This window comes from Psychrobacter sp. SZ93C1 (assembly GCF_015864635.1).
GTDB lineage: Bacteria > Pseudomonadota > Gammaproteobacteria > Pseudomonadales > Moraxellaceae > Psychrobacter > Psychrobacter fozii.
Genome location: NZ_JADYWY010000009.1, coordinates 1 through 115,343, shown reverse-complemented (window position 1 = coordinate 115,343; position 115,343 = coordinate 1). Strand labels below are relative to the sequence as shown.

The 115,343-nt window shown below is 42.2% G+C and carries 100 protein-coding genes, 1 tRNA gene and 1 pseudogene; 56 read left to right on the top strand and 46 right to left on the bottom strand.

The genetic code is table 11. From position 1 onward, the window contains the following. The first annotated feature begins 259 nt into the window (after nt 1-259). The 3 genes from rph to I6E83_RS12035 all read left to right on the top strand — a co-directional run bounded on the left by rph (nt 260) and on the right by I6E83_RS12035 (nt 2,492). Nucleotides 260-976: a ribonuclease PH gene (gene rph / locus I6E83_RS12045; protein WP_110924083.1), complete on the top strand. Its 717-nt coding sequence runs from the start codon at nt 260-262 to the stop codon at nt 974-976. 124 nt (nt 977-1,100) lie between these two features. Continuing rightward, the gene (locus I6E83_RS12040) at nt 1,101-1,592 is read left to right on the top strand and encodes a hypothetical protein (RefSeq protein ID WP_197102226.1); all 492 of its coding nucleotides are present in this window, start codon (nt 1,101-1,103) and stop codon (nt 1,590-1,592) included. 261 nt (nt 1,593-1,853) lie between these two features. Further along, a complete protein-coding gene (locus tag I6E83_RS12035; protein ID WP_197102225.1) occupies nt 1,854-2,492 on the top strand; it encodes a hypothetical protein in 639 nt (212 codons plus the stop codon). A gap of 97 nt (nt 2,493-2,589) precedes the next feature. Here I6E83_RS12035 and hemJ read toward each other — a convergent pair whose 3' ends face one another. The 6 genes from hemJ to serB form a co-directional block, all read right to left on the bottom strand. After that, nucleotides 2,590-3,024, bottom strand: coding sequence for a protoporphyrinogen oxidase HemJ (gene hemJ, locus I6E83_RS12030; RefSeq protein ID WP_197102269.1), 435 nt, complete (start codon nt 3,022-3,024; stop codon nt 2,590-2,592). Nucleotides 3,025-3,069: 45 nt separating this feature from the next. Beyond that, the gene (gene bioB / locus I6E83_RS12025; RefSeq protein WP_197102224.1) at nt 3,070-4,221 is read right to left on the bottom strand and encodes a biotin synthase BioB; all 1,152 of its coding nucleotides are present in this window, start codon (nt 4,219-4,221) and stop codon (nt 3,070-3,072) included. 209 nt (nt 4,222-4,430) lie between these two features. Beyond that, complete coding sequence (locus I6E83_RS12020; protein WP_197102223.1) at nt 4,431-4,937, bottom strand: SCP2 sterol-binding domain-containing protein; 507 nt, start codon at nt 4,935-4,937, stop codon at nt 4,431-4,433. Nucleotides 4,938-5,116: 179 nt separating this feature from the next. Continuing rightward, entirely contained in the window at nt 5,117-5,518 is a 402-nt protein-coding gene (aciT, locus tag I6E83_RS12015; protein WP_227680935.1) for an AciT family ciprofloxacin tolerance protein, read from the bottom strand. 226 nt (nt 5,519-5,744) lie between these two features. After that, nucleotides 5,745-6,734, bottom strand: a complete 990-nt coding sequence (locus I6E83_RS12010) for a DUF368 domain-containing protein (protein ID WP_110924078.1) — start codon at nt 6,732-6,734, stop codon at nt 5,745-5,747. A 231-nt stretch (nt 6,735-6,965) separates the two neighbouring features. Continuing rightward, on the bottom strand, nt 6,966-8,156 hold the full coding sequence (serB, locus tag I6E83_RS12005; RefSeq protein ID WP_110924077.1) for a phosphoserine phosphatase SerB: 1,191 nt from the start codon (nt 8,154-8,156) through the stop codon (nt 6,966-6,968). 517 nt (nt 8,157-8,673) lie between these two features. Here serB and I6E83_RS12000 point away from each other — a divergent pair. The 8 genes from I6E83_RS12000 to I6E83_RS11965 all read left to right on the top strand — a co-directional run bounded on the left by I6E83_RS12000 (nt 8,674) and on the right by I6E83_RS11965 (nt 14,871). Then, on the top strand, nt 8,674-10,149 hold the full coding sequence (locus tag I6E83_RS12000; protein WP_197102222.1) for a hypothetical protein: 1,476 nt from the start codon (nt 8,674-8,676) through the stop codon (nt 10,147-10,149). Between the two features lie 212 nt (nt 10,150-10,361). After that, nucleotides 10,362-10,598 carry a PA3496 family putative envelope integrity protein gene (locus I6E83_RS11995; RefSeq protein WP_110924075.1) on the top strand — a complete coding sequence of 79 codons (237 nt, stop codon included), beginning with the start codon at nt 10,362-10,364 and terminating at the stop codon, nt 10,596-10,598. Between the two features lie 293 nt (nt 10,599-10,891). Beyond that, nucleotides 10,892-11,449 carry a YecA family protein gene (locus I6E83_RS11990; protein ID WP_110924074.1) on the top strand — a complete coding sequence of 186 codons (558 nt, stop codon included), beginning with the start codon at nt 10,892-10,894 and terminating at the stop codon, nt 11,447-11,449. Nucleotides 11,450-11,545: 96 nt separating this feature from the next. Then, nucleotides 11,546-12,055: a hypothetical protein gene (locus I6E83_RS11985; protein ID WP_197102220.1), complete on the top strand. Its 510-nt coding sequence runs from the start codon at nt 11,546-11,548 to the stop codon at nt 12,053-12,055. Between the two features lie 23 nt (nt 12,056-12,078). After that, a complete protein-coding gene (locus tag I6E83_RS11980; RefSeq protein WP_197102218.1) occupies nt 12,079-12,537 on the top strand; it encodes a YbjQ family protein in 459 nt (152 codons plus the stop codon). 49 nt (nt 12,538-12,586) lie between these two features. Continuing rightward, nucleotides 12,587-13,057: a YbjQ family protein gene (locus I6E83_RS11975; RefSeq protein WP_110924071.1), complete on the top strand. Its 471-nt coding sequence runs from the start codon at nt 12,587-12,589 to the stop codon at nt 13,055-13,057. 299 nt (nt 13,058-13,356) lie between these two features. After that, entirely contained in the window at nt 13,357-13,590 is a 234-nt protein-coding gene (locus I6E83_RS11970) for a hypothetical protein (protein ID WP_197102216.1), read from the top strand. A gap of 357 nt (nt 13,591-13,947) precedes the next feature. Continuing rightward, nucleotides 13,948-14,871 (top strand): bile acid:sodium symporter family protein, encoded by a 924-nt coding sequence (locus I6E83_RS11965; protein WP_110924069.1) that lies wholly within the window; start codon nt 13,948-13,950, stop codon nt 14,869-14,871. A 192-nt stretch (nt 14,872-15,063) separates the two neighbouring features. Here I6E83_RS11965 and I6E83_RS11960 read toward each other — a convergent pair whose 3' ends face one another. Continuing rightward, complete coding sequence (locus I6E83_RS11960; protein ID WP_320158393.1) at nt 15,064-16,200, bottom strand: formate/nitrite transporter family protein; 1,137 nt, start codon at nt 16,198-16,200, stop codon at nt 15,064-15,066. Between the two features lie 317 nt (nt 16,201-16,517). On the opposite strand from I6E83_RS11960, the gene I6E83_RS11955 reads away from it, so the two are divergent. The 4 genes from I6E83_RS11955 (at nt 16,518) to I6E83_RS11940 (ending at nt 24,607) form a co-directional block, all read left to right on the top strand. Continuing rightward, nucleotides 16,518-19,451, top strand: coding sequence for a valine--tRNA ligase (locus I6E83_RS11955; RefSeq protein ID WP_197102214.1), 2,934 nt, complete (start codon nt 16,518-16,520; stop codon nt 19,449-19,451). A gap of 373 nt (nt 19,452-19,824) precedes the next feature. Continuing rightward, nucleotides 19,825-21,279: a Na+/H+ antiporter family protein gene (locus tag I6E83_RS11950; protein WP_197102204.1), complete on the top strand. Its 1,455-nt coding sequence runs from the start codon at nt 19,825-19,827 to the stop codon at nt 21,277-21,279. A 213-nt stretch (nt 21,280-21,492) separates the two neighbouring features. After that, nucleotides 21,493-23,292 carry a hypothetical protein gene (locus I6E83_RS11945; RefSeq protein WP_197102202.1) on the top strand — a complete coding sequence of 600 codons (1,800 nt, stop codon included), beginning with the start codon at nt 21,493-21,495 and terminating at the stop codon, nt 23,290-23,292. A 19-nt stretch (nt 23,293-23,311) separates the two neighbouring features. Next, nucleotides 23,312-24,607 carry a VWA domain-containing protein gene (locus tag I6E83_RS11940; RefSeq protein ID WP_197102201.1) on the top strand — a complete coding sequence of 432 codons (1,296 nt, stop codon included), beginning with the start codon at nt 23,312-23,314 and terminating at the stop codon, nt 24,605-24,607. A 190-nt stretch (nt 24,608-24,797) separates the two neighbouring features. Here the strand turns inward: I6E83_RS11940 and I6E83_RS11935 are convergent, their stop codons facing one another. After that, entirely contained in the window at nt 24,798-25,466 is a 669-nt protein-coding gene (locus tag I6E83_RS11935; RefSeq protein ID WP_197102200.1) for a DUF255 domain-containing protein, read from the bottom strand. A gap of 416 nt (nt 25,467-25,882) precedes the next feature. On the opposite strand from I6E83_RS11935, the gene I6E83_RS11930 reads away from it, so the two are divergent. Then, nucleotides 25,883-26,305 (top strand): YbaN family protein, encoded by a 423-nt coding sequence (locus I6E83_RS11930; RefSeq protein WP_197102199.1) that lies wholly within the window; start codon nt 25,883-25,885, stop codon nt 26,303-26,305. A gap of 245 nt (nt 26,306-26,550) precedes the next feature. Then, nucleotides 26,551-26,760, top strand: a complete 210-nt coding sequence (locus I6E83_RS11925; protein ID WP_010201661.1) for a cold-shock protein — start codon at nt 26,551-26,553, stop codon at nt 26,758-26,760. Nucleotides 26,761-26,996: 236 nt separating this feature from the next. On the opposite strand, the gene I6E83_RS11920 is transcribed toward I6E83_RS11925, so the two are convergent. Further along, complete coding sequence (locus I6E83_RS11920; RefSeq protein WP_197102198.1) at nt 26,997-28,082, bottom strand: YeiH family protein; 1,086 nt, start codon at nt 28,080-28,082, stop codon at nt 26,997-26,999. A 222-nt stretch (nt 28,083-28,304) separates the two neighbouring features. On the opposite strand from I6E83_RS11920, the gene I6E83_RS11915 reads away from it, so the two are divergent. Next, entirely contained in the window at nt 28,305-29,240 is a 936-nt protein-coding gene (locus tag I6E83_RS11915; RefSeq protein WP_197102197.1) for a LysR substrate-binding domain-containing protein, read from the top strand. Nucleotides 29,241-29,381: 141 nt separating this feature from the next. Here I6E83_RS11915 and I6E83_RS11910 read toward each other — a convergent pair whose 3' ends face one another. Next, entirely contained in the window at nt 29,382-29,843 is a 462-nt protein-coding gene (locus I6E83_RS11910; protein WP_197102196.1) for a universal stress protein, read from the bottom strand. Between the two features lie 90 nt (nt 29,844-29,933). After that, on the bottom strand, nt 29,934-30,395 hold the full coding sequence (locus tag I6E83_RS11905) for a universal stress protein (protein ID WP_197102195.1): 462 nt from the start codon (nt 30,393-30,395) through the stop codon (nt 29,934-29,936). A 591-nt stretch (nt 30,396-30,986) separates the two neighbouring features. On the opposite strand from I6E83_RS11905, the gene I6E83_RS11900 reads away from it, so the two are divergent. Both I6E83_RS11900 and I6E83_RS11895 read left to right on the top strand, forming a co-directional pair. Further along, entirely contained in the window at nt 30,987-34,079 is a 3,093-nt protein-coding gene (locus I6E83_RS11900) for an insulinase family protein (protein ID WP_197102194.1), read from the top strand. A gap of 157 nt (nt 34,080-34,236) precedes the next feature. After that, nucleotides 34,237-34,701: a hypothetical protein gene (locus tag I6E83_RS11895; RefSeq protein ID WP_197102193.1), complete on the top strand. Its 465-nt coding sequence runs from the start codon at nt 34,237-34,239 to the stop codon at nt 34,699-34,701. A 101-nt stretch (nt 34,702-34,802) separates the two neighbouring features. Here I6E83_RS11895 and I6E83_RS11890 read toward each other — a convergent pair whose 3' ends face one another. Then, on the bottom strand, nt 34,803-35,366 hold the full coding sequence (locus tag I6E83_RS11890) for an NUDIX hydrolase (protein ID WP_197102191.1): 564 nt from the start codon (nt 35,364-35,366) through the stop codon (nt 34,803-34,805). Nucleotides 35,367-35,839: 473 nt separating this feature from the next. On the opposite strand from I6E83_RS11890, the gene I6E83_RS11885 reads away from it, so the two are divergent. Then, the gene (locus I6E83_RS11885; RefSeq protein WP_197102189.1) at nt 35,840-36,577 is read left to right on the top strand and encodes an NUDIX hydrolase; all 738 of its coding nucleotides are present in this window, start codon (nt 35,840-35,842) and stop codon (nt 36,575-36,577) included. Between the two features lie 216 nt (nt 36,578-36,793). On the opposite strand, the gene I6E83_RS11880 is transcribed toward I6E83_RS11885, so the two are convergent. The 3 genes from I6E83_RS11880 to nhaA all read right to left on the bottom strand — a co-directional run bounded on the left by I6E83_RS11880 (nt 36,794) and on the right by nhaA (nt 40,027). Then, on the bottom strand, nt 36,794-38,134 hold the full coding sequence (locus I6E83_RS11880) for an oxygenase MpaB family protein (RefSeq protein WP_197102187.1): 1,341 nt from the start codon (nt 38,132-38,134) through the stop codon (nt 36,794-36,796). A 41-nt stretch (nt 38,135-38,175) separates the two neighbouring features. Next, complete coding sequence (locus I6E83_RS11875; protein ID WP_227680934.1) at nt 38,176-38,760, bottom strand: DUF2799 domain-containing protein; 585 nt, start codon at nt 38,758-38,760, stop codon at nt 38,176-38,178. 64 nt (nt 38,761-38,824) lie between these two features. Continuing rightward, a complete protein-coding gene (gene nhaA, locus I6E83_RS11870; RefSeq protein ID WP_110924052.1) occupies nt 38,825-40,027 on the bottom strand; it encodes a Na+/H+ antiporter NhaA in 1,203 nt (400 codons plus the stop codon). 497 nt (nt 40,028-40,524) lie between these two features. Between nhaA and I6E83_RS11865 the strand changes: the two genes are divergently transcribed. Then, nucleotides 40,525-41,280 carry a TSUP family transporter gene (locus I6E83_RS11865; protein WP_197102186.1) on the top strand — a complete coding sequence of 252 codons (756 nt, stop codon included), beginning with the start codon at nt 40,525-40,527 and terminating at the stop codon, nt 41,278-41,280. Between the two features lie 95 nt (nt 41,281-41,375). Here I6E83_RS11865 and I6E83_RS11860 read toward each other — a convergent pair whose 3' ends face one another. The 3 genes from I6E83_RS11860 to radC form a co-directional block, all read right to left on the bottom strand. After that, on the bottom strand, nt 41,376-42,752 hold the full coding sequence (locus I6E83_RS11860) for a dicarboxylate/amino acid:cation symporter (protein WP_194198149.1): 1,377 nt from the start codon (nt 42,750-42,752) through the stop codon (nt 41,376-41,378). A gap of 399 nt (nt 42,753-43,151) precedes the next feature. Next, the gene (locus I6E83_RS11855; RefSeq protein WP_197102185.1) at nt 43,152-46,220 is read right to left on the bottom strand and encodes an acyl-CoA dehydrogenase; all 3,069 of its coding nucleotides are present in this window, start codon (nt 46,218-46,220) and stop codon (nt 43,152-43,154) included. A 301-nt stretch (nt 46,221-46,521) separates the two neighbouring features. After that, nucleotides 46,522-47,205, bottom strand: coding sequence for a RadC family protein (radC, locus tag I6E83_RS11850; RefSeq protein ID WP_197102184.1), 684 nt, complete (start codon nt 47,203-47,205; stop codon nt 46,522-46,524). Between the two features lie 128 nt (nt 47,206-47,333). Here radC and coaBC point away from each other — a divergent pair, with 128 nt between their 5' ends. Together coaBC and I6E83_RS11840 are read left to right on the top strand one after the other, a co-directional pair. Further along, the gene (coaBC, locus tag I6E83_RS11845) at nt 47,334-48,710 is read left to right on the top strand and encodes a bifunctional phosphopantothenoylcysteine decarboxylase/phosphopantothenate--cysteine ligase CoaBC (RefSeq protein WP_197102183.1); all 1,377 of its coding nucleotides are present in this window, start codon (nt 47,334-47,336) and stop codon (nt 48,708-48,710) included. Between the two features lie 223 nt (nt 48,711-48,933). Further along, a complete protein-coding gene (locus I6E83_RS11840) occupies nt 48,934-49,716 on the top strand; it encodes a sulfite exporter TauE/SafE family protein (protein ID WP_197102182.1) in 783 nt (260 codons plus the stop codon). Between the two features lie 33 nt (nt 49,717-49,749). Here the strand turns inward: I6E83_RS11840 and I6E83_RS11835 are convergent, their stop codons facing one another. The 3 genes from I6E83_RS11835 to I6E83_RS11825 form a co-directional block, all read right to left on the bottom strand. Next, nucleotides 49,750-50,658, bottom strand: coding sequence for a histone deacetylase (locus tag I6E83_RS11835; protein WP_197102181.1), 909 nt, complete (start codon nt 50,656-50,658; stop codon nt 49,750-49,752). 58 nt (nt 50,659-50,716) lie between these two features. Next, complete coding sequence (locus I6E83_RS11830; RefSeq protein WP_197102180.1) at nt 50,717-51,526, bottom strand: YbjN domain-containing protein; 810 nt, start codon at nt 51,524-51,526, stop codon at nt 50,717-50,719. Nucleotides 51,527-51,590: 64 nt separating this feature from the next. Beyond that, entirely contained in the window at nt 51,591-52,640 is a 1,050-nt protein-coding gene (locus tag I6E83_RS11825; protein ID WP_227680933.1) for a hypothetical protein, read from the bottom strand. A gap of 133 nt (nt 52,641-52,773) precedes the next feature. Between I6E83_RS11825 and ccmA the strand changes: the two genes are divergently transcribed. The 5 genes from ccmA to ccmE all read left to right on the top strand — a co-directional run bounded on the left by ccmA (nt 52,774) and on the right by ccmE (nt 56,197). After that, nucleotides 52,774-53,403: a heme ABC exporter ATP-binding protein CcmA gene (gene ccmA, locus I6E83_RS11820; RefSeq protein WP_197102179.1), complete on the top strand. Its 630-nt coding sequence runs from the start codon at nt 52,774-52,776 to the stop codon at nt 53,401-53,403. Between the two features lie 150 nt (nt 53,404-53,553). Then, a complete protein-coding gene (locus tag I6E83_RS11815; RefSeq protein ID WP_110924123.1) occupies nt 53,554-54,210 on the top strand; it encodes a heme exporter protein CcmB in 657 nt (218 codons plus the stop codon). Nucleotides 54,211-54,424: 214 nt separating this feature from the next. Beyond that, nucleotides 54,425-55,213, top strand: a complete 789-nt coding sequence (gene ccmC, locus I6E83_RS11810; RefSeq protein ID WP_110924043.1) for a heme ABC transporter permease CcmC — start codon at nt 54,425-54,427, stop codon at nt 55,211-55,213. Between the two features lie 16 nt (nt 55,214-55,229). Then, nucleotides 55,230-55,451 carry a heme exporter protein CcmD gene (gene ccmD / locus I6E83_RS11805; protein ID WP_110924042.1) on the top strand — a complete coding sequence of 74 codons (222 nt, stop codon included), beginning with the start codon at nt 55,230-55,232 and terminating at the stop codon, nt 55,449-55,451. A gap of 245 nt (nt 55,452-55,696) precedes the next feature. Continuing rightward, nucleotides 55,697-56,197 carry a cytochrome c maturation protein CcmE gene (gene ccmE, locus I6E83_RS11800; protein WP_197102177.1) on the top strand — a complete coding sequence of 167 codons (501 nt, stop codon included), beginning with the start codon at nt 55,697-55,699 and terminating at the stop codon, nt 56,195-56,197. A 417-nt stretch (nt 56,198-56,614) separates the two neighbouring features. On the opposite strand, the gene I6E83_RS11795 is transcribed toward ccmE, so the two are convergent. The 7 genes from I6E83_RS11795 to I6E83_RS11765 all read right to left on the bottom strand — a co-directional run bounded on the left by I6E83_RS11795 (nt 56,615) and on the right by I6E83_RS11765 (nt 65,245). Beyond that, a complete protein-coding gene (locus I6E83_RS11795) occupies nt 56,615-57,463 on the bottom strand; it encodes an aldo/keto reductase (RefSeq protein ID WP_197102176.1) in 849 nt (282 codons plus the stop codon). Between the two features lie 397 nt (nt 57,464-57,860). Next, nucleotides 57,861-58,823, bottom strand: coding sequence for a MetQ/NlpA family ABC transporter substrate-binding protein (locus I6E83_RS11790; protein WP_197102175.1), 963 nt, complete (start codon nt 58,821-58,823; stop codon nt 57,861-57,863). Between the two features lie 229 nt (nt 58,824-59,052). Then, nucleotides 59,053-59,709: a methionine ABC transporter permease gene (locus tag I6E83_RS11785; protein WP_406947674.1), complete on the bottom strand. Its 657-nt coding sequence runs from the start codon at nt 59,707-59,709 to the stop codon at nt 59,053-59,055. A gap of 48 nt (nt 59,710-59,757) precedes the next feature. Further along, entirely contained in the window at nt 59,758-60,528 is a 771-nt protein-coding gene (locus I6E83_RS11780) for a methionine ABC transporter ATP-binding protein (RefSeq protein ID WP_181416320.1), read from the bottom strand. A 256-nt stretch (nt 60,529-60,784) separates the two neighbouring features. Then, on the bottom strand, nt 60,785-62,872 hold the full coding sequence (locus I6E83_RS11775; RefSeq protein WP_197102174.1) for a sensor histidine kinase: 2,088 nt from the start codon (nt 62,870-62,872) through the stop codon (nt 60,785-60,787). Nucleotides 62,873-62,978: 106 nt separating this feature from the next. Further along, on the bottom strand, nt 62,979-63,701 hold the full coding sequence (locus I6E83_RS11770; RefSeq protein WP_110924036.1) for a response regulator transcription factor: 723 nt from the start codon (nt 63,699-63,701) through the stop codon (nt 62,979-62,981). A gap of 278 nt (nt 63,702-63,979) precedes the next feature. Beyond that, entirely contained in the window at nt 63,980-65,245 is a 1,266-nt protein-coding gene (locus I6E83_RS11765) for an efflux RND transporter periplasmic adaptor subunit (protein WP_197102173.1), read from the bottom strand. A gap of 692 nt (nt 65,246-65,937) precedes the next feature. Between I6E83_RS11765 and pilG the strand changes: the two genes are divergently transcribed. From pilG to I6E83_RS11720, 9 genes and pseudogenes are all read left to right on the top strand, one after another. After that, nucleotides 65,938-66,315 carry a twitching motility response regulator PilG gene (pilG, locus tag I6E83_RS11760; protein ID WP_110924035.1) on the top strand — a complete coding sequence of 126 codons (378 nt, stop codon included), beginning with the start codon at nt 65,938-65,940 and terminating at the stop codon, nt 66,313-66,315. A 281-nt stretch (nt 66,316-66,596) separates the two neighbouring features. Beyond that, nucleotides 66,597-66,959: a response regulator gene (locus I6E83_RS11755; protein ID WP_110924034.1), complete on the top strand. Its 363-nt coding sequence runs from the start codon at nt 66,597-66,599 to the stop codon at nt 66,957-66,959. A gap of 3 nt (nt 66,960-66,962) precedes the next feature. Then, nucleotides 66,963-67,493 carry a chemotaxis protein CheW gene (locus tag I6E83_RS11750; RefSeq protein WP_197102172.1) on the top strand — a complete coding sequence of 177 codons (531 nt, stop codon included), beginning with the start codon at nt 66,963-66,965 and terminating at the stop codon, nt 67,491-67,493. 525 nt (nt 67,494-68,018) lie between these two features. After that, nucleotides 68,019-69,065 (top strand): annotated as a pseudogene (locus I6E83_RS11745) (methyl-accepting chemotaxis protein); the annotation flags it as partial. A gap of 117 nt (nt 69,066-69,182) precedes the next feature. Then, nucleotides 69,183-70,157 (top strand): CheR family methyltransferase, encoded by a 975-nt coding sequence (locus I6E83_RS11740; RefSeq protein WP_197102170.1) that lies wholly within the window; start codon nt 69,183-69,185, stop codon nt 70,155-70,157. 30 nt (nt 70,158-70,187) lie between these two features. After that, entirely contained in the window at nt 70,188-77,039 is a 6,852-nt protein-coding gene (locus tag I6E83_RS11735) for an Hpt domain-containing protein (RefSeq protein WP_197102168.1), read from the top strand. Next, a complete protein-coding gene (locus tag I6E83_RS11730; protein ID WP_197102165.1) occupies nt 77,029-78,033 on the top strand; it encodes a chemotaxis protein CheB in 1,005 nt (334 codons plus the stop codon). Before I6E83_RS11735 ends, I6E83_RS11730 begins: the two co-directional genes overlap by 11 nt. A gap of 17 nt (nt 78,034-78,050) precedes the next feature. Next, on the top strand, nt 78,051-78,548 hold the full coding sequence (locus I6E83_RS11725; protein ID WP_110924028.1) for a hypothetical protein: 498 nt from the start codon (nt 78,051-78,053) through the stop codon (nt 78,546-78,548). Between the two features lie 139 nt (nt 78,549-78,687). Continuing rightward, nucleotides 78,688-79,206, top strand: coding sequence for a cytochrome b (locus I6E83_RS11720; protein ID WP_197102163.1), 519 nt, complete (start codon nt 78,688-78,690; stop codon nt 79,204-79,206). A 257-nt stretch (nt 79,207-79,463) separates the two neighbouring features. On the opposite strand, the gene minE is transcribed toward I6E83_RS11720, so the two are convergent. The 5 genes from minE to I6E83_RS11695 all read right to left on the bottom strand — a co-directional run bounded on the left by minE (nt 79,464) and on the right by I6E83_RS11695 (nt 84,382). Beyond that, nucleotides 79,464-79,757 carry a cell division topological specificity factor MinE gene (gene minE, locus I6E83_RS11715; protein WP_110924026.1) on the bottom strand — a complete coding sequence of 98 codons (294 nt, stop codon included), beginning with the start codon at nt 79,755-79,757 and terminating at the stop codon, nt 79,464-79,466. A 2-nt stretch (nt 79,758-79,759) separates the two neighbouring features. Next, on the bottom strand, nt 79,760-80,572 hold the full coding sequence (minD, locus tag I6E83_RS11710; protein ID WP_110924025.1) for a septum site-determining protein MinD: 813 nt from the start codon (nt 80,570-80,572) through the stop codon (nt 79,760-79,762). 332 nt (nt 80,573-80,904) lie between these two features. Next, on the bottom strand, nt 80,905-81,735 hold the full coding sequence (gene minC, locus I6E83_RS11705; protein WP_197102161.1) for a septum site-determining protein MinC: 831 nt from the start codon (nt 81,733-81,735) through the stop codon (nt 80,905-80,907). Nucleotides 81,736-81,881: 146 nt separating this feature from the next. Next, the gene (locus I6E83_RS11700) at nt 81,882-82,976 is read right to left on the bottom strand and encodes a hypothetical protein (RefSeq protein WP_197102159.1); all 1,095 of its coding nucleotides are present in this window, start codon (nt 82,974-82,976) and stop codon (nt 81,882-81,884) included. Between the two features lie 443 nt (nt 82,977-83,419). After that, on the bottom strand, nt 83,420-84,382 hold the full coding sequence (locus tag I6E83_RS11695) for an acyltransferase (protein WP_197102157.1): 963 nt from the start codon (nt 84,380-84,382) through the stop codon (nt 83,420-83,422). A gap of 434 nt (nt 84,383-84,816) precedes the next feature. On the opposite strand from I6E83_RS11695, the gene I6E83_RS11690 reads away from it, so the two are divergent. The 7 genes from I6E83_RS11690 (at nt 84,817) to I6E83_RS11660 (ending at nt 93,807) form a co-directional block, all read left to right on the top strand. Beyond that, nucleotides 84,817-85,473 (top strand): OmpA family protein, encoded by a 657-nt coding sequence (locus tag I6E83_RS11690; RefSeq protein WP_110924021.1) that lies wholly within the window; start codon nt 84,817-84,819, stop codon nt 85,471-85,473. Nucleotides 85,474-85,895: 422 nt separating this feature from the next. Then, nucleotides 85,896-87,356, top strand: a complete 1,461-nt coding sequence (locus I6E83_RS11685) for an imelysin family protein (protein ID WP_197102155.1) — start codon at nt 85,896-85,898, stop codon at nt 87,354-87,356. Between the two features lie 442 nt (nt 87,357-87,798). Beyond that, nucleotides 87,799-89,472: a di-heme oxidoredictase family protein gene (locus I6E83_RS11680; protein ID WP_227680931.1), complete on the top strand. Its 1,674-nt coding sequence runs from the start codon at nt 87,799-87,801 to the stop codon at nt 89,470-89,472. 116 nt (nt 89,473-89,588) lie between these two features. After that, on the top strand, nt 89,589-90,740 hold the full coding sequence (locus I6E83_RS11675) for an imelysin family protein (protein ID WP_197102153.1): 1,152 nt from the start codon (nt 89,589-89,591) through the stop codon (nt 90,738-90,740). Nucleotides 90,741-90,743: 3 nt separating this feature from the next. Next, the gene (locus I6E83_RS11670; protein ID WP_197102151.1) at nt 90,744-92,396 is read left to right on the top strand and encodes a DUF1513 domain-containing protein; all 1,653 of its coding nucleotides are present in this window, start codon (nt 90,744-90,746) and stop codon (nt 92,394-92,396) included. A gap of 25 nt (nt 92,397-92,421) precedes the next feature. Next, nucleotides 92,422-93,084 carry a M48 family metallopeptidase gene (locus I6E83_RS11665; RefSeq protein WP_197102149.1) on the top strand — a complete coding sequence of 221 codons (663 nt, stop codon included), beginning with the start codon at nt 92,422-92,424 and terminating at the stop codon, nt 93,082-93,084. A 120-nt stretch (nt 93,085-93,204) separates the two neighbouring features. Further along, on the top strand, nt 93,205-93,807 hold the full coding sequence (locus I6E83_RS11660) for a methyltransferase domain-containing protein (RefSeq protein ID WP_197102147.1): 603 nt from the start codon (nt 93,205-93,207) through the stop codon (nt 93,805-93,807). Here the strand turns inward: I6E83_RS11660 and I6E83_RS11655 are convergent. Next, nucleotides 93,781-94,464 (bottom strand): hypothetical protein, encoded by a 684-nt coding sequence (locus I6E83_RS11655; protein WP_197102145.1) that lies wholly within the window; start codon nt 94,462-94,464, stop codon nt 93,781-93,783. The two genes, I6E83_RS11660 and I6E83_RS11655, sit on opposite strands and share 27 nt — an antisense overlap. A 23-nt stretch (nt 94,465-94,487) precedes the next feature. Then, entirely contained in the window at nt 94,488-95,396 is a 909-nt protein-coding gene (locus I6E83_RS11650) for a hydrogen peroxide-inducible genes activator (protein WP_110924015.1), read from the bottom strand. Between the two features lie 316 nt (nt 95,397-95,712). Here I6E83_RS11650 and ahpC point away from each other — a divergent pair, with 316 nt between their 5' ends. Continuing rightward, the gene (gene ahpC, locus I6E83_RS11645; protein WP_197102143.1) at nt 95,713-96,279 is read left to right on the top strand and encodes an alkyl hydroperoxide reductase subunit C; all 567 of its coding nucleotides are present in this window, start codon (nt 95,713-95,715) and stop codon (nt 96,277-96,279) included. A gap of 191 nt (nt 96,280-96,470) precedes the next feature. On the opposite strand, the gene I6E83_RS11640 is transcribed toward ahpC, so the two are convergent. Next, nucleotides 96,471-96,719 carry a YdcH family protein gene (locus tag I6E83_RS11640; protein WP_197102141.1) on the bottom strand — a complete coding sequence of 83 codons (249 nt, stop codon included), beginning with the start codon at nt 96,717-96,719 and terminating at the stop codon, nt 96,471-96,473. 479 nt (nt 96,720-97,198) lie between these two features. Here I6E83_RS11640 and ahpF point away from each other — a divergent pair, with 479 nt between their 5' ends. The 3 genes from ahpF (at nt 97,199) to I6E83_RS11625 (ending at nt 101,116) form a co-directional block, all read left to right on the top strand. Continuing rightward, nucleotides 97,199-98,776 (top strand): alkyl hydroperoxide reductase subunit F, encoded by a 1,578-nt coding sequence (gene ahpF, locus I6E83_RS11635; RefSeq protein ID WP_197102139.1) that lies wholly within the window; start codon nt 97,199-97,201, stop codon nt 98,774-98,776. 128 nt (nt 98,777-98,904) lie between these two features. After that, nucleotides 98,905-99,423 (top strand): hypothetical protein, encoded by a 519-nt coding sequence (locus I6E83_RS11630; RefSeq protein WP_197102137.1) that lies wholly within the window; start codon nt 98,905-98,907, stop codon nt 99,421-99,423. Further along, nucleotides 99,374-101,116 carry a tetratricopeptide repeat protein gene (locus I6E83_RS11625; protein WP_197102135.1) on the top strand — a complete coding sequence of 581 codons (1,743 nt, stop codon included), beginning with the start codon at nt 99,374-99,376 and terminating at the stop codon, nt 101,114-101,116. The genes I6E83_RS11630 and I6E83_RS11625 overlap by 50 nt, the downstream gene beginning before the upstream one ends. 79 nt (nt 101,117-101,195) lie before the next feature. On the opposite strand, the gene I6E83_RS11620 is transcribed toward I6E83_RS11625, so the two are convergent. The 6 genes from I6E83_RS11620 to I6E83_RS11595 form a co-directional block, all read right to left on the bottom strand. Next, on the bottom strand, nt 101,196-102,056 hold the full coding sequence (locus I6E83_RS11620) for a bile acid:sodium symporter family protein (RefSeq protein ID WP_197102133.1): 861 nt from the start codon (nt 102,054-102,056) through the stop codon (nt 101,196-101,198). A gap of 140 nt (nt 102,057-102,196) precedes the next feature. Beyond that, complete coding sequence (locus I6E83_RS11615) at nt 102,197-102,943, bottom strand: glutathione S-transferase family protein (RefSeq protein ID WP_197102131.1); 747 nt, start codon at nt 102,941-102,943, stop codon at nt 102,197-102,199. A 168-nt stretch (nt 102,944-103,111) separates the two neighbouring features. Further along, complete coding sequence (locus I6E83_RS11610; RefSeq protein ID WP_110924009.1) at nt 103,112-103,444, bottom strand: TIGR01244 family sulfur transferase; 333 nt, start codon at nt 103,442-103,444, stop codon at nt 103,112-103,114. Nucleotides 103,445-103,581: 137 nt separating this feature from the next. Then, nucleotides 103,582-103,908 (bottom strand): beta-lactamase hydrolase domain-containing protein, encoded by a 327-nt coding sequence (locus I6E83_RS11605; protein ID WP_197102129.1) that lies wholly within the window; start codon nt 103,906-103,908, stop codon nt 103,582-103,584. Between the two features lie 162 nt (nt 103,909-104,070). Then, complete coding sequence (locus I6E83_RS11600; protein ID WP_197102127.1) at nt 104,071-105,780, bottom strand: SulP family inorganic anion transporter; 1,710 nt, start codon at nt 105,778-105,780, stop codon at nt 104,071-104,073. A 72-nt stretch (nt 105,781-105,852) separates the two neighbouring features. Next, entirely contained in the window at nt 105,853-106,224 is a 372-nt protein-coding gene (locus I6E83_RS11595) for an ArsR/SmtB family transcription factor (protein WP_413787067.1), read from the bottom strand. A 268-nt stretch (nt 106,225-106,492) separates the two neighbouring features. Between I6E83_RS11595 and I6E83_RS11590 the strand changes: the two genes are divergently transcribed. From I6E83_RS11590 to I6E83_RS11580, 3 genes are all read left to right on the top strand, one after another. After that, nucleotides 106,493-107,365, top strand: a complete 873-nt coding sequence (locus tag I6E83_RS11590) for an MBL fold metallo-hydrolase (RefSeq protein ID WP_197102125.1) — start codon at nt 106,493-106,495, stop codon at nt 107,363-107,365. A 157-nt stretch (nt 107,366-107,522) separates the two neighbouring features. Beyond that, on the top strand, nt 107,523-108,143 hold the full coding sequence (locus tag I6E83_RS11585; protein ID WP_197102123.1) for a class I SAM-dependent methyltransferase: 621 nt from the start codon (nt 107,523-107,525) through the stop codon (nt 108,141-108,143). 98 nt (nt 108,144-108,241) lie between these two features. Further along, nucleotides 108,242-108,679, top strand: coding sequence for a thioredoxin domain-containing protein (locus I6E83_RS11580; RefSeq protein ID WP_197102120.1), 438 nt, complete (start codon nt 108,242-108,244; stop codon nt 108,677-108,679). A gap of 140 nt (nt 108,680-108,819) precedes the next feature. Here I6E83_RS11580 and I6E83_RS11575 read toward each other — a convergent pair whose 3' ends face one another. The 4 genes from I6E83_RS11575 to I6E83_RS11560 form a co-directional block, all read right to left on the bottom strand. After that, nucleotides 108,820-109,221 (bottom strand): hypothetical protein, encoded by a 402-nt coding sequence (locus I6E83_RS11575; protein ID WP_197102118.1) that lies wholly within the window; start codon nt 109,219-109,221, stop codon nt 108,820-108,822. A gap of 147 nt (nt 109,222-109,368) precedes the next feature. Then, nucleotides 109,369-109,728, bottom strand: a complete 360-nt coding sequence (locus I6E83_RS11570) for a SirB2 family protein (protein WP_197102116.1) — start codon at nt 109,726-109,728, stop codon at nt 109,369-109,371. A gap of 89 nt (nt 109,729-109,817) precedes the next feature. After that, complete coding sequence (locus I6E83_RS11565; RefSeq protein ID WP_197102114.1) at nt 109,818-110,141, bottom strand: BolA family protein; 324 nt, start codon at nt 110,139-110,141, stop codon at nt 109,818-109,820. 341 nt (nt 110,142-110,482) lie between these two features. Further along, nucleotides 110,483-111,295, bottom strand: coding sequence for a M48 family metallopeptidase (locus I6E83_RS11560; RefSeq protein WP_197102112.1), 813 nt, complete (start codon nt 111,293-111,295; stop codon nt 110,483-110,485). Between the two features lie 675 nt (nt 111,296-111,970). Here I6E83_RS11560 and I6E83_RS11555 point away from each other — a divergent pair. The 4 genes from I6E83_RS11555 to I6E83_RS11540 form a co-directional block, all read left to right on the top strand. Then, nucleotides 111,971-112,045 (top strand) — tRNA-Gly (locus I6E83_RS11555). Nucleotides 112,046-112,290: 245 nt separating this feature from the next. Next, the gene (nhaC, locus tag I6E83_RS11550) at nt 112,291-113,676 is read left to right on the top strand and encodes a Na+/H+ antiporter NhaC (protein WP_197102110.1); all 1,386 of its coding nucleotides are present in this window, start codon (nt 112,291-112,293) and stop codon (nt 113,674-113,676) included. Nucleotides 113,677-114,192: 516 nt separating this feature from the next. Then, nucleotides 114,193-114,552, top strand: coding sequence for a hypothetical protein (locus I6E83_RS11545; protein ID WP_110924444.1), 360 nt, complete (start codon nt 114,193-114,195; stop codon nt 114,550-114,552). Nucleotides 114,553-114,733: 181 nt separating this feature from the next. After that, nucleotides 114,734-115,343 (top strand): BLUF domain-containing protein (locus tag I6E83_RS11540; protein ID WP_197102103.1); only part of this gene is annotated, 610 nt, incomplete at its 3' end.

Sequence of the window (115,343 nt, the reverse complement as noted above, 5' to 3'; positions counted from 1 at the left end):
TACTGAAGCAGCGGCGTAATAGCGTGAGTGAATCTTGCTATTGCGCCGCTGTCACGTTAGGATATCTCCATATTTGCGTCTACTAAGGCACGCAGTCGCTATTTGTATTCGAGTTATATTCCTGTATGTCAATTTTTATGAATTGATATGCGATTAATAAATATACGATAATAAATACTGGTCTACCATGTAGCGACAACCTCTTATTTTAAGACCATTTTTATCACCCTGCTTTTCAAACATTGTACTAGGAATTTTTATGCGTAATGACAATCGTGAGCTTGACCAACTTCGCTCTATCAGCTTTGAGCGCCATTATACTAAGCATGCCGAAGGGTCAGTGTTAGTGAGCTTTGGCGATACCAAAGTACTATGTACTGCTAGTGTCGAGTCTGGCGTACCACGCTGGTTGAAAGGCAAAGGCAAAGGCTGGATTACCGCTGAATATGGTATGTTGCCACGTGCGACCAACACGCGCAACCAACGTGAAGCGGCACGCGGCAAGCAATCAGGTCGTACCCAAGAGATTCAGCGTTTAATCGGTCGTAGCCTACGTGCGATGATTGACTTGAGCAAGTTGGGTGAAAACACCATTTATCTTGACTGTGACGTGTTGCAAGCCGATGGTGGTACTCGTACTGCTAGCGTGACTGGTGCAGCGATTGCCCTTATTGACGCATTAGAGACCGTTCAAAAAGCTAAAAAACTAAAAGCAGACCCATTAATTGGCTTAGTTGCTGCTGTGTCTGTCGGTATGAAAGATGGGGAAGCGTATCTAGATTTGAATTATGAAGAAGACTCTAGCTGCGATACTGATTTGAACGTCGTTATGACTCAAAAAGGCGAGTTTATCGAGCTGCAAGGTACTGCGGAAGAAAAACCATTCACTCGCGCTCAAGCTGATGATATGCTGATTCTTGCCGAAAAAGGTATTGCCGAATTGATTAAAATGCAGCAAACCGCTTTAGGCTGGTAGTCTGCTTTTACTCAATTATAAACAGTGCTAATTTTTTAACACTACGACGACCTCTGACAGATAGTTGGCCTTCAATAGCCCGCTATCTGTTGCCAACCAGATATCTCGCAACAGGTAATGATGCATGCTGAAGCTGACCGACGATGGCGCCAAAATCACCTTGCAAGGTCAGTCCCAAACGACTGATAACGGTATTTTTTGGTTTGGATCTGCCTTATTGGTCGGGGCAGTTGCGGTCGCCTTTGCAATGAGTGTGCTACCTGAGCGCTTGGCTATCGGTGCGTTAGCATTGCTAATTATTGGCAGTTTTATTTTTAATCGACAACGCCAAAAAAATAAAAAAGCCATGGTTGGCGCTATCAGTAGCGGCACACTGTGGGTGCGTGCTGGTGAGATGGTGCATGACAATCAAGGTAAGCGTGAGCATATCCATTTGATCGATAGTGACAAGATAACATTGATTGGCGAGCAGTTACAGATTGTCGATAGCAGTGACACACGTAAGTACAATATCAGTGGTTTTGAAAGTATCCAAGAAGCAACTGCTGCTAAAGCGATATTACAAGGTCAAGCGTTGTCCAAGCGTCATGTCAATATTAAAATGAATGATAATTAAAAACTATCTCCTCTTACTTGTCCAAATCAAACTTTTCTAACAGCATATAGATTACCTTCCTAGCCTCTAATGCTATCTTGATTTACCCCTTCTAAATTAGCGTTGTAACGCTACCATCAATCTATAATTTAATACCTTCTGTCATCTATTCAAAATGAATAGTGCTTGCAGATTTACGTATAAATGGTTTATAAGTAGGATTATAAAATCCATCCCTATTACTGATATTGTCATTGATATTTAATTGACAAGGAGTTCGTCATGTCGCGTTTGCCCAACCTCTCAGTCGCAGCGTCGTGCAGTTTATTGTTATTTACCTGCGGTATGGTAGGACAAGCCCATGCGGATAGCATGAGTGCGCTCATCGCCCAAAAATCTGCTCAAGCAACCACGAATACCTCTTATCGCTATCCTGATGTGCAACGTTCGGTACCGACAGTATTGCCAGCATTTTTGTCAGGGAATTACGACAATGTCGATAGTGAATATTTACCGCTATTGAGTAGTGCTGAAACGCAAAGCAGCATGGCGGCACGCGAAGTGGTCAGTACTGCACGCAAGATGGCACTCAATGAGCGTACGATTATTCAAGGTGGTTGCTGGGATTATCTAAATGCCGTATTCAATCGGGCAGGGGTGACACGCGATACCATTCATAAAGGCACGTATGGTCAAGGCCCTTATGCGAGTAGCAGTGAGATTGAAGCGGGTGATTGGCTTTATTATATCAATCATGGCTACAATGGCGTCGAGCACAGTGGACTGTTTGTGGGCTGGGTCGATGAGCGTGCTAAGCAAGCGCTGATATTGAGCTATGCTGGTGAAAATCGCCGCGAGCCTGCTCGTTACCGCGTTTATGATTTGAGTAATGTCTATCAAATTATGCGCCCTAGCGTCTAGGCATCATCAGCACTATATAATGTGATAAAAAAAGCGTCCGCAACTCATTGAAGTTGCGGACGCTTTTGGTTTGCAGCTATCCGTAATATTTTTGGTGTTAAAACGGTTTTACCACGACTAGAATGACGATAATCACTAAGGCAAAGACGGGCACTTCATTAAACCAGCGCCAAAACTTATGCGATTTATAATGTGGATTTCCCATCAGTTTTTTACGATAAAAACCGCAAGCGCCATGATAGCCTGATAGCAGGATCACCAATAGCAATTTGACGTGTAGCCAACCTTGGGTTTTGTAGACGTCCCAGCCCAAACCTAACATCCATAGACCAAAAACCCATGTCGCTATCATCGATGGCGTCATAATGCCACGATACAGCTTACGCTCCATAATGGTAAAGCGCTCTTGGCTGATGGTGTCATCACTCATCGCATGATAGACAAATAGACGCGGCAAGTAGAAAATGGCCGCAAACCAACAAACCATAGAAATAATATGTGCCGCTTTAATCCAGTTAAAATAATCTGCCATCATAGTCTCTCTTTCTTAGCTTGTACTTTTGGCTTGTATTTTGACTTAATCTGCCAATACCACTTGTGTTTGATGACCATTCATAGCGTCTAATACAGGCAATACTTTAGGTGCTCTTGGCGCGGCAAACTGTTTGGTTAGGCCAAGCTCACGCATGAGTCGGTCATCGCCTGATTGGCTTGCATTGCCAGTCGTCAGCAGTTTATCACCATAAAAGAACGAATTGGCGCCTGCCATAAAGGCCAAGGCCTGCTCAGAGTCAGATAGGCTTTCGCGGCCAGCAGACAGACGCACATAGCTGGTCGGGCAGCAAATACGCGCCACGGCAATGGTACGAATCCACTCAAGTACAGATAGCTGACCTTCGGCAAGTACTTTGTCACCGATAGGCGTCCCTGCTATAGGCACGAGCAAGTTGACTGGGATCGATTCTGGCGCTTTTGGCATTTTTAGCAGTTCGTGTACCCAATCGATGCGGTCATCGCGGCTCTCGCCCATGCCAACGATATTACCGCTACAGACATTGATGCCTGAGTTGCGCACATTATCTATGGTATTTAATCGCTCGTCATAGCTGCGCGTGCTGACGACTTGCTCATAATAGCTGCGTGAGGTATCTAGATTATGATTGTAATAGTCTAATCCGGCATCCGCCAACTGCGTTGCTTGATTGGTATCTAACATACCAAGCGTCATACAGGTCTCAAGCCCCAATGCCTTGACTTCTTTAACTAACTCAACCACGTAAGGCATGTCTTTGGCGCTTGGGTGTTTCCATGCTGCACCCATGCAGAAGCGTGACGAGCCACTGTTTTTGGCACGTTTAGCAGCAGCAATGACTTTGTCCACTTCTATGCGTTTTTCTGCTTGTAGTTTGGTGGTGTCGCGATGATGACCTGATTGTGAGCAGTAGCCGCAATCTTCAGGGCAGTTACCTGTTTTGATAGAGAGCAAGGTGCTGATTTGTACTTCATTGGCAGTAAAGTTCGCCCGATGTATCGTTTGTGCTTGCAACAACAAATCCATCAACGGCAAATCAAACAGTGCGGCGATTTCTTCGCGGCTATGCTTATGTGGAGTCGGTTGGTTAGCATCAGTGGCTAAACTGGCCAAAAAATCATCGCTACTGTTTTGATGATTGAGTGTCTCAGTGTGGCTATCGGCATTGGGTTCTGAGATGTTAAGTAATCCTGCCATGAGATAAATCCTTTTATAACGGTATTGGGTACATCTAAATGTTTTTGTGTTTTTAAAATAATAAAAAAGGCTGCGATATAGTATACCGTAACCTTTTTAGAAAATCAGAGTGCTGCTAAATAGTATTTATATTGAATACAATAAAGTAGGTCAATAGTAACTATTTGCTGATCAGTTTACTATTTAACGTTCTAATTATTTGTATCTGGTTATTTTCCCAGTTTGTGCTTGGCAACACCAATCCAATGGTTTGCAAAGTTTTGTGCTTTATAAGCATAAGGCTTTGCTTTGTCCAGATAAGGTTTGCACTCTTCTGGTACCGCTGGAACGATATGCTTGGCAAGCTTATTAAACCACATCATGAGGCTATAGTCGCCCTCGATACTTAGATTACCTTCTTGAACCGCTGTCATAAAGGCTGGAAGATTACCTTTGGTCAATAGCTTAACACCAGTCATAGAGTCTTTAAAGTTGATAGTCAGGTCTGCTGCTTTTGCATGACCACTATACTGGTTGAAGCTCCCATTATCAAAGACAAAATAACGAGCGATATCGGCTTCGGTGCTGGCAAGCTCAATCGTAACATTACGATCAGCGAATAGCTTTTGGACAGCTTCATCATCGCTATCAGTTAGCATAGATAGACGGTAACCGATCACAGCCAATAACACGTCTAAAGGATCAGACTTAATATCTAGAACAGGAATAGTAAACATAATCGAACTCCTAAAAATGAGACGCAAAATAATGCGTACTTTATAACAATTTTTGCGACAAATATATAATTACATTATAAACGATGGATGGGTTGTTATTCTTTAGGAGTTACGTAGAGAGCGTTAAGTATCTTGTAACATTCGATGACGTCAGCATAGTTGCTACAGGATTGACTGCATTAGTGAAAGCGCGGTTTATAGTCATCATCGTAGACAGGCGTATGTTCGATATAGCGTGCTGCCTCTAACTCACGTTGTAGCTGAACCGATTGACTGACATCCTCATAACGTAGCGCCCGATACAAGACCCAAGCCGCTAAAGGCAGCCAGCTGATACCCATGGCGATGATATAGCTGTGCCAGTCTGATAATTCTGACAGCATCAGCCAACTTGATAGTATGCTGTGAATGACTTCTACGCCTAGCCAATATGCCATACCACCGAACAAATACAGTAGTAACCAGCGCTGTGACGAGAAGGCGAGTGCCGCTATTATCACTGCCAATAAGCCGTAACCAAGTAAAGCCGCATTGCTCCATGCCGCTATGTCGATAAAAGAAAATATAGTTAGTAACATCATTCATCTCGCTATTCATAAGGTGAATTCCAATGAGACCATTATGAAAGTTTGCGAGGCAAAGCTAAAGAGGGTAAAGGCGAGTTTGCGACAACCGATGACGTTTGGTTTTTTAGCGTATTTTGATGATTTTCTATTGCAGATTTTGAGAGTAAGCGCCGTAAGGGTAGGCGCTTATTTTGAGAGGGAAATAAGAGGTTTTTTAATTAATAGCGACTAAACGTTGTTATTAATGATGGTTATTACGCTTGCCCCACCACGATAATAACGACACTAACACAGCACCTAATAACATCAACCCTAGTGTGCTGAGCCAGTGTGGACCAGTAGGGTAGTGCCATGGCATGACGTTGTTTATTGCTTCGTTATCTAAGGTGTTCAAGATATCTACTTTCCACGGCCATATCTTCATCAAAGAGCCAGCGATAAAGCCGGTGAGCAATGCTAGCGTTGCTTGATAGTAGCGAGCCAATAGCCATTTCAGTGCGTGGGTAAACAGTAAAAGTCCAGTGAGCATACCAGCCATAAGCGTGAAAATAACCGTAAAGTTCAGGGTATGCACGGCTTCTAATACTGTGTCATAAGCGCCCAATAATAATAGGATAAAGGAGCCTGATATGCCCGGTAATATCATGGCACAAATCGCGATTGCCCCTGCAAAAAATAGATAAGGCAAGCTTGGCGTGGTGGTGAGTAATGGCAAACTACTGATAACCACGGCACTGACGAGACCGATGCCAAATAAGACAATACGCCCTATGTTCCAACGCTTAATTTCAGTTAATAATATAAATATGGTTGCAACGACCAATCCAAAGAAGAACGACCAAATCAGCAGTGGTTGATTGTCTAGCAAGTACTTAATCATGCCCGCCAAGGTGGCAAAACTGGTGGCGATACCTAATAACAGGAATAATAAAAATGTTGCATCAACTTGTCGCCATACCGCAAGCAAACCCTTGATGCCACCTTCTTTTCGGAATGTCTGCCAGAGCTTGGGGCCAATACTGCCAAGCGCATTAATCAATCGCTCATAAATACCAGCAATCAGCGCAATAGTACCGCCAGAGACGCCAGGTACGATATCGGCTGCACCCATCGCCATTCCTTTGATATAAACGCCTAACAGCTGTTTTGGGTTGTCAGTATTAGTAACACTGGTATCTAATGGTTGCGGTGCTGACGACTCGCTTGGTTTAGGGGATTGGGGTGCCGTCATGGACAGTCCTTGATTGATTTAAAATGAGCGTGGAAGGTGAGTGGTAATGGTTAGATTAAAGTTTAGTTAGACTGAAATCATGCTCAGGCAGCAATGTTAACAGTAGTTCTATCAAAGTAGCAGCATCGCTAGATTTTTTCATCAATAAAACATAGAAGCTAGAAGTATAAAAGCCAGATCAATGACAAAGACATTAACCTAGCTTTTTACAGTGTTTCTAGTTTTTAGACATTATTTGGTAGGAGCAAGCGCTGGATAGCCAAGTGCATAAAGCGTGCCTTCAAGACCAGTCACGTTAACCGCCGCATCAGCCCGTGCTTGGACGATAGGTTTTGCATGATAAGCGATGCCTAGATCGGCGATGGCCATCATCGGCAAATCGTTAGCACCGTCACCAATACAGACCACTTGTGACATATCGATGCCTAAGCGCTCTGCCGTATGTTCGACGATGGCGGCTTTTTTGGCACCATTGACGATGGGTAATTGCACGTGACCTGTCACCATGCCTTCGTCAATATCTAAAAAGTTGGCATGAACTTCGTCAATACCCAACTGCTCTGCGATATAGCGGGCAAAATAGGTAAAGCCGCCTGATACTAGTACGGTGTGATAACCCAATGCTTTGAGCGCACTGATCGTGGTGCGTGCGCCTACCGATAAGGTTAAGCGGCTACAAATATCATCCAGTACGTCAATTGGAATGTCTTTTAATAGTGCCACACGTTTGGCAAAAGATTCGTCAAAATCGATCTCACCGCGCATCGCCGATTCAGTGATGGCGGCAACTTCTTCACCGATACCTGCTGTTTTGGCCAGCTCAACGATGACTTCTTGCTCGATTAAGGTGGAGTCCATATCGAAGCAGGCAAGCTTGTGGGTACGTAGCATATGACCAACAGATAAGATATGGCAATCAACGACATTCAAATTATCCGTACTGTCAGCACTGCTCGTACTCTTATACGCTTCAGCCAAATCATGACGCAAGCGTCTGGTCAGCTGCTCATCGATGATATGAGCGGCAGCGGTTTTTTTGGCGGGATGCATGAGCGTATCGGTGACTGGTACCAGTAGATAGCGAAATACTTGTGCCTGTGTAAAAGGAAGGCGCTGTGCATTTCCGTCTGTTGGTTCTGTATCAGAGACAGTGATATTCACAAAACTTGCATCAGTATCTTCAGCGACAGTGACCAAATGCCAGTTCGGCTGCTCATCGACCCATGACTGCACATATTGATGAATATCAAGGGTTGATACTTTGGTCGGTAGCACCACAATTAGTGCAAAAACGGGTAGGGACTGTAGCGCGTCAAAATCCTGTAGATCAGTACCATCAGGTAGGAGCGAGGCAATAGAGTCAACGGCTTGTTGCCATGCTTTGCTGTCTTTTGGTAACGAATAAGATGTATTGTTTGGCATGGCTTAATTGTCCCTTGTATGCTCGTATAAGATTGGGAATAATAGCAGCTTTCCTCGGCAGCGCCTATAGATGACATGCAAAGTATCACGGTTAACTAAAAAGGGCTGTACCAGACAGAAAAGCGTTTGAAATTGAATGTTATTATTATGATAAATTTATAAAGCTGCTAACGCTATAAGGTTTATTATGGTGATATAGTAGATAGGATAAGCGAGCTGTATTTATGATAATGTGTTCAGTCATAACAAGTCTACTATGCGGTCGTTTATCCTATAGTCCTTCCACTATAAAAGTATGACAGCGTTAACCTCGCTTGAAGTATCACATATACATCTACACTCGGTTGCCTTGTACTACTTTTTAATTGAATCGACTATAAGTGATGGTTTACCCAGATATACGTTATAAAGACACGCGTTACAAAAAGATGCCTGCATTACCGTTTTTTAAAATAGCCAAAAAATGAGCAATAGCCTTGTTTTTTAATTTCTTTTATCCAAAAAAGTTTAACATATCATGACGTATTTAGCGCCGCGGCAAGGGTTGTTTGCCATTATTCTTCTGGTTAGTTTTTGTTTGCAGACTCTATTGTTGGTCATTAGTACTGATCAACAGTTGAGCAACAGTCGTGCGTTAAAAGGCGAGCAGATGGTTGCTCAGCTGATTGATGAGGCAAGGTTGTCTTTAGAGAATAAAGACCGTGTCAGTCTAAGCGTGATTGCCAATCGCTATACCAGCGAGCAAGACGTGACGAAGATCTTGATTACAGACAATAACGACGATATCTTGGTGCCAGTTGGCAATGCGCCTATGCAGCAAGGTGATACGATTCGTCAAATTGCTACCAACGGCGATGCTGTGATTGGTAGTGTGGCACTGACATTAAAGGATATTAGCAAAGGTGAAATTATCGCCATGCAATGGCCATTTGTCATCGGTACTATGCTACTGCATTTATTGCTTTGGTTGATTTACGGCTATCTTGCCCGTCCTACCAAAGAGCAAATCAATGCCCTCAGCCGTGATATTCAAGATTTGCATCGTGAGCAATATATGCAAATTGATCAGCGCAGCCGTAACCACGAGCGCCGCTCAGCTGACCGTCAAACAAACGATCTCCAAGAAAATGACTCTCAAACAATGAGCAGCTTGGATGAAGACGGCGCAGAGCATAAGCCAGCTGACCTTCGTAAGTTTGATGTAAATAGTGAAGTAAACCAGTATTTAAGAACACAACAAAATCAAAGTGCGGCGAGCGATACCGCTCATTCTAGTACGGCTATTGATGGTGCGGCAGATGACCAAGTAGAAGAAAGTACGCAAGATGAAATGAGCGGCAGTAGTACTCAGAGATCTAGTAGTGCCTCGCGATTGTCTGCCACACGAGCATTTGACAGCGTGAGAGTACAAATTGTATTCCATGACGAGTTCAATATGCTTGAGCGTCTTGCACCTGCCCAGCGCTTGCCTTATTTGGCATTATGCACTCAGCTATTGAACCAAGCAGCGACTGAGCTACTCAAACAGCCATTGTTGCTAGGTGTCAGCATGATAAATGAGCCTAAGTTCGATGACAGCGGTGCGAGTGTGCTATTAAAAGCTGATAACAGCCATGCCAAAGTGGCGTTAGCAGGCGTGATGCTTGGTAAGCTATATTTAATGCTTAACAAGATTATCCATGACAAGCATATCGAGCTGTCGCGTTTTGCATTACCTGCCAAAGCGGGCGTCAGTGATGATGCACAAAGCGATGCGATGACGCAATTGCTGCACAGTGTTGGCAAAAAAGAGCAGATGCTGATCTTGCTACCGAATGCTGGACTCAAGCAAATCAGCCATCATGTACAAGTACAGAGTATTATGCGCCCAACCACCGTTTATGAGCGTGAATGTGCCGTATTCGATGGTGGGAATGATTCAATGATTCAACGCTTGGCTGATGTCCGAAATTCGGTACTGATGATTGAAAATGAAGATGAGTCACATATTTAATAGTATCTATGTAATGATGTTTCATTAACGATAATTGTTTCTGTTTTTATGTACACAATTGTCTGTTATATTACCTGCATCATTACCTTGGTATTATAGGCGAAATAGGCCATAGTGATAAAAAGCATTGACAACGTTCAGTAGAGACTTTATAAGGCATATATATATTAATGTATTCTTAATACCTTTGCCAAAAATGATAGGAGTTTGTCATGAGTGACGCTGATATTGACAACGATTTTGATGATGATTTCATCGATGATGATGATGCAAAGATGGTGGAAGAGGCTGAGACGAGTGTACGTACGCGCTTAAGCAGTCTTGAGAAACGTCGTCTAATCGATAATTTGTTAGAAGAAAAACGGTTGGCTAAAGAGCTAAAAGACGATTTAGATGACATCGATAACTTCGATGAAGATGGCGATGACTGGGATGATGACGACTTTTAAATTTTAGAATAAAGGTCTCATACAATATAAGAAAATTCAGTCATTTAAGCCGACTAAAGCCACGTAATAATGGCTTATTACCTAATGGTATTAGGTTGATGATATCTTATTTATCACTTTTCTATGGTTGCCAGCAGCCTATTCTATGCAGTCATTCTGACTTTATAATGGTTGTTTGAATGTTTATTCGAATAACCTTTATCCTCAAATTATCACTGATTTTGCACGTAACTGAACGTTTATTGCGCATTTATTAAGACTGTCGCAATCCACCTTTCAAGGACAATTACACCATGAGTAACCAATTAAGTTTTGACGAATTACTAGACTATATGGACAATCAAGAGAGCCAGTTTGTGCTCGACAGTGTCGCTGCGCATGGTTTTTTGACGGCGACAGTCATCGGTCGTCCATTGCCTAACTGGATGGATGCATTATTTGAAGGCCATACTAGTGAGATTCCAGAAAACGTGATCGATGGCATCACACGCTGGCGTGATTCGATCATCGCTGAGTTAAAAAACGAGACGCCTATCGAGCTACCGTTTGGTGAAGACGCTGGTGACGAAGAAGTGGCCGTCGACTTTTCAGATGACTCAGATATCGTTGCTTGGTCAATCGGCTTTGTCGATGCGATGTATGGTGATGAAGCCAGTGATTGGTTTGAAGATGAAGAAACCGCAGAAGACGTAGCGGTTTTGACCTTACCAATGATCGTGTTGAGCGGTATTGATGATGAAGACCCAGAGCTTGCTGAGATGCGTAAAGATGAAGATAAGCTGGTGCAAATGGCCAATAGCATTGAAGGCAATTTGACTGAGCTGTTTTTGTTGTTTCATACCAACGACTAACAGTTAAAAAAATATCTTTTATCTTAATTAATAGTGGTTCTAGCTTTACTTAAGGCGCTGTTATAATAATATTAGCTTGTTAAATTAGAGAGAAATATGAAAAAATCATTATTGCCACTACTTTTAATCGCAGGTTTGGCATCAGGATGCGCAACAACCTCTACTCTATCAACTAAAGACAACGTTAGTGTCGCGAAGGTGAAGTTAGACTCTGTTAATGTTAATTTAAATCAAAAATATGATAACCCTGTATTTTATAGTCAAGCTGATATTGAGCAGTACCTTAGTAAGTGTTTAGTTGCTGAGTTGTCTAAAGAAGGCAAGTATCAAGCGAATGCAAAAGCTAGTGTAAATATAAATATAGACTATAGAAGAATTTATTCGGGCGAAGCATTTGGTATGCAAAAATCTATCGGTAGTCCCGAAATTGCCTATAGATATAAAGTTATTAGTGACAACAAGATCCTACAGCAAAATGAAGAAAAAGAGCTTTTTGTAAACGCAGGATTACTAGGAAATTTTAACTATGTAGGTAATACTGAAAAAGAAGATGAAAATATGTATATAGATGCGTTATGTCGTCATATCGCTCAGAAAATTTACTGATTTTTTAATTAGGTCACGATACTATGCAGCTTTCCAATCTTGAGCACTTGCCTAACTATCAAATCACCGAGCGTTTAGATGTGGTGTACGGCAGTACGGTACGCTCAAAGCACGTCGGTAAAGACTTGTTTGCTGGACTAAAAAACATCGTCGGTGGTGAGTTGACGGCTTATACCGAATTGCTAGAAGAGTCGCGTCAAGAAGCGATAGACCGTATGATCGTCAAGGCAGAGTCTTTGGGTGCTGATGCAGTCGTCGGTTTGCGTTTTTCGACCTCTAGTATCGCGCAGGGAGCCTCTGAGCTATTTGTTTATGGTACTGCTGTCAAAGCGATACCGATGCCGCAGCAATCATCTCAAAACCCGCCAAGCGATTCTCATTATCAAACGGGTCAATCGCATCATTCAGGTCAACACCCAAGTACGCAAACCCCATCATCAGAACCTACTGATGAGTTGCCACGTTTCAATCCTTTTGGTTAAATAACCGAATCTTAAAGCATTGATGCTTTTGTATGATAAGAGACGTGCCATGAACAACTCCCTTACCCAATTCCTCATCAACTATGCACCGTTTGTTTTATTATTCGCGGCTGGTTGGTTTTTTGGCACGCGTCACGAGCGTCAGCATTTGGCACAGTTGAGCATCGACGAGCAAGCACTCAGTCATATCATTGTGTCAAGTGAGCGCTTTTATCGTCCCAATATTGCGGCTAATAGTCAAGGTGAGCTAGTACTGGGTAGTGTGGTGATTGGTCAAGATTATTTCAAAATGATTATCGCCCGTGTCTTAAGTATCTTTGGTAAAAACCTCACCACCTACGAGACGTTATTAGATCGCGCCCGCCGTGAGGCTATCGTACGGATGCGTACCGAGGCCAATGCCAAAGGTTGTAATCATATTTATGGTCTACGCCTTGAGGTGACTAACGTCAATCAACTAGGCAGCATGGTAGAAGCTATTGCCTACGGTACGGCAGTCATTAGTACTGACCGTCACTAAAGTCCCGCCAATTTAAGATATATTCTTAATCTTATCTTCCTTTTTATCCCCAAAATAATCACTTGTCTTAGGGTGTGTCCTCATTTTAAAAATGATGATCAAAATAAGATAAATTGTAGTCAAACGAGGAAAATAGCGCAGATAATATCGGGATATTAACCAGATATTTGACGATGTTTGGCAAAATCTAGCTATTTTTAGCCCATTTAGAGGGCACTCGTTTGAATTGAGGACACGCCCTAGTTATCCTTGCGTTGCTATCAATGTCTAACAAGAAATTATAGAGGGTCGACTATATTATGCTGGAACTTTTCTTCTGGGGCTTCCTGCTACTTTTACAGATTGTTTTTGGGTTACTGATGTTTTATGGTGTGTTTAAAGTGATGCTCTGGTCTAGTCGTACAAAGCTTTCAAAACGTACTTCAAGCTCATCTTCTGGAGATGACATCAACAACAGTAACAGTAATCATAGCGGACATAGCAGCCATGACTCTTGTAGTGACAGTGGTGGCGATGGCGGCGGGTGTGATTGATTCCTTTCTTGGCAGCAAATCTGCTCATTTTAAGCCTAACAATATAAATAATGGTATACCCTAAAGTTTTCCTATAATTTTATATGGCGGATATCCTACGTTTGAATACTGACTGGTGAGTAGTTGAATAAAATAGATAAAACTGCCTTTACAACGATATACTTTATGTTACCGCTTTATTACGATTACTGAATGTATGTGAAAGATGGCATGGAATGCTGTCAAGTAGTGTTGTCATACAAAACATTGATGACGTCGATGGCTTTTACCCAAAATCTCAGCAGGATTGGCTGATTAAGCATCACAAAGTTGTCATAAAACTGCCTATGTAAAGGCTCTATCTACAAGGATGTAGTTATGGAAGGTGTGGAGTTAGTCACGTTTGTAAATTCAAAAGTCATTCCCATTGGTATCTTTTTGATCATGATGGGGATGGGTCTGTCCTTAGTTACCAATGACTTTAAAAGAGTCGTCAAATACCCCAAAGCAGTCGCAATAGGCCTAACCAATCAGCTGATCTTCTTACCGTTGGTTGGTTTTGCTTTGGCAACCTCGATGTCCCTAGAACCTGAATATGCCGTTGGGGTTATGTTACTGGTGCTTTGTCCTGGCGGCACCACCTCAAACTTATTCACTTATCTGGCCAAAGGTGACGTCGCACTGTCGGTCACCATGACCGCTATTGCAAGCGTCATTACCGTGTTTACCATTCCTATCGTCCTCAGTTTTTCGCTCGTGTACTTCATGGGCGCGGGTAGTGAGTTTCAGTTGCCAGTGGTCAAAACCATGGTCAGCTTGATTGCTCTAACTATCTTACCTGTGAGCGTTGGTATGTTGATCAAACGCTATGCGCCCACGGTTGCAGATAAAACACAGGTCATGGTTTCTCGTTTTGGCGTGATATTCCTGAGCTTTTTGGTGCTATTCTTAAGCTATGTGCAAAAAGACATCATTGTAGAAGCCTTGATAGCCACTGGCCCTGTATCATTGATATTGAACGTGTCAACGATGGCGCTTGGTTATTACACCAGTAAATGGTTTGGTCTGAATCCAGCACAAAGAAGATCGATTACCATGGAAGTCGGCCTACAGAACAGTACGCTTTCGATGTTTATGGCATTGACACTATTGGCCAATTACAAAATGTCGCTGACCCCAGCTATTTATACGCTAATCATGTTCTTAACCGCAGGTATTATGGTGAGAGTATTCAGTGCGCAACACAATAAGGCGAAGCAAACGGAGATAGACAGTAGTGTGATGGCAGCACGTAGACTTTAATCTGAAGATTATAAATTACTCAGTCGCTTTTTAATTAACAGCTCTATAAATTGGGACTAGGTCTTTATTGATTGAACCCCATAACCGGCTTGATGTTTCAAAGCTTGTTATGGGGTTTTTGCATTTATGGCCACCATATCTCATTACATAGAGTCTGTAGAATATAGCGCAAGACAGGGTTAAGTACAGAGCTTAACGATGACGTACATCTGCTCTTTCTTTAGCATTGGCTGTCTGCTCTTTTACTTTTTCAATTTCAAACAAGAACGTGCGGTTTTTCAGTACTGCGACAAACACCACGCCACCGACCGTATTGCCCACCAGTACCACTGCCAAGAAGACTAAATAGCGCCATAGGCTGACGGTATTGCCATATAGTAAGGCAGAAAACACCTCAATATTACCTACGATACTGTGATGTAAACCCAAAAATCCGATACTGCCCGTAATGATGGTAACTAAGACAATGCGGCTAAGGGTATCGCGTGCCGAGGTCACCAGCCATGCCGTCACGCCCATCATCCAACCTGCCAGTACGGCGCTACCAAATATCACCCACCATTCAAATCCTAAGACATGCTCGGCATACGCGTCAATGTCGCTGACGCTGAACAACTGCATGTTCAAACCGAGGCCAATCATTAACGCAGCAAATAAACAACCACCAACGACGTTACCAGCGATGACAATGCCCCATAGACGTAGCAACTTAGTTAACGGTTCAATACCGTTGAGTACTGGTAGACTCAAGAGGGAGGTTTGTTCGGTAAACAATAGCGACTGACCAATGACAACGATAATAAAGCCGATGGGGTAAAGTAACGAGGCTAGTACGAGGGCGTATTCACTGGGTAGTACTCTGCTGAGGAACGCAAAAGCCGATAAAATCATAAAGAAGCTAATACCAATCTCAAGCCCAGCGGTAAAAGCACTAGTAAAAAGTGAGCCAAGCGAGCGCTCAAAGGTTTCTTTAGCGTCCATGACTTGCTCAACTAGGATACTGGCATAGCTTTTTGCATGACTCAAATTGTCATCATTGGCGACTTTTTTGATGGTTTCTTTGTCTTCGTCACTGATTTCTTCTGGCAGATCATTATCTTTTAGGTCTTCAGTGACGTTTGTCTCATCGGTGTTCTCATTATTATTGTCATTAGCTTTGCCATTGGGACTGCTTTCTTGAGATTCTTTTTGACTGTTTTCTTGATGGTCTTCTTTCTGGCTTCTTTGAAATTCTTCTTTATGACTGTCATCAGCCAAGTGCTCATAATCTGTAGATGAGGTCTGTAAGGCTTTTTGATGTTCAGTATGACTATCAATATCTTGGGACACGGTAAACTCACTGGTTAAGAGATAATAGTTTTGCTATATAAGAAGTATCGAACGTAGAGACAGAAACTATATTGAGACAGAAGCTATATTCTATCGTACGACGATCGCTAATTATGTTTAGCATTGAGCCGATTGGTGTTGTTAATTGTTTAATAATTTGCTCAAAAACTGCCTTCAGGCTTTATAAATTGCCTTACCATCTAACAAAATATGCCTATCTGCGTTAAAATCACTCTATTCATTATTTTTCTAATTTTTATATTCGCTTTAATTCAATTAACTTTGATCACATTCAATCAATAAAAGATAATGCCATTATGAGTAACCACAACCTAACCGCCTCTATCCAAGCGGCCTTAAGCCAACTTGAAAACGCCTATAACCCTGCGGAAGTCGAAGCAGGCATGTATCAGGGCTGGGAAGAAAGCGGCTATTTTCAGCCGACTTTTGACAAAGAAGAGTCATTTTCTATCGCACTACCACCGCCGAACGTCACTGGCTCGCTGCACATGGGACATGGTTTTAACAATGCAATCATGGATGCGCTCACCCGTTATCACCGCATGGATGGCGATAACACACTGTGGCAACCAGGTACGGATCATGCAGGTATCGCGACCCAAATGGTTGTTGAGCGTCGTTTGGAGGCGCAAGGTATCAAGCGCCGTGATATGACGCGTGAAGACTTCATCGATAAAGTGTGGGAATGGAAAGAAGAGTCGGGCGGCAATATCACCAGCCAGATTCGCCGTTTGGGCAGCTCGGTTGACTGGTCGCGTGAGCGCTTTACCATGGATGATGGTCTGTCTAATGCGGTAAAAGAAGTGTTCGTTCGTCTGTTCGACGATGGCCTTATCTATCGTGGTAAGCGTTTGGTGAACTGGGATCCTAAGTTCCAAACGGCATTATCTGATTTAGAAGTGGAAAATCATGACGAAAAAGGCAGTTTGTGGCATTTCCGCTATCATTTCACGGATAAAGATTTAACGACCCAAGATGGTAAAAACTATCTGGTCGTAGCCACCACGCGTCCTGAGACATTGCTTGGTGATACGGCTGTCGCAGTTAATCCTAGCGATGAGCGTTATGCACACTTGGTCGGCAAAACCATTACCTTGCCAATCACGGGTCGCGTCGTGCCTATCGTCGCTGATGATTATGTCGAAAAAGACTTCGGTACGGGCTGTGTCAAAATCACCCCAGCGCATGATTTTAACGATTATGAATTGGGCCGTCGTCATAGCTTGCCATTGATTAATATCCTCGATGAGCGTGCCAATATCTTAGCATCGATGGAAGTCTATCCTGATCTGCAAACGCGTGAGCCAGAGCTAGAAACCACGCCAAGCGAGTACGCAGGGCTTGAGCGTTTTGCCGCTCGTAAGTTCCTCGTTGAGCAAGCAGGCGAGCAAGGCTGGCTAGAAGACATCGAAGACTACGCACTCAAAGCTCCGCGTGCTGAGCGTGGCGGTACGATCGTTGAGCCGTGGTTGACCGATCAGTGGTATGTCGCTGTTAAAGAGCTGGCCAAGCCTGCGATTGACGCGGTAGAAGACGGCAGCATCGAGTTCGTCCCTGCGCAGTACAAAAACATGTATATGTCGTGGATGACTGATCTGCAAGATTGGTGCATCAGCCGTCAGCTTTGGTGGGGACATCGTATCCCTGCATGGTATGACGATGCGACGGGTGAAATCTATGTCGCCCGTGACGAAGCGGAAGTGCGTAGCAAGTACAGTCTCAGTGACGATATTGTATTGCGCCAAGATAATGACGTGCTCGATACGTGGTTCAGCTCTGGTCTATGGACGTTCAGTACGCTTGATTGGGCAGACGTCAACGCCGATCCACGCGTGATGGATACCTTTCACCCGACCAGCGTATTGGTGACAGGTTTTGACATTATCTTCTTTTGGGTGGCCCGCATGATCATGATGACCATGCACTTCGTGAAAAACGAAGATGGCACGCCGCAAGTACCATTTAAGACCGTTTATGTGCATGGTCTGGTACGTGATGGCAATGGTCAAAAAATGTCAAAATCTAAAGGTAACGTCTTAGATCCGATTGACCTAATCGATGGTATTGATCTAGAAGCGTTGGTAGAAAAACGCACCAGCAATATGATGAATCCAAAAGATGCGGCCAAAATTGAAAAGCAAACGCGTAAAGAGTTCCCAGAAGGCATCCCAGCCTTTGGTACGGATGCACTGCGCTTTACCTTCACATCCTTAGCCAGTACCGGTCGCGATATTAACTTTGATCTAAAGCGTGTCGAGGGCTATCGTAACTTCTGTAATAAAATCTGGAACGCCAGCCGTTTTGTACTTATGAACTGTGTTGATAGTGAAGGCCATGCCAAGCCTATCGATCAAGCGGCAAACCCTGACGTTTGGGAATTACCAGAAAAATGGATCATGAGTCGTCTGAACTCTACCATTGCCGATATCCATCAGCATTTCGCTCAGTATCGTCTCGATATGGTCAGCCAAGATATCTATGAGTTTATCTGGAATGAGTACTGTGATTGGTATGTTGAGCTTGCCAAAGCCAGTCTAAATGATGACTCGGTGTCTGACGAACGCAAAGCGCAAATCCGCTATGTATTGCTGCACGTGTTAGAGACGGCGCTACGCTTTAGCCATCCAATCATGCCGTATCTGACCGAGCAAATCTGGCAGACGGTCGCACCGCTACTGGGTCGTAAAAACACCGACAGCATCGTGGTCGCTGACTATCCAAAAACGGATAAGGCACAAATCAGTGAGCAGGTTGAGGCGGATATGGCATGGCTACAAGAGCTAATCGCTAGCGTCCGTAATATTCGTGGTGAGATGAAACTGGGCAATGCGGTACGTCTGCCAGTATTGCTACAAAATATCTCGCTAGCAGAAGACGAGCGCCTATCACGTATTGCGAACCAGTTTAAAGCGCTTGCCAAGGTAGACAGCTTAACCATTCTAAAAGAAGGCGATGAAGTACCATTATCATCATCAAGTATGGTCGGTCAGTTACGTGTACTCGTACCGATGAAAGGGCTGATTGATCCAACGGCTGAGCTGGCTCGTTTAGGCAAGTCGTATGATAAGTTGAAAGGTCAATCCGAAGGCATCGCGCGTAAGCTCGGTAATGAAGGCTTTGTCAGTAAAGCACCTGTGGAAGTGGTAGAAGCAGAGAAAGCGAAACTGGCTGAGCTAGAAGGACAGTTAACCGCCATGACAGCACAGATGGAAGAGTTAAAGAACCTGTAATTACTACAACAACAGCTGTATGAATAAAAAACGCCGTCACAACTGTGATGGCGTTTTTTATTGTCAGGATGACGTTCAGTAAGATGGCTACCTGATGTACGTAAGATATAGTCAAAGAAATCTAAAACAGCTACAAGGCAGCCGACCGCAGATTGTACATATAGTACCTCTAGGGAGGGTAACACCGTAGCGGTTTAGTAGTTCGCTGACGATAGCGTCGTCCAAACGTACACTGTTAAAGAGTAGTAATACGTTAGTAGCCAAATAGGAATGACTCCTCAGCGTTAAGGGGTGTATATTGCATGCTGTTTTTTTTATTTTTGAGTTTGCTTTACCCATTTGATTTATTTGAAACATTATTTTGAGGGATATTATGTTAGCTGCTTATCGAGATGATACGTTTTTTCTTAGTCGAGCGTTACCTGTATTGGTTGCTTTAGCAGCTATTTATGGATTGTTGTCATTGTTGTCTATTCCGATCAATGCTGTGGTATTGGCCATTGTACTCATGGTTGTATTTTGTCTTATCAAGATTCCTGTTGCGGTCTCATTAGTCTCAGCGGCTTTGCTAGGTGGTATGCATGCGCAAATGGCGTTTCCAGACATCTTGCAAGTATTGAATGACAACTTACTCAGTGGTGCGCAGGTAGGTATGACCTATATCATGGTCGGTGCATTTGCCGTTGCGCTGTCGAGGAGTGGTGTTCTTGATTGGGTCGCGCAGAAAATGGCTCGCAGCCTAAATCGTGAAGGTGCTCATGTACGCAAACAGGTTAAATGGATGCTGTTTATACTGTTCATTGTCGCCTCATTGCTCTCACAAAACTTGATTCCAGTACATATTGCTTTTATTCCCGTACTGATCCCGCCATTACTTGGATTGATGAATCGCCTGCAAATTGACCGTCGTGCCATCGCTTGTATTTTGGCTTGTGGTATCAGTGCGTCTTATCTGCTGTTACCGTTTGGCTTTGGTGCGATTTATCTCAATGAAATTTTATTAGAAAACTTTAATACGGTGGGTGCGGCATCTGGGTTTGTTGCCACCGCGAGCATGGCGCCTAAAGCGATGTTTTTTCCAGTGATGGGTATTTTGGCTGGTATGTTGGTCGCTGTGTTTATCACGTATCGTAAGCCACGCGCTTATATCGAATCACAAAAACAAGAAATGCCAGAATCTGCCGATCAAGAAAAAATAGAAATAGGGTTACAGCCTTTGCTATTTACCGCATTGGCAGTGATAGTGGTATTGCTGTTCCAAATGTATTTTGATTCTTTGTTTATTGGCGCAATGATAGGGTTTATGATTCTTGGCTTTTCTGGTATTTATCGCTGGCGGGCTCAGGATGATGTCTTTACTCAAGGCGTTCGATTGATGGCTGAAATCGCTGTGATTATTACTATCGCCTCCAGTTTCGGAGCGGTATTAACGGCCACAGGTGACATCGACCCATTAGTGGCTTCTGCGACTCAGATTTTAGGTGATAATAAGCTGTTCGGTGCGGCGATGATGCTGATCGTGGGGTTGTTTATCACTATCGGTTTTGGTGATTCATTTGCCTCTGTACCGATTTTGGCGCCGATTTATATTCCATTATGCGTGGCGCTTGGTTTTTCTCCATTAGCGACACTGGCTATGCTTGGTGCGTCTGCGGCATTGGGCGATGCTGGTTCGCCTGCGTCTACTATCACGCTTGGTGCGACTGCTGGTCTAAATGCTGATGGACAGCATGACCATATTAAAGACAGTGTGATTCCGACTTTTTTCCATGCCAATATCGGTATGCTGCTATTTACTTTGGTCGCTGTGGTATGGCTGTTAGGCTAAACTGGCTGAGCTAGAAGGGCAGTTGACCGCGATGACGGTGCAGTTAAAGGCTTTGTAGGTTGATGTCTTAGAAGTTTTATAGATAAAAATGCCTCTGTAATAGGGGTGTTTTTTTGGTCTAATGATTGGTTTCTTAATAATTGGATAGATAATTGTGTGGTATTATTTGTCCTTATAGCTTATAAACATTGGTTTTTCGAAAGGTTGTTATTCATGAGCTGCTCTACTGATAATTGCAAAAATGGAAAGTTTGAGTCTCTTTTTGTAAGAACTATTTGTAATTCTTTAGAGGAGTCTTTTAGTAAGTATAAAAGAGATAAATTTGATAGCAATGAAATAATTTTATTAAATAAATTGAAAAGCCATAGTTTAGATTTTAATTATGATATTTTATTACTTACTGAAGGGATTGAGTTAAATATAGACGGAATAAATTTTCCACATGATTATGAAATAAGTAAAAATATTAAATATATAATAAAAAATATGTATGCTGTGAACTGGAATGGTTGTGCTATAAATTTTAGTGTAGATGAATATATGGAAATATCTACATTTAATAATTGTGTTTTCATAAAAGATTTTTATTTACGGAAAGATATTATAGTTTCTAATATAAGAAAATACTATAATAATTTTATATTTTTTGAATGCACTTTCGAAAAAAATGTAGCTGTTGGATTGGAGGTTATAGACAGGATAGAAATATCTAAAGGATTATTTCTAGATTGTGTTTTTAAAAAAGAATTAAAATTAGAGAATGCAGAATTTAATTTCCCTTTCTTTTCAAATTCAGAATTATATGTGGAAGATGGCTTTCCATGTGAAGAACATATAAGATGTATAGAAAATGTTATAATAGAGAACTGTGTTTTTAATTCTAATTTTACTATGAATGGCTTGGATTTGGAAAAAATTATAATAAAACATAATGTATTGAGATTAGAAAACTCTTTACGTATAAAAGAGATAAGTATCGAAAATAGTAATTTTAGCAAGGAGTTTGAGTTAAAAAATGTTAATGTTGATAATTTAAATTTTAGTAAATCTAATGTACATGGTGTTTTTGATGTATATAAAAGTTGTTTTATAAATACTAGATTTTATAAGGTTGTTTTTGAGGAGTTCGCTACATTTGAATATGTAGTTTTCGGTGATGATTCCATAGATAATAGAGCCGATTTTATCTATGTAACTTTTAATGATTTCTCTAATTTTAGGGATACGGATTTTAAGTCAGGTCTAAATTTTTCAGGGGTAAACCTGAAGCAAGAGCCTAATTTTTTGAATGCCAAAGTAAATGTAAATTATACAGATAGAGAGACTTTAAGAATAATAAAAAACTCATTTGAAAAAGTTAATAATAAAATTGAGTCTAATAGGTTTTTTATACATGAGATGAGTTCCTATAGAGAAGAAGTTAAGAGTATGGTTCACAGTAAGATAGTATATGTGAAAATAATAGAATACAACAAAAAAATAATAAGTTGTATTGATGAAAAAATAGATTGTATCGTTGATTTTGATAATTCGATTTTTGTTGTATTTTTTATTGGTGTTTTAACTTCTACTCTTATTCTATTTGAATCTATATTTTTTTTATTGAGAATGCCAATAATTATATTTAGGTATGTAGGTAATAATTTTAACTTTAAATATCTGGTTTTAAATATTAACTACTTTATATCTAGATTTGGCGAAAGTTATATTAGGCCTATAGTAATATTCTTATTTTCAATAGGTTTTTACACCTATATATTGAAGGTGCACACAGATATTTTTGGTGAGAAGCCTGTAGAATGGTATGTTGCATTACTAAGATACTGCGTAACACAAGACTGGTTTGTATCCCTATCGAAATTTTTAAATGCCTGTGCCGCTAATGTTCCCTTGTTCAGCAAAGCTCTTGAAAGTAAGAATGGTATTCAGTTTATTAGCTTACTGTTTTTTATATGGTTCGGCATACTCACATGGCAAATTATCGTTGCTGTTAAACGAAATACACAACATTAAATAAGATTGGGATAGTTTCATGAACCTCACCGTCGGACAACGCGCGCCTTTAAGCAATCTTGCTATTGACGATACCGTACCCATCACGCTCAAATTCACCCGCCAAAGCCCTATAGAGATGGACATCAGCTGCTTTGCCTTAGACGCAGCGGGCAAACTGATCAATGATGATTACATGGTGTTTTATAATCAGCCAACCTCACCATGCGGGCAAATCAAGCTCACCCATTACGAGTCACAGCCAACGGCGAGTAAGGGCATCCAAGCTGAGTTTGAAGTGAATTTATCTAAACTGGCTGCGGATATAGACAGCTTGTTTTTTGTGTTATCAGCCGACACGCCGCTGAATCAAATTCAATCGTTAGAGATTGGTATTTGGCAGCAATCACAAAAGGCGCAGGCAGAGTATCAAGCAGCAGACTTTGCTCAGCAGCAAGCCAGTATGCTCATGCAGCTGTATCGTAAGAGTGGCGTTTGGCGAGTATCTAATGTCGCGCAAGGCTTTAATGGTGGGCTTGCCGCCATCGTGCAGCATTTCGGTGGCGATGTAGAAGAGGGTAGCTCGACAGCAGAAAATGTGACCGCCACGCCAGTTCAAGCAAAGCCATCGCTAGAGAAGGTCATGCTAAACAAGGCCCCAAAACTGGTCAATTTGGCCAAAAAAGCCACGATTTCGCTTGAGAAACGCCAGTTGCAGCAATTAACCGCAAAGGTCGCGTTGGTGCTAGATGCCTCAGGCTCAATGAACAGGCAGTACAAAAAAGGCCGCGTACAAGAGGTGGTCAACCGCATATTGCCATTGGCAGTGAGCTTCGATGACGACCAAGCGCTAGACTGCTGGGCGTTTGCCCGAGATCCGCAGTATTTGGGCGAGATTGGGCTGAGCAACTATGACGGTTTCATTGACAACGCTCATGGCGGCTGGCGCAAATGGGCACTTGGCCCGCGCATTAATAACGAAGCAGAAGTCATGAAAGCCGTGACGGAGTTTTATCAAAAGGACGGCTTGGATGTGCCTATCTACGTGCTATTCATCAGTGATGGCGGAGTGAATGACAATCGTGGTATCACCAGAGTCATGACGGAAGCCGCGAAACTGCCGATATTCTGGCAGTTTGTGGGCTTGGGTGGTCGTGGTTATGGCATCCTAAAAAAACTAGACGACATGGCAGGGCGCGTGATTGATAATTGCGACTTTTTTGAACTAGATGATTTGGACGACATTAGCGAAGAAGCCTTGTATGAAAACATGCTAGAAGAGTTCCCAATGTGGCTCAAAGAAGCCAAGCAGCTAGGCATAGTGACTCCATTATAAAAGTAGGACTGCGTTAACCTTGCTTGAAGTATTTAATATACGTCTACACTCGGTTGCCTTGCACTACTTTTAAATTGAATCGACTATATCGTGCAGCAATAATCTGATTATTCGATGACAGCTAAATAAAAACCGCTGACCCTATAAGGTGAGCGGTTTTTTAGACATAAAGATATAGCAAGTTTATTTTTTAAGAAGCTTTAGACTTCAATAACTTTAACTGTTCTAGCAGTATGCTGCGCTCATAGCCTCTAAACTCTTCACCACCACTTTCTCTGATCTCGAATCCTTTTATAGCACTAGTCGGCTCCATATTACCTACATACTTACCTTTGCTATTCAGGGCAACAATGAATGGGTAGTAATAAATATTCTCAGGATCAAATCCTGTCATCTCAATCGCTTCATTGCCATTGGCATAGGAGTTATCGATATGTGCTATCACGAAATTATTAGCAACGTATTCATTTAAGCGTTTTGCATCATTGATTTCATCTGAAGATACGTGTTCACGCATTGACCACGTTTGAATGTCACCATAATTATCGCGCCATTCATAATCAAAAGTTCTAAATTTTCCTTTAAAGTAATTATCTAAAACATGGCACCATATACACCATTCACCACCGTATACGATTAACACATTTTTATTTTCTTCATTGGCTGTCGATATAGCAGATTCTAAAATATTAACTTGGTCTGCACATTCGTCATATAATTTGGCTTGACCATCACCACAGTCTCTGGGTATCACAGTAGGAAAGTGAGTAATAGTAAGCGCAGACCAACTAGGTGGCTTATCTTCCATAGAGGTAATTGAGTCAAGAATAGGGTCTTTGACTTGCTTGTCAATATTCATGCAACTAACTATTAATGGGCTAAGAGCGCTTAATATGAATAGAGTCATAAATTTGGATTTTATATTATGCATAGTCAGTGTCCAAATGGGATGGAATTTTAAATATTCCACAAAATATAAGTGCAAAAATACATGTGTGAGTGTAAAAATTAGTCAACTATTTATATTAACATGTGAAATATAAAACCATCTACAACTTAGTAGCAGAGCAGTTTCTATACTCAAAAAATAATCGAAATTTATGAGTCAACTTACCCATCATTAACCAAACCTACCTATTTATAGCAAAAACCTCGCAAAAATAGTCTTGTATCGCTTTCGGTGGTATTGCATGCTTACTTACCTATATAGGTAGCTATCTTATAAATCAGTAGCTGCTTGCCTTTATCGCCGTATTGTCTAAAAACATGACTTCTATGACTCAATCAAAAAAAACGTTTTATCACCGTCCCAAGACCAATCAATCGAAGAGCCCTACCGTACGTTGGCTTTTTTTGACGTTAGGCTGGCTGTTTTTTGTATTGGGAATAGTGGGTGCGTTACTACCAGTGATGCCCACCGCGCCATTTATATTGCTGGCGGCAGGGTGCTGGGCGCGTAGCTCCCGACGTTTTCATTTTTGGCTGATCAACCATAAGTTTTTTGGGAAGTTTGTCCGTGATTGGGAAAATAATCATGCAGTGCCTTACTATGCCAAGTGGCTGGCCACGATAATGATGGCAATATCGACATCTATGTTATTTTATCGTTTGCCTGCCGATATGATGTGGATGGCATGGGCGGTAGCGGTGGTCTGTAGTGGGGTAGCGGTGTATTTGTTCCGATTACCAAATGCCTAAAAAACAGTGAAAATAGGTCAAAAAACAGCGAAAAAAGGCCTCCAGTTACACGAAATCTCAGATAAGACTTGCGAAATCAGGATGTTCCCCTTATAATACGCCCAAGCTTAAGAGCAGTTCTGCACCAAATCATTACCTCGTAGTATTAGTTATAATCCTTCGTTTTAATATTTATCGTTCAGTAGCTATTTGCAAGCGTTACCGGTCACTAGGCCATTAATAAATTAAAAAGTAGGATTATCAATATGTCAGATACTCAAAAAGGTACAGTTAAGTGGTTCAACGAAGCTAAAGGCTTTGGTTTTATCGCTCCAGAAACTGGCGCAGACGTTTTTGCTCATTACAGCGAAATCACTGGTTCAGGCTTCAAAACTTTAGCTGAAGGCCAAGAAGTTGAGTTCACTGTAACTCAAGGTCAAAAAGGCCCACAAGCACATAACATCGTTGCTATCTAATTTGTCTTTATAGACAGATAGATGAACAGATGTAAAAAAAGCGAACCTTCGGGTTCGTTTTTTTATGTCTGTCATTTGTCATTTGATATGAGCCATTAAATATCAAATAGCTTTGACATCAAAATATAGAATCAAAAATGCCTACGTACTATTTCGATAGTTGTAGGCATTCTTGTTTTTATGGATGACGGGTTATTAGAGCTGAAGGCTAGCGTAGCGCTAAAGAAATGAATCTATCAGATAGAGCTAATACCAATATTAATCAGACCACCGCCAATGATTAACCATGCAAACATAATAGCACCCAAGAGGAGTGGCTTAACGCCAGCTTGCTTAATCGCGCTCAGATGAGTCGTCAATCCTAGTGCAAACATCGCCATCGTCAGCAATACATCATCAAACTTGACCATACTTCGCTCAAAGCTGTCAGACATCGGCACCCATGTGTGCAATACAACGATAAGAATAAAAATAAAGGCGAACCATGGCACATTGACTTGTTTAATGCGGTCTACAAACGACAATGTCTCGCCATGACTGTCATTGTCACCCTCGGTCAAAGCAAAGGATAAAATCAGTAGAAAAGGGGCGAGCATCATGACGCGTATCATTTTGGTCACGACGGCTGTATTGCCAACTTCAGGATTGATCGCGTTACCTGCGACCACAACTTGTGCGACTTCGTGTATGGTCGAGCCAGTATAGATGCCATATTGCTGAGCATTTAGCCAAGGCTGTAACCAGCCAAGATGATACAAAAATGGATAGAGCAGCATCGCAATAGTGCCGAAGACGACGACAGTTGCCACAGCGATAGTGACTTTATGCGCTTCTGCTTTGACCACTGGCTCTGCAGCAATGACTGCGGCTGCTCCGCAAATGCTCGCGCCTGAACCAATCAATAAAGTCGTTTTTTTATCGACTTTTAGCCATCTCGTACCCAGCCAATAGGTCAATAGAAAGGTCGATGTCAGTACCAGTGCATCGGTCATAATCGCGGGCATACCCACGCTAGCCACTTGCGTCATCGTCAGCTTAAACCCATAAAACATAATGGCTAAGCGCAATATTTGACCTTTGGCAAAGCATACACCAGCATTTAGCTGCTCGGCGAAATTAGGGTATACCGTATTGCCCAACAGCATACCGAGCAAAATCGCTAATGTTAAAGAGGATAATCCGACGATGCGCCCGTTCGACCAAGTGTCTAGACCAGTATTGAGCCATAAACAAAATAAGCTACCGACCAGCACCACGACCAATCCTGCTAAGTGCCGATTGCTTGGGAAATAGTTGGTCACTGTTTTGGTTAAGGCATTCATGACAGGTTGTCCTATTGTCATTAATCGAAATAAGCATAAGCTTATGAATGGACAGTATAAGATAAGCTGATTTATAATAAAAACAGATTAATAAGATACAAACTATCGATTTTTTAGGTTAATGCTGATGATTCAAGATTGATAGTAAAAATATTGAGATTGAAACAAGATAGGTATAGCGAATAAAACAGGCTAAAAACTGATATAAGGCGTCATGAACTAATGAAAAAAGCGATGCAGACGCTACCGAAGATTACGCTAAAGCAATTGGCGGTATTTGTGAGTATTTATCAGACAGGCAGTACCAGTCGTGCCGGTGAAGAGCTGCATTTATCACAGTCAGCCGTTAGTAGCGCGCTGACTGAGCTTGAATCCAGATTGCAAATGCCGTTGTTTGAGCGCGTTGGACGTCGGCTCAATCAGCATCCCAATGCCCATCCCATTTATGTGCAAGCGCAAGCGATATTGGGACAGTCATTGACGCTTGAGCATTATCATAAGCACCAAGCAGGGCAAATTCATATTGGCGCGAGTACCACCATAGGTAACTATGTACTGCCACCGCTACTGGCTAAGTTATATAAAGCACTGCCAGATGCGAGTGTGAACACTTATATTGCCAATACCCAAGAGGTGGTCGCTGAAGTTGAGCAACTCAACATTGATATTGCCCTAGTAGAAGGGATGCCGCGCCCGACAGATATGAAGGCCATTGAGCAGCGAGCATGGCGAACGGACACGTTAATGATCTTTGCCAAGCGTGACAGTCAGTGGTTACCAAATATCGCGGCCTATAATGATGCGGATAACTGTTACGAGCTTAGTATCGAACAACTGGCACGATTGCCACTATTGGTGCGAGAGGCAGGCTCAGGTACGCGGCAGATCATCGATGAGCAGTTGCTAAAGCATTTACCCGATGCGGAGGTGATTATGGCGATTCAACAATCAGAAGCTATCAAAAATATGGTCAGTGCCGATATTGGCCTTGGCTGTCTATCGCAGCATGTGATTGAGACAGAGCTAGCAGCAGGTACACTAGTACAAGTGACTGTGGCAGGAATCGATCTATCGCGGACATGGTGGCTAGTCTGGCATAAAGCTCGCCATCAAAGCCCCATTTGGCAGACGTTTATTGATATTTTGACATCAGAGTAACGACTGCAAGGGAACGATTGAAAGGTTGAAAACAGACAATAAAAAGCGTTCCATAACATGTGCTATGAAACGCTTTATTAAAGGCTATTTTGATACAAGTTATCTAACTTAGTTCTCGTCACTTGAGCTTTGTCATATAAGCTATTTTGTGACAGGCTTATCCAGTCTGACCACCAAGCTATCACAAGGCACGTTCGGTAGGATGTTATCTGCTGTAGCGCCGCTTAACCAAGCGACAATGCCATGGCGTTCGTGACGACCAATGACCAATAAATCCACATCGTGTTTATGGCAGTAATTGACGATACCTTCGCTGTTTGAGATAGCAGTGGTTACCTCAGAATTGACGGCATTTAACTGGTTGCGTTCCAAAAATTCTGCCAGTTTAGCGCGGGCTTCTTGGCAGCGTTCATCATCAATCTCATCGTATAAGCTTGAGGCGGGCACCAGCTCATAGCCAAAACCAACCATCGTATCTTTGACAATATGTAATACCGATAACTTAGAGCCAGGACGATTATCAACGATACGTTTGGCCTTTTGAGCGACCACGTCAGCATCAGATAATAAGTCGGTAACCAGTAATATATGTTGATAACTCATGAGATGTTCCTCGTAGCAGGTAGTCTTTACTATAGCACTACCCATGGCTGCTGTTAAGTAAGCGTTGGCTATCTTTTTCTGAATAATTGATTACTGTGCTACAGGCTGATCAAGCTTTACTACTAGGCTATCGCAAGGCACGTTTGGTAGTATGCTGTCTGCAGTCGCTCCGACTAACCAAGCGGCAATACCACGTCGCTCGTGGCGTCCGATAATGAGTAAATCGACGGCCTTTTCTTGGCAGTAATTGACGATGCCTTTGCTATTGGATATGGCGGCAGTTACCTCAGCGTCGACTGCGTTCAGCTCATTGCGCTCCAAGAACTGTGCTAGATTTGCTCGAGCTTCTTGCCAGTGTTCGCCATCGACATCCCCTGATAGACTAGAGGCAGGCACTAACTCATACCCAAAGCGTACCATATCATCCTCAACGATATGCAAGACTGTCAGTTTGGCGTCAGGAGAGCCTGCAAGGATGCGTTTGGCTTTTAGGGCAACCTTATCAGCATCGGATAATAAGTCTGTCACCAATAAAACATGTTGGTAGCTCATTAGATGTTCCTATTAATAGTTAACTTCATAGTAACAGTGGCGACTGGCTTTGTTAAGGGTTAAATCCATTATTTAATTGTGGTAATGATTGAGTGCTGCTGTATGATTTTGACCACAAAGGTTTTAACCATAAAAATCTGAGGCAAAAAGGTTTGAGGCAAAAAGGCTTTAATAGAAAAGAGAGCTAAGCCAACCGAGTGCCGATTTGTACGGAATACTCTAAGGAAGGTTAATGCTGGCACTAGTCTATAGAAAATTGACTGTATTATTGCCAGATGGATGGCTTGACTTATGACAGCGCAAACCCCATCTACTTCCGTTAGGCAAATTCTTTTTAATTTATACAGGCGTATCGCTGTCATTTAAAATGATGTATTGATACCTGCCATTAAATTTGAATATTACTCATAGGTTAATCACAATAATACTCACAATATTTTATATGAATAGCATATAAAAACGACCCTACGATAAGTATGACATTCACTAGTTATCTATTGTTTACCCTGATTTTATTTATCGCTACTGGCTAGATTTGGTCATAAATAGCATATTATTCTAAATAAAATAGGGCAATCCATAAGGAAAATTATGACCAACACGTTATTTACTGCTGATCTAACTTTGCATCCTGCATTTGAGCTGCTAGAGCATCGCCATATTGATGCGCTCTCGATGGACGTATTGATAAGCCAACACGTCAAAACAGGCGCCATGCATTATCACTTGGCGCATCCAAGTGACGAAAATGCCTTTTTGGTTGGCTTTCGCACACAGCCGATGGATTCAAAAGGGGAAGCCCATGTGTTAGAGCACGTGGCGCTATGTGGCTCTGAAAAGTTTCCTGTCCGTGATCCGTTTTTCTCAATGATTAAACGTTCGCTCAATACCTTTATGAATGCGATGACCGCCGCTGATTGGACGGCTTATCCATATGCAACGCAAAACAAAAACGACTATTTTAACTTGCTTGCTGTCTATCTTGATGCCTCGTTTTTCCCTAATATTCATCCGCTCGACTTTGCTCAAGAGGGCATTCGTGTTGAGTTAGATGAAAATGACAAGCCACAGTTTAAAGGTATCGTCTTTAACGAGATGAAGGGCGCAATGAGCGGTGAGATTGACCAGTTGTATCATACGGTCGCTCATCATTTGTTCCCAACGACGACGTATCACTATAATTCAGGCGGCGATCCTGCGGATATTCCTGATTTGACGCATACTGAACTGGTTGAGTTTCATCAGAGCCATTATCACCCATCAAACAGTGTGATTATGAGCTTTGGTAATATTCCGGTCGCTGAAACGCAAGCCAAAATTCATGACGATGCCTTGACTCAATTTGAAGCGGGCAAAAAGCACGTATCGCGTCCAGAGCAGCGTTTGTCTGCGCCAGTTAGCGCAGTAGATACTTATACGGCTGACGAAGCAGGCCCTGATCAAACCCATCATGTCGTGGCGTGGTTATTACCATCGATTACTGATCCCAAGCAGCGTTTGGCATTACGTCTATTAGAAGGCGTATTGGTTGAGCATGCTGGCTCGCCGCTGCGTGCCTATCTTGACAGCCATCCACTGGGTAAAGCGCCAAGTCCGCTATTGGGACTTGATGACAGTCATTACGAGATGGTCTTTTATACGGGTCTACGCGGTTCAAACCCTGAACATGCCGAAGCGGTAGAACAGGGTATTCTTGATTTGCTCACAGAAGTTGCCAGCTCGCCAGTCGATGACGAAACCATCGAAACTATTTTGCACCAGATCGAGATTGATCAGCGTCATATCGGCGGCGATAGCATTCCTTATGGTCTGAACTTAATGCTAGAAGGGTTTAGTACCGCCATTCATGATGGTAATCCTATCGATGTCTGGGAAGTTGACGAACATTTGCAGTGGCTGCGCGAGCAAGTAAAAGATGCGCAATGGCTACCGAATTTAATCAAAACCCATCTGTTAGACAATCAGCATCGTGTCCGCGTTACCCTGACACCTGATAGTGAAAAGACAGCCCGTCTTGCTGCCGCTGAGCAGACGCGTCTAGATACTATCGCGATGGATTTGACTGCTGATGATAAAGCTGTTTTGAAGCAACAAGCCTTAGATTTAGCAGCACGCCAAGCGGCACCTGATGATTTAAGCTTATTGCCAAAAGTTGGTTTAGAAGATGTACCAACGGATATTAGCTTTAAACAAGGCACGCAAAAGCAGGTGCGTTTAAGCGGGCAAGACAGTACTTTATTTGAATATGAAGCGGGTACTAACGGTATCTATTACTATCAAGTGATCATCCCGTTGACCGATGCGATTGGTAATGCAAACGCAGATGAACTGCCAGTCAATGACGTGATTAATCATCCATTGCTGCCTATCTATTTAAGCCTATTGTCAGAGTTAGGTACGGACACGCTCAGCGCCCATGAAATGCAAGCCAAGCAAGCGGCGCATTCATCAGGGGTAACGGCTCGTATCAGCCAACGTACCAATGTCGATGATAGCCAAGCGATTAGCAGTTATTTCGTTGTGGCAACGCGTGCGCTTAACCGTAAGCCTGAAGCAATTGATTTGCTCAAAGAAGTCATGGAACACAGTATCTTTTCTGAGCATGACCGTATCAAAGAAATCTTGCAGCAGCGTCAAGCAGGTTGGCAGTCAAACCTAGCAGGGTCTGGTCACTCTTACGCCATGCAAACCGCCAGTCGCGGTATGAGTCGTCAAGCACAGCTAGAATATGTGCGCAGCGGTCTGCCAGCATTGAATGCGTTAAAGGACTTCTTAACGCATGCCAGTACAGATGATGCACAGTGGGATAAATTGGCCACTAGCTTGATGGATTTACATCAACGTTTGATCAGCTTGCCTAAGCACGCCGTTATCATCTGTGAAGCTGAGCAAAGCGAACGCTTAAGCAGCTTGATTGTCGATAGTTGGAAAGACAGCCAAGCGCCAAAGATTGCCGAACAGCTTCGCAATTCTGAGAATAGCATTGAAGACAGTATCCCGAGCGAGTTTGCAGATTTGCAACTTGATACAGCGCTGAATGGTGTGACTGATACGGTTAAAGCGTTAGAGAGTGGCGACGATGTTAAAAACGACGTGCTCGATGTTGAGGATTTGGCTTGGCTAGTACCAACCAACGTCTATCATAATGCCAGTGCTTACACTGTACCTGCTGCCGATCATCCTGATACCGCTGCACTAATGGTATTAGCACCTTACTTACGCAACGGCTATCTACACAGCGCCATTCGTGAGCGCGGTGGTGCTTATGGTGGTGGTGCTGGTTATGATGCCAATGCGTGTGCGTTTAAGTTCTTTAGCTACCGTGATCCACAATGCGCTGAGACCTTTGCTCATTTTGATGCCAGTATCGAATGGTTATTGAATGAACCACAAACAGATGAGCAGTTAGAAGAAGCCATCTTGGGTATTATTTCAGGTATGGATAAGCCAGGCTCTCCAGCTGGCGAAGCTGTCAAAGCATGCTTTGCTGACTTACATCATCGCGGTGTCGATTGGCAGCGTAAAATGCGTGCGTCAATATTGGCAGTGACGGTTGCTGATTTACAGCGCGTTGCCAAGCAATATCTGCAAGGCCAGGAGCATGTACGTGCAGTATTAGCGCCTTATGATAAAGAAGAGGCTGTTAAAAATCTTGGCTTTAACGTTTGTAAAATAAAGAGCTAATATCGCTTTTTATATAAGAAATCTTTAAATAAAAGCCAGATTTTATAGTGATCATTAAATAAGCAGACAATACTAAATTATTGTCTGCTTTTATTTTGTCTGCAAATAATTTAAGATGGAGAAATTTTGTATTAGCAGTTAATTAATAGGAATCGACTTGGCAAATAAACCCATCATAGAAGTGACTGAGTACACTAACTCTTATAAAAGCTTGTTAGGGTATGCTGTTTTTTATGCACTGAGCTATGTGCTGTTGACGTATGTCTTAAATCAACTCAACTTTATAGTGGGCGGTGTGCTTTTAACCGTTGCTATCATTGCTGTGCTAAATATGGCAGTGACGATTTTATTTCGTAAGCGTCAACATCGAGGGTTGGATAAGGCTGAATGTGGTCGTATTGCCGTTCTCTCTGTGCTGATGATTACAGCTGTATCAGTGGTTATGTTTGTACTAAATATTAATGTACTTATAACAAGTATGGACATCAATATCACATGGGTAGACATTCATAATAGTGGTATGCATAAAGTGATGGCAGTGGTGGGAATTGCTACCTTAATTATTCATTATGCCGTCATCTTTTATAGTTTGTGGTACATGCAAAGGTTTTGGAAGACATGATAAGTTTTGCAAGGCGATTAAAGTGTTAGGCAATAAAAAGCCGCTATTTCTATTCGAGATAGCGGTTTTTTTAACAGATAGATTGGTTGTTGAGCCGACGTTTAAAAACGTTTGATACTTTGATCTTTGCCGATATGATCTTGATGTATAGGGAAGTCAGCATGATCATCGAACTGCTTGCGGTCTTCAAAATAGCTTTTTAGAGTACGACGTATCGCTTCAAAGGCCAGTTTATCCCATGGAATATCTTCTTCGGCAAACAAAGCAGAGTCAAGGCTTTCAGAGCCAATCCCATAAGCACCGTCTTTGAGGTCAGCTAAATAAATAGAGTATATTTGCCCGATATCTGGAATGTCATATAGGCAATATAAGTGTGGATTGATAACGACCGCTTCAGCCTCTTCATAGCTTTCACGTGCAGCACCCTCTGCCATGGTCTCCCCATTTTCCATAAAACCTGCCGGTAAAGTCCATAAGCCGTATTGAGGCTCAATGGCACGGCGACATAGCAATACTCGGTTTTTATGTACGACAAGTGAACCACAAATAACCTTTGGGTTCTCGTAATGAATATAGTTGCAGTTTGGGCATACCAAGCGCGGTATATTATCTGTGGGTGGTATCTTTCGTTCTGCTTTATGACCGCATTGGAGACAATAGCTCATATCAACTGCCTTGTATAATGATAGTAGGAATAAAAAATAGATAAGAAAAAGATGTCATTATTTTAAGAATTATCATTCTTATTGTAGGCTGATAGCCCATCTTGTTTTCATGTATGGCCAAGCCGTTTATGACCAGACCATTTATAGCCAAACTGTTTTACATTGGCTAGATCATCGCGTTCACCACTTCTAGCATTCGGCTGTCTTTTATTTAAACTGTTTAGACTTGCCTATAGTAGGCATGCTTCAGTCTAAGATACCACAAATTTTGTCGTACGAGCAGTGCTCGTAAAAACAGCCCGTTTAGAGCTGATTTATTTTGATACGCTTACTCTGTACTTGCGAGTGCACTAGATAAGGAGTCGCGGTCACATAAAGCATGTGCAGTGATAGGGTATACTGCGCTAATATCGTAAAAGAGATAACCTTATTGTGATAATTATGAATACTGATAAAAATATAGGGCAATTATAATGTTACTTCCCCCACAGTCTGTGAGTTTGGATGAATTTTCAGTCGCTGTGCCAACCTTTATTCGTTATCCCACGCTCAGAAAGCTGGCTGAGCGGGTGCAACGTGAAACTTTAAATACCGTTACTGGTTCAATAATGCCTGACTCTTATCAGGGTTCTCTCAGTGCTCGTCTCTTAGAAAGTTTGTATCAAACACCGATTGCGGATGCCTCAGTATTGGTAGCCATTACTCATGAGCGTCACCCTAAGTTGCTACTGACGCTTCGGGCTGCACACATGAACAGTCATGCGGGCGAGGTGTCTTGTGCAGGTGGTAAGCATGAAAGGGGCGACGGCAATAATGTGATCACTGCCTTACGTGAAGCGTGTGAAGAGACGGCGCTACCGCCTAATAAAGTCCAGCTGCTCGGTCAACTGCCTATTCAGACCTCTAAAAGTGGCATGAGTGTCAGGCCTATCGTTGCGCTCATTGCGCCCGATCTGATATTGGTACCAGAACCTGGAGAAATCTCACGTATTTTTTGGGCAGATTTTGAGTCGTTAGTTACTCAGCCTACTGTGGAGTACGCAGTGGAGTATACAATGCAAGATGAAAAGGCGACCATTCTCACGCCCAGCTGGCAAGTGGATGGTGAGACGGTATGGGGTCTGACAGGTCGAGTGATTGCTAGCTTATTAGAGACGGGCTTTGATCGACAGCTTGAATGGTATTACCGTATACAAGACACGCGGTTATAGTCAACCTTCTATAAATTGGCTACGGTGTTAGTCTCACTTAGCCTACTAGCTGTACTTTCACTCGCCTTCCTTGTATCCAAATTATATTGAACTGACTATAGTCAGCGAACTGCTAAACCGCTACGGCGTTACCCTGCTTAGATGTACTATTTGTACAATCTGCAGTCGGCTGCCTTGTACCCATTTTAGATTTCTTTGACTATATATTATGATTATTTACTTATAGTAGTCATCATTTTTCTTTAGCCACCAATTCATATTATCTTGGCGTTTGAATCGGAAGGCTTCTAGTTTTTCAGCAATAGTTTGATTGTGCTGGCGTGCTGTATCGAGTGCAAAAAGAATCGGTACTGAAGACAAGACGCCAAAACGTATCTTAGATTTTGGTAAATCTAATCCATCACCAATGTCGTCACCCACCAACGTACGTGTCACGCTGGCATTGACCATTTCAACGAAGCGTCCACGTCTATTGTCTTCACCCATGAGCTGGCGTGGTAAGTCATGTAGCGCTTTTGCCAGTGGCTGTCCCATCTTAAAATCAAGCTGTTGGATGGAGAGGTAGGTATAGAGCCACTTCCAGCACGCGGCTTCATCTTTTGGCAAGCGATCTAAGTCAACGCCCATCCAGTAGCTGGCCAGATTCCATAAATGCAAAATCCCTTCTGCTTCTTCGGTGCTGATACGCGCACCCAACAGTCGCAGCCCGCGCATAATCAATAATGAGAACTGTAAATGCGTGGCAATCATGTCGGTTTGATTGATGGGAATACCCCAATAGTCAGTATTCCAACTGCCATCAGAATTACGGTGCTGATCTACTTCTGCTATGACGCCAGTGGCTGCATTGCCTTTGCCTTTCAGCAGGTTTTGCCGTACTAAGGTATGAATTTGACGCACCTTGATAGACTGTCGCCAGCCTTCAGAGCCAATAGCTAATACTTGATCAATAGGTTTTTGGTCATTGCTCATGCTCGGCTGAGGATGTTCAGAGACAGCCAGTATGTAGGCATAGGTGCGCATCAGGCGAGGTAGGGCATCGTGCATCAATGCGCCAGTCTGAATCAGTGGTAAAGACAGAGCAGGGATGCTATAGCCTGCCATCAATGCGACATTACGCAATAGCCAAATGAGCATGAGTGGATAACGGCGATAGGCGACCGCACCAATTTGCGCCAGCTTGGGATCGAACCAATCAGGATGGCTACCAAACTGCGCTGTTAACGCATTGAATGAGGCGTTTTGTGTGAGGTCATTATCTACTTTTTCGTCGATGATTAGTTGCTGTAATGGCTTCGCAAAACGGATACCATTATTAGCCAATGCATCTGCTAGAGGGTCGCCAATGTCGTAGCCTGCGATGATCTCATCTAATAGGTCTTGTGAGATGACAAAGTTTTTAGGTAATAAATAGCGTTTGATGCGCTTTAAGACTTGTAGGTCGCTGTGGTCATCTATCGCAGTGGTACGCCCATGACGTAGATAAGATTCTACTGACGGCTGCTTGTGGGGTAAGGTGCTATCAGTTGCTGTTTTATTGATATCGATTGAATCCATATTTATCAAGTGCCGTTATGGTTGGACTTTCTCAGCACGCCCTAATGTCTATTGTTCTGATTTAATGAGTCCAATTGCCTTTGCGTGTTATCGATACGACGTTTGATTTGGCGTCGCTCATCAGCGAGTAATAGTAAACGTGCGCGTGCCTCTTTTTCATTGGCAAAGCCTAGCATCGCACCACCTTCTAACTTATCGAATTCTTCTTGGTACTCTTCTAACAGTCTTTTGTCACTGTCTAGTTGATTCTCTAGATTATAGTACTCTAAACCGCGCTGATTGGCTTGTTGTAGATTGCTCGCTATGGCGACTGGGCAGACATTATTGAGCTTACGTCCGCGTCTGCCAAGGTTATAGGCATTGTCAGTGATGCAGTATTGTTTGAGCCCTAACTGGCGACCGCGCTCCCATGCTTTATAGTCAGGAGCCACGCTGGCCTTGGCACAGGCTTTGGCATGTGATGCTAAGCGGTCTGATTGATAGCCTGCGACGCCATCATTATAGCCAATAGCCTGCCAGTCACCGATGAGGCATTCTTGCTTAGAGAGAGTGGCACATCCTGATAGTAGAGAAATGCTACCGATGATAGCCATACTTGACGAGAGTCGCTGTATAAACCGTCGCATCCTTGTCTCCTATAGCGATGAGCCACTTATGAGCGATATAGCAAATAAGTGGCTTGCCTTATTATCAATGCGGGCGAGTCAAATCAACTGACGTACCACTTACATTGTCTTTCAAGCTGACTTTGAGCATTAAGTAACCAGCCACACCAGAGACGATTGAACCCATGATAATACCTAAGCGCTCATCGAACAGCGCAGTTTCGCCAGCGAATGCTAAGCCACCGATGAATAAACTCATGGTAAAGCCCACACCGCATAGTAAAGCAGCACCGTAAACCTGCTTATAGTTCATGCCTCTAGGCATCGTTGAGATACCAAGTTTAAAGATTAGCCAGCACATGACCATGACACCAACTTGCTTACCGATGAATAGACCAGCAGCGATACCTAGCGGGACAGAGTGGAACAATTCTGCCAACCCTGCACCTTTGAGTGATATGCCCGAGTTGGCAAATGCAAATAATGGCAAGATACCGAAGGCAACGGTATTGTGTAGATCATGCTCTAACTCCTCAAGTGGAGAGTGCTCAGGATCCGTACGGTCAAACATAGGAATAAACAGTGCTAAAACCACACCAGCCAAGGTAGCATGAATACCAGACTTGAGGACGGCGACCCACATAATCACACCGATGAGTAGATAAGGCGTGATACTAGTGACATTGCGGCGATTGAGAATATATAAGAAAGGCAGACACAGCGCTGCTAATGCCAATGACTGTAATGACAAATCACTGGTATAAAATAAAGCGATAATCAAAATCGCACCGATATCATCAAAGATAGCAATTGATACTAAGAATACTTTTAGAGAGTTGGGTACGCGGTTACCTAGTAAGCTTAAGATACCAAGCGCAAATGCAATATCAGTGGCCGCAGGAATCGCCCATCCTTTCCAAAACTCAGGCTCATTATAGTTAAAGAGTAGGTAAACGATGGCGGGGGCAATCATGCCACCCAATGCCGCACCCGCTGGTAGTATGATTTGTTTGACGTTAGATAGCTCGCCAATTAAGACTTCGCGTTTGAGCTCAAGGCCGACTAAGAAAAAGAAAATTGCCATCAGACCATCGTTGATCCAGTGATGCGCGTCTTTAGCGATAGCAAATTCACCGATTTGGATAGCAACAGGGGCATGGATAAAGCCTTCATACCACGTATTAAGAGGGGAGTTAGCAATAATCATTGCAGCAATCGCAGCCAATGCTAAGACGATACCGCCTGCCGCCTCAAACTCAAAAAACGCCTTAATCCTTCGTATTGCCATATCATCCTCATTTGCTAAATACAATTTACTAAATAGTTCAATAACTTCAAATATCTATGCTGCTGCTCTCAACGATATAGTAGCCAGACAAGAACAGTTTCTCATACTCTTATTAATATACACAACAAAATACGTCAATCAAAAACTATTAGCTCAGCATATTAGTAATAGCGATGTGACAAAGTTGAGGTCATAGATAAAAATACAGCCAGTCGATACAATCTTTAATCAGACTGTTTTTATCTTGCGTATTTGGTAAGTGGTTAGACAAATTTAACAGAATTTGCCATGTTTTTGGTTTTTTTTAGCCCTTTATCTCTATAATAAGCGACATTAGCAAAATCAATAGCTACCCTAAAAGCTACTTCAACAGCAACTTTAATAACAGTATCAATAACAATATTAATAGAAATGCTAATAGCAGTATTTTAAATCTAACTTCCAAAGCCGATTTTTAGGGCTTTCTTTTTTTATTATAAATTTTGCAGGTCAGTGTCATGGACTTATCACTTTCACTAGAAGTCATTTTAATGCTTACGGCTGTGGCAGCGTTGGCAGGATTTATTGATGCCATCGCGGGCGGCGGCGGTTTACTGACCATACCAGCCATGTTGCTTGCTAATATCCCACCAGTACTCACGCTAGGCACCAATAAGCTGCAGGCTGCATCAGGTGCGCTTGCAGCGTCTATTACGATGATTCGAAAAGGCGTCGTAAAGCCGCAACGTATAAAAGTAGGTATTATTGCTGCTTTTATTGGTTCCGTTATCGGTACGATTGCCGTTCAGATGTCGCCACCGGATTTGCTCGAAAAGCTGATTCCGTTTTTGATTGCCGCTATTGGTATCTATACATTGTTTGCACCTAGACTGGGTGAGGTAGAAGCGGCACCGCGTATATCCGAAAGTAAATGGCAAAAAGTCGTTGCACCAATCATTGGTTTTTATGATGGCTATATTGGGCCAGGCACTGGTATGTTTTTTGCGCTTGGTAATGTGGCATTGCGCGGTCGCCAGATTATAGAAGCGACAGGTGCCGCAAAAGTATTGAACCTATCCACCAATATTGGTTCATTGATATTCTTTATTTTGGGTGGCAATGTACTGTGGAAAGTAGGACTGGCGATGATGGTTGGACAAACGATAGGGGCGTACTTTGGCTCGCACATGGTGGTCAAGGGCGGTAGTAAACTGATTCGTCCGATGATTGTGGTGGTGTGTTTGGCGATGATTACTAAATACGTATTTGGCTAATTAGTTGTTGGTTTTACTGATTATTGATTATAAAAAAACCTCAGCCAATTTTGACTGAGGTTTTTATTTTATGAACGTCTCTTTAGCAAGCGTGGTTAGCTGCGACGATCGACATCATCGTACTCACTACCCATGATGCCATCGCTAAAGACTTCTGAGAATTCACGCTCATTGTCTTCATCAATATGACCGTCAAACACGTCTTTGGCACCAGCATTAGGGTCGTTGTAAATGGCTACATCCATTTTACCTTCTGATTTTGCTACGATAGCTGTCACAGCAGCATCACCACCAACGTTCACAGCAGTACGTAACATATCAAGAATACGATCCACACCTAAGATTAAGCCAATACCTTCGATAGGCAAGCCAACTTGTGCAAATACCATCGATAGCATGATCAGACCAACACCCGGTACACCAGCAGTACCGACAGAGGCCAATACTGACATCAGAATAACGGTTAGATATTCGGTTACACCCAAATCAATACCATAGATATTGGCAATGAAGATGGTCGCTGTACCCTGCATGATTGCCGTACCATCCATGTTGATGGTGGCACCAAAAGGAACGGTAAACGAGGCAACAGAGTTATTCACACCCATACGCTTAGTAACGGTACGCAAGGTAATAGGAATCGTCGCGTTCGAGCTTGAGGTACTGAATGCAAAAATCTGTACTTCACGCATTTTTGCCAAAAAGGTTTTGATTGATAAACCTGAAGCAACTTTTAGTACAATCATCATGGTGATAAAGAAATGGAACGCCAGTGAGCCGATCAATACAGCCACATAACCAAGCAATGACCAAATCAAATCTAAGCCAAGCTCTGCCATGGCTTTAGTCAATAGTGCAAAGACACCATAAGGTGCTAGGTTCATAATGATAGTCACCATCTTTAAGATGACTTCATTGATGAGCTCTAAACTTTTAACCAAGCCTTTAGCAGGCTTGCCAACCATCAAGATACTGACACCAATCAAAATCGCAAAGAAAATGATGGATAACATATCGCCATTGGCCATCGCGCTGATGGGATTTGATGGAATAATATTAGAGAAAACATCAAGCAAAGGCGGCGCTGATGCGGCTTCAAAGGTAGCATCTGTACCAATGTCCATACCTTTACCAATACCAAACAGGATGCCAAGTCCAATCGCCGTTGCAATAGCAAGTGCGGTGGTGAACATGTAGATCATAAAGGTTTTGGTACCAATACGACCAAGCAGACGAATATCACCAATACCGCACACACCGCAAATCAATGAGATAAGTACTAGTGGTACGACCAACATTTTTAGTGAGTTAACAAATAGCTTGCCAATAATAGCGAGAAAGCCGTTTGTAATATACGTATTAACAAAGCCGCCTTCAGCGTTTAGTCCTGAATAGTTTATAAACAAACCCAGTATGATACCGAGCGCCATGGCAACCATGATCTTGCCCGTCAGTCCCATATTTTTCCACATAACCTCTATCCTTTTGTGTACAACGTCCAATAGCAGGTATGATAGTAAATCAATGCGTAAATGATTGCTGTTTCTACACCCGATCTTGCTACGTCTATAAATTTTGATTGGTCATTTTATGTCAGGCTCTCAAACAATATAAAATAATTGTTAAGGTTACTGCAACATTTTTTTATGATTCAGCCGAGATAAACCTAAGAATAAAGCGCTTATAAGGCTACCCACGATTTCAAGAGAGCAGATAATACTGCTTTTTTCCGCTAATGATAAGCAAAAGTTTTTGTTTGTAACCAAAAAAAAGACTGCCCAAATTGGACAGTCTTTTTAAGTTAAACAATAGTCATGTGGTATTTGAGATTTTTATATCCTGAATACGGTTACATTTGTATATTACCGTGCTTATACATTATCGCTTTCATCACGACGCAGACCATCTCGCCACTTGCTCTCGGATGTAGATGGTTTCTCTACGTTATCCTCTACTTGTGGGGTTTCAGTGCTATCCAGATAATTGGATTTTTGTACGTTGTCATTCGCGATTTCCAAATGATCAGATTTGTCAGCGCTAGACAAGTTGTCAGAATTTTCAGCATTGTATTTATTGAGACGATGGTTATTACTCATGCGTTCGCTTAAATGCGATTCTGCATCGCGGTAACGAGGATCAAGTGCTTCTGTCTCAGGATCGGAGTCTTCAAAGTCGGTCTGCGCCTGTACTTCTTCAACAGTATCCTGCTCAGCAACCATCTCGACATCACCGTGGACCTCATAGCCATGATTGGGGTTGGCATCACCAGTTGGTTTATCGGTATTGGCAGAAGTATTGCTACTAGCATGAACATCCTCACTAGCAGAAATATTGTCGACAGCATGAAGGTCGTCACTAGCAGGAACATCAGAATCATCATCTAGAGCATCGCTATCAGTCGCAATACCATTTCGAGCTTGTGCCGCACTTTTTAGTTCAGCATAGTCAGTCAGCTGCTGTACAGCATTATCGAGGCTATGTGGATTGGCGCGTTCTTGTACCTGCAATAGATGTTCATCGAAGACATCGGTCAATAACGAGTCAAAGCGTATGGCATTATATTGAATAAGCACTTCGGCTTCTTCTTCAGTGATGTCTTCATTTTGGCTGGCATGCACAACATGATCTTCAAAGGTAAGACCTTCAAAGCTGTCGTTGTGTTCTGCTTTTTTAAACTTCTGCCATAACGGTTCGATGCTGGTCAAGGTCTGATATGCATGCTCCATACGCCCAGTCACATCGTCTTCTTCGGTCGTGTAGTAGACCATAGTTTTTAGATAATCACGGAAAGGGTTGGCCTCAAAGTCATCCATAAAGACATCACCCAACTGGCGTTTGAGTTCGTCACTTGGTGGTGTAAAGATACGACCACTTGGGAAAGTCACAAAGCTGACCAATTTGGCTGCCATACGATTTGGAAAGTTATCAAAGAACGATAAGAAAGCTTCTTGAATGGTGTACAAGCTGTTTTGTAAAGCAACCTCAGCATGTAAGCGCTCAGACTTTGATTTGGTGCCATGTTCATAAAACTGCAAAATAGACGTCGCAATAAATAAGTGACTATGAATATCTGATAAACGACCAGAGAGCATTTCTTTACGTTTCAAGTCGCCAGCCAACAGTCCTAGCGCCATATCAGCCGTTAGGGCAAAGCCCGCGCTTAAGCGGTTAATATGTTTGTAGTAGGGACGGGTAAAGCTGTCTGCAAAGCTCGGTGCATTATTGCTGCCACCGACATACCCTGCGACAAAGGCTTTTGCCCCACGATTGAAGGTATAACCCAAATGTCTAAAGAAAAGCGTATCGAATTTTCGAGTCGCACCTTCTTTATCTTTGCTCTGTAGCAGTTGTAGTTCATCAAATAGATACGGGTGGCAGCGCATTGCACCTTGACCGAATATCATCAATGAGCGGGTCAGTATGTTAGCACCCTCAACCGTGATAGAGACTGGAATAGCCTGATAAGGTGTCGCTAAAAAGTTACGTGGCCCCATCTGTACTGCTCGTCCACCAACGACATCCATACCATCGTTGATCACACTGCGCATGGTTTCGGTGGCGTAGTATTTTGCCATGGCCGTCATGACCGATGGTGTACCACCTTGGTTCAATCCGCACGTAACGAGATGGCGAAACGCTTCTAGCATATAGGTATTACTGGCCATGCGACTGGTGGCGTCTTGTACGCCTTCGAACTTGCCAACAGAGATTTTAAACTGCTCACGAACCTTGGCAAAAGCACCAACAGACAGATACGTCATTTCACTGGCTGAGGTTGATAATGCAGGGAGAGAGATGCCGCGACCAACGCCCAAGCATTCCATCAGCATACGCCAACCGCGACCAGCGTTTTCGACACCGCCGATGATGTAATCTAAGGGAATAAAGACATCTTTACCATCGACTGTACCATTCATAAATGGCGAGCCAATCGGGTTGTGACGTGGCCCTGTGATGACGCCTTGATGGCTGGCAGGAATGAGAGCACAGGTAATGCCATAATCGGTTTTTTTAGAATCTCCAAGCAAGCCTTCTGGATCATGCATTTTGAATGCTAAGCCCACGACTGTGGCGATAGGTGCCAACGTAATCCAGCGCTTTGAGAAGTTCATCCGTAGGCCGAGTACTTGCTCGCCTTCATGTATGCCGTAACAAACCACACCTGTATCAGGAATAGCGCCTGCATCTGAGCCTGCTTCAGGACCCGTTAGACCAAAGCAAGGTACTTCCTCACCTTTGGCAAGACCGGGTAGCCAGCGTTGTTTTTGCTCATCCGTACCATAATGCATCAACAGCTCACCAGGGCCGAGCGAGTTTGGCACCATACAGGTTACAGCTGCAGTGGGAGAGCGAGAGGCGATTTTGCTCATGATACGGCTTTGCGCATACGAGCTAAAGTCTAGACCACCAAACTCTTTAGGAATAATCAGACCTAAGAAGCCATTGGCTTTAATAAATTGCCACGCCTCAGGCGACAGGTCTTTATCTTCATGCTGAATTTTCCACTCATCAAGCATGGCACACAGCACTTCTACTTCATTGTCTATAAAGCTTTGTTCTTCTTCTGACAGTTCTGGATACGGATAATTGGCAAAAGTGTCCCAGTTAGGCGCACCCATAAATAGCTCTTTTTCCCACCAGCTCGTGCCTGCGTCAAGTGCCTCACGTTCGGTATCACTCATGCTCGGCATCGCGCCGCCCAATGCTTTATAGACAGGCTTGGTAATCAGTGACTGACGAAGAGGAGCAACGAGTAGTACCAAGCATAGCAGCGCTATCGGCACGCCTAATATAAGTGACCATGGACTGATAACGGCAGTAACGATAACGGTAACAAGGGCAGTAACGCTGCCAGTGATACGTGACAGGGACAACAAAAAGATGGCCAAAACCATGGCTAATTGAATGATGATTGCCAAAATAAATAAGCCAATTGCCATGACTGTCTCCTTTATAACGCTGAACCAAAAGCGTGAGAAATGTAGGTGTAAAAATGTTTGAATCTATATAGTTGTTATTTTTCGGACGTTTAGTAGTCTTATAGCTAGGTTAAGCCAGCTACCAATAATTGGCTTTGAAGTCCAATTAGGAAAAGACAAATAAAAGACGAAGTTAGCCATCAATATGAAACAGTTGTCGGCGACTATCAACGGTTAAAATGCTACGCTGTGTCGATAATATGTATCAAGCTGCATAAAGTATATAGCTAGTGCGACCAAAGACCAAATAAGTCAGATAAAACTACCCAAAAGGTGCCAAACAGCTTTCGGCATAGGATAGAGTATCGTTACGTCCGACGATGATATGATCGACCAAAGATATGTCTAATAAATCACAGGCCTTTTTTAGCTCATAGGTGAGTAAGTTGTCGGCTGTCGATGGTTTGTAGTCGGTATGAGGATGGTTGTGCGCGATGATTAACTGGCTAGCTGCGTGACTTAACGCGTGGCGTAGTACATGCTTCATGCAGACTGAGCATGATGAGATGCCGCCTGTGAATAGTATCTCAAAGTTTAACAGGTTGAGTGCATTGTCTAGACAAAGGACGGCAAAAACCTCGCGATGCTCACCGCGCAACTGGGTGCTGATATAATCTTTGACCGCTTGTGAGCGTCCGAGTGCTTGGCCTGTTTTGAGCTGACTGTCTAGATAGCGTGTACCCATCTCAAGCGAGGCTAATATCTGTGAGTATTTTGCAGGGCCAATACCATGACAGGCAAGGACAATATCTTGCGGGGCTGCCAATAGTTCTGCTAAGCTACCAAACTGCTTGATTAAATGACGAGCCAGCTCAATCGCTGATTGAGACTGGGTGCCTGTCCGCAAAAATATGGCCAGTATTTCAGCATCGGATAAATGAGCCGCACCAAACTTCAACAACTTCTCACGTGGTCTGTCATCTTCGTGCCAGTCTTTGATCGCCATTATCACTCCTTGAAAATGGATTGCTGCTAGAGATATTTGGTAAATATCGAAATTCTTACCCAACTTATCTCATAATTGTTACTATAAGCGCAATTTTATCTTTCAACTTTTTTATTGTTGCCATGCTTATGTCTAATATTGTGCTTGCTATCACTGGCGGTATCGCCGCTTATAAATCTGCTATATTTGCTCGCTTATTAATTAAAGCGGGCTTTAATGTGCGCGTCATTATGACCACAGGTGCACAGGCCTTTATCACACCGCTGACACTGCAAGCCTTGACTGGTAATGAGGTGCATATCTCACTACTGGATGAGCAAGCAGAAGCAGGAATGGGGCATATTGAGTTGGCTAAATGGGCAGATTTAATCGTCATTGCACCAGCCTCGGCCAATACGCTCGCACGTCTTGCGATGGGTATGGCGGATGACCTGCTGACCACCGTTTGTCTTGCTACCACCGCACCTGTCATTGTCGCCCCTGCGATGAATCAGCAGATGTGGGCACATCCAGCGGTAAACCTGAATGTGCAAACGCTGGGCGACATGAATTATCATGTGATACAGCCTGCAAGCGGTGAACAGGCTTGTGGTGATGTGGGAGCGGGGCGCTTACCTGAGCCTGAGGAGCTATTGGCCGAAGTATTATTATTCAATGCCATGCAAACGACGCCGCAATTGCTGGCAGGCAAAAGAGTGGTCATTACCGCTGGACCGACAGTAGAAGCAATTGATCCAGTTCGTTATTTGTCTAATCACTCTACCGGAAAAATGGGTTTTGCTTTAGCGCGTGCTTGTGTGGCTGCTGGTGCCGAGGTGATTTTGATTACCGGTGGTAAAGTAGCACTGCCTACACCGCTTAAAGTCACGCGTATAGATGTTTTATCTGCGCAAGAGATGCTGACTGCCGCGCAACAATGTGTGGATGGTACACATAGCGAGCTACAATACATATCTGAAGACGAGCATGACCACGACCATGATCATCATCATGACCACTCACATTCACATGACCACCACGGTGATTGTGATTGCGGGGACGAACATAATGTTGTCACGACTAGCACCGATGATAGTGTGAGAGTCGCTGATATCTTTATTGCGACGGCTGCTGTTGCTGACTACCGTACGGAAGAGGCTGCTCCGCAAAAAATCAAAAAAACGCAAGATGCTATGGCGCTAAGTTTGGTTAAAAATCCTGATATTTTGGCGACTATTTCTCTTGCTCATACAGAATTGTTTGTCGTTGGTTTTGCTGCAGAGACCCAAGATGTCGAGCACTATGCTCGTGGTAAACTTATTTCCAAAAATTTAGATTTGATTGCTTGTAATGATGTCTCACGGGCTGATATTGGTTTTGCTAGTGACGATAATGCTATGCAGGTATTTTTCTCAGAGCGTTATGAGAATGATAGCGTCATGCTTGAAAAAGCGAGCAAAGATAAGATTGCTGAGCAATTGGCTAGCATCATCGGTGAAACAGTTTGGCAGCGCCATAATAGCTAAGATATGCGTTCAATCTAAATTAGACAGTATGTGATGCGCCAAAACAAAACTGGCTAAGTCCACATTGAATGGCATTAAGGACAGGTAATATGAAAATATTATCTGTCCTTAGTTGCTTTACTTGACTAAGATTTATTGCGTTTTTATCGCCATTATTGAAATTAGGGCAGGCATTAATGCTGTCGCTATAAATGTAAATATAAAGCCCTGAGTGGTATGACATATGATGGAAATGGCGGGTAACGATAGCACGCAGATGCTAATACTGACTTTGATTTTTGCAATGGCATCGCTGCTGCATGGTATTAGCGGGCTAGGTGTAACGTTGGTGACAACCACGGCACTTGCGAGTATTTACCCGTTGCCACACGCGATTGTGTTGGTTATTTTTCCCTCTATATTACTCAATGCGATGACTTGGTTGTCCGGTGGTGGCCGTACGATTTGGCAAAACTTTACTTATTATGGCAGGCGCTATTGGCTGTTGGCATTGACCAGCTTACTTGGCAGTATACTGGGTGCCAAGTTATTGCTATGGATAGATAGTGCTTATATTTTATTGACACTGGCAGCGGTTATTGCCTTTTATGTCATCAGTAGTTTACTTGGCAAACAAATCCGTCTACCAGATACCAAGCCTGTGCTGATTATGGTGGGTTTTAGCGCCGGCGTTATTGGCGGTGCGACCAATGCCATGTCGACCATCCTGATGATGTATCTGCTGTCTGCTAGCGATGATAAAAACACCATCGCGAAAGTCGGTAATATGTGTTATTTCTTGGGTAAAGTTGCCCAGATTATCGTACTACGTGAACCGATTATGGCGTTGACCAGTGGTGAGTGGCAGCTGATTACTTTACTTAGCGTGATATCTATCGTCACTCTTTTGGTTGGTATTCGCTTGCGTCGTTACTTGCCGCAAGCTCGCTTTCGTCAGCTTATTTTATTGATTGTCACGGTGCTTGGTATTCGTGTGGGTTGGCAGGGGATTACGGCATTTTTGTAGTAGCCAACGTCTTTAAGTTGGCATAGGTGCAGTTTACTTACCAAAGAATATCTGCTGCGCCAAGCGAAACGTATTGCAGTGCGCTTCGACCACATCTTTGATATCTTCTGAATAGCCGCCACCCATCACGATAGCAACAGGAATGTTGGCGGTTTTTGCTTGCTGCAACACATACTCATCACGCGCTTTGCAACCTTCCATCGTCAAACCAAGCTTCCCTAATTTATCAGTGGCCAATACGTCTACCGCAGACTGATAAAAAATCATGTCGGGTGCAAACTCTTTTATTAGGCGTGGTAGCGTATCCTTTAATATCTGTAAATACTCGGCATCACCTGTATCATTATCTAGCTCAATATCCAAGTCTGATACTTGCTTGCGAAAAGGATAGTTCTTTGCACCATGCATACTAAACACAAAAACACGTGGCTCGTCTGCCATGATGCTAGCGTTGCCATTACCTTGATGCACATCTAAATCAACAACCAAAATCTTTTGCGCCAATCCGCGATCTAATAATAAATTACTAGCAATACAAACATCGTTAAAGACACAAAATCCTTCGCCATGATCTGAAAACGCGTGATGTGTGCCACCTGCGACATTCATTGCTACGCCATATTGCTGTGCATATAATGCGCATTCATAGGTTGCATGAGCAATATAACGACCACGCTCTACCAGCTCGGGTGTCATCTCAAAACCGATGGCACGGGCTTCTTTCCGTGGTAATGTTTGCGTTTTCAATTGATACCAATAGTCATGCGTATGGGTGGTCAAAATCTCGTCTTCACTTAAGCTTGCAGGCGCAAAAAAGTTATCGGTCGTGATCGTCCCTTCGGCCAGTAAGCGCTCAGGAATCATGGTGTACTTCTGCATAGGGAAGCGATGCTTTTCAGGCACTGAGTAACGAAAAATATCAGAGTAGGCAATTTTTAGCATAAGGGCGATGGTTTTCTAAACGGGTGAGTGGATAGTAGGATAATGACTAACGATGGCTCTATTGTACAAACTGCGTGGGTAAAAAGAACGTGCGAGCGTCTGCTTGTTGGTGTAGCTCTGTAAGTAATGTTTGCATGTCTTCTGCAGGATCTTGATTATTGATCAAATCACTAAATAGTTCATGGGCGACAGTAGTCATAGCAACCACACTTTGTAGTAAGTGTTCGATAAGCGCCTTGTCGATATCAACTGTCTCGACATCGATGGCGGTTTTGTAGCGTATTTCTCCATCATTGACATCCATCTCTAGATTACCAATCATCATGTCATAATTGATTTGAGTGATGAGTAGCATTGCAGCGCTTTGATGACTCTCTGGAATGGAAAATGGCAAAATCCCATAGACGGCCAGCAGTTTATTTTGCTCCTGCCAACGAAATAGATAAGCAGAGATCAGTTGTTTGTGACGCATCGAAAAAGACAAATGATGTGATTGCTGGTCATCATTGGCCTTCGGACGGTGATAAGTATAGTGCCATTTTTTGGTATGAAAATACTGCTTCAGACAGTCGATAATAAGTATGTCAGATTGCTCGGGTTGCTCTTTATCTAAGCTTAAAGCATCAGGTTGTACCTGCTCACTTTCATTTTCAGTGGGAGAGTTAGAATCACTCTTATTATGGTTGTTATGCGAGTCACTATGGTTATCATTATGGTCATGTGAGCTACTATAACCATGTAAGCCACTAGTCTCTCTGCCACTTATATCATCATTACTCATATCAGTATCAGCAACCGCCTGAGGCGCAGCAGCAGTCAATAACTGTTTGAGTTTTTGCCACAAGCTGAGTTTAGTCGTTTGGCTCATAATGTATGTTGCTGATCAATAAGTGAATGATAATGGCATCTGATGTATAACTCAAAATGTTGAGTTACTCGTTATTGAGTGCCAATCCTTCTTTAATATGCGATTGTGCATAAAATGCCTCTAACATCTCATGGATATGTGCCACAAACCATGGGCTATCAAGCGCATCGTGTACGACAGGCAGTAGCGCTGTACTAAACTGTGTCATGGCTTGCTCATCCATATGAAAACTGGCAGCAACAGTCGCAATCGTGTCTGTTTGATGGTTGTCATACCAAGTATCGATGCTTGCTGCTGCTAGTGTATGCAAATAAGGCGACACGCGCAGGCGATTATAGCTCTGCTGAATACTGGCTTCGATATGATCGATACTGCTGTTGTCAGGCTCGTCACGCAGATAAGTTTGCAAATGACTGACAGGTTGCTCTTTGATGCGCGCCCAACCAGTGACTAGTAACCTTGCCACTTCTTCATTTGATAGATGTGCTTGTGCATTGGCTTCTGCCCGACGTGTTAAATCTTTAATATTACGGTGCAAATAGGCTTGCAGCTTTTCATCAAGGTTTCTGTTGGTCGCCTTTTCAAAAGAGCTGCGTCCCAGTTTCATCAATTTACCAACACCGCCTGCTTTATCTAGTGTGCTTTCCATAAAGTCGTTGATCGCGTGATATAGCGTCTGGGTCAGTAAATCTGCAAAGGTTTCATTGCCAACTAGCGTGTGAATTAAAACATGGCGCTGCTGCTCATGACTACCTACATAGGTGGCTAGCGTCTCAACCTGTGTATCATCTACTAGCTCAGATAGCGGCACGTTATCATTGACTGGGTGATAAATAACCGTGTGCAAGATGTCACGGATATCCTCACGCATCACCGCCGTCATGGGCTGGCTCAGTATCCAGTCACTGATCAAATGCTGCAAGTTATCACGACTGATATATTTGTTAAGTGGTTGTGTGCCAAACCATTGCCAAGCTTCCATACTCAGTGGCTCAGCCTGCTGGCGTAACCACTGCTGCATAAAATCAATTTGGGCGTCGATTAAGCTATTAATGGTGAACGTCGACGTGTTTGTTTCTAAATCTAGGTTTTGGTTATCTTTTGAAGTCTGCATAGGTTTTGAGGTCATAGTAATCGACAATTTGTTATACTGAGTGTTTGTAGTAAGCATAAAGTATTATGCCATGAACATCGCATTGGTTTGTGGTGAATATTGATTACTGTTTGATAAATAATGAGAGGTTTTGATGACAGCTTTGGATACGCCTTTACTGGTGCTTGATGGTTTGACAGTCCAGCGCGGTGAAATACCTTTATGTGAAGAAGTCTCTCTCAATTTATCTGCAGGTAGCCTCTGTCATTTAGTTGGTGCGAACGGTACAGGTAAAACGACACTATTGATGCAGCTGGCTGGATTACTGCCAGTCATTACTGGTGAGGTTGTTTACCAAGGGGCTGTAAGTCTGCCTATTCAGCCTTTATATGTCTCGCACCAGCTGGGTATTCATCCAAATCTCACCGTCGCGCAAAATCTAACATTTCTACTGAATTTATATGGTATCACACCCAGTGTCACTGATATCGATGATGCGCTCGCTTGGGTAGGATTACAAGGGTTTGAGACCGTTAGCTCAAGTCATTTATCTGCTGGGCAGACTCGCCGTATTACCCTCGCAAGATTATATCTACTAACCCCTGATATCACACCTTTGTGGTTACTTGATGAGCCTTTTACTGCGCTTGATGTCGATATGGTGGTACGAATGGAAGACAGATTAAGTGACTTTGCCAATGCCGGTGGCTCGATATTAATGACCAGTCATCAGGCCGTTGGTGTTGCCAATCAAGTGCTCGATTTGTCAGATTATATGGTGTGAATGCGATAGCTATAAGAAGTGCGATAGCTCCAATAAGTATGATAACTATAAGCAGTATAGGTAAAAGGACGGATAATGACAGACAGCCCCGTACAAACAACAGATAAAGGCTCGAACGTTATCGTATCAGCTGTGCGCGGCATCAGTTTTATGCAGTTATGGCGTCGTGAATGGCAAGTGAAGCAGCAAGGAGCAGTGCAGTGGTTGTATCCTTTAGTACTGTTTCTGGTCATTATTACGTTATTTCCGCTAGCAGTAGGTAGCGAGCCTGCGCTATTGCAGCGGCTAGGTGTGTCTGCCGTATGGATTGCTGCGCTATTATCACTAGTAATGGGCGTTGATGGGTTATTTAAGCCGGCACTTGATAATGGTACGCTCGCACAGTTGGTCGTTGCCAACGCTTCATTGCCATTGTGGGTATTGATACGTTTGGTGATTCATTGGATTTTTAGTAGTGGTATTGTGGCAGCGCTGAGTTTGCTTGCCGTACCATTGTTTCAGCTCAGTTGGTTTGAGGCGTGGATACTAATGGCCTCTATTGTGACGGGTAGTCCCATGCTGTTGATGCTGTCAGCAGTTGCCAGCAGTTTAACGCTATCATTGAAAAATGGCGCGGTGCTCGTGCCATTAATCGCTTTGCCAATGCAGTTGCCGGTATTGATTTTTGCGACTGGTGCCGTTGATTTATTCGCTTCTGGTCTGAATGGTTTGCCTATTTTAGCGCTGTTATTAGCAGGCAGTATTATTTCAGTTTTGATCATGCCATGGGTAATTGCGATGACCTTAAAAATGGCGTGGCTTAATTAAAAACCAAGTAGGATGCATCAACATTCCTCATAAAAAACCTTTGTATTAACAGCCTGTTGAAAACGGGTAATTTTGCTATAATAGCCAACTTAATACGTAAACAATCACTTGTAGATTCTATCCAGTGTTTAACGCCAGCAGGTTCATAGATAATAGCGCCCATAGTGTGCTGTGTCCGTTATGACCAAAGAGCTGCGCAAATAGGTTTATCCCCATGCCCAACCTGAATAACGTCTCATCTCCTAGCCTGTGGCAGCGCATTTGGCAAGGCTTTTTGACCACTGTGGGTACCAAGGAGTTTTTCCGTATCTTTGGACCTTGGGTTAAGTGGTTGGCCATATTAGCCAGTATTTGCCTGCTGATAGGTAGCGTTTGGGGGCTTGCTTTTGCGCCGCCCGACTACTTGCAGGGCAATAGCTACCGCATTATCTTTATCCACGTACCAGCTGCTGGTCTTGCGATTTCTATTTATTTTGCGCTCGCTATACTAGGGGCAATTTATTTGGTCTGGAAGATTAAGACGGCCAGTTTGGTGGCGCAGGCGATTGCTCCCATAGGCTTCTTGCTCTGTATTATTAGCTTGATTACAGGCTCTATTTGGGCAAAACCCACTTGGGGCACTTATTGGGTTTGGGATGCACGCTTAACATCTATGCTGATTTTGGCATTCTTATATGCCGGTGTCATGGCATTGTTCGCAGCCTTTGAGCATACTGCCAATCGAGGCAAAGCGGCAGCCATTTTATCGATTGTTGGTGCCGTGAACTTACCGATTATCAAGTACTCAGTACAGTGGTGGAATACGTTGCATCAAGGTTCGACTTTTAGTTTGACCTCAGCGCCAAAGATGTCGGCAGATATGTGGATGCCATTGCTATTGATGGTAATTGGTAGCTATTTACTGGTGGCAACGTTAGCGATTTATCGTACCAATACTTTGATATTGTATCGTGACCAAGGCAAAGCATGGGTGAAAGAATACATCCGTGGTCAACATAAATAACGGCTAGGAAACGATTATGCAGCCCTATTTTTATAGCGTATCTGAGTTCATCGCCATGGGTAAGCATGGTGTTTTTGTTTGGTCATGTTGGGCCATCACGGTTGGCGCGATGCTGATTTTTATTGCTTATAGTCGCCGCCAGAGACAAGCTCTTATCAAGCAGCTGACAATTCAGCAAGCACGACAGGCACAGCGTACGACTAAAGCAACACCATCTGCGACCAAGCACTCTCGTTAAAAAAAACATTTCGATATCATGACTTTAGTGCATAGATGGTCAGTGAGCCATTTATCAATGGGTAACATCATACCTCACTATAAGGCCTATTGATTTGTCCGAAAAATGCTACCATATAGCCGTTAGAAGAGTACGATTAGAAAGACATTTTTAGAAAGTTTTTCTAATGGTAGTTTCTTCAAATTTTTCTGTTTTATAGATTGATTATGGTTTGTAAAACAGCGACTCATCAATGAGGTAGTGGTATGAATGCAGTTCGTCGCAAAAAACTGATGTGGGTTATGTTTACGCTTGCAGGAGCCGCAATAGCCGTGGTGCTGGTGCTGTATGCTATTGGGCAACAGACGGATTACTACTTTGACGCTACTGCCATCGCCAAAGGTGAAGCGCCACAAGATAAGCGAATTCGTGCAGGTGGTATGGTGGTTGCAGGTAGCGTACAGCGTGCAGCAGATAATCCACTGAATGTTGAGTTTGCGATTACTGATTTTGAATCAACCGTTCCAGTGACTTATCAAGGGATTTTGCCAGATTTATTCGCTGAAAACTCAGGTGTGGTTGCCACTGGCAAAATGCAAGGCGATACCTTTGTGGCTGGTGAAGTATTGGCTAAGCATGATGAAAATTATATGCCTCCAGAAGTGGCCAAATCAATGAAAGAGAACAATCGTAGCGGTGCCGTACCATCTTCTGAGCAATACAATCCTGCTGAAAAGGTTCATGAGACTGATACGCTGCAGCAGTAATACAGTCATTCCACTATAAAAGTATTACTGCGTTAACCTCGCTTGAAGTATTTAATATACATCTACGCTCGGTTGCCTTGTACTACTTTTAAATTGAATCGACTGTATTTGAACAAATTTAATCAAAAAAAAGAGCCGCTAAAATCAATTAGCGGCTCTTTTTTTATATGATTTTCAGAGTATATCCTAGGGCGTGTCTTCAATTCACCGGATAGTCATCTAAATAGGCTAAAAATGGCTAAATCTTTCCAAACGGCGTCAAATAGCTGACTAATATCTCGATATTATCTGCGCTATTTTTCTTGTTTGACGGCAATTTATCTCATTTTTATCACCATTTTTGAAATGAAGACACGCCCTAATCAAATATGTGCTTTGCTCGTTTAAATTTAGAATACGCTCTAATATGACGGAATATTAGTCATCCCATACAGGGCTATAGTCAGGATGTTCAATTTTACGACCAGCACTACTAGCTAAGTTGCCAATCTCTTCTAATTCTTCAGCACTCAATTGCACATTGAGGGCATCTAAGTTGCCTTGTAAATGGTCAGGGTTTGCAGTCTTCGGAATGGCGACACGATGCTTATCTGATAAAATCCAAGCCAATGATATCTGCGCTGGTGTCACATTATGCTTATCTGCAATTTCTTTGATGGTATCGTTATCAAACACATCACCACGCGCGAGCGGTGAGTAAGCTTCTAATAAAATATGGTGATTGTTCAAAAAATTCTGCAAAGTATTTTGCTTGATGAACGGATGAAACTCAACCTGATTGACCACAATTGGTACGTCAGCGTACTTTTTAGCTTCAATAATATTAGCGATATTAAAGTTAGATACTCCGATGTGACGCGTTAAGCCCTGTTTCTGTAGTTCACACAATGCAGGAATGGTTTCAGACAGTGGGACACGATCATCAGGCCAGTGTAACAGCAGTAAATCAACGTAATCAGTGTCTAAATCTTCCAAAGAGCGCTTAGCCGCTGCGATTAGTTTTTCTGGTTGAAACTTCATATCGTCAGGAAATATCTTCGTGGTCAAAAAGAACTTGTCGCGGGCCACACCGGATTGTTTGATACCTTGACCAACTTCTTTTTCATTGCCATAGGCCTGAGCAGTATCGATATGCTCGTAACCCATTTCTAACGCTTGTTTGACGACCTCAATGCAATCCTGTCCGGTTGATTGCCATGTACCCAGACCTAGTACAGGGATGTTTGCTTGTCCAGCGGTACGGATTTTATAGTTTTTAACACTCATATTATTATCCTTATAGTTTATTATTTAATTTATCAGCAATAGTTATATTTAATTTTGCCTAGTAACTATTGAGCTCATCTACTATAGGAAAAATCAGTGTGAAGTGAAAGAGCGAGTGACGGTTTCCTACAAAGGACTAACAGGTTGTAACGTCATTTTTACTATATAAGTTATTCCGCTATAAAAGTATTACTGCGTTAATCTTGTTTAATCTCCCATTTCTAGTACTTTCACTGGGCTTCGTTATATCCAAATTATGTTGGATAGACTACGAGTAATTGTTTGCCGTTCATAAAATTGAGATCAAAAAAAGCCCATCATTCGTGAATAATGGGCTTTTACTACTTAAGCTCAAAAATGGTTTATTTAGAGCAACCATTTTTGAGTGTTAGTCTACTTACTGAGCAGCTGCTTCAGCTTCAGCTTCAGCAGGTGCAGCGGCATCAGTCTGTGCACCATGATCAGCGCCCCAGATTTTTGGATACTTATAACCTGGGAAAGTGTCATGAGCGTACTTTTTGAAAGCTTCTGAATTATAAGCGTTGGTTACGTCTTCAACCCATTTTTTGCCAGTATCAGCAGACTTAATCGCTGACCAGTTGACATAAGAGAAGCTTGGCTCTTGGAATAGAGCTTCAGTTAGCTCGATACCCGCATCCGTTGCATAGTTACCGTTAATAACGGCAAAGTCAACTTCATCACGGGCGCGTGGCAACTGAGCTGCTTCTAATTCAATGATGTCGATATCGTACTTACTGTTATCAGCAATATCAGCTTTTGAGGCAGTCAATGGATCGATATTGTCTTTTAGGGTAATCCAACCAAGATCGTTCATCATAACCAAAGCACGTGCAAAGTTACTTGGATCGTTTGGTGCAGAGACGCTCATGCCTTTGAAAGCAGCGTCAAGCGTGTTCTTTTTACCTGAGTAAATGCCAAGCGGAGCCGTTGGTACTTGGAATGCTTCTACTAGATCAAGATTGTTTTCTTTTTTGAAATTATCAAGATAAGGCTTATGCTGGAAAATATTGATATCCAAATCACCTTCAGCCAATGCAAGGTTAGGGCGTACATAGTCAGTAAAGGCAATCAGTTCAACTTCATAGCCTTGAGCTTCAAGTGAGCCTTTTACTTGGTTACGTACCATATCGGCAAAGTCACCTTCGGTAGTACCGATAATGATTTTTGTATGCTCAGGATCGATATCACTAGCAGCAGTTTCTGCAGTTGATCCTTCAGTCACAGGCTCTTGAGTCGCTTCTGGTGCTGATGAATTGCTACAGCCAACTAACACTAGGCCTGATACACCAACAGCGGCAAATGCAGTCGCCAACTGACGGCTGATATCTGTTAATTTCATGGAACTTCCTTAATAAGAGGTATGGGATAAAGGGTTAAGTAATGACCATTAAAAAAGCAACATTATCAATAGTAATGCTGCTGAGTTAACGACTGTTAATTTAGTAACAAAATTAAAGGGTCTTAGTAACAAAGTCAAGCGTTTTGCTTAGTATGAATCGGCATCAAGCCTTGAGTATTATTCATATAAGCATTGTCTTACTTGGTTTTGTTTTTTATTGGAACCGTTTCTAGCGTTTATCCAAGCGAGTGGCCAACCAGTTACCAGAGGCCTGAATCGAGATGACCATTATCGACAATACGATAACGATAAAAATCATCACCTCAGTTTGATAACGATAATAGCCATAACGAATGGCCAAATCACCCAGACCGCCACCACCAATCATACCTGCAGCTGCTGAATAAGAGAGCAGGCTAATACAAAGTATAGTCACGGACAATACCAGTCCTGATCGTGCTTCATTGAGCAAAACTTTGATGATGGTCAGAGGACGTGCGCCCATCGATTCAGTGGCTTCAATAATACCGCGCGGCACTTCACGTAAGTTTTGCTCGACCAAACGGGCAAAGTAAAACGAACCCGCGATAGCGAGTACTAATGATGCGGCAATAGGGCCAATACCAGTACCTACGATGGCTTTGGTAAAAGGGCTCATAGCAATCATTAGAATCACAAAAGGGAACGCACGCATAAAGTTGGTGATACCACCAAGCACACCATACAGCGTCTTATTTTGCAAAAACTGTCGATCACTGGACAAAAATAAAAATATGCCAAACAGACCACCAATGACAATTGCGACTGTTGTAGAAATACCAAGCATAATAAAGGTATCGATAAAGGCACTTATAATTTCTTTGCGCAGCACCAATAACTTATCTATCGAGGCGGATAATTCACTACCAGTTAACATGTTTTTTCTCCTGCCTCATTAGTCTTCGTGCACTAAGCCTTGGCCAATAGGGGTGGTTGCCTGAATCAGACCGTCTTTGACATCTGCAACTTCTAGTAGTTGTCCTTGATGTAGCAATGCGGCGCGATCGCAGAGTCTACGAATGACACTCATCTCATGAGTCACAATGACAATGGTGACTCCAAGTTGCTCATTGATATCACGTAAGCATGTCAGCAAACTACGGGTCGTCGCAGGATCTAGCGCACTGGTTGGCTCATCGGCCAACAGTACTTTTGGACTGGGTGCGATTGCGCGGGCGATACCAACACGCTGCTTTTGTCCACCTGATAGCTGGGCAGGGTAGTGGCCAGCACGATCGGTTAAGTCAACGATTGCTAGACAATCCATAACGCGTTTATGAATGTCACGGCTTGGATAACCAGAGATTTTTAAGTTAAATGCCACGTTATCAAAAACAGTTTGATTAGACATCAGGTTAAACTGCTGAAAAATCATACCAATATTATGACGTGCGATACGCAGCTCACTGGCAGATAACGTCGTTAAGTCAGTACCATCGATGATGACTTGACCAGCATCTGGGCGTTCCAGCATATTAATCAGACGCAATAAGGTTGATTTACCGGCACCTGAATATCCCATTAGGCCGAATATTTCGCCTTGTTGGATAGTGAGAGATGTCGGCTCAACGGCAGTAAACCAATGCGGTTTGCCGTTTTTGTCCTTGATTGATCGGTCGCTTAAGAAGCTTTTGGTCACATCGTTTAAGACAATCATGTCATTCATGGAGGGCTCAAAATTCAATAATATTTTAATAGTCATGAACGTGTTGTTTCGCTTCCACTACTGTGTAAGAAGCCAATTAAAAAACAACCGTTAACAACCCTATAATAAGGGGCGCTAATATAGCATATTATCAAGCACTTTGGATATGCACATCCGTGACAGGCTTATGACTAATAGCTATTAGTAGTGAGAACTTTGAGGAAATGAGAGAGTAGTGAAGGCGTGATAGGAAATGTGCATTTGATAGCACGATTAACTAATCATGCTGGTGGTAATGCGGATCATGCTCGACTGGTATGATGACTAAAAACCGAGTATAGCCATTGAGTGTGTCGGTGAGAATACGGCCTTGGTGTGCAGTGACAATTTGCGACACTAAAGACAAGCCTAGTCCAGAGCCTTTATTTTTTTGCTGTAAACGTACAAATGGACTGAATACTTCTTCACGTTTGTCTTCAGGAATACCTGTACCTTCATCAATCACTGCTAGTACTGCATATTTCGGTAATGGGCGTACAGGTTCCACTTTAGCTTTCTTTATATGCTTGGCAAATAGGCTTTCTTTGCGTGGTGAATTCTGAGTTTCAACAGTATTTTGATCATTATTTTTAGAGTCATTCTGCATGCCGGTTTTGGTGTTATTTTTCGCGATGCCAGAATCAATAGATGCTTTATTCGTTTTTTGACCGTCTTTTGAATGAATGCTTGTATCGCTATCAGTAGACACCTCAGTATCGGGAACGATTCTCCAAATAACTTTTTTGATTCTGTCGGTCAAATCATTGGTAAAGCTATAATAGTCAGCAATCAATGAAGATTCGCTACTGGTCTCAACTGTATCGCTGAGGTTTGTTGAATTTTTAGTAACATCAGCATCTGTCTGCTCACCTTTAGCATTGTCTTCTATAAGAGTAACACTAGCTTCTAGGTTTTCGTCATCAGTATCTGGCGTAATGCTTGTACCGTTTTTATAGATAGGCGGTGCTGGTAATATATCTTTGGTATCTGTTATTTCAGACTTGCTCTTATCAATAGTATTCAACGAATCATCTAAATCTGAAGCGTTGTGAGTACCATTTTCGCTGACATCGATGGGTGCATCATAAGATTCGAAATCAGAGCTACCATAATCAGCAAAGCTGTTGCATAACACGGTTTGTAGTAGATAGTCAGGAACGTTATCAGCTTCATCGATCGTTTGAACACCGTACAGCAATACAGTCACTGGCGGTTTGCCATGTAACATTGCATTGGTTAGTAAGTTGCGGATTAAGTGAGTCAACATCGATGACTGGCCATCAATGACGATGTGCTCACCAATTAGAGTGGCTTCAGGATAATGCTGGCGTTCTTGATTGACTAAGTCGTATAAATCTAAATGCTCAACTTGTTGCAGGGCATGACCAGCATCTAAACGGCTGACCAGTAAAATACTCTCTACTAAATCATTAAGTCCTGATAAGTCGCGATTGATTGCATGAGCACGCTTATCAAATTTTGCTTTGGTATCGGTTGGTAGCGCACCAGTCAGCATGTCCATCATTTCGATTTGCAGGCGAATACGCGTAATGGGCGTACGTAGCTCATGAGAGGCATGTGCCAATAGTAAATTATTAGCATCGATAAGATGTTCGATTTTTTGTGCAGCTTGGTTAAATCCGCGTGCCAATGAAGCAATCTCATCGTTACCGCGAGCATTCACTCGTACCGTAAAGTCACCATCACCCAATTGAGTCATCTGTTGGCTCATCTGATTGATACGCCAAGTAATGGTTCGAGCAATCCACCATAGGACACCTGCCATAATGAATAGCAGCAATAGCGTGCCTGTGAATAAATTCAGGGCAGCAGAGAGTACGGGTTTTTTTGGTGGCAAGCGTGATTCATATAACAGTGTATAGCCAGTAGCGCTATAGACCTGAGCTTGCTTGGTAGGAGACGTTTCTGCAAATGAAGGGAAAACACGAGATAACAAAGAAGGCGGTTCTGGCAGCTCTAGCGGTAGGTCACTGTTGTCTGTTTGCATGAGCAGCCGACCTTGGCTGTCATACAAGCCCATCTTAGCTTGTAAAGACTCATCAAAGATATCAAAGCTTTTTTTAACCACTGCCAACATAAAGCGAGACTGTAAGCGATTGTCTCGGCTAATGGAAGTATTTAGTTCGTGCAAGAAGGGGTCTATCTGTCCCAAAATTTGTGTGGCGAGTACTTCTGAGCGAATACCTGCATCTTTATCATGCACAAGTTGCGTCAACAGCACCATAGCCACTGCAAATAAGATAAGTGCCATCATGACACTGGCAAACAACTTGGCAAATACGGAACGAAAACCCAACTGCTGCATTAAACCATCTCTATTATTGGACGCTTATATCGATGCATCCTATTGATTTTGTAAAACTGAATCAACAGGATGGTTGTTTTCTCGATCCGTCAGCTGTTTTCTATGATCAAACCTGATCAGTGGCAAATTGATAACCAACACCGCGTACCGTGATGATACGTTTTGGCTGGCGTGGATTGTCTTCAATTAAAGCTCTCAAGCGTGAGATATGAACGTCAATGGCACGATCGATATTGTCTGAGCTATCATCGTTTGGCATGGCTTGCCAAAGTTGCTCACGATTCAGTACTTTACCAGAATGCGTGGCAAAATAATGCAACAATTGGAACTGATGCGTCGTCAAACGTACAGCTTCATCATCGATAGTGACTTCATGGCTATCAGGGAATACACTCAAACGGCCAAAAGTCAAACTGTCTGACTGGCTATCTGCTTGATTCGGTTGCTCGTGACGACGAATGACAGCACGAATACGTGCTAGCAGTTCACGCGGTTCAAAAGGCTTAGAGATATAGTCATCAGCACCCATCTCAAGACCTAACACGCGATCGGTTGTATCACCTTTCGCTGTCAGCATGATGATTGGCACTTTGTTGGTCATGTTGTTTTTGTTGCCGCGAATTTTTTGACATACCTGCATACCATCCATATCAGGTAGCATCAAATCAAGAACAACCAAGTCAATATCACGCTCTTTGGTGTCTAATAATTCAAGCCCTTCTTGACCAAGACCTGCATGATGCACATCATAATAGTTCATGGTTAAATAATCGCTGATCAATTCAGCTAAATCAGGATCATCTTCAATCAATAAAATTTGCTTACTCATGGGTTATCCTCTAGTTGTTGTTATGGTTTATCAAAAGTTTCATATGCTCTAATATTTAAATCATGACAAATACGTCAATGATTTTAATTTCTAAGGCATTCAAACTATCAAGCCTCTAAGATTTCAAAGTTTCTTTCATGGTTAGCTAGTATCTAGCCAATAATTATTAGCGATTTATAATACTATCTATAGTACCGCTATATTGCCTAATTAGGCTGTTACAAAACAAGAGAGGCTTTGTTAATATTTCTACACAATGTAACTGTCGGTATGAATGACTACGAAACATTGACCTTTTTACCGTCAGAATCAAGCGGCAAATCAGCCAAACAAATCAGACTGTCATTGTTAATACCTGCAATCAAATATTGTTCTGTCGAGGGGTTGTACTCGACTACCTCAATAGGATATCGCTTTAAATGCTGATCTTGTCCGATAATCCAGACATTAGCCGTCAGTGGCTTGAGTGGTTTATACGGTGGCGCTTGCAACTCTGTCAAGTCGACATCGTGTAGCGCGCGCTTTGGCACAATAGTACCCACGTCTATCTGACCATAATTGACTCGCCCGGTTACTTGCATATTTGGTAATAACTGCTTACGACTGACCTCATTGTCAATAACATCAACATTGACCATAAGTCTTTTCGGTTGACTGGTCGCAGTCAGCTTACTGATTTGTCCCGTAAATTTTTCTAAGATATTTTCAGCAGTAAAATTGACAGTCTGACCTACCGACAGTTGGGGTTCAGCTTGAATAGGTAGCATAGCAGTAAAGTGTAATTTAGTCTCATCACTAAATTTCAGGAGTGGCATTCGAGCTTCTAGCTTTTGACCCGCTTTTGCATACAGGTTTTCTACACGTCCTGAAAAGCTTGCACGGATAGTAATCAGTTTATATTGAGGCTTTGAGTTCTCTATACCCTTACTACTATTAACCTCATCATCACCATCACTTGAGCTAGTTATAGCTGCATTTGTCGTTAATGGCTCTGTGCCATTAGATAAAGTTTTCTTAATGGTTGTATCATTATTTACTGCAGGTTGATTGGGTTTAGCGTTTGCGCTGGTATCTTGAGCATTAGTCTGTTTGGCAACATCAGTACCACTTTGCACCTCAGTGTCTTGATCAGGCTTACCGGAATCTGCCGCTGTATCATCTGATGTATTAGATGAGTTGACCGTTTTACTTTCTGTTTCCAATCGTCTGACAATGAGTAGTGGTGTGCCTTTTTCTACCCATTGGCCTTTAGTAACCAAGATCTCTTCTACATTGATAGGATGTACTGTCACAAATTGGGTCTGCTTAATAGGTTCAATATTGCCTTGTAGGCCAAGACTAGGCTGGTAACGCGAGGGTTTTATACTCAATATATGATCAGGTGTAATGGTCACACTGTCATTGGTAATGATAACCGGCGTATCTACTGTTGGATTGTTTTCAGTGGCCACTGGATCATCGGTAGGCGCTGGCGGCTGACAGGCAGCAATGAGTAAAGCACTCAATAAATAGCTGCTGTTTTTTAAAATTTTGGAAACTGTCATCGCGTTCACCATAGTAGTTATCATTTTATTATATAGTGAATTACAGTGCGGTGAAACGGCTGCTAAACACTTACTTCATTTTATAAATATGCGATTACCAGACCGAATAATGTTAAAGATAGCAAATATAGCTAGCAAAAAAATGCTCTACATTACTGGTCAGTTCGTATATTGACTCGGTTATGACTAGAAAAGGATCGATAATTGTGCTAAAAACGAATCTGATAAAGCATATTGATACATTTATAGAACAAAGGAAGATTATTCAGCAATATTTCCATCGTTTCTATATAATGTAGAAATATCATAAAGTTGTCGACTATTTTGATTTGCACTATCTCTGTTTAGATAGCAATTCAAACGGTTAGTGGGGGAAGTGCTTTACGTGATACAAAAAGAGCCCTATCTTAATTAGTGATAACGAAAGTTGAGTGATTCACCTAAAAAGCTTATTTTTTGGCTCATTTTTTTAAGTTTATTAATAAAAAAGTGCGTATAGTAACTCATGTTGACAGCATGTTTGATAGGCCGATACTGACAGATAGTAGGTTCGCTGTCATAACACATGGTAATGCAAATTTAGCTGTTCGTATCAATCCGATAATAAGTGATATGACACGTTTAAATAACAGTTAAATTTTTGTATTGATCGATAGAATTACGAACAAATAGTCGTTTATAGGACAGTGATAATGGAAAATGATTTTAATGGTTTGAAAGTAATGGTTATTGATGATTCAAAAACCATTCGCCGTACCGCAGAAACCTTACTTCAAAAAGCGGGCTGCGAAGTCGTGACTGCTATTGACGGCTTTGATGCTTTAGCAAAGATTGTTGATAACAACCCAGACATTATTTTTGTCGATATTATGATGCCACGTTTAGATGGTTATCAGACTTGTGCTCTGATAAAAAACAACCCTGACTATGCTAACAAACCAGTCATTATGCTGTCTTCCAAAGATGGCTTATTTGATAAAGCACGTGGTCGTATTGTTGGTTCTGATGAGTATCTGACAAAGCCGTTTAGTAAAGACGAGCTGTTTGAGGCAATCAACCAGTACCGCTAAAACAGCAAGTGTCAGTGTCAGTAATAAAGTATGTACATCTGCAAATATAAAGTTTCGTTTAGGCTTATTGTTGGTATGATTTATGCATGTTTTTGTAGGTTGGGTTACAAAGCCAAAATACTTAACATGAGTGACAATTAATAATAATTGCTCAATATTTCATAACAACTGTTAAAAAAGTGATTTTGCCACTTATTTCTGGCAAATGACTTTTACTCAGGTTGTCTCAATAATATAACAACATATCCTCTTGGATATTTTCGAAAATAAAGGAAATTCCCATGACTACCGTTTTAGTCATTGACGACTCGCCATCTGAGATGGCGAAATTTCGCGATATGCTTGCTAGACATAATTTTCAAGTATTAGAGGCGACAAATGGTGAGCAAGGCTGTCAAATGGCTGTTGATCACTTACCAGATGTCATCTTGATGGATGTAGTGATGCCTGAGATGAATGGCTTCCAAGCCACTCGAAAAATTACTCGTGGTAAAACGACTGCTCATATCCCTGTGATTATGATCAGTACTAAAAATCAAGAAACAGATAGAGTTTGGGGAAAGCGTCAAGGCGCTAAAGAGTATATCGCCAAACCAGTTGATGAAAATAGCTTGGTTAATATCATTCGCAAAGTAATGGAGTAGCTTGTGGCTTCCAAAGGGTTTATTGAGCTTCTGCGTTTAGCAGATTTGGCACGCGCGCGCAAAAGTGGTCGCCGCGGTGGACAAGAGTATGATTGGCAAGGTGTGGTGTTTGATATTGGTGGACAGCGTTTGGTTGCGCCGATGGGTCAGGTATCAGAAGTATTAGCCATGCCAGAGTATACCAGCTTGCCTTTAGTAAAACCTTGGATGCTGGGTATCGCTAATATTCGTGGACGTCTACTACCAATAACCGATTTGTCTCGGTTCCTACAGGTTCCTAGTGGCTTAACGCAAATGAGCCAACGTAAAGTCATTGTCATTGATCATGACAATCTCTTTTCAGGACTGGTAGTAGACCAGGTTATTGGTATCGAACAATTTACGCATGACCAGTACCGTGCAGAGGCAATTGAATCTAGTTCGCCTTTTGCACCTTATAATCATGGTAAGTTCTTTAAAAATGAACAAGATTGGTATGTCTTTATGCCCAGTTTACTCGCACAAGACTTACAATATACCGATGCTGCAATATAGCTATCGATAACAGATATTTGACTGTTAAGGCTATGATCAAGTAATAGCGCACGACACAGTTAGATATCAGCATTCACACAGGCTTTGTTAATCACTATTGTTTTATAACAATAAGATTGTCAAAGTCAGTCACGATAAGACTTTGATGATTGTTTTAAAGGAATACGCACGATGAGTGATGTTATAAATAAACCTGTAGCTGGTACACCCAATGCAACAGCGGGTGGTGCAAACGCTAATAGTGAGTGGAAACTATTATTAGTGCTTTTTGTTTCGATAAGTGTGGCTTGTCTGATTTGGTTGGTAAACTCCTTATCATCAGTGAGTCAGTATTTTTCTGACTTTACTCAGTCAGTTGTTTTGCCTGTCGTCGTATTCGTGATAGGGGTGTTAGGGATAATTTTTGCTCTGTACCAATTACTTAAACATCGTGGTGGCTCGGAAAGATTACTTATCGAAAAAGAAACATTACGTCGTCGCCAAGAAGCAGAAGCAGAGTCTGAGCGCGCGCGTCAAATCCAAGAAGAAAACGAGCGTAACCAGGTTGCTATTCTGCGTTTACTTGATGAGTTGGGTGATTTGGCGGAAGGTGATTTGACGGTCAATGCAACCGTATCAGAAGATTTTACTGGCGCAATTGCTGACTCAGTAAACTTTGCAATTGACCAACTTCGTCAGTTAGTACTGGTTATTAACAACACTGCTGATCGTGTCTCGCAATCTTCAGATCAAACGCAGATGAATGCAGTTGAGCTTGCTGAGGCATCTGAACATCAAGCGCAAGAAATTGCTGGTGTGTCAGCGGCCATTAATGAGATGACAATCTCGATTGACCAAGTTTCAAATAACGCTTCAGAATCTGCGACCGTTGCTCAGCGCTCAGTTGCCATTGCTTATAATGGGGCAGAAGTTGTACAGCGCTCTATTGAAGGTATGAACGTTATTCGTGACCAGATTCAAGAGACGTCAAAACGTATCAAACGTCTTGGTGAATCTTCACAAGAGATTGGTGATATCGTTAGTTTGATTAATGACATTGCTGACCAAACCAACGTTTTGGCATTGAACGCCGCTATTCAGGCATCGATGGCTGGTGAAGCAGGTCGAGGCTTTGCGGTTGTTGCTGATGAGGTACAGCGTCTTGCTGAGCGTTCAGCCAATGCAACCAAACAGATTGAAACACTGGTGAAAACGATTCAGGCAGATACCAACGAAGCCGTTGTGTCGATGGAGTCGACGACCTCTGAAGTTGTACGCGGTGCGCGGTTAGCAAAAGATGCTGGTGAAGCACTAGAAGAAGTCCAGAGCGTTTCTAACACGTTGGCTGATTTGATTCAAAACATCTCAAATGCTGCAATACAGCAGGCTGAGTCTGCTGGGCATATCTCTCATACCATGAATATCATTCAAGATATTACTTCACAAACCTCCTCTGGTACGATGGCAACTGCACGATCTATTGGTGAGCTGAGTGAAATGGCTGCAGCACTACAAGAATCAGTAACAGGCTTTAAAGTACTAAGTGATGATGAGTTATTAGATAACGAGCAAGCATTATCAGCAAATGTATGATGATAAGTTTGAACACTATAAGTTGAGCCTTAGAGGCTTTACAGTATTTTTATTAATATGTTAATTATATTGCTATGTAGATAATAATGGTTTGCAGCAGCAATTATAGCGGGTGATATGAATAAATTTATTCAGATAGACAGCCATGCTAATAAGCACATTAAGCCAATACTAGTTGAGGCCTCTTCGCAGAACAATAGCTTTGATGTGCAGCAATGGCGACGATACATAGAACAAGAAATAGGTTTTGTTCTACCCGATGTTCAATTGCAGTGGTTGATTAATGCGATTGAACATACTGCATCGTCGTATGGGTTGACCCCTAAAAATTTATGGCATCGGTTGCCAAAAAACAACGAGATGCGTCAACAGCTATTAGATAACGTACTGATTCACGAAAGTCGTTTTTTTCGTTATATACCTTCTATTAATTTTGTCACAGAGTGTGCAGCGCAACATCAGCGACTCCGGTTAGCTGCTACCAATACTGATAATAGTGCTGAACGTAATTTTGATGAGTTATTTCGCATTTGGAGTGTTGGCTGTGCAAGTGGACAAGAAGTTTGGTCCTTAGCGATGAGCTTAATATCAAAACAATTAAAAAATCATACGATATTGGGTACAGACATTAGCCATCGAGCTATCAAAAGAGCACAGTTAGGACATTATGATCAGCGGCAGCAATCGTTAATTCCAGACTGCTGCCAGCAATTTATACAGCCATTGTGTGCTAATAGTGCAATTAGAAAACCAAGTTTTTGCGATTCAACAATAACGAAAGAAATGATCGCAAGTAATCAAGCACACTGGCAAATAGCACCGAGCTTAAAACAGTATGTTAGCTTTACTTTACACAATATCATTGAACAAAAGCCACCCACTTCGCATCTCCAAAACGTCATTATTTGCCAAAATATGTTGCTGTACTTTCGTAAGTTTGATCAGCGCGATATTTTAGCAAGGCTATCAGAGCAGTGTGCATTAGGTGGTTATATTATATTGGCTCCAGGTGAGGCGTTGTTTTGGCGTCCTTCGAATATGCGCCGTATTGCGCACCCACAGGTTAATGTGTGGCAAAAAATAAATGCCTAAATTAGTGCTTAGACGAGTTAGGATGACCCTATGAAAAACCAGCCCAATGACATCGTGACGCTCGAGTGGTTATTACCACTTTTGAATCAGCAACTATTACAGATAGCTGATGGCTGGCAATTAGGTAATAAAAGCACTGATTACAAGCAGATGGTGCAGAACTATCATCAAGTGGGCGGCGCGCTGACGATGATTCGCCTGCCTCTGCTAGCAGGTCTTGCCAATAAACTGAGTTTATTGGTAGAAGCAAGTGGTCACGATAGTATTTCTATCAATAACAGCCATATCGGTCAGTTTACTCACAGATTGTTAGAACGTGAGCTGAATCAATATGTACGTACCACTAGCCACAACACGACGCTGATTAATAATGCTGCTAATGACCTTACACAAGCACTATCAGAGCTAGGCATAGCGACAGAGTCCCTAGAAATGCTTGCAGCTAGCCAGAATGAAGGCTTAGGCAGTCATACTACCGATGACAATATCATTGATAATATTAAAGTGGTATTTCCAGAAAGTAGAATGACCACAAATCTAGAAAATCATCATTACCAACAGTTATTATTGGTTTGGCGACAGCAAGTACAAGCGTTATTGGTGGCCAATACCAATGAATCTTCTTTATTAAAAGTATTAGGCAGAGTTAGTCAATATTTATGGCAAACCTCTCGGCATGAAGATGAGCAACGTCTTTGGTATCTAACAGACTTATGGCTCAACGATCTTGTAAATAATGAGACACCACTACCTGAAAACCATGCTCCACTGTTGGGTCAGTTGGATCAAGTGATAGAATTTTATGCGGAGCAAACCGAACTCTCGTCGAACGCTATTAGAAGCTTGATTATCAGAGTATATATCGAATTAAGCAATCTTACACAAAATAGCAAAAGCACTCAGTCCATACTAAATAATTTGCCGCACAGTGCGGTTACTGTATCGCGTTTTTTACCGCGAATACTCAATGAGATTGAAACACTTATTTTTAATCTGGATAACCCAGACACAATTTTAGACCCTCTACAAAAAATACAGCATCAACTCGAGAGTCGAGGTTGGATATATTATGTCGCACAAGTAGAGTCTATTCTGGTAAATCTAGAGCACGCACTGTCATCCGAAACAGGGTTTGCACAAGAGCAATGGCAAATTGAGCGTCAGCTTCAAGAGCTATATAATGCGCTCTATAATACAGAACAGACGATATCTCTAAAAATCGGAGATGCCGCCACTTTTATCACTATACCTGATGATATCGATACACAAGCTGAAAATAATCAGGTTGTGAATGCTACCGATGGTAACTTGCGTGAGCTTCGCATTGCAGTAGAAGATGTCAAGCAAAGCTTTCATGAATATGTACAACGTCAAGATATTCATTTGCTGCCTACGGCTACTGATTTTTCTAAGATTGGTGATGCTTTTATTGATATGGGTTTGCCAGAAATTCGTAAAACCATCAATGCGCTATCCAACGTGTTTACACAGTTGGTAGATCATGAAATTGCAACGCTTAGTTGGGACGTCACTCAGGCATTGGCTGAGGGATTGACATCTATTGAGCTACTACTAGACTATCTTGCGCAGCAGGTTTTTGATCAAAAGTTATTGACTCAGGCATATGAGTACACTCTTAAAGCCACAGGTCTACTTAATGACTATATTGCCGCACCAAGTACCGTCAAAGAGACTTTTCTTACTCGAAAGCAAGCCGCAACTAATGTAATTCGTTACGATGATAGTGGTGAGTTGGCTCCTACTACTGCTCAGTCTATTCATGCTGAATCTTTGACTGATACCAGTGTTGATGATGTTCTTTTGCAAGAGAAAGGTGGTGTCGAGAGTAATAGTCTAGAGAGTGAGTTATTAACGAAAGCTCGCACGCAAGTTCAACCCGATAACTTCGAGATGGATGCGGATATTCGTGACATCTTCATTGAAGAGGCGATTGAAGTCATCGCTGATTTAGATGACTTTCTACCTATTTGGCAGCAGGATGCACAAGATTTAACACCACTAACTGAAGTGCGTAGGGGTTTTCATACTTTGAAAGGCTCAGGCCGTATGGTAGGTGCTTTTAGTATCAGTGAGATGGCTTGGTCAATCGAAAAATTGCTCAATCGTCTTTTAGATAAGACACTGCCTGTCACTGATAATGTTGTAGATTTAGTCATTGAAACAGCAAAAAAATTGCCTGCGTTGGTCACAGATTTTGAAGCGCAGCAATTACCAAGTTTGGATCCTGCCATTACGGTTCTACAGAGCCATAATTTAATGGCGCAGCAACCCATGAATGCTGGGTTAAGCATGTCTGAGCCTGTTGAAGCCGAGTTGAGAGTTACTCTCGATACGATTTGTGACTCTCAAACGACAGATGATAAAGATGAAAGCAAACATATAGCTGCTTCATTATCTGATATCGAGATTCCTGCAGTACTCGTACCATTCATGCAAGCCCCACATCAGCTCGCAGCTGATGCTAACGATGCAGACCCTGATATTAAAGAGATATTTATAGAAGAAGCCAATGAAGTGCTGGCTGAAATTGTACCTCTATATGAAAATTGGCGCCTATCACAAAGTGACTTAAGCGGATTGACAGATATTCGTCGCGGTTTCCATACCTTAAAAGGCTCAGGCCGCATGGTAGGTGCCAATTATACTGCTGAGCTGGCTTGGGCAATAGAAAACATGCTCAATCGAATCTTAGATAATAGTATTGCCATTTCAGCAGATATGAGTCAGCTTATTGCAGATGTGTTAGCTGCTTATCCTTCAATGCTAATCGTGTTTGAAAATGACAGTCAAGATTACCCAACGACGCTACCACTTTGGATTGCTTGCGCCAATGCTTATAGTAAGCAGCATGGTGATGAGTTCAGCTATTCTGCTTTACATCAGAATGACATAGTATCTAATGGGTCCGATCTTGAAAGTACTCAAGCATCACTGTTGTCGTCTGAGCTAGGCGAGGCCAATCTTGTCCATGATAATGGCAACAAAGAAATTGATGCTACGCTGCAAACGATTAACTCTGTTAATGAAATGATAGCAGAAGCATCTATTATCATCGTGCCTCAAAGCGATGAAGAGAAAGAGTTTTTTGAGATTTTTATCGACGAAGCAGAAGAGTTATTACAGGAAATAGACCAATTCGTCGATGAGCATCAAGATGAGCCTCATATTGAAGTCACGGATGATATTGTACGTGCATTCCATACTCTGAGAGGTGCTTCTGGTTCTAGTGCTCTTGCGGCTATTAGTGAAGTAAGTGCGACCATAGAGCATAGTTTAGAGCTGCTACAGCAAAAAGATAAAGCCATGAATGCTCAGCATTTAGAGGCATTAGCAAAGTCATCTACGCTCATGGATGGTTATTTGAACAGTTACAAGCAAAACGTTCAACCAAAAAACATGTTATTAGAAGACGTACAAAGCCAACAAGATCTAGCCTCATTACAGGCGATGCTTGGTAAACAACATGTCGCTAGTGATACTGAGTTGATGTCTGATAATAAACCGACGATAGAGCAGTTATTAGATGATAATATTGATGAATTGTTAGATGCTCAGTGGGAGTTGGATGATGCGCTGAACCAAGCTGAAACAGCTAATATTCAAAAATATATAGATCAGCAAGTCTCACAAATAAAATATTTAACCAATAAAGCACAACCATTTCCCAAGTTCATCTCAATTCTTGATGAGTTGGGTAATACTTATAGCTATCTAAACGATAATCCTGAAAAAGCAAGAGATAAAGACATTCAAGCTATTTTGCATACTGGTCATGCTCAGTTGGTTGGTTTGTTTGATGCACTAGCGGGTAGTACCTCATTGAAGGTAGATCAGAAAGTTCTGGCTAATCTACAAAGTATCTACCATGCGGATAACGGCAGTGAAGATGAGGATGTTTTCGCGGTTCGAGCCATTTCGTCATCTGATCTAGAGCTTGAGTCTATCGATACTGATGCTGAGCTATTAGAAATATTTTTAGAAGAAGCGCAAGAGCTAGATGCTGCGTTAGATGAGAGCTTTAACAAGTGGCGAGCAGATATTAGCAATGTCAATGCTCTAAAAGTTTTGCAACGTCATCTGCACACTATTAAAGGTGGGGCACGGATGGCGGGCATTCGCAGTATTGGTGATCTGACCCACGAAGCTGAAAGTGTTTATGAAGCATTTGTAGAAAACAGACGAGTACCGACAGCTCAATGGCTCGAAATTATGCAAATGGTGCAGGACACAATGTCATTGCAAGTCATGCATATCGTGAGCTATAAAAAATCATTTTTTGCATCAGAGCTTATTGAGCAGTTACAACAGCTTCTAAAAGCACGAGTCTTGCCAGAAATGGTAGAGTTAATCATACCTGTACCAAAAAATCATTTTGAACCTGAGGCGCAAAGTAAGGTTGTCAGCAGTACGCATAGTAAAGATGATGTACTAGATAGCTCAAGCTTAGATAGAATGATTAAACAGTCATGGGCTAATGGTTTACCAGACCCTGATATATTAGCGGTATTTTTAGAAGAAGCAGAAGCCCTTACCAATCGCAATAAGTATCTGCAATTATTTTTAGAAAACACGGACAATAGAACAGCATTACAAGCGTTACAGCGTGACTTGCATACTATCAAAGGTGGTGCACGAATGGTTACTGCTACTGGTATTGCAGATTTGTCTCATGAGATGGAGTCTGTCTATCAAGACTTTATAGACAACCGCCGCCCTGCCACCAAAAAAGTATTGGAATTACTAGTTGCCAGCCATGATTGGCTAGCTGATGCGGTGTCTATTCTTAGACATCATGTCAATCCGCCAACGCCTGCGTTACTCATTGAGGCATTGCAGCAATTTAGCAAAAATCCTGATAGTTTAAAGCAAGCACCTAAAGAGTCTCTACAGTCTCAACGTGAAGCAATCTTGATCGCTAAAGAAAATCGAGATTCACAATATTTGGCAAAAGATATTAGTGAAATGCCATCTATGATCCTCAGTACAAGCGAAGAAGATCAGAGTGCCAGCAACAATGAAATGATTCGTATCTCAGGTGGTTTGATTGAGCATATGATTAACTTGTCTGGTGAGTCAGCCATTAACCGTGCTCGTATCGATATGGGCATGAGTAGCTTGACTAACAGCATTGAAGATATGGGCATTACGGTGCAGCGATTGGCTGATCAGTTACGCCGAATGGAAATCGAACTTGAAGCACAAATTTTATCTCAAATAGATGATGAGTTGATTCAAAACGAAGACTTTGACCCTCTTGAGATGGATCAGTATTCTTCCTTAAATCAATTATCGAAATCTTTGACAGAATCAGCTTCGGATTTAATTGATATTAATCATACGTTATTAGAAAAGACACGCGATAGCGAAAGTCTGCTATTGCAATTATCACGGACACAAACTGAACTACAAGACGGTCTTATGAACTCGCGTATGGTGCCATTTACGCATCTGACACCACGTCTCGAACGTATTGTACGCCAAACTGCGAATGAGCTTAATAAATCTGTTGAGCTAACGATTATTAATGCTGATGATGAGATGGATAGAACCATCCTCGAGCGTATGACTTCACCACTTGAGCATATGCTACGTAATGCTGTCGATCATGGTATCGAAAATACCTCGACACGTCTCAGAGCAGGTAAGGAACGTAGTGGGCATATTACTCTCGAAGTCAGTCGAGAAGGCGGTGAAATTGTCATTCAGTTAACGGATGATGGTCGCGGAATCGACGTAGAAGCCGTTCGTAACAAAGCTATTTCTCAAGGGCTCATTGATGCTGGTGATACCAGTCTAACCGACCTTGATATCATGCAATACATCTTTAATGCTGGATTAAGTACCAGTAAACAAGTCACGCAGATTTCTGGACGCGGCGTAGGCATGGATGTAGTGATTAGTGAGATCCGTCAGTTAGGCGGTTCTGTGTCAGTTGTCTCAGAGCTCGGTAAAGGGTCTCGTTTTACGATGCGCCTACCGCTTACGGTTGCTGTATCTGATGCTTTGGTTGTGCGTGCAGCGGATCGTTATTATGCGATACCACTGGTACAGATTGAGCGCGTGGTTCGCGTTAATCCAGAAAAACTGTACGACTACTACCAATCTGGTGATTCAACGTTAAATTTTGAAGATGTTGACTATCGGGTACGCTACTTGAATGAGATTTTGTCGGGCAATAAGCTGAACGAGTTGGTTGTCAATACCAATACAAGTTTACCACTCATTATTATTAAGAACCGTACTGGACAGAATATCGCGTTGCAAGTTGATCAGATTGCAGGATCACGTATTGAGGTAGTCGTAAAACCTTTAGGGCAACAACTATCACATCTATCAGGTATCTCAGCTGCTACTATTATGGGTGATGGCTCGGTGATGTTAATTTTGGATCTAATCGCTTTAATGCGAAATGCACAGATGACTCAAAATATACCGCAACCTATCGACTTTAAACGAAGCGGTTTAGAGGCTAAGTCTACTATCTTAGTAGTCGATGACTCAGTCACCGTACGCAAAGTAACGTCACGCTTCTTAGAACGTCAAGGATTCAATGTAGCGCTTGCGAAAGATGGTGTTGATGCGATTGAGATATTACAAGATATGATACCAGACATGATATTGTTAGATATTGAGATGCCACGCATGGATGGTTTCGAGGTGGCTACCCAAGTCAGATATAGCAAGCGCTTACAGCATATTCCAATTATTATGATTACTTCGCGTACTGGTGAAAAGCATCGCGAGCGTGCACTAGAGATTGGTGTGAATGATTACATGGGTAAGCCTTTCCAAGAACAAGTACTGCTCAATAAAATCCAGCACATACTGGGTCAGAGGGTCAGTCTAACTCATGAAGGATAATACAGGTGTTTTGGCACTGAGGAATAAAAAAAAGAATGATATTAAGGTGATGGTCGTGGCAGAAGACCATCATCAGCGTATGGCATTTTCGGATACTGTCCGCAGCTGTGGTTTTACTCTAGTTGGGTGTATGTCACGGGCGCAGTTGCAAGCAAAAACTGTACTCTCTGATGTGGTCATTGATATCTGGCTGATAGATAGTGACTACGATGATAATATTGTGACTGCAACGACCGTCTCTAAACCTGCTGCAGTACTGGTGGGCTTTAGTCAGGCACCTTATCTCAATGAAGCCACGCAGTATGCAAAATGGCAGCGTAAGCTAAAACGTAAGCTTGCACAAATGCTTGAACTACCTATGCTAATAGATGCGCCAGTTCATAAGCATGATAGTACTGATACCGATTGGCATTATGTGGTTTTTTTGGGTGCCTCTATGGGTGGTCCAAGTGCGATCAAAGAATTTTTAGACAATTTGTCAGCCTCGCTGCCAGTTTGTATCTTATTGGCACATCATTTTAATGTAACCATGATAGATACCTTACCACGCATTCTAAATCGTCATAACGATTGGCAATGTCAGGTCATTACTTCTTCGCAGCGTTTGCGAGCCGGTCAGTGTCTCATAGCACCTATTGATAAACAGATTGTCTGTGACTCGACAGGTCGAGTCATACTGTTAGAGCAAGCTTGGGAAGGTGAGTATAAACCTGCCATCGGTCAAATCCTGAAGAACACCAGTGACGTTTATGGTAGTGATCTTATTAACATCATATTTTCAGGTATGGGTAATGATGGGTCTCAATATCTTGATCTCATTCAAGATAATAATAGTCAACTTTGGGTGCAAGACCCTAGTATGAGTGCTTGTCCTAGTCAGCCTCAGGCCATTATCGATTCAGGATATTGTGGTTTTATTGGTAGTCCGACAGATTTGGCACAAAAACTGACAGACTATATTGGCGAAAGGGCAGTCAAAGCCTCTTCACCCTAACTTATTGTGAGTGATGTATGAAACAAATTTTGAAACATTCGTTTGAAGCTGTGAGCTTGTTGACCACTACCAACGGGATGCTCGACGTTACTATTGTTCCTGCATTCAACCAGCCTGATTGGTTGATTCCAAGTAGTCTGATTTTGAGTGTGGATGAGCATGATCAACATACATCAATTTATGATTGGCAGGATCAAGAAGTTTCTGTGTTTCATTTGCTACCACAAGATAAGGCAGTAGATAAAATAATCGTACTAGAAGGTAATACCTCAGAGCATCGCTTAGCGTTGCAAACGGCAGGTGAGCTACACCAATTACAAGTACGTATTTCAGATGTCAAAGATATAGAAGTACCTGAAAATTTCGATAAAACAAACATCAACGAAACAGCAGTACCCTTTAATGAAAACGTTATGCTATCCTACCTTTTTCAGACCGTTATGATTGAGGACAAAGTCTATTTAGTACCAGACTTAGACAAAATTGCTCATCAGTTGGTTGATGTAAGCAGCTAGATTCGCTTCTATTTTTTATTCATTTACTATGAATTGAATGTTTAAATCATCTCAATGGCTTTTGAATGCTAAATGAGTAGCTGTTTTTATCTATATTGCTGATGACAGATAACTAGTAATGAAGGTGATAGGGTAGCTCATGAGTAATACGAATTCAAAGTGGTCAGTCAGTAGTCGAATTTTTCACTGGATCAGTGCAGTTTTATTATTGATTACGTGGATAATGATGCTGTTAAATAATAATCTTGATAGTAATATTTATATTGGGCTGCACAAAGCTTTTGGCGTTAGTTTATTGTTTTGGATGATAGCACGAGTGATTAATCGTGTATTTACTAAAGCACCACCACCTATATCGATGCCAAAATGGCAGTTATTATTGTCTCACTTGTCGCATTTTGGACTATATGCTTTGCTGATAGCAATGCCAACGGTTGGTTTGCTGATGACGGTCTATGGTGGTCGACCTGTTGATATTTTTGGCTTGTTCCAAATCCCTGTATTTGTCACGCCAGACAGAACTTTGGCTCGTTTCTATAACAACCTGCATACGGACGTTATCTGGCAAGCTATTATTGCCTTTACGGCTGTTCATATTAGCGCGGCTTTGTATCATCAGTTTGTCAAAAAAGACAATCTGATAGCACGTATGAAGTAGTCCGTTGTAAAATAGCTGTGTGTTAAAAAAATTCTGTGTGTTATCAAAAGTAATGTCATGACTTAAACTAAAAAAAGCCCTCAGTAATAATACTGAGGGCTTTTTTGAAATCCAGCATAAAAGCATCAATTGAAACTCTCTGCTGTTATATATCGCTTCAATTTAAAAGTAGTACAAAGCAATCGAGTGAAGATATATATTAAATACTTCAAGCGAGGTTGACGCAGTAATACTTTTATAATGGAATAACTATAACTTTACTTTTTGTGCTCAGGCAAGCTGATATTCATCTCTAGTACGTCTAGGCTATCTTCAGAACGATGATTGATATTGACATCATCAATCTGCACGCCATTGACATACTTATTGACCACTTCTAAAATTTCACGCTTCATCTTTTCGATACGATCAGCAGTGAGACGGTTATTTAAGCGATTTTCACTAGCGACAATAACCTTAAGGCGTTCAGTCGCCAAATTAGCGCTACCTGCTGTGCCATTGCTGTCATCAGTACCAAATAGGCTACTCCAAAATCCTTTTTTCTTAGTCATCATTAACCCCCAAACCAGCGCTGTAATAAACTTTTCTTCTTCACGTCAAGATGACGGAGTGGACGCTCTTCACCCAAGAAACGGGCGACAATATCATCATAACACTGACCAGCAACCGAGTCGGTATAATGGATGACAGGCTCGCCATGGTTAGATGCTTCAAGCACAGCATGGCTCTCAGGAACAACACCAAGCAAAGGTACTTTCAGAATATCATTAGAAATCGTGTCGATATCCATCATTTCATTAGCCGCTGCACGTTCAGGGTTATAACGAGTAATAATCAAGTGCTCACGTACAGAGCCTTGGTTTTCTTCAACCTTTTTGGTCTGACTTTGCAAAATACCAATAATACGATCTGAGTCACGTACTGAAGAAATCTCAGGGTTTGTGACGATGATCGCTTCATCAGCATGATACATAGCCAACTGAGCACCGCGTTCGATACCAGCAGGTGAATCGCAAATAATATAGTCAAACTGTTTAGACAGCTCAGCCATGATCTCTGCCACACCTTCATCTGTCAGCGCGTCTTTGTCACGCGTTTGACTGGCAGGTAGGATGAACAAGTTTTCAAGCTGTTTGTCTTTAACCAGCGCTTGCGATAAACGTGCATTGCCGTTAATAACGTCAACAAAGTCATAAACAATTCGGTTCTCACAACCCATGATCAAGTCTAGATTACGTAGACCCACATCAAAATCGATAACGACTGTTTTATAGCCACGCAATGCTAAACCAGCGGCAAAAGAGGCACTTGTCGTGGTTTTGCCCACACCGCCTTTACCTGAAGTGATTACAACTATCTTCGCCACAATGGCACACTCCTATGAATCAATGGGATATCTTTATATAAATAGCGCAATTATATATTACATTTATAGCATATATGCACTACCTGCGAAGCTAGCCTAGCATAAATAAACAAAAATTTATAGCGAGTCTGCACTAAAGCAGGGAAACTGCTCATATATAGGCTACAAGGTAATATTGCCTAAAATTTATTAGCCAATACTGCCTATGATGAATAATAAAATAAACACTCATTAAAGGTACAAATAGTGGCATAGTCAGTGATTCATCATAGAACAGTTTTGTTAAATAAACTTACTATAGTATTTGAGAGTTTATTTAAAAGCCATTCAAATTAGGTATCACTTATCACCGTAAACACCAAGCCTTCACCTTCTACAAATCTTACTTGTACGGCTTTATCAACGACATGTGGTGGTAAGTTATCTCGTAAGCAATAAGTACCTGCAACCGAGACCAATGAAGGATTGAAAACCTGACAAAAAATGCGAGCATCTTTGTCACCCGTAGCACCTGCAACCAAACGCCCTTGAGCGCGGCCATAGACATGTAGGCTGTTGTCCGTAATCGCTTCAGCACCGCTATTGACACTGTTGGTCAAAATCAAGTCGCCACCGACGTGATTGAGACTTTGTCCTGAGCGTAGCATTTGGTCATAGATTAGGCTAGTTATATGCTCGTCGCTTGCTAGTGACTCTGTTGAGGTATCAGATATGGTTGTCTCAGTAAGTGATTCGTTGGCGGCAGTCGCAGGGTCATTATTGACTGAGTCTGTTTTACTGTCTTCGAGCGCTTTACTCACTGTAACAGCAGGCTTTTTAGTGGGTACGATACGCTCGATACGTTTGCCATCGGCAGGGAAAATCGCCAACCGTTGCGCGCGCGCTTGAGAATCCATCATACCGGTGACCACACCGATGGGCTGTAGACCACATGACCACAACAGTTCCACTAATGCTGATAAGTCTTGCTCGACTTCACTATCAATAAGAATGGGAATGTTGCTAGATTTGTTGCTAAAAGTCTCATTAAGCTGTGATTCAATAGCGCTCAAATCATTTGTATTGAACTGCAAACGTGAAAAGGTCAGCATCTTGCCATAAAATGCCAGTGCTGGCGTTGGTACGGCGTTCGAGGTCTGGTTGTCACTATCTAAAACTGTCATATATAAATCCTCAAAAATTCATTCTATCGCTGTGTTCACGGTGCTGTTTTTATTATCGAGCCATACTGTTTTATGCTATGACTTTAGTCTATGTTATGACTCCGCCATACTATTTTATCATCGAAGTATATGATTAGCAGTAGGGCTTATAGATTAAGCATGTCTTGGTGTTTCCACTGTTGCACTCTTACTTGCGCTTCAAACTCAGCCAAACTGTCTTCAATGATACTCGAAATCAAAGTATCTAGCGCTGTATTATCCGTATTTATTTGTGCGACACCACGGGCAATCGCGACCATTAATGAATCGAGAAGCTTAGGGTCAAGGAGACGTTGATTCAGTGCGTAAACGACGTTTTCACCTATATTATGCCCAACATGTTGCAGTTGTGATTCAATCAAACTGCCAGCGATAGGAATCATGCGTAGATAACGACGTAGCTCAGGCGTATTAGCCAAGCCTTCTTCAATGGCATTCCCTACCTCGGCTGCTAAGATACTGCCGCCACCTGATGCTGCCGTTAATTCCTGCAATTTTGGTGTCAGCTCTGTACGTAGTAAAGACAACAACACCGCTTCAATTTCATCACGATTTCGTGAAATCGTCGATTCAATAAATGATTTGTGCGCCTCAGGGTCGGTCAGCTCCTGCCGAAAGTTTTGGATGGTTGTCAATATGACACGGTCCGATAACTCTTCTAGCAGTAAGTCGATATAGAACTTGATGCGATTAATCCACGGCTGCGGCAGCACTTGGTAGCCAAGCTGATATAAGCGTCGTCCGATGACCACTGCCCGAAACAAACGTAAGGCGCGTAGTTGCGGAAAGCAACCCAATACTTCATACCAGTGTACAAAAGGAAAAAAGAACCAGCGGTAATAGGCTTTTTCTTTAATAGCAATCATCCAACGCAGTAATAGCTCAAGGATTAAGAATATCGTAAAGAAGCCACCAGCAGTACGCAAAGGATCATGCAAGGTGTTTTGATACCAGCTGAGAGCATCGCCAACGGTTAGCCATCCTGCGATATGAGCACTAAAATTACTCATCAAAATAGCATCAATACTAATCAATAACAGATCAATGCTAATGACGATCATCATTACGATGTCGTAAGTCAGCTTTAGGCGATTTGGCTTGGGGCGATTTGGTCGTGACGGCTTATTATCCGACTGATTAGGGGATTGGTCCGTTAATGACGCTGAGTCTAGCGGCGGGCTAGTAGTAGGAGAGGCGGGCACAGTCAAACCTTATAAATAATAAATGGCATAAGAAGTAAGCGGCTTAGCGAGGGCGTGTCATCAATTAGATTGTAAAGCTTAAAATGAGAAAGATTGTAGATAAACAAGGAAGAAATTGCCGTTAATATGAACATATTGGCAAAATTACTGACGATGTTTAGCAAAATTTAGCCATTTTAAGACCACTAAATATATTTATGTGCTAATTGATGATACGCCCTAATATAGCGTTATAAAAGTCGCTACTGTTTAGAAAGTCATACGCTCATGACTGTTCACATTATCAATGAATAGGGCTAAAAAACAACCCATCTTTCATTATAATTAAGCATTACTATTCAAGAGTTATCATTTAAGGTCAGTGTTTAAAAAAATAGTGATTAATCTTGATACTGATATGCGCTGAATAAGGTTACCGTTTGGTTTTTATTTTCCTAATGGTTTTAAGTATCTGTGATTTTAGGATTGGTGTCGAAATCAGCCAGCATATTGGTAATGAGTTGGTCTTTTTCGTGCCATATCTGCTCAACCCAATCGAACATTTGCGCCTTTACCGCATCATCATTTTCGTAGCCACCATTTTGGATACCAGTAAATAATGAATCAGGTATCTCGATGTATCTGACATCGACGCCTAATCGCTTGATATTACCTTTCCATAGATCGCTATAGGTCGGTACACCATCGGGATAAACAATCGTCATATCGAGCATGCCATCGATATCTTCACCCAGTGCGTTAATTGCTAATGACAGGCCACCTGCTCGTGGTTTCAACAGGTGAGTATAGGGTGACTGCTGCTTAGCCTGTTTGGCCTTGGCGAAGCGCGTGCCTTCTAGGTAATTTAATAAGGTAAACGGCTTGTCTTTTAACAGTGCACAGGCGCGTTTGGCCTCTTCGATGTCTTTGCCTTTTAATGCAGGATTTTTCGCAATGGCTTCTTTGGAATGTCGGCGCATCATTGGAAAATCTAAAAAGTAAAAAGCTTGACCAACAATGGGGATATAGATTAATTCAAACTTGGTAAAGAACCGTGTCAGCGGCAGGCGTTTTTCGCTAATGTACTGCACGATACTGGTATCGACCCAAGACTGATGATTGCTGACCAGTAGATATTTGCCATTGATATGAACATCATCGGGTAAGTTAATACGCCAATCTTTACGCGGCAACATGTTGTCGATTAAAGCATTATTACTACTGATCCAATGAGTAGCAATTTTTATCACGGTTTTATCCGCAATAGGAGCACCAGTGATAATCTTTCCAACGCCCATCAACCATAGAGGAATACTACCGCCGAAACTATTGGCTGTGATAACGCCAGTTGCCGTCGCAAGTGAAATCGCTTTTGCTAGTTTAGGCGTGCGTTTGTGTATTTTTTTGATAGTGGAGGTCAGTCGCATACTAATCCTTTTAGGTCAGTCTTATTGGTCTATAAGTTATTCAGTACTTCACTAGTAACTCTTTCGTCAGATACGCTTAAAACAGATAAATAAAGTTAAAATTTCGAAAAATACAGGTGTTTATTTAATAGAGTTATTTATATTTTATGGCTCTGAGCAGTGCTATGGCATAATTTTAGCAGAAACAAATCATAGTGTATGAGTACAAACGTGACTTGTGATAACACCTTAATAGTCAGTAGTTAAAAACACTCGTATCAATGGCATAAATCATGGTTAGATTAATATAGACTTATCATGCGTAGCTGTGACAAAATATTACACATAGTTAGTCTGTAGTTGCCATAATAATGGAGAGTGCATGTAAGTAAACGGATCTAATTAATAGAAAGATTCATAAAAAGCACAATTTTTTAAACTTAAGAGGAAATATTATGCGTAATACATTAATGATTGCAGCAGTAGCATCAGGTTTAGTTCTTAGCGGTTGTGTTACTGATCCAACTACTGGGCAACAAAGTTTGAATAAAACGACGCTTGGGGGTTTAGCTGGTGCACTTGGTGGTGCCGCTATCTCTAAAGCGACTGGTGGCGATGAGACTGGTCGTGATGCTGCTATCGGCGCCGCTTTAGGTGCTGGTGTTGGTTACTATATGGATCGTCAAGCCAAGCAGCTTGAGCAGCAAATGGCTGGTACTGGTGTAACTGTTGAACAAAACCCAACGACTGGTAACATCGATCTAGTAATGCCAGGTAGCATCACATTCTCTTTTGACAATTCAACGCTAAGCTCATCTTTCAAGCCAACGCTTGATAAGCTTGCTACTACTATGAACCAGTATAATCAAAACACGATTACTATCGCAGGTCATACTGATAGCCAAGGTTCAGATTCTTATAACATGGGTCTATCACGTGATCGTGCTTACTCAGTTGCTAACTATCTAACGGCTCGCGGTGTTGCTTCTAACCGTGTTAATGTTGTTGCTTATGGTGAATCACGTCCAGTAGCAGATAACAGTACTGACTATGGTCGTCAACAAAACCGCCGTGTTGAGTTAACTGTTAATGCGCCACAGAGCGTAAACTAATTAGTAGTTCTATATAATGATTGTTTAAATAATCTTTATAAGTGCTAAGATTATTCATAAAAAAGATCAGCGATAAGCTGGTCTTTTTTTGTGGATTGAGTTTGATGATTTTATTTATTTTCAGACTATGAAGCATCGATAGCATGAAACCAACATAGTAGGTAGGCGCTTAAATAGTGCTTTCAATATGATTACTTTTGCAGCTCAAAGGCTAGTGAAAGACCAGTTCAAAATTAAATATTGATAATGATTATCAATACTACTATAATTTGTAAAGTTTTCTTAATGTTTTAATACTATATGTTTTAGTTGTGCATAAGAAAAAATCTATGCATGGATAAACTAGCTTGCCGTAACATGCACTAATATCATTGATGATTTCTCATCAAAACCAATTTTTTTGCTATATTCTGAGGATATGTATGACGATTACTACCGTAATGAGCCGCAAGACTTTACCAACTACTTTAGCTGCTGCGCTTGCAGGGTTGTTATTGGTGTCAGGTTGTACCAAGCAAACCGAAGAAAATACTGATACTAGTGCGGATACTCAAACAGAAGTACAAAACGCAGAAGCTACTGACAATACGGATCTATCAGCTGCTGATAAAGCGCACAATGACAGACTGATCAGCAGTTATGCAAACATGGCACACGCTGCGTACAAAGACTCGCTAGATACGGCTAAATTGTTGCAAACAGCAGTAGAAGCGTACGTAGCAGCACCAACTCAAGAAAAACTTGATGCGGCAAAAGCTGCTTATAAAGCCGCTCGCCAACCGTACTCACAAACTGAGATTTTCCGTTTTGACGAAGGTTTTGTGACCGCAAATGACAAACGTGCCATTGGTAGCATCGATGGTTGGGAAGGACAAATGAACGCTTGGCCACTTGACGAAGCATTGATTGACTATGTCAGTGACAGCTATGAAGGCGAGTACAACAGTCAAGACAATATCATCAATAGCGATACTATTACGGTTGGTAGCATCAATCAAGATACCAGTACCATTACGCCTGAGCTGTTAGCAGAGATGAATGAGATTGGCGGTAGTGAAGCCAATGTGACGACTGGCTACCATGCCATCGAATTTATGCTATGGGGCCAAGATACCAATGGCGTGAACGAAGGTGCTGGTAATCGCCCTGTGACTGATTATGCAAAAGAAGCAGGTCAATGTACCAGTGGTGATACTGTCAATGATGATGCTAGTATATGTGTGCGTCGCGGCGAATTTTTGACATCTGCTACGCAGTTGCTAGTAGACGATTTAACAGCGATGGAAGCCGAGTGGCAGCCTGAGAGCGAAAACACTTTGCGTAGCGATCTGATGGCACGTAAATATGACAATGGTTTGCGCCAGATTATGTATCAAATGGGCAGTCTAGCACTAGGCGAGCTGGCTTCTGAACGTATGCAGGTTGCTTTTGTCACGGGCTCTACCGAAGATGAGCATGAGTGCTTCAGTGATTTGACACATCTGAGCTATGCCAATAATGCGCGTGGCATTCAAAACGTCTTTAACGGTAACTACAAGACAGTCGCTGGTAAAACAGTTGGCGGTTATGGTCTAAAAGACTATCTCGTCGATACTGACAATAAAGCAGCCGCTGATCAGCTGATTGCTGACTTTGCCAAAGTAGAAGCTGCATTCAACGTGATTGTTGAAAAAGGCGAAAAAGAAGGTATCAAAATCGATCAAATGATTGCGACCGCCAGTCAAGTAAGCAATCAAGGTATCTCTGCTGAAGAACAAAACGTTCGCCGTGGTTGGGTTGAGGCTGGTATCACTAGCTTGCAAGAGCTAACCGTTGGTATCGAAAATGCGGCAAAAGCAGTGGGTATCGATAACTTAGACGCTGATGCAGGTTCGCAATTTTAAGTTGAGAGCTATTCATTCTCAGTATGCCAAAAGCCCAACTGTATTTGTTTATAATGCCTGATAAGTCGCTATAAGCTAGGGCATGTCCTCAATTCAATCGATGATAATCTAAATGGGTTAAAAATGGCTAAATCTTGCCAAACGGCGTCAAATAGCTGACTAGTATCTCGATATTATCTGCGCTATTTTCCTTGTTTGACTGCAATTTATCTCATTTTTATCACCATTTTTAAAATGAGGACACGCCCTAATGAGAATTATTTTCCTAGCAAAATAATTTAGGTATAATACGCACGTTGTCGACCAAGTTGGCAACGTGTTTTTTTGCCGTATTAAAATAGCTTGAGAGGTCGGTGTCTAGCTGTGCCTTATCGACTAAAAGTGAAGAGCTTTATAGCCCGCGATTTTAATGGTTCTATGCTAGAACTAAGGTACCTTTTTTATGAACACCGCAAATTCTATGAACACCGCAAACGTCTCAAAAGTCAAAAAACCTGCCTCATTTTGTTCTTCTTTTATCAATAAAAATGTACCGTCAAAACTGACAATTGGTATCTTCTGTGCGCTGTCTCTCAGTGCTTGTCAGCCGAACGACAATACTTCTGATGATGCTGATACTAATGAGCAAGCTGCAGTAGAAAATAGTGAAAACCAAGCGGTCGCTCCTGAGCGTATCGAAACGATAGAAACGCTCGCTGGTGTGCCAATGCAGCAGTTAGCAAGTTTTGATCCACAAGAGATCAAACAGGGCGGTGACACTGGTATCAGTATCAGTAGTGCGGAGAGTTACTCGAAGCCTTCATCAAACCTGACGGCATCACGTAAAGGCTCATTCTTTATTGGTAATGCATTCTTTAAGCAGCCGTGGGTCATCGCACCTGCTAGCACAGACAGTCGTGATGGTTTGGGCGCATTATTTAATGTTGCCGCTTGTCAGTCTTGTCATGTAAAAGACGGTCGTGGCCATGCGCCTATGAACGCCGATGATGATGCCGATAGCTTGCTCATTCGTCTGGCTATGCCTGCGACAACCGATGAGCAGCGTCTACAGTTAAAAGACTCTTTGATCGAAAAAGTAGTACATCCCATGTATGGTGGTCAGCTTCAGGATCGCGGCATCCAAGGTGTGCCTGCTGAAGCGAGGATATCGGTACAGTGGACAGATAAGCCAGTTACTTTTGCTGATGGCTACGTCGAAACGTTACGTGCACCTACTTTTAACCTAACCCAACCTGGTTACGGTAAATTAGATGATGAATTGATGGTATCACCGCGTGTGGCTTTACCTATGATTGGGCTTGGGCTACTGGAGCAGATTCCAGATGAGGCTATCAAAAATCAAGCTATGAAGTCAAAAGGTGATATTAGCGGAAAATTCAACTGGGTAATGGATCCACAAACGGGTAAAAATGCACTCGGACGCTTTGGTTGGAAAGCGGGACAAACCAAGCTGATTACCCAAAACCAGAGTGCCTTTAATGAAGACATGGGGCTGACGTCAAATATCCGCCCTAATGAGTCTTGTATGCCGACGCAGACAGCTTGTCTGAATGCGACGACTGGTGCTGATGAGCAAGGTAATGGTAAACCACCTGTTGAAGTTAATGATGACGTGGCAAAGTTTGTAGAATTCTATACTCGTAACCTAGCGGTTCCAAATCGCCGTGATGCGGATAATGAATTGGTCTTGGCTGGCAAAAAACGTTTCTATGACATTGGCTGCCAAAGTTGTCATACACCAAGATATCAGTTGCCAAAAACCGACGATGATCGTCTTGAGCAGCATGGACAAGTGATTTATCCTTATACCGATCTACTGATACATGATATGGGTGATGATCTTGCTGATCGTACGATTGCTGGCAAGCTACCACCAAAAGAGGCGCAAGTTGAGTTTTTGGCCACTTCTTATGAATGGCGTACCCCTGCATTATGGGGTGTTGGTCTTGCTCAGATTGTAGATCCACAAGCGACGTTTTTGCATGATGGTCGTGCTCGCACCTTGATGGAAGCCGTTCTATGGCATGGTGGAGAGTCTGAAAAACAACAGAAAGACGTGCTCAAACTCGATAAACAAGGGCGTGCTGAATTGAATGCGTTCTTAAAATCATTATAAAAGCGCGGTTGTTTATTTACATTTAATACCTAAATAGGGCAGATATTAATAAAATAGTCTGCCCTATTACAGATACAACGATTGAAATAATTACTCATATAAATACCGAGAAACCTATGAAAATAAACCATGCTTTGGCAATGGCGTTATCTGCATTAAGTGCTGGATTGCTAATCAGCTGTGTTAAGCCTGCTGATGACAATAAAGCACCAGAGACGGATAGCCAAGAAGTTGCGCAAGACAGCGCTGCTGCCAGCAGTCCAGCAGAAGAGAATGGTGATATTACTGCTAAGATTAATGCAGTAGACATCAGTACCGATACCGAAACCGCTTATCTGACCCATGTGGCTGATAACATTGTCATTCCAGCGTATGCTGATGTGGCCAAGCAAAGTGACCTATTGCATGATTTGGCACAAACGCATTGCCAGTCAGGATCAGTTAGTGGTGAGGAACTACAAGCACTGCGCGATCAATGGCTCGTTTTAGCACAAGCATGGGCAAGCGCTGAGATGATTAATTTTGGTCCTGCGACTGCCAGCATGAGTAACTTGTACATTAACTATTACCCTGATGAGCGTGGCTTAGTACACAGTGGCGTTGCAGATCTCATCACTGCTAATCCGCAGCTAACCGCTGAGCAACTCGCCAACGAAAGTGCGATTGTCCAAGGTGTCCCAGGACTAGAAGAAGCATTATATGCGAATGACAGTTTAGACGCTGGCCAATGTGCTTATGTCATCAGTGCAAGCAGTGCGTTGAGCACACGCCTAAAAGAGATTGAGAAAAACTGGCAGCAGAATTCAACGCAGTTATTGGCAATCGATAAAGTAGCTGACAGCGACCAAGGACTGAACCAATGGTTCAACTCTTTGCTATCGTTGGTCGAAACCATGAAATCTAACGCTATCGATCAACCATTGGGTCTAACTGGTAAAGCGAAAGGTCATCTACCTGCTGCTACTGCCGCACAAAGTCGCGCGATTATCAATGCGAAGTTAGCGACATTGAATAAAGTGCTGACTGATCCAGTATTGACCGAAATACTAAACAGTAATAACGACAGTGAAGTGGGTAATAATTTATCAACCGAACTGGCTGAAACCACCACGCTACTGGCGCAAATGCCAGAGGACTTAGCGACGGCAGATAAAGACACGCAGCAAGCGTTGTATGATCATCTAACGACGATAACACGCCTGATTAAACGTCAATTGATTCCAACACTTGGTATTCGTGTCGGATTTAATAGCACAGATGGTGATTAAGCTATGCAGACACAGGGTGATACAGTAAAAGATGCTACCGAAATAGACGCTACTGAAACAAACGGTATCAAGCGTTTAAGTCTATTAGATAGATGCTTTAAGCCAGAAGTGCTGAAAACGTTGGCACTGACAGCGCTTAGTACGGCAGCGTTGGTTGCAATACACCATCGCTATCGTAAGCAGCGCTATCCATCTGCGCGTTTGCAAGACTATGTGGTCGGGCTAGGTACGCAGTTTCAGTCACTGTCGTTACAGGTGTCATCACAGCTATCATTACTGACGTCACCCCAGTTAGCCGCTACGCAGCACTTATCAAGGCTACAGTACGCCTATCAGCAGACTACCAATGCTTGGCATCAGGCTTATCAAAGCTACCCATCGAGCATGGAGTATGATGGCGATAGTTGTGTTGATAGTCATATTAATAATGCTGACGTGGTTGTAGATTTTTCTACAGTTCATACCACCACCATGCTGGCACGTCCAGTATGTTGGGTGAGTGGTGTCGCATCAATGCCGCAGTCAGTCGCTTTAACGAGCGATGATGAAAGCGTTGATGGCTATGGGGTAGTCGGCATCGATGCAGATCGCCAAATCGTTTGGCAAACGACTATGCCAGAGCGTGTGCATGATATTATCGTTCAGCCAGTGTTGTCTGGCTCTCATAGCCAAGCAACTCATGATGTCGTCGTCATGGGTCGCCGTCCCAGTGAAAAATTTTGGGTATTGGATACGGCAACTGGGCAAGTAAAGCATGCTATCGAAGCATCCATGAATCGTCATTTTTATGGTCATGCTTGCTACAGTTTGGACGGCACGTTGCTGTATGTCACCGAAAACAATACGGTAGATTTAGCGGGTAAAGTTGGTATCTATGATATCAATCAAGGCTATCAAAAAATCGCAGAGTTTGACTCACATGGCATCGGTCCACATGAGCTGATTATGCACCCAGATGGTGAGACGCTCGTTATCGCGAATGGTGGTATTAAGACTGAGCAAGCCTCTCGTGAAGAGCTAAATTTAGATACCATGCGACCATCGCTGGTGTATCTGAACCGTCATGACGGCACATTGCTTGAACAGGTCATTCCTGAGCACAATCAGATGAGCGTACGCCATTTAGCCATGCATGACGATGGTACGGTGATGATTGGCATCCAGTTCCAAGGTGAGAGGCATATTAATGTGCCATTAGTGATCACACATAAGCGCGGTGATACTGATTTTGAGCCGCTTACGATGCCGAATAATCAATGGCAACGCTTTCATCAGTATATCGCCAGTGTGGCGGTCGATAGTGAGCGCAATCTATTATGCGTAACGACACCTATTGGTGGATGTGCGGCTATTTATGATTTAACGACTCGCGCGCTGATTGATACAGTAAGTTTGCCAGATTGTGCAGGGGCATCGGTATCTTCTCGTGATAGTTATAACGAGTCTAATGGGCATAATACGCAGTTATCAAACAGTCAGTTATTGGGTTTTATCGTGAGCGATGGGCAAGGGCAACTGACAACTTTGAATGTGGCTCAAGCGGCAAACCAAGCAGATAAACAATTAGATGAGACAATGGCGTTAGCTGATCGAATTATTATAGACAGCAAGCGACACAAAATGTCTTTTGATAACCACTTGCAGGCATTGTTGTGATAAATGATAGAGGCAGGGGATAACGATGACGCTACAGGATACGACATCGTTATCAATAGTCACCAAGCAACAACTGGCACAAGCAGGCATTGAGCTACAGGTTACTAAAAAACGTGTCAAAAATATTAATTTTCGTCTGAAACCTTACCTATTGATGGTGTCTGTGCCAGTATCTATGAGTGCTGCACAGATTGTACAGGCTGTTGCTCAGCGTGTATCGTGGGCAGTGGCTAACCATGCACAAGTATTGGAACAATATAAGCGCAAACAGCACGCCTTAACCGAATCCTCAACTGCCAATAGCCCTCTATTATTATGGGGCATAGCACAGTCCTTTGCGCTCAGCCCCGATGACACAATCGCCTATTATCGGCAACAGCTCTCCGACGTTATTCCTACTTTGTTTGATAAGTGGCAACCCATCGTTGGTGCGCGTGCTAATGAAGTCCGCCTAAAAAAAATGCATACACGCTGGGGCAGCTGCAATACGCGTGTGCGTCGGGTATGGTTATCTGTCTATCTTCCCGCTTATCCCATTGAATGCACCGAATATGTCATCGTTCACGAGCTTTGCCATTTGCATCATGCCAATCATAGTTCTGCATTTTGGCAGACAGTAGCGACAGCGATGCCGGATTATCAGCATTGGCATAATATGCTGGCAGGTAAAACAGGACAGCTAGATTAAATCTAATCTTCAATATCTGTAACGTTAATAAGCCAAACATGATAGATTATAACGGTATATTTTGTACCGTTTAAATGAAATTTAGAGTTTATGATAGAGTCAGGTGGATAAGGATATTCTATGAACAATGTCAATCAGGCTGATTTTTGGCAGCAGCGTTATGAGCAAGACAGTATCGGTTGGGACATGGGCGAAGTGTCGCCACCGCTCAAAGCTTATATTGATCAGTTACCTGAGACTGCGAAAGGTCAGGCTATTTTAGTACCGGGTGCGGGTAATGCCTACGAAGTAGGTTATCTACATGAGCAAGGTTTTACCAATGTTACCTTGGTTGATTTTGCACCTGCCCCGATTCAAGCATTTGCTGAGCGTTATCCCGACTTTCCAGCTGGGCATTTAATCTGTGCAGATTTCTTTGGTTTATCACCTGAGCAACATCAGTTTGATTGGGTGCTTGAGCAGACGTTTTTTTGTGCGATAAATCCAGCACGCCGAGATGAGTATGTCGAGCAAATGGCTGCGTTGCTGAAGCCTAAGGGTAAGCTGATCGGCTTGTTGTTTGATAGAGATTTTGGGCGACAAGAACCACCATTCGGTGGCACGAAAGAAGAATACCAACAGCGTTTTGAGGGCGTTTTTGATATAGAAATAATGGAGCCGAATTATAACTCGCATTCTGCACGGCAGGGTAGTGAGCTATTCGTTAAGCTGCAAGTGAAGTAGCGAATTAATCTCGCGCTTGATATTATCCCGAGCTTGCGCTTCTAACTGATCATAGTAATGGTCAGTCAGATAGAGTTTGGGATGTGCTAATAATCCTTTTAAGACTTCCGTTCGTCCAACGCAGTAATCTGCCATTGAAACATGTATGTATTCTTGGCGTACTGCTTTGACGTATTTCTCGTACGCAGACCATGATGCACCCAAAATACTTAAATCCATATCCAATAGATATGCTGCATCGCTATAACGATCATGTTCTGCTAATACATTAACTTCATGACTAGCAGTCATCATAATCAGAGCGTATATATGTTGGCATTGTTCAACGTTTAAATAAGGCCTTAATACCTCTACCGCAAATTCTGCACTTTTCAGCTCATTGTCTGAGCGTGTCGGCTCATATATTACATCATGATAATACATTGCCAATGCGATAATATCTGGCTCATTAAGGTGGTGCTTAATTTGTTTGAACTGTCCAAATAACTGCTGAATATGTTGAAGGGTATGATAAGCACGTTGATCTTCACTATAACGCACAGCGATATCTTGCCAGAGTACTTGCGCGTTGTCTGGCGTGATATCACCACTGATAGCAGATAGATGCAAATAAAAACGATTGCCCAGCTCAGTGTAGATTTGCGACAACTCGTTCATATTTACCCTTCATAATCTACTATTTATGCTTTATTAGCCGCATCTTCAAAAGCTTGCTTGAATACTTTGCCAAGCAGATTGACATCATCGACACGGGCATAATTCAGACGGGTGACAAAGGCAATATGGCGATGAGGGCCTTGCTCAGCTAATGGCACAGCGACGGCATTTTGGTTTTGTAAATGAAGTTGATCTAATGCCATCTCTGGTACCAACGTTGTGCCCATATTGGCAAGTGCCATTTGAATAAGTGTGTTCAAACTGGCATCTGAAAAGCTTGATTTCATCTGTGCACGATCAAAATGACAGACAGAAAGTGTTTGATCGGTCAAGCAGTGCCCTTCGCCAAGCAGCATGAGATTGGCAGTTGCTAGCTCATCTGCATTGATGGTTTCAAGCTTCGCATGCACATCCTCTTTTGGAAAGACAGCAAAGAAATCTTCGCTCCAAAACTCAAAGCTATGTAGCCCATCTACCGCATAAGGCAGTGCAATAATAGCAGTATCGATATGACCGTAACGTACTTGCTCTAGCAAGCGCTCTGTCTGTTGCTCAACGATGGTCATGCGAAACTCTGGATGGTGAGCTCGCAGGGCAGGCAACACTTTTGGTAGTAGGTACGGCGCAATCGTTGGAATAATGCCGACGGTCATTGGATACGCAAGTGGTGATTGATGGCTGTGGGCACGTGTGGTCAAATCACTAACTTCAGAAAATACTCGCTGCGCCCGCGTTAGAATGTCTTCGCCAATAGGGGTAATCAATACTTGCTTATTATTACGCTCAAAAATCTGTGTATCCAACTGCTTTTCTAACTCGGCAATACCCAAGCTCAGCGCAGACTGAGAGATGTTACAGTCTTCCGCTGCACGTTTAAAATGACGGTGTTTAGCCACTGCTAAGGCAAACTCAAGCTGACGTAAAGTAATCATAAAATCTCTCTATTAGTGGGCTTTTAACAGGGTACACTGTGGTGACTTCTTCGATGCATCTGTGCGATATCTGATCTCGGTGTCACCTTAATGTAATCTATGTGTTATATAGTCAATGACGTATCACGCACTGATGATAAAAAATAGAGATAATAGTTTAACAAGTTTAATAAAACAAAACATCACATTAAAAACTTTTAACTGGATTAACGATAGAATTCGCGTATAGTTTGTCAGGTAGCCCAAAGTACTAAAGGCTTAACAGAAACATCCATACCAAAAAATTCCAATTAACTTAACTATAAAGGAGCCAATCATGGCGTCTATCATCAATCAAGAAATCCCAGAATTTTCAGCAGATGCGTATGTAAACGGTGAGTTCAAAACCATCACTTCAGAAGACGTAAAAGGCAGCTGGGCTATTTTCTTATTCTACCCAGCCGATTTTACTTTTGTTTGCCCAACTGAACTTGAAGACATGGCCGCTCATTATGACGAGTTAAAAGGCTTAGGCGTAGAAGTATACTCAGTATCAACTGACACTCATTTCACGCACAAAGCATGGCATGATTCTTCAGACGCAATCGGCAAAGTACAGTATCCAATGATCGGCGATCCTACTGGTAAAATCACCCGTGGTTTCAACGTTATGATCGAAGAAGCTGGTCTAGCTGAACGTGGTACGTTCTTAGTAGATCCAGATGGCTTGATTCAAGTTGCTGAAATCCATGCTGGCGGTATCGGCCGTAGTGCAAAAGACATGCTACGTAAAGTAAAAGCAGCACAGTACGTTCGTGAAAACGACGGCGAAGTTTGCCCAGCAGCTTGGGAAGCTGGTCAAGAAACGCTAAAACCAAGTCTTGATCTTGTTGGTAAAATCTAAGTAATGGCCTAAACAGTCAAATTATTTAGATATTTGTAGTGTTATATATAGAGCTATTGGCTATATTAATGCTATAAATAAAGACCCCATCAGCATAAGTTGATGGGGTCTTTTTATGTCGTTTACTAATCAGAATCTTTATTGCGTAATCATAAATTAAGCATTAAGCATTAAGCATTAAGCATTAAGCATTAAGCATGAGATTGTAGTTTGTTTTTATCGATTATTTTATAAATCTCATCTTTTAGTTGCAGCTTTCGCCGCTTCATTTGTTCTATTTCTTCATCACGGCTAGCATGCTTTACCAAATCTTTTTCCAGATGATTAATCTGTTGATCAAGCTGAGTATGCTCATCAAAAATACTGGCAAAATGGCTGTCTTTTTGCCTAAGTTCAGTAATAACATCTCGGTTGTCTTGCAAAGTATCAGTCTTTCTCATGTGTTCATCCTTGTTATGAAGCGCAAGCTAACAATAAGCATCCGCGCATTGTCGTTATGATTTTGAGACTTGATTTTTATTAAGCCAAAACGCTCACTCAATATTGATAAGGCTTAATACTAGCAGAGAGGCCTCATGGTAAACCTATGAAAAAGCCAATCTGTTACGAGACAAATAAGAATTTTTCTTATCGGCCTTACTTGATTGTAGCGAAAAAACAACCTCTATACTATGATAATTAATCTGTACGTGAATTAATATTTAATTTTAAATAATGATTTATGATTGGTTTTATAAAACATAAGGTTTGAGTTTCTCAGCTTGCCCAAATCCTCCGAACCTATGATAATAGAGACATCAAAGGGCATAAGTTTATTGCCTATAATATTTTAGACAACATTATTAATACTAAATAATCCATATTTGAACGCGCAATACAACAGTTGCCGTTACATATCCAGTAATGAAGAGGAACAAACATGATAGATCAAGGTTTATTAGACGCGATTAAGAGCTACAGTGAAAACATGACTCGTCCTATTACTTTTGTATTGGGTAGTGGTGAGCATAGTAAGCGTGCCGAGTTGATTGATTTTTTGACTAAAATCGCTGGTACGACGGATAAAATCAATTTTGATGCGACAGCGAATGATGACAGTTTGCCAAGCCCAATCAGTTTTAAAGTAGTCGGTCATATCGATGGCGCACTGACAGACACTGGTATTGTATTTAGCGGTATCCCAGGCGGTCATGAATTTACCTCGCTTATTTTGGCTATCTTACAAGCGGGTGGTCATACGCTAAAATTGGATGAAGGTATCCAGAAGTTAATCAAGCGTTTTAATAAGCCCTTACAGTTCCAGACCTACGTGTCATTGTCATGCCACAGCTGCCCAGAAGTTGTTCAAGCATTGAACCAATTCGCGCTATTAAACGATGGTATTAGCAACGAGATGATCGATGGTGCATTGTTCCAAGAGCAGGTAGAAGCGAACAACATCCAAGGTGTACCAGCGGTATTTTTAAACGGTAAGCCGTTTGCTAACGGACTAATCGACACTGCTAAATTGATCGGAAAATTGCAAGAGCAGTTCCCTGATTTATTGTCAGAAGTAGAAGACGATGCTGATCAGCTAGAGCAGCAAGACGTGACCATCATAGGTGCAGGTCCTGCAGGGGTGGCAGCCGCGATTTACACCGCTCGTAAAGGCCTCAAAGTCACCATGGTTGCTGATCGTATCGGTGGTCAGGTTAAAGACACGCAAGACATCGAAAACTTGATCTCGGTACCATTAACGAACGGTACTGACTTATCAAACAACTTTGTTAAGCATCTGCACGAATACAATATCACGCTAAAAGAACACGTGAGCGTGAAAGAAATCAGTGAAACTGAAGATGAGAACTACCGTATCCATCTGAATACTGGTGAGATGTTTGAGACTCGTAGTATTATCCTAGCGACTGGTGCTCAATGGCGTAAGCTTGGCGTACCGGGCGAAGACGAGAACATCGGTAAAGGTGTGGCGTTCTGTGCTCACTGTGATGGTCCTTTCTTCAAAGGTAAAGATGTATCGGTCGTTGGTGGTGGTAACTCTGGTATTGAAGCAGCCATTGATTTATCAGGTATCGTAAAACATGTGACCGTATTTGAGTTTGCTGATGACTTAAAAGCGGATCAGGTGCTCATCAACAAGGCTAAAGAAAAAGCCAATATTGACATCATTACCAGCGCGGCGACCAAAGAGATTAAAGCCACAGATGGTAAAGTTAGCTCTATTGTTTATGAAGACCGCAACTCGGGTGACACCAAAGAATTAGATTTGGCTGCAGTGTTTGTACAGATTGGTTTAGTACCGAATACTGGATTTATCAAAGGTTTTGTTGATTTAAATCGTTTTGGTGAGATTGAGATTGATGAGCGCTGTCGCACAGATCGCAAAGGTATCTTTGCTTGTGGTGATGTCACAACCGTTCCATTTAAGCAGATCAACATTGCGATGGGCGAAGGTAGTAAAGCAGCACTGTCAGCGTTTGAATATTTAGTCATGCAATAAGCTGTTTAGATCCAAACCGTAAAGTACTAAAGTTAGTCTAAGAAGCCACCTCTTTTGAGGTGGTTTTTTGTTATGATATCCAAACAAATATAAGGTTATATGAAGGCACTTAGATAATGGATGACTCCATGCATCAATATACGATAAAAGATTTAGCTGAATTTATGCAGGCTGCCCGAGAGGATAAGGATCAAAAGCCATTTATATTTATTACTGGTGCAGGATGTTCTGTCACAGCAGGCATACCTTTAGCTAAAAAAATTGTATCAGAATTGAATGAACAGTTTGCTTTGGAATTAAAACCTTTATCTGATGAAGACCGTAGGGATTATGGTAAGTGCATGGGACGTCTTGAGACATCTAAACGTCGTAGATATCTACAAGAATATATTAGGAAAGCAAAAATAAACTGGTCTCATATAGCTTTGGCTTGCTTGATAAAAGAAGGCTATGTTCGTCGTGTGTTGACGTTTAATTTTGATAACTTATTGGCGCGTAGCTGTGGATTGCTTGGGCAATACCCACCTATCTATGACTTTACCGCTGCTAATCTAAACCTGCATCGTTTGATAGATGATCCCGCTATTGTGCATCTGCATGGGCAGGGGGCAGGGACACGGCTTTGTCCAATTAAATACAGATTCTGAGACAGAAGAACATGCGGCACGGCTCAAAGAATTCGTTGGTCATACTTTGAGTGAGTCACCAACACTATTCATTGGTTATAGTGGTGAGAATGATGCATTTCTACCACAAGTTGAAGAGCAGTTCAGTGATCAGCATCGGCTGTTCTGGGTTGATATGGGCGATAAAGCACCAGAGCATCTGCAACAGAAACTTTTAACTTCTAGCTTAGCGCATTATATGAGCTGCGAAAATGGTGCAGATTTATTTCTTATTCAGTTGGCACAGGAGTTAGATTGTTTTCCACCTACTATATTCGCAGATCCTTATCAGCACTTGCTAAATGAGCTAGATGAGATAGCAAATTATCCAATGCCAAAAGAAGAGCTATCAGAAGATAAGAAGGAAAATCGATCAGTTCGTTCAAATACTAGCACGCAAGATATTTTACTAGGAACTAAAAATAAGCTTAAAGATGTTCAGCAGCAAGATAAAGAGGGAGAAACTGATTTCTTACAAGAATATTTACAGAGTGATTATGAAAAAATTATACGAAAATTAGAAGGTAGAAAATCTTTAGACTACGAGAAATCTGTATGGTTGGCACGTTCTTACTTTGGCTTGGCACTAAAAGAATCGAATAAGTTAAAACAAATTGAAATATATGAAAAGTTAATCGATAAATTCAAGACAGTCACTGGAATAGATATACAAGTGCAAGTTGCAAGCGCTTTTGTGAACAAGGCTATTATATTAGGTGAGCTTGAACAGCCATACAATGAAATCAATGTTTATGATGAGCTTATCGCACAATTCTCTGATAGTGATGAGCTGATTTTAAAAGAGCACGTTGCAGTAGCATTGCTGAACAAAACTGTAGCACTTTATGATTTTGGGCAGTTAGATAAGGCTATTGATGTTTGTGATGAGCTTATTATAAGATTTTCTGACAGTAATGAGCTTATTTTACAAAAACAAGTAGCAAAAGCATTATTGAACAAAGCTGTTGCATTAGGAGGGCTCAAGCAGTTAGATAAGGCTATTGATGTTTGTGATGAGCTGATTACACTTTTTTCTGACAGTAATGAGCTTATTTTACAAGAGCAGGTGGCGAAAGCGCTATTTAACAAAGCCGTTGCACTAGAAAAACTAGGGCAGCTGAACAAGGCTGTTGAAATTTGCGATGAGCTGATTACACTTTTTTCTGACAATAATAAACTTGTTTTGCAAGAACAAGTAGCAAAAGCCTTGGTCAAGAAAGGTGGTATACTTGCCGAGCTTGAACAATCAGATAAGTCTATTGAGTTTTACGATAAGGTTATTGCAAAATTTAGTGAGAGCAAAGAAGTTGGTCTACAAAATTCAGTGGCGATAGCACTTAATGATATGGGCTATTTGAGGTTGTTAGCAGCAAAAAAGCAATGGCAGAATCCAAATATTATGAAGGATTATTTGCATGAAGGATTAGAGTACTTTTCGAAAGCTTTAACAAAATCCTCAAGGGATAATCATGCTACGATTTTGGGAAATGTGGCTTACACTGAGTTTTTACAAGGGAACATGGCTGATTCTGAAAGTCATTTACGCAAAGCGCTACAACAGGGTGGACAGTCCATTTATGATGAGGCGGTAAAAGATATCGATAAATATCCTATAGAACTTGATAACGATTTTAAAATTTTGTTAGAAAAATTCTGGAATGAGATAAAAGAATAGAAGTATAAGTATGACGTTCTATACTATTAAAAAACGCCTATCCAATATCTGGACGGGCGTTTTTTTATGTCTACTATAATCAGTTCTTATTCCGAATCAACGCAATAATTGGCAGCGCAATCACATACATCAACACACCATATACCGCCGCAGGTAAAGCGATGGCAGGCAGGCCAACCGCCGTTCCCATAATAATAGGCGCTAAGGTAATCGCAGTCGTACTGTTCTGAATACTGGTCTCTATGGAGATGGTTTTAGTATCAAACCAACTCAGCTTTAATAATTTAGAGGTTAAAATACTAAATATAAATAAAGCCATAATGATAAGGACAAGCTCAAGCCCCATTGATGTCAACTGTGACTTTAGCAGCTCCCAGTTAGAAGCGATGGCAGCGAAGACTATTAAGACAAAAAAGATACTGGCCAAGCCATTTAGAATGCTGCTTCTGCGTACCATAAAGTTAGTGAATTTATAGCGAGCCAGCATACCAAGGGTAACTGGTAACGTCGTCAAGAGAAACATGACAGCGCCAATCTTTACCGCGCTAATAGAGCCCGTGTGGTCTTGCATAAAGTGGTTAAAAGCTAAGGTGATTAGAATAGGCAAAGTAATGACAGATAGTAGGCTGACCACGCCAGTGAGAGCGACTGACAGCGCGACATTGCCTTTGGCATAATAGGTGAGCATGTTGCTCGTGACACCGCCTGGACAAAAGCTAATCAGCATAATACCAAAAGCAATTTCTGGTGGTGGTGCCATTACTAGGATGACTGCCAAAGCAATCAAAGGCACGAAAATAACTTGATTGACGAGGCCTACAAAAAAAGCTTTGGGGTAATTGACGATAACCTTAAAGTCACTGGGTTTTAGCCCTGTTCCTAAGGTAAACATAATGTAGGCAAGAGCCAGTGGGAGTAAAGCCAGAGCAGTACCGCTCATAAAACATTCCTTGTTGAATTAAAAGCCATATTAAAATGGCTTTTTAAATAGATCACATTCCTTGTGTCTCTATCATCTTAAGTGTTATTAAAAATTTAGTAAACCTTTCACCTAAAGTTTGATGTGGGCTTGATTCAGTTTTATTCTGCCAATGCCCCAACCAATGAGACTATCTGGCCCGCTTCATCTTCTTCAATGATACGGGTTTCTGTAAGCGCAGCTTTTCGCCATGCTTGTATATGAGGGTTATTTAGCATTGTCTCACAGTATTGTTTAGTCATTGGTTTTAACTTTACGCTTGAGGCATCCGCATAAGTCTGCAAGCGTAGAACCACAGGGGCAAAAAACGCATCGGCAGCCGTAAATTTACCAAACAGATAGCTGTCTGTTGAGCGAGATTCTAAACAATCTGCAAAGATATCTTCTATACGGGCGATATCAATCAAACATGCAGCACTTGGCTGTATTTTCGCAGTGGCTCTGATATTCATCGGCATCTCACTACGAATACCCATCAGTCCTGAATGCATCTCAGCGACGATACTCTGGCAATAGGCGCTATTTATTCTGTGGCTATTATCATTAGTAGTGTCAGAATCAGACTTGCTTAATCCGGTCCAAATATCTATATCTGTCAGGTAATCATTGGCATGAATGGCAATCGCTAAAGTATCCCATACCGTCACCTTATCATCACCTTGACCATATACTAAAACGGGTACCTTTCCCGTTGGCGCGTGCTCGTCAAGAATTTGTGTAGATGACGGATGAAGTAACTCAATCAGCTGTTCATCGAAATCAATATCGAATGCCTTTAGTAATAACCAAGCCCGCAATGACCAAGATGAGTAGTTTTTGTTGCCGATGATTAGTAGGGGTGTTTGCATAATAAAATCCTTTTAAGCGGTATTAAGTAGAGTTTTATTATGTCTTTAATATTGAAAATTGACCAGTCTATCATTCAAGTAATAATTGAAAAAAACGCCCATCCAAATGTTGGACGGGCGCAATTATTAATATTCTGCAATGATTGTCTTGATGCATCAATCAACGAATTAGTCGTCTAACAAATCCATTTGCTTGGCTGCTTCATAGATACCGTTTGAGCGGTTACCGGTACGGCAGAATATCAGCATTGGCTGTTCAGCTTGATTAAAAAAGTCAGCAAACGTTTCGACATGCGTTTGATTTAGCTCATTACCAGCAAAAGAAATCTCTTTATAAGCAAGTCCTGCTTCTTTCGCAGCGGCTTCAATATCAGCGCTGGTCGGTTGATTTGGTTCTTCACCATCTGGACGGTTATTGATGATGGTTTTGAAGCCGTTTTCAGCAATCATCGGTACTTGGTCAGGGGTGATTTGTCCAGTAAAACTAACTTGATGGCTCATAGGAGCTCCTTGTTATTTTTTATATGAGAGAGTGACATGTTTGGTCTGTAACGACTGTACTAAGCTTAAGCTGAATGCGCAAAATTCTAAAGATGAGCTATGTAAACATCGTAACAGTCTTTATAAATGCAACAATGTTATAGCAGACCTTGCATTAAGGCACTTTGATACAGCAGTTTGGCGCGTGCACCAGTACCACAGAACATAAGTATGGGTTTGGGCATAGAGTGATAAAAATCGGCAAACTGTTCGACAGTTAGCATGCTCAAGCGCTCATCATCAAATGGTAGGTGATGATAGGTCAAATTTGCGTTTGCAGTTGCACTGGCAAAGTCATAGCTATTCGGCTGCGTTTCTGTCTCAGCATCAGGACGAATATTGAGCACAGAGCGGTAGCCAAGCTCAGCAATTTTGAGACATTGGCTTGGATAGATTTGCTTATAAATAGTGATGTTATCGGTCATAAGTTGCTTCGGTTACGGATATAAAAAGGTATTTGAAGATAGAGGGATGGCTAGGTGCCGCTTCTCTATAGTATGTTTGATGACTAGCATAACACAGCTTTTATCATAGCTATATCTTGCCACAGACAATAATGGCTATTGATTTAACCTATAAGCGTTGGTTCATATATCCTTTAGCGCATCTACTGCATCCATTGTACTTAAATAAACGTGTCCTGAGAGGTCGGTGATCACAGGGGTATTTTCAATGATATCCATGACAGGCCCTTTAATGAAGCTAAAATTTAGGTGCTTATCCTGAATAAGTAGCTCTTTATTTAGGCTGATGAGCATCTCTTGTCCAGTCAGATCAATGTGATTGACGGCTGACATGATAAGGACAATCTCGTATGCTTGCGGGTATTGCTGAGTGGCGTGTATCACGCGGCGGTGCACGGATTCACTATTACCAAAAAACAAGCTTTCATCGACACGCAACATTAATAAGTGACTAAACGTCAGAACATCATGACGATTGATATTGCGAAAATGCCCCGTGCCAGCTAACTGTCCGACGATGGCCACATGCGGTTTGCTCGATTGCCAAATCAGGCTAGCAAACGACACCATAAGACCAATGACCAAGCCTGTATTTAGCCCAAATATCAGCACACCTACAAATGCCGCCATAAAGCTGGCCGCATCTAGACGGTCACGTTGCCATGCTGACTTCAGTGTCGTGATATCGATTAGACTGATAATAGAGGCCATGATGGTTGCGCCTAATATCGCATAGGGCAGTGGCGCTAGTGCGTTGCCAAAAGCAATCAAAGCAGCAATCATCACCATCACTGTTACCAAACTGGCAACAGGTGTTTTGGCGCCTGAGTCGGCATTGATAGCAGTACGTGAAAATCCACCAGCGACTGCAAAGCTTTGAAAGAAACCACCAGCAATATTGGCAAACCCAAGTCCAGTCAGTTCGCGGTTGGCATTGAAGCTCTCACCGCGCAGACGGGCATAATTGCTAGCGACTGAACTGCTTGAGACAAATACAATCAGCGCCATCAGCCCCGCTCTAGGTAATAGGTTGAGGGCGACATCAAAGTTGGGTACATAGGGAAAGGTAAAGGTCGGTAGCCCTTGCGGAATACTACCAATCGTTGCGACACCGTTTGTGGTCCAATGTAAGCTCATACTCATGACAATCGCAATGCCGAGTAGGATAAGGGGAAACAAACGCTCTGCCCATTTGGCGTAGATAGATGGCAACCAAGATTGCCATACCCATTGACTGCCGTAACGATTGGCAACCAAAAGCGCAAAAGCGATCATACCAATGAGTAGTGTGAGTGGATGCAGCTGGCGGGCATACAATTGCATACTGGACAAATAACCGAACAAGCCATTTCCCGCTATGGGAATAGCCGTTAAGTATTTCAGCTGACTGATAAAGATAAGCACCGCGGCACCACTGATAAAACCAGCAGAAACCCCGCGACTGATAAACTGCATGATCCAGCCAAGCTTTAGCCACCCAGCTAACGATAACATCGCCCCAACCATCAATGATAACAAGCTGGCCATCAACACATACTGTTGAGCGCCTTCTGCTGCATAAGGATGCAGACTACTGGCGGTCATAATCGCAGTGATAGCGACAGGCCCCACTGCTTGAATATTGCTCGAGCCTATCCATGCATAGACCATGACGGGTACGATAGCGGCGTATAAGCCATATACAGGTGGCAGACCTGCTAGCACCGCATAGCCTAAGCTTTGCGGAATCACGAGCACACCAACGACCAATCCTGCGATGACGTCAGTCGGCAGCGCAGATAGCTTGTATTGACGTAACCAAGCGGGAATTAGACGAGTGGCAAGAGAAAGCATAGCAATACGTCATCATGATAAAAAAGTTAGAGTGTGTTGAACGTTATTACAGCCGATTCTTAAGCGGATAATCTATCCGTCTGTTTTGGCACAAAAGCGTTGGTAAAGGAGATCTAGAACCGCTAAAGCATCGTCACTGGCAATACTATAGTAGATTTGCTTGCCTTCACGGCGTGTCGAGACCAGCTCGTCTTTACGTAGGATACCCAATTGCTGTGACAAGCTTGGTTGTCCAACACCGACTAAGCTTTCAAGCTCACTGACGCAATACTCTCCTTGAGTCAGCTGACATAGCAGTAACAGGCGATCAGGATGCGAGAGTGACTTTAATAGCTGGCTGGCTTGCATCGAAGCTTGTTTCATTTGCTCAGCAAGGTCTTTAGGTGCAGACTCTGTCTCACTAGGTGATATAGGGTCGCTCGGGATAGTAGTAGATGTGCTCAATGCTGAAGGTTTCAGAGCGAGCTCCTTATATTAAGTATAAATAGTAGGGTATAACATTTATAGATAAACGTGATTAATTATCAATGATACATGAGTCTTTATCAAGTTATATTTATTTACATTATATAAATTTATAAAATGTATAATAACTGCTATGTTAGTATGCACAGTCAATTGATATGTCGCTGCAGATACGAGAGCTGAGCGCATATTATACTTAAGAATTTATTAAAAACTAAAATATTCATAGAAATACAAAGAGGCAGCCATGCAAGTCCATTCATTCTTACATAGCGATACAGAGACCTATACTCACGTACTGGCAGATGTCCAGAAGCAAGTATGTGCCATCGTTGATCCCGTATTAGACTTTGATGCCAAGTCAGGACGTACTGGCACTACGAGTGTCGATGAGGTGATTGAGTTTGTCCGTGAGCATGGCTGGGGGCTGGTCTATATTATAGAAACCCATGCCCATGCCGATCATATCTCAGGGGCTGCACACGTCAAAGAGTTGCTAGGTGGTCAGCTCGTCATAGGGCAGCATATCACCGAAGTACAAAAAATATTCAAGCAAATATTTAATTTCGATACCAGTTTTCGCACGGATGCCAGTCAGTTTGATATTTTGACAGATGATGGCGAGACTTTGGCGCTTGGCGATATTACTATTACGGTCATGTATGTGCCAGGTCACACGCGAGCTGACATGGCGTATGTTGCTGCTGATGATGAAAAGACAGTGGTCTTCGTCGGAGATACTTTGTTTGCACCAGATGTGGGTACGGCTCGCTGCGATTTCCCCGGTGGCGATGCCAAAACCTTGTATCATTCAATCAAAAGGCTGCTGGCACTCCCTGAAGATACGATGATGTATCTGTGTCATGATTATCCAAGCAAGGGTCGAAAACACTGTCCAAGCACTACTGTGGCAGCGCAAAAACTGGGTAATATACATGTGAAAGAGGGGATCAATGAAGCCGAGTTTGTAGAAATGCGTGAGCGCCGTGATGCTACGCTTGATATGCCGCGCTTAATTATTCCTTCGGTACAAGTTAATATTGATGCAGGTCATTTCCCAGAGCCGGAAGACAATGGTATTCGTTATCTGAAAGTACCGATTAATGCGCTCGGTAAATAAAAAACGTGTAATAAGTGAAAGTTGTCATCCCGTGCAGCACGATGCAAGTATCGTATGCTAGATATCTATAATAATGCTAATCTGTAGATGGTCCGCTATGTAGAAGCTCGGTATAGCTACCTGCAAACGCTAAGTTCGGCGATAACTGGAGAGAGCAATGAACCCTTACGAACGTTATGTATTGCCCAAGCTGATCGATGTCGCTTGTAGTGCGGGTAATGTGATGAAAGCGCGGTCTAAAATTGTTCCTCAAGCACTAGGTGAAGTACTCGAAGTTGGAATTGGTAGCGGTTTGAATCTACCGTTTTATGATGCCAAACGAGTCTCTTCTATTGTTGGTATCGACCCAGCGGCTCAGATGCATACACTCGCACGTAAGCGGGCGAGTGACATTAGCATTCCAGTTGAAGTGATAGCCGTGGATGTTCAAGGCATTCACGCTGATACGGATCGATTTGATACGATTGTGATGACCTTTACCTTATGTAGTATCGACGATCCGGTATCGGCACTTCAAGAAATGGCACGAGTGCTAAAACCTGATGGTCGCTTGTTATTTTGTGAGCATGGATTAGCACCAGATCTTTCTGTCGAGCGTTGGCAGCATCGATTGACACCATTTTGGAAACCTATAGCAGGAGGGTGTCATTTAGATCGCGATATCCCAGCACTGATTAGAGCAGGTGGTTTTGCCATCGATGAGTTAAGCCAAGCATACTTGCCAGGTCCACGACCGATGAGCTACGTGTATAGTGGTGTGGCAAAGCAAGTGCTGTAGAGAATGACTATAAACCATCATCACAAAGTTGCTTGTATAATCAATCTATCCAAGCCGAACTGTTAAGACAATAAAATAATTAGAATAGGAATCAAATCATGAATGAGCAAAACTTCTATCTAGTCTGCCCACATTGCCACGCGACCAACCGCGTACCAGCAGTCAGATTAGGTGCTGAACCAAAATGCGGTAAATGTGGCCAGCCACTACTGACGGCTAGCCCTCACGAGTTGAATGCGCAAACGGTCAGCAAGTTCATTCAAAAGAATGAGGTATTGACCATCGTTGATTTTTGGGCAAGTTGGTGCCAGCCTTGTATTATGATGGCGCCGCAATTCAAAGTGGCTGCCAGTCAGTTGCCGCAAGTAGTTTTTGCAAAGATACAAACGGATAAATACGAGCAAGCAGCAGCCCCTTATAACATCCGTAGTTTGCCGACTATGGTTGCCTTTAGAGGCGGTAAAGAAATCGCGCGGCAGTCAGGAGCGCTGCCTAGTGACCAAATTATCCAGTGGGTACGAAGCTTAAGTGTTTAAGCGACAAATCAGACCTCGCTCCTGATGATTAGTCATAAAAAAGCCAATACGTTGATTGCGTATTGGCTTTTTTAATCACTACAGTCGTCTAACGCTATGGACACTCGAAGCTATCGAATATAGCTCATCTTATTTAAATGCTACTCACCATAAATTTTGATACCGTTGACGAAGCTACAGCGTTGAATACGTGCAGATTGCACAATCGCATCACTCTCGCCATAGAGGCGTGATAACTTGGCATCGCGTGCTTGAGTACTGTTGCTTTTGCCAAGACCAAAACTGATATTAGGAGAGATACCCCAACGTCCTGCAGAAATCCCAACCCCGACACCAGAGGCCGATAAGCTTGACTGCTCGTTACGTGCTGCGTCTACATAGCGATTGACACGGTTGTACTCTTGGCTGAGTGCTTGGCAATCATAGCTTTGATAGGTGCTTGGCGGCACATACTGTGGTGTGACATTACCTGTAGAAGCACAGCCTGAGAGCCCTAAAATACCAGCTGTGGCTAGTAACGTCGCTGTAGTAAGAGTTTTCATAGTGGCTCCATTAGGCTGAATTATTGTCTTTGTATGTATTCAAGATAGCAAAAATAATGTGATTAAGATATTGAAAGTCCATCGATTATCCAATATTTTGCCTCTGAGTAGTCTTGCTATATGTGCAACTTTAATACGGCAGACGGATCAAAATAAGTTGCCAGGCTTTGTAAAGGCCAGTACCACAATACCAAGATACGCGATACCCGCAATGACAATCCCCGTTTTTCTTTGGGCAGGTGTTGCATGATTCTTGAATGCTTTTACACTAGCGCTAATAGCAGTGAAGAGCAAAATTATTTTGGCGAATGCCCATTGGACAGGGGCATTGACACTCATGAGCTGCATGAGCATCACTGCGCCTGATACGATAATGAGTGCATATAGAATATGAGACGCTATCTTCACCGCACGTGGCGCTCGTCTATTAGAGCTTAATACCAAATAACTCTGGTATATAAATACCACAATGATCAGTAATGCCATTAGCATATGTAAATGTTTCATTGAATATGGTTTTCCTTAAATTTGCATTGGTCAGCTTGTTTGTAGCATTCAATTATTATATGAACACATGCGATCTGAATAACAACATTCTAAGCTTTGTTTTGTCCAGCGCATAACGGGCTATCAGGGCTTTGGCCTTGCCATTCGACAGGAGTATAAGCGTGAATAGCTAGAGCATGTACTTGACCACCTTGTGAGGTCAATAGTGCATTAACCAATCCATATACGAGCTGATGGCGTGCAACCAAGCGTTTACCTTCAAAAGCATCACTGACAATAGTAAGCTTAAAATGGCTCTCTTTACCATCGAAATAACCAGCATGATTCATTGATTCATTGACCAGTTCTAAATGTTGTGACTGCAAAGCTTGTAGCTCCGCATTAAGCGCATCAGCAATCGGTGTGGTAGTCATAACAATCCTTCCATATGTTTTGCTTAATAATATTTTGCTTAATAATATTTAGCAATGTGTAGATTATATATTGCGGGCATTATAGCAGACACAATTATCTAGACTGAGTGCTCTTGAAATGCATAGGCAAATCAATCGTTCTCAATTGTTATCCATAGGGCTAAAAAATATAACCATCAGTAATAACGCGATTAATAGCGATACGCTCAATTGCCAAACTCAATAGCCATTGTCATTTCTTACTAAAAATGAAAAGAGCAGAGCACAATACTTCATGTGCACTCTGCTCTTATAATCTATAAATATTGGCTCAAAACGTGACATCTACCAATAAGTTTTGATTAACGGCGGGCTTGTTGATACAGCGGCGTTACTTTAGGCATTAATGCCTGTAATTGAGAAATACGACTGCTGCTAGATGGGTGAGTGCTTAAGAATTGTGGTGGCTCACCTTCGCTTGCCTTCTGCATTTTTTGCCATAAGCTAACCGCTGCCTGTGGGTTGTAGCCTGCACGTGCCATCAGCTCAAGACCAATTTGGTCAGCTTCAGACTCTTGAGTACGACTATGGGGTAGGCTCAAACCTAAATTGCCAGCAGTACCTGCCAACTCAGCCTGTCCTTGTGATAAGCCAAATATGCTAGCAGCCACACCGATACTTGTTTGCGTTGCATATTCACGCGACAGACGCTCACGTGAGTGTTCACGTAGCGCATGCGACATCTCATGCCCCATAATCGCTGCAATCTCATCGTCAGTCAGGCTCAAGCGGTCGATAATACCTGAATAAAACATAATCTTACCACCAGGTACAACAAAAGCATTCAGTTCATCAGATTGGATAGTATGCACTTCCCAGTCCCACGCTGCCGCATCTGTACGGTAAGTGCCAACCTGACCGATTAAACGATTAGCAATAATCTTTAGGCGATTAAGCTGAGCTGTATTTTTGTCCAGTACGCCCTTTGATTTGGCTTCTTTCAGTGTATTCGCGTAGCTTTCCGCTGATAACTGAAGGACTTGCTCACTAGAAACTAACAGCAGCTGCTGACGGTTGACACCAACGGCACCCGTGTTGGTCGTGCTAGTACAGCCTACTAAAGTCAGTGTGGACAGTGACACTGCCATCACGGTAGTGGTCAGTAGCTTTTTCATAAAAATATCCTCGCTGTAAATGATAAAAGTAAAAGTTGTACAAAGTATATATCTATAAAATAGGTCAAATGATAATTCTTGGCTAATATGTGGACAGCACTTATTACTCTATTTATCTGTCTTAATAGTAAAATTTTACCCGAACCAGCATTGCCCATGAGTATAATAATGTTAATAGCCTAAAACCAATGTAGAAACAGTAACAACACAGCGTATGATTGTAAGTGGCGTATCATCAAACATCACTTGCTCTGCTACTATATCAACTTTGCTATACGTATTATCTCTACTTGATTGGTTTGTATCACACACCTTGAGTTTTGACAGTTATCGTATGTATTAGAGTGGAAAATATTTTTGAGGTTTATTTATAGAATAACGTAGCGATGCACTACGAAAATAGCAGTTTGGCTGATGGGCATAGACGCGATTAAACATAGTTCATGATAACGGTACATAATATTTTCATCATTAGTGAAAATAATGATTACTTCAGTAAATGAGATACTTATTATTAAATCAATTACTTATAGGTAGACTCTCTAGAAATAAAGGCTTAAAGTGAAAATATTGGAAATAAATATGAAAAAGGTGTTGACACACTCAGGAATTTTGATAGAATAGCCAGCCTATCGAGACGGAGTTGTTGTTAACAACACTACAATTCGATAATCAGCGGGAATAGCTCAGTGGTAGAGCATAACCTTGCCAAGGTTGGGGTCGAGAGTTCGAATCTCTTTTCCCGCTCCAAATATGGCTTGAAAAAGCACTAAATCCTCACTTCTTATCATAAGAAGTGAGGATTTTTTTATGGATAAAATTTGGTCGAAACTAATCATAGATAACCACTCATTCGCACCCAAAGAGTCTGGCCGATGAACCAGTAGAAGTACGGAGTACTAATAAAAAGCCAGCAACCAGTCACGAGCATGGCCACAGACGAAACCAGTAAACCCTTAAATATCTTAAACCAACCTGCATCATAAGGGCGCATCATGCCTCCAAGAATCCTCACCCATATTTCCCCTCAGCAAGCCTTCATCATATCAGCCATCGTCATCGCCATCATGGGTGTTACCATGATCGGCTTTGGTTGGGTGCCGCATCTCTCATTGATACTCGCCATCTGTGTCTTACTGGGCATTGGCGCCTTTAAAGGACTGAGCTTTGATGACATGCAAGCACAAATGGCCTCAGGTATTATGCGCGGTATCGGTGCCATCTATTTGTTCTTCTTTATTGGTCTGATGGTCGCCGCTCTCATGATGTCTGGTGCCATACCCACACTCATGTACTTCGGCTTTCAGCTCATCTCACCAGAGTATTATTACATCTCCGCCTTTGTACTTACTTCCATTATTGGTATTGCACTGGGTAGTAGTTTGACAACCGTTGCAACCTTGGGTGTGGCATTTATTGGGATGAGTAATGCCTTTGATGCCAATGTAGCAATTGCGGCTGGTGCCGTCGTCTCAGGAGCGTTCTTTGGCGATAAGATGTCACCCTTGTCTGATACCTGTACCATCGCCTCATCCGTTGTTGGTATCGATCTGTTTGAGCACATTCGCAATATGATGTACACGACGGTACCTGCTTGGATACTCACGGTTATCTTGTTCTGGATGTTTTCAGGCCAGACAGCGGGTTCTGATCTTAGTCAGGTGACTATTCTCCAAGGGCAGCTCATCGACAGTGGCTTGGTACATAATTATGCGGTATTACCGTTTGTGGTATTAGTTGGACTGGCTGTCTTTCGTGTCAATGCCATCTATACGATTATTTGCACCATTGCGGTGGCGCTTATCATCACTTATATACATAGCAGTCCAAGCTTTGGACAATTAGGTGGTTATCTGTTTGCAGGATATGCACCGGCTGAGTCACTAGAGCTGGGTGAAGTAGGGGGTATGCTATCGCGTGGCGGTGTACAAAGTATGTTCTTTACGCAAGCGATTGTGATATTGGCACTCAGTCTCGGCGGGTTACTAACGGCATTGGGTGTGTTACCAGCATTGCTATCGGGTATTAAAGACACGTTGACGACGTCAGGACGGGCGATCTTTGCGGCAGCGATGTCAGCACTGAGCATCAACGTGCTCATCGGTGAGCAGTACTTGAGTATTTTACTATCAGGGACGGCTTTTCGTTCGACGTTTGAGCGTTTGAATTTACATCCAAAGAATCTGTCACGTACGATTGAGGATGCAGGGACAGTGATTAATCCACTGGTGCCTTGGAGTGTATGCGGGGTGTTTATCAGTCAGGCATTAGGAGTGCCGGTGTTGGATTATTTGCCTTATGCGTTTTTCTGTTATTTATCGTTGCTATTGACGCTACTCTTTGGCTTTACGGGAGTGACTATTAGTCGTCGTTTGGATTAGATAAGCTATTATTGAATACAACCTTTTTCTAAATGAAAGTATTTCATTCAATTCTTACCAATAGACTTTCAAAGATTGGTAGTAATGCCTTCAAGAGAAGTACTCAAAATATTATCCTTTCTTATTATTGGCATAAATTAACGTATCAATCGTGTTTATGCCAAGCCATAAATTTGTGACAATCAGGTTTTTCTATTTCTTCTTATCCAAAGACTTTTACTTGGTTGTGAATATTTCTAATAAACGTGCTTTTAGGATTAATATGTGTGTATAATAAAATCTACTAATTAATGTTAATTTTTGTAATAAGTATGGTGTGTCATTTCTGCTAATAATAATTAGTTATTGATGTATCACTGCCATAGATATCTCAAAATTTAATTGTTGCCTTAAAGCAGTTTAACGGCTAAGTTAGTTAACTAGTAATTGGAATTTAGTTTAGTATTGTTAAGTAACGAATGTATTTCATCGATTAAATTACTTTATTGAATCATAACCACATGGATAGGGAAGAATATGTCAAATATTAATGAGTCTTTACAAGAATTAATGAGCCTTGATGGCGCTATGGGCGGCTGTATCGTCGACTATATGTCAGGCATGGTACTGGGTATGACTGGTGGCGGTGTTGATCTAGAGCTTGCTGCTGCAGGCAACTCACAAGTGGTCAAAGCGAAAGTCGCTACCATGAAGTCGCTTGATATCAAAGGTGAGATTGACGATATCTTAATCACGTTAGAGTCACAACTACACATCATCCGTCCTGCATCTAAGCATGAAGATTTGTTTATCTATTTGGTGCTTGATAAGGCTAAAGCCAACCTTGCACTAGCACGTCGTAAAGTACAGTCAGTGGAAAACAATCTAGAACTATAATTTGGTTGGCAATATTCAACCTAATGAATGCTGATCGATATGTTCTTGTTGCTTTTACTTTATTGAAGATTATGAGCAACAAGATCATATTCGTTATATAAACCTATTGCATAACGAATGTGATCTTTATGTCCGACAATGAGTTAACTGATTCTTAGATGTCTTATTAAATGGTGGTAAAATGAAATGTATTGCATACGTTAGCAGAGCACCTATCAGCAGAGCGTCAATTCGTGAACATAGTGTTCGTATGCCTACAGGGTTATCAGAGATTATTAGTGCCTCTCGTGAGCATAATCCAAAGTCGCAAATTACTGGTATCGTCTCTTATCGTGAAGGTCAGTATTTCCAAGTATTAGAAGGGCCAAATTTTGAAGTAGACAAACTCATGGCTAAGATAGCTGCCGATCCTAGACACGAAGATATTTGGGCTTTTTTGGACGTAGATATTATTGAACGTAGCTTTCCCAATTGGGGTGTTAGTGTATTCAACTTTGTAGACCAAGGTGTTTTCTTTAGTACCTTTGTAGAGAACCATAGAATCATTTTCAATAACTTTGATGACTATCAAAAAAAACGTATTAAGCCTTTTATTGATATAGATAAAATCGACACAGTTCCTGATGAATACTATCAAGGTAAGAACTTGCGATTATTGTCATGGCCTGACCTGAATAATGAAAGTAATCCTCAAATGATTATGAATCTATGTATCAAGTTGACCAAAAAACCGTATCCATTTAACTTTTTGGCAGATAGTGGCGAATTTGGCACACCTCAGCAAGTCACAC

Bases quoted from the DNA above. Each gene is read 5' to 3' on its own strand.
- I6E83_RS11675 (WP_197102153.1), top strand. From the start codon at position 89,589: ATGAAAATAAACCATGCTTTGGCAATGGCGTTATCTGCATTAAGTGCT.
- I6E83_RS11790 (WP_197102175.1), bottom strand. From the start codon at position 58,823: ATGAAATTAACAGATATCAGCCGTCAGTTGGCGACTGCATTTGCCGCT.
- I6E83_RS12000 (WP_197102222.1), top strand. From the start codon at position 8,674: ATGACGTATTTAGCGCCGCGGCAAGGGTTGTTTGCCATTATTCTTCTG.
- I6E83_RS11765 (WP_197102173.1), bottom strand. From the start codon at position 65,245: ATGACAGTTTCCAAAATTTTAAAAAACAGCAGCTATTTATTGAGTGCT.
- aciT (WP_227680935.1), bottom strand. From the start codon at position 5,518: ATGATGTTACTAACTATATTTTCTTTTATCGACATAGCGGCATGGAGC.
- I6E83_RS11915 (WP_197102197.1), top strand. From the start codon at position 28,305: ATGAAAAAAGCGATGCAGACGCTACCGAAGATTACGCTAAAGCAATTG.
- I6E83_RS11655 (WP_197102145.1), bottom strand. From the start codon at position 94,464: ATGAACGAGTTGTCGCAAATCTACACTGAGCTGGGCAATCGTTTTTAT.
- I6E83_RS11695 (WP_197102157.1), bottom strand. From the start codon at position 84,382: ATGCGACTGACCTCCACTATCAAAAAAATACACAAACGCACGCCTAAA.
- I6E83_RS11615 (WP_197102131.1), bottom strand. From the start codon at position 102,943: ATGCAAACACCCCTACTAATCATCGGCAACAAAAACTACTCATCTTGG.
- I6E83_RS11690 (WP_110924021.1), top strand. From the start codon at position 84,817: ATGCGTAATACATTAATGATTGCAGCAGTAGCATCAGGTTTAGTTCTT.
- I6E83_RS12040 (WP_197102226.1), top strand. From the start codon at position 1,101: ATGCTGAAGCTGACCGACGATGGCGCCAAAATCACCTTGCAAGGTCAG.
- I6E83_RS11620 (WP_197102133.1), bottom strand. From the start codon at position 102,056: ATGAGCGGTACTGCTCTGGCTTTACTCCCACTGGCTCTTGCCTACATT.
- hemJ (WP_197102269.1), bottom strand. From the start codon at position 3,024: ATGGCAGATTATTTTAACTGGATTAAAGCGGCACATATTATTTCTATG.
- I6E83_RS11885 (WP_197102189.1), top strand. From the start codon at position 35,840: ATGTTACTTCCCCCACAGTCTGTGAGTTTGGATGAATTTTCAGTCGCT.
- I6E83_RS11680 (WP_227680931.1), top strand. From the start codon at position 87,799: ATGAACACCGCAAATTCTATGAACACCGCAAACGTCTCAAAAGTCAAA.
- ahpC (WP_197102143.1), top strand. From the start codon at position 95,713: ATGGCGTCTATCATCAATCAAGAAATCCCAGAATTTTCAGCAGATGCG.
- I6E83_RS11830 (WP_197102180.1), bottom strand. From the start codon at position 51,526: ATGAGCCAAACGACTAAACTCAGCTTGTGGCAAAAACTCAAACAGTTA.
- I6E83_RS11815 (WP_110924123.1), top strand. From the start codon at position 53,554: ATGCAGTTATGGCGTCGTGAATGGCAAGTGAAGCAGCAAGGAGCAGTG.
- ccmA (WP_197102179.1), top strand. From the start codon at position 52,774: ATGACAGCTTTGGATACGCCTTTACTGGTGCTTGATGGTTTGACAGTC.
- pilG (WP_110924035.1), top strand. From the start codon at position 65,938: ATGGAAAATGATTTTAATGGTTTGAAAGTAATGGTTATTGATGATTCA.
- I6E83_RS11770 (WP_110924036.1), bottom strand. From the start codon at position 63,701: ATGAGTAAGCAAATTTTATTGATTGAAGATGATCCTGATTTAGCTGAA.
- I6E83_RS11910 (WP_197102196.1), bottom strand. From the start codon at position 29,843: ATGAGTTATCAACATATATTACTGGTTACCGACTTATTATCTGATGCT.
- I6E83_RS11940 (WP_197102201.1), top strand. From the start codon at position 23,312: ATGAACCTCACCGTCGGACAACGCGCGCCTTTAAGCAATCTTGCTATT.
- I6E83_RS11955 (WP_197102214.1), top strand. From the start codon at position 16,518: ATGAGTAACCACAACCTAACCGCCTCTATCCAAGCGGCCTTAAGCCAA.
- I6E83_RS11825 (WP_227680933.1), bottom strand. From the start codon at position 52,640: ATGCAGACTTCAAAAGATAACCAAAACCTAGATTTAGAAACAAACACG.
- I6E83_RS11775 (WP_197102174.1), bottom strand. From the start codon at position 62,872: ATGCAGCAGTTGGGTTTTCGTTCCGTATTTGCCAAGTTGTTTGCCAGT.
- minC (WP_197102161.1), bottom strand. From the start codon at position 81,735: ATGACAGTTTTAGATAGTGACAACCAGACCTCGAACGCCGTACCAACG.
- I6E83_RS11865 (WP_197102186.1), top strand. From the start codon at position 40,525: ATGGACTTATCACTTTCACTAGAAGTCATTTTAATGCTTACGGCTGTG.
- I6E83_RS11780 (WP_181416320.1), bottom strand. From the start codon at position 60,528: ATGAATGACATGATTGTCTTAAACGATGTGACCAAAAGCTTCTTAAGC.
- I6E83_RS11905 (WP_197102195.1), bottom strand. From the start codon at position 30,395: ATGAGCTACCAACATGTTTTATTGGTGACAGACTTATTATCCGATGCT.
- I6E83_RS11795 (WP_197102176.1), bottom strand. From the start codon at position 57,463: ATGAGTGTTAAAAACTATAAAATCCGTACCGCTGGACAAGCAAACATC.
- I6E83_RS11980 (WP_197102218.1), top strand. From the start codon at position 12,079: ATGCAGCTTTCCAATCTTGAGCACTTGCCTAACTATCAAATCACCGAG.
- I6E83_RS11970 (WP_197102216.1), top strand. From the start codon at position 13,357: ATGCTGGAACTTTTCTTCTGGGGCTTCCTGCTACTTTTACAGATTGTT.
- I6E83_RS11560 (WP_197102112.1), bottom strand. From the start codon at position 111,295: ATGAAAAAGCTACTGACCACTACCGTGATGGCAGTGTCACTGTCCACA.
- bioB (WP_197102224.1), bottom strand. From the start codon at position 4,221: ATGGCAGGATTACTTAACATCTCAGAACCCAATGCCGATAGCCACACT.
- ahpF (WP_197102139.1), top strand. From the start codon at position 97,199: ATGATAGATCAAGGTTTATTAGACGCGATTAAGAGCTACAGTGAAAAC.
- I6E83_RS11835 (WP_197102181.1), bottom strand. From the start codon at position 50,658: ATGCTAAAAATTGCCTACTCTGATATTTTTCGTTACTCAGTGCCTGAA.
- I6E83_RS11565 (WP_197102114.1), bottom strand. From the start codon at position 110,141: ATGACTACCACACCGATTGCTGATGCGCTTAATGCGGAGCTACAAGCT.
- I6E83_RS11875 (WP_227680934.1), bottom strand. From the start codon at position 38,760: ATGCGACGGTTTATACAGCGACTCTCGTCAAGTATGGCTATCATCGGT.
- I6E83_RS11755 (WP_110924034.1), top strand. From the start codon at position 66,597: ATGACTACCGTTTTAGTCATTGACGACTCGCCATCTGAGATGGCGAAA.
- I6E83_RS11605 (WP_197102129.1), bottom strand. From the start codon at position 103,908: ATGACCGATAACATCACTATTTATAAGCAAATCTATCCAAGCCAATGT.
- I6E83_RS11720 (WP_197102163.1), top strand. From the start codon at position 78,688: ATGAGTAATACGAATTCAAAGTGGTCAGTCAGTAGTCGAATTTTTCAC.
- I6E83_RS11935 (WP_197102200.1), bottom strand. From the start codon at position 25,466: ATGAATATTGACAAGCAAGTCAAAGACCCTATTCTTGACTCAATTACC.
- serB (WP_110924077.1), bottom strand. From the start codon at position 8,156: ATGCCAAACAATACATCTTATTCGTTACCAAAAGACAGCAAAGCATGG.
- I6E83_RS11735 (WP_197102168.1), top strand. From the start codon at position 70,188: ATGAAAAACCAGCCCAATGACATCGTGACGCTCGAGTGGTTATTACCA.
- I6E83_RS11725 (WP_110924028.1), top strand. From the start codon at position 78,051: ATGAAACAAATTTTGAAACATTCGTTTGAAGCTGTGAGCTTGTTGACC.
- I6E83_RS11855 (WP_197102185.1), bottom strand. From the start codon at position 46,220: ATGGCAATTGGCTTATTTATTTTGGCAATCATCATTCAATTAGCCATG.
- ccmC (WP_110924043.1), top strand. From the start codon at position 54,425: ATGCCCAACCTGAATAACGTCTCATCTCCTAGCCTGTGGCAGCGCATT.
- I6E83_RS11990 (WP_110924074.1), top strand. From the start codon at position 10,892: ATGAGTAACCAATTAAGTTTTGACGAATTACTAGACTATATGGACAAT.
- nhaC (WP_197102110.1), top strand. From the start codon at position 112,291: ATGCCTCCAAGAATCCTCACCCATATTTCCCCTCAGCAAGCCTTCATC.
- ccmD (WP_110924042.1), top strand. From the start codon at position 55,230: ATGCAGCCCTATTTTTATAGCGTATCTGAGTTCATCGCCATGGGTAAG.
- I6E83_RS11670 (WP_197102151.1), top strand. From the start codon at position 90,744: ATGCAGACACAGGGTGATACAGTAAAAGATGCTACCGAAATAGACGCT.
- I6E83_RS11600 (WP_197102127.1), bottom strand. From the start codon at position 105,780: ATGCTTTCTCTTGCCACTCGTCTAATTCCCGCTTGGTTACGTCAATAC.
- I6E83_RS11730 (WP_197102165.1), top strand. From the start codon at position 77,029: ATGAAGGATAATACAGGTGTTTTGGCACTGAGGAATAAAAAAAAGAAT.
- I6E83_RS11685 (WP_197102155.1), top strand. From the start codon at position 85,896: ATGACGATTACTACCGTAATGAGCCGCAAGACTTTACCAACTACTTTA.
- I6E83_RS11945 (WP_197102202.1), top strand. From the start codon at position 21,493: ATGAGCTGCTCTACTGATAATTGCAAAAATGGAAAGTTTGAGTCTCTT.
- I6E83_RS11900 (WP_197102194.1), top strand. From the start codon at position 30,987: ATGACCAACACGTTATTTACTGCTGATCTAACTTTGCATCCTGCATTT.
- I6E83_RS11890 (WP_197102191.1), bottom strand. From the start codon at position 35,366: ATGAGCTATTGTCTCCAATGCGGTCATAAAGCAGAACGAAAGATACCA.
- I6E83_RS11975 (WP_110924071.1), top strand. From the start codon at position 12,587: ATGAACAACTCCCTTACCCAATTCCTCATCAACTATGCACCGTTTGTT.
- rph (WP_110924083.1), top strand. From the start codon at position 260: ATGCGTAATGACAATCGTGAGCTTGACCAACTTCGCTCTATCAGCTTT.
- I6E83_RS11650 (WP_110924015.1), bottom strand. From the start codon at position 95,396: ATGATTACTTTACGTCAGCTTGAGTTTGCCTTAGCAGTGGCTAAACAC.
- I6E83_RS11570 (WP_197102116.1), bottom strand. From the start codon at position 109,728: ATGAAACATTTACATATGCTAATGGCATTACTGATCATTGTGGTATTT.
- I6E83_RS12035 (WP_197102225.1), top strand. From the start codon at position 1,854: ATGTCGCGTTTGCCCAACCTCTCAGTCGCAGCGTCGTGCAGTTTATTG.
- I6E83_RS12020 (WP_197102223.1), bottom strand. From the start codon at position 4,937: ATGTTTACTATTCCTGTTCTAGATATTAAGTCTGATCCTTTAGACGTG.
- I6E83_RS11930 (WP_197102199.1), top strand. From the start codon at position 25,883: ATGACTCAATCAAAAAAAACGTTTTATCACCGTCCCAAGACCAATCAA.
- I6E83_RS11840 (WP_197102182.1), top strand. From the start codon at position 48,934: ATGATGGAAATGGCGGGTAACGATAGCACGCAGATGCTAATACTGACT.
- minE (WP_110924026.1), bottom strand. From the start codon at position 79,757: ATGACTAAGAAAAAAGGATTTTGGAGTAGCCTATTTGGTACTGATGAC.
- I6E83_RS11590 (WP_197102125.1), top strand. From the start codon at position 106,493: ATGCAAGTCCATTCATTCTTACATAGCGATACAGAGACCTATACTCAC.
- I6E83_RS11665 (WP_197102149.1), top strand. From the start codon at position 92,422: ATGACGCTACAGGATACGACATCGTTATCAATAGTCACCAAGCAACAA.
- I6E83_RS11880 (WP_197102187.1), bottom strand. From the start codon at position 38,134: ATGGATTCAATCGATATCAATAAAACAGCAACTGATAGCACCTTACCC.
- I6E83_RS11965 (WP_110924069.1), top strand. From the start codon at position 13,948: ATGGAAGGTGTGGAGTTAGTCACGTTTGTAAATTCAAAAGTCATTCCC.
- I6E83_RS11575 (WP_197102118.1), bottom strand. From the start codon at position 109,221: ATGAAAACTCTTACTACAGCGACGTTACTAGCCACAGCTGGTATTTTA.
- I6E83_RS11545 (WP_110924444.1), top strand. From the start codon at position 114,193: ATGTCAAATATTAATGAGTCTTTACAAGAATTAATGAGCCTTGATGGC.
- radC (WP_197102184.1), bottom strand. From the start codon at position 47,205: ATGGCGATCAAAGACTGGCACGAAGATGACAGACCACGTGAGAAGTTG.
- I6E83_RS11925 (WP_010201661.1), top strand. From the start codon at position 26,551: ATGTCAGATACTCAAAAAGGTACAGTTAAGTGGTTCAACGAAGCTAAA.
- I6E83_RS11950 (WP_197102204.1), top strand. From the start codon at position 19,825: ATGTTAGCTGCTTATCGAGATGATACGTTTTTTCTTAGTCGAGCGTTA.
- ccmE (WP_197102177.1), top strand. From the start codon at position 55,697: ATGAATGCAGTTCGTCGCAAAAAACTGATGTGGGTTATGTTTACGCTT.
- I6E83_RS11920 (WP_197102198.1), bottom strand. From the start codon at position 28,082: ATGAATGCCTTAACCAAAACAGTGACCAACTATTTCCCAAGCAATCGG.
- I6E83_RS11995 (WP_110924075.1), top strand. From the start codon at position 10,362: ATGAGTGACGCTGATATTGACAACGATTTTGATGATGATTTCATCGAT.
- I6E83_RS11580 (WP_197102120.1), top strand. From the start codon at position 108,242: ATGAATGAGCAAAACTTCTATCTAGTCTGCCCACATTGCCACGCGACC.
- I6E83_RS11630 (WP_197102137.1), top strand. From the start codon at position 98,905: ATGCATCAATATACGATAAAAGATTTAGCTGAATTTATGCAGGCTGCC.
- coaBC (WP_197102183.1), top strand. From the start codon at position 47,334: ATGTCTAATATTGTGCTTGCTATCACTGGCGGTATCGCCGCTTATAAA.
- I6E83_RS11625 (WP_197102135.1), top strand. From the start codon at position 99,374: ATGGGCAGGGGGCAGGGACACGGCTTTGTCCAATTAAATACAGATTCT.
- I6E83_RS11610 (WP_110924009.1), bottom strand. From the start codon at position 103,444: ATGAGCCATCAAGTTAGTTTTACTGGACAAATCACCCCTGACCAAGTA.
- I6E83_RS12010 (WP_110924078.1), bottom strand. From the start codon at position 6,734: ATGACGGCACCCCAATCCCCTAAACCAAGCGAGTCGTCAGCACCGCAA.
- I6E83_RS11640 (WP_197102141.1), bottom strand. From the start codon at position 96,719: ATGAGAAAGACTGATACTTTGCAAGACAACCGAGATGTTATTACTGAA.
- I6E83_RS11740 (WP_197102170.1), top strand. From the start codon at position 69,183: ATGAATAAATTTATTCAGATAGACAGCCATGCTAATAAGCACATTAAG.
- I6E83_RS11860 (WP_194198149.1), bottom strand. From the start codon at position 42,752: ATGTGGAAAAATATGGGACTGACGGGCAAGATCATGGTTGCCATGGCG.
- I6E83_RS11985 (WP_197102220.1), top strand. From the start codon at position 11,546: ATGAAAAAATCATTATTGCCACTACTTTTAATCGCAGGTTTGGCATCA.
- nhaA (WP_110924052.1), bottom strand. From the start codon at position 40,027: ATGGCAATACGAAGGATTAAGGCGTTTTTTGAGTTTGAGGCGGCAGGC.
- I6E83_RS11585 (WP_197102123.1), top strand. From the start codon at position 107,523: ATGAACCCTTACGAACGTTATGTATTGCCCAAGCTGATCGATGTCGCT.
- I6E83_RS11660 (WP_197102147.1), top strand. From the start codon at position 93,205: ATGAACAATGTCAATCAGGCTGATTTTTGGCAGCAGCGTTATGAGCAA.